The 113,768-nt window shown below is 67.2% G+C and carries 103 protein-coding genes and 1 pseudogene (2 of these 104 cut by a window edge); 56 read left to right on the forward strand and 48 right to left on the reverse strand.

The genetic code is table 11. The annotated features are described in order from the left end of the window. The 3 genes from LTH96_RS11255 to LTH96_RS11265 all read left to right on the forward strand — a co-directional run. Nucleotides 1-1,436, forward strand: partial view of an FAD-binding and (Fe-S)-binding domain-containing protein gene (locus tag LTH96_RS11255; protein ID WP_241465868.1) — the 3' portion only. 1,441 nt of this gene lie to the left of the window's left edge; only the last 1,436 of its 2,877 coding nucleotides appear in the window; the start codon falls outside the window, past its left edge; it ends in the stop codon at nt 1,434-1,436. Between the two features lie 232 nt (nt 1,437-1,668). Then, nucleotides 1,669-2,244 (forward strand): PadR family transcriptional regulator, encoded by a 576-nt coding sequence (locus tag LTH96_RS11260; protein WP_241465870.1) that lies wholly within the window; start codon nt 1,669-1,671, stop codon nt 2,242-2,244. A 52-nt stretch (nt 2,245-2,296) separates the two neighbouring features. After that, nucleotides 2,297-4,003: an AarF/UbiB family protein gene (locus tag LTH96_RS11265; protein ID WP_241465872.1), complete on the forward strand. Its 1,707-nt coding sequence runs from the start codon at nt 2,297-2,299 to the stop codon at nt 4,001-4,003. 57 nt (nt 4,004-4,060) lie between these two features. Here the strand turns inward: LTH96_RS11265 and LTH96_RS11270 are convergent, their stop codons facing one another. Continuing rightward, nucleotides 4,061-5,527 (reverse strand): YdiU family protein, encoded by a 1,467-nt coding sequence (locus LTH96_RS11270; RefSeq protein ID WP_241465873.1) that lies wholly within the window; start codon nt 5,525-5,527, stop codon nt 4,061-4,063. Nucleotides 5,528-5,736: 209 nt separating this feature from the next. Next, entirely contained in the window at nt 5,737-6,177 is a 441-nt protein-coding gene (locus LTH96_RS11275; RefSeq protein WP_241465874.1) for a DUF1622 domain-containing protein, read from the reverse strand. 828 nt (nt 6,178-7,005) lie between these two features. On the opposite strand from LTH96_RS11275, the gene LTH96_RS11280 reads away from it, so the two are divergent. From LTH96_RS11280 to LTH96_RS11290, 3 genes are read left to right on the forward strand one after another with little or no spacing between them, the layout of a single operon-like run. Then, nucleotides 7,006-7,734 (forward strand): GAF and ANTAR domain-containing protein, encoded by a 729-nt coding sequence (locus LTH96_RS11280; protein WP_241465876.1) that lies wholly within the window; start codon nt 7,006-7,008, stop codon nt 7,732-7,734. Beyond that, nucleotides 7,731-8,069, forward strand: coding sequence for a hypothetical protein (locus LTH96_RS11285; RefSeq protein WP_241465878.1), 339 nt, complete (start codon nt 7,731-7,733; stop codon nt 8,067-8,069). The genes LTH96_RS11280 and LTH96_RS11285 overlap by 4 nt, the downstream gene beginning before the upstream one ends. Nucleotides 8,070-8,074: 5 nt before the next feature. After that, entirely contained in the window at nt 8,075-8,842 is a 768-nt protein-coding gene (locus LTH96_RS11290; protein WP_370644439.1) for a GAF and ANTAR domain-containing protein, read from the forward strand. Between the two features lie 665 nt (nt 8,843-9,507). On the opposite strand, the gene LTH96_RS11295 is transcribed toward LTH96_RS11290, so the two are convergent. From LTH96_RS11295 to LTH96_RS11305, 3 genes are all read right to left on the reverse strand, one after another. Continuing rightward, entirely contained in the window at nt 9,508-9,996 is a 489-nt protein-coding gene (locus tag LTH96_RS11295; protein WP_241465880.1) for a cytochrome b5-like heme/steroid binding domain-containing protein, read from the reverse strand. Continuing rightward, complete coding sequence (locus LTH96_RS11300) at nt 9,993-10,421, reverse strand: hypothetical protein (RefSeq protein WP_241465882.1); 429 nt, start codon at nt 10,419-10,421, stop codon at nt 9,993-9,995. Before LTH96_RS11300 ends, LTH96_RS11295 begins: the two co-directional genes overlap by 4 nt. 326 nt (nt 10,422-10,747) lie before the next feature. Continuing rightward, nucleotides 10,748-11,566 carry a hypothetical protein gene (locus LTH96_RS11305; RefSeq protein ID WP_241465883.1) on the reverse strand — a complete coding sequence of 273 codons (819 nt, stop codon included), beginning with the start codon at nt 11,564-11,566 and terminating at the stop codon, nt 10,748-10,750. 63 nt (nt 11,567-11,629) lie between these two features. On the opposite strand from LTH96_RS11305, the gene LTH96_RS11310 reads away from it, so the two are divergent. Beyond that, nucleotides 11,630-11,779: a hypothetical protein gene (locus LTH96_RS11310; protein ID WP_241465885.1), complete on the forward strand. Its 150-nt coding sequence runs from the start codon at nt 11,630-11,632 to the stop codon at nt 11,777-11,779. A 1,046-nt stretch (nt 11,780-12,825) separates the two neighbouring features. Here the strand turns inward: LTH96_RS11310 and LTH96_RS11315 are convergent. Next, entirely contained in the window at nt 12,826-13,644 is an 819-nt protein-coding gene (locus LTH96_RS11315; protein WP_241465887.1) for a bacteriorhodopsin-like, read from the reverse strand. 173 nt (nt 13,645-13,817) lie between these two features. Between LTH96_RS11315 and LTH96_RS11320 the strand changes: the two genes are divergently transcribed. Together LTH96_RS11320 and LTH96_RS11325 are read left to right on the forward strand one after the other, a co-directional pair. Next, a complete protein-coding gene (locus tag LTH96_RS11320; protein WP_241465889.1) occupies nt 13,818-14,309 on the forward strand; it encodes a MarR family winged helix-turn-helix transcriptional regulator in 492 nt (163 codons plus the stop codon). Nucleotides 14,310-15,111: 802 nt separating this feature from the next. Further along, nucleotides 15,112-15,954, forward strand: coding sequence for an SDR family NAD(P)-dependent oxidoreductase (locus LTH96_RS11325; RefSeq protein WP_241465891.1), 843 nt, complete (start codon nt 15,112-15,114; stop codon nt 15,952-15,954). Nucleotides 15,955-16,226: 272 nt separating this feature from the next. Here the strand turns inward: LTH96_RS11325 and LTH96_RS11330 are convergent, their stop codons facing one another. Then, the gene (locus LTH96_RS11330) at nt 16,227-16,514 is read right to left on the reverse strand and encodes a hypothetical protein (protein WP_241465892.1); all 288 of its coding nucleotides are present in this window, start codon (nt 16,512-16,514) and stop codon (nt 16,227-16,229) included. A 654-nt stretch (nt 16,515-17,168) separates the two neighbouring features. On the opposite strand from LTH96_RS11330, the gene LTH96_RS11335 reads away from it, so the two are divergent. Further along, the gene (locus LTH96_RS11335; RefSeq protein ID WP_241465894.1) at nt 17,169-18,485 is read left to right on the forward strand and encodes an ATP-binding protein; all 1,317 of its coding nucleotides are present in this window, start codon (nt 17,169-17,171) and stop codon (nt 18,483-18,485) included. A 223-nt stretch (nt 18,486-18,708) separates the two neighbouring features. Continuing rightward, nucleotides 18,709-21,318, forward strand: a complete 2,610-nt coding sequence (clpB, locus tag LTH96_RS11340; protein WP_241465896.1) for an ATP-dependent chaperone ClpB — start codon at nt 18,709-18,711, stop codon at nt 21,316-21,318. Nucleotides 21,319-21,402: 84 nt separating this feature from the next. On the opposite strand, the gene LTH96_RS11345 is transcribed toward clpB, so the two are convergent. The 3 genes from LTH96_RS11345 to LTH96_RS11355 all read right to left on the reverse strand — a co-directional run bounded on the left by LTH96_RS11345 (nt 21,403) and on the right by LTH96_RS11355 (nt 24,038). Further along, the gene (locus LTH96_RS11345) at nt 21,403-21,978 is read right to left on the reverse strand and encodes a dihydrofolate reductase family protein (RefSeq protein ID WP_241465897.1); all 576 of its coding nucleotides are present in this window, start codon (nt 21,976-21,978) and stop codon (nt 21,403-21,405) included. Nucleotides 21,979-22,139: 161 nt separating this feature from the next. Then, nucleotides 22,140-22,745: a methylated-DNA--[protein]-cysteine S-methyltransferase gene (locus LTH96_RS11350; protein ID WP_241465899.1), complete on the reverse strand. Its 606-nt coding sequence runs from the start codon at nt 22,743-22,745 to the stop codon at nt 22,140-22,142. Nucleotides 22,746-22,805: 60 nt separating this feature from the next. Continuing rightward, the gene (locus LTH96_RS11355) at nt 22,806-24,038 is read right to left on the reverse strand and encodes an NADP-dependent malic enzyme (RefSeq protein WP_241465901.1); all 1,233 of its coding nucleotides are present in this window, start codon (nt 24,036-24,038) and stop codon (nt 22,806-22,808) included. Between the two features lie 361 nt (nt 24,039-24,399). On the opposite strand from LTH96_RS11355, the gene LTH96_RS11360 reads away from it, so the two are divergent. From LTH96_RS11360 to LTH96_RS11380, 5 genes are all read left to right on the forward strand, one after another. Next, a complete protein-coding gene (locus LTH96_RS11360) occupies nt 24,400-24,603 on the forward strand; it encodes a DUF3073 domain-containing protein (RefSeq protein ID WP_241465903.1) in 204 nt (67 codons plus the stop codon). 81 nt (nt 24,604-24,684) lie between these two features. Further along, entirely contained in the window at nt 24,685-25,566 is an 882-nt protein-coding gene (locus LTH96_RS11365) for a Sir2 family NAD-dependent protein deacetylase (protein WP_241465905.1), read from the forward strand. Between the two features lie 33 nt (nt 25,567-25,599). Continuing rightward, the gene (locus LTH96_RS11370; RefSeq protein WP_241465907.1) at nt 25,600-27,138 is read left to right on the forward strand and encodes an MFS transporter; all 1,539 of its coding nucleotides are present in this window, start codon (nt 25,600-25,602) and stop codon (nt 27,136-27,138) included. A 77-nt stretch (nt 27,139-27,215) separates the two neighbouring features. Beyond that, nucleotides 27,216-27,830 (forward strand): TetR family transcriptional regulator, encoded by a 615-nt coding sequence (locus tag LTH96_RS13345; RefSeq protein WP_241465908.1) that lies wholly within the window; start codon nt 27,216-27,218, stop codon nt 27,828-27,830. Nucleotides 27,831-27,839: 9 nt separating this feature from the next. Further along, a complete protein-coding gene (locus LTH96_RS11380) occupies nt 27,840-28,451 on the forward strand; it encodes a LysE family translocator (protein WP_241465910.1) in 612 nt (203 codons plus the stop codon). Here the strand turns inward: LTH96_RS11380 and LTH96_RS11385 are convergent. The 4 genes from LTH96_RS11385 to LTH96_RS11400 are packed head-to-tail and all read right to left on the reverse strand — an operon-like array spanning nt 28,448 to nt 32,815. Then, nucleotides 28,448-29,980: an ATP-binding cassette domain-containing protein gene (locus tag LTH96_RS11385; RefSeq protein ID WP_241465912.1), complete on the reverse strand. Its 1,533-nt coding sequence runs from the start codon at nt 29,978-29,980 to the stop codon at nt 28,448-28,450. The genes LTH96_RS11380 and LTH96_RS11385 overlap by 4 nt on opposite strands. Continuing rightward, on the reverse strand, nt 29,973-30,755 hold the full coding sequence (locus tag LTH96_RS11390; protein WP_241465914.1) for an energy-coupling factor transporter transmembrane protein EcfT: 783 nt from the start codon (nt 30,753-30,755) through the stop codon (nt 29,973-29,975). Before LTH96_RS11390 ends, LTH96_RS11385 begins: the two co-directional genes overlap by 8 nt. Continuing rightward, complete coding sequence (locus tag LTH96_RS11395; RefSeq protein ID WP_241465916.1) at nt 30,733-31,752, reverse strand: histidine kinase; 1,020 nt, start codon at nt 31,750-31,752, stop codon at nt 30,733-30,735. The genes LTH96_RS11390 and LTH96_RS11395 overlap by 23 nt, the downstream gene beginning before the upstream one ends. Further along, on the reverse strand, nt 31,739-32,815 hold the full coding sequence (locus LTH96_RS11400) for a nucleoside hydrolase (protein WP_241465917.1): 1,077 nt from the start codon (nt 32,813-32,815) through the stop codon (nt 31,739-31,741). Before LTH96_RS11400 ends, LTH96_RS11395 begins: the two co-directional genes overlap by 14 nt. Nucleotides 32,816-32,967: 152 nt before the next feature. Between LTH96_RS11400 and LTH96_RS11405 the strand changes: the two genes are divergently transcribed. From LTH96_RS11405 to LTH96_RS11415, 3 genes are all read left to right on the forward strand, one after another. Continuing rightward, complete coding sequence (locus LTH96_RS11405) at nt 32,968-34,014, forward strand: iron ABC transporter substrate-binding protein (RefSeq protein WP_241465919.1); 1,047 nt, start codon at nt 32,968-32,970, stop codon at nt 34,012-34,014. A gap of 69 nt (nt 34,015-34,083) precedes the next feature. Then, nucleotides 34,084-35,619 carry an iron ABC transporter permease gene (locus tag LTH96_RS11410; RefSeq protein ID WP_241465921.1) on the forward strand — a complete coding sequence of 512 codons (1,536 nt, stop codon included), beginning with the start codon at nt 34,084-34,086 and terminating at the stop codon, nt 35,617-35,619. After that, on the forward strand, nt 35,616-36,839 hold the full coding sequence (locus tag LTH96_RS11415) for an ABC transporter ATP-binding protein (RefSeq protein ID WP_241465923.1): 1,224 nt from the start codon (nt 35,616-35,618) through the stop codon (nt 36,837-36,839). The genes LTH96_RS11410 and LTH96_RS11415 overlap by 4 nt, the downstream gene beginning before the upstream one ends. 70 nt (nt 36,840-36,909) lie before the next feature. Here LTH96_RS11415 and LTH96_RS11420 read toward each other — a convergent pair whose 3' ends face one another. The 3 genes from LTH96_RS11420 to LTH96_RS11430 are packed head-to-tail and all read right to left on the reverse strand — an operon-like array spanning nt 36,910 to nt 39,363. After that, nucleotides 36,910-37,557 carry a cyclase family protein gene (locus LTH96_RS11420; RefSeq protein ID WP_241471185.1) on the reverse strand — a complete coding sequence of 216 codons (648 nt, stop codon included), beginning with the start codon at nt 37,555-37,557 and terminating at the stop codon, nt 36,910-36,912. 10 nt (nt 37,558-37,567) lie between these two features. Continuing rightward, complete coding sequence (locus LTH96_RS11425; protein WP_370644440.1) at nt 37,568-38,959, reverse strand: cytosine permease; 1,392 nt, start codon at nt 38,957-38,959, stop codon at nt 37,568-37,570. Next, entirely contained in the window at nt 38,956-39,363 is a 408-nt protein-coding gene (locus tag LTH96_RS11430) for a nuclear transport factor 2 family protein (RefSeq protein WP_241465926.1), read from the reverse strand. Before LTH96_RS11430 ends, LTH96_RS11425 begins: the two co-directional genes overlap by 4 nt. Nucleotides 39,364-39,518: 155 nt before the next feature. Here LTH96_RS11430 and LTH96_RS11435 point away from each other — a divergent pair, with 155 nt between their 5' ends. From LTH96_RS11435 to LTH96_RS11445, 3 genes are all read left to right on the forward strand, one after another. Beyond that, nucleotides 39,519-40,097 carry a helix-turn-helix domain-containing protein gene (locus tag LTH96_RS11435; RefSeq protein ID WP_241465928.1) on the forward strand — a complete coding sequence of 193 codons (579 nt, stop codon included), beginning with the start codon at nt 39,519-39,521 and terminating at the stop codon, nt 40,095-40,097. Nucleotides 40,098-40,205: 108 nt separating this feature from the next. After that, nucleotides 40,206-41,174 (forward strand): agmatinase, encoded by a 969-nt coding sequence (speB, locus tag LTH96_RS11440; protein WP_241465929.1) that lies wholly within the window; start codon nt 40,206-40,208, stop codon nt 41,172-41,174. Nucleotides 41,175-41,265: 91 nt separating this feature from the next. Beyond that, complete coding sequence (locus tag LTH96_RS11445; protein WP_241465931.1) at nt 41,266-42,651, forward strand: NAD-dependent succinate-semialdehyde dehydrogenase; 1,386 nt, start codon at nt 41,266-41,268, stop codon at nt 42,649-42,651. 38 nt (nt 42,652-42,689) lie between these two features. On the opposite strand, the gene LTH96_RS11450 is transcribed toward LTH96_RS11445, so the two are convergent. Both LTH96_RS11450 and LTH96_RS13350 read right to left on the reverse strand, forming a co-directional pair. Beyond that, entirely contained in the window at nt 42,690-43,415 is a 726-nt protein-coding gene (locus LTH96_RS11450) for a substrate-binding domain-containing protein (RefSeq protein WP_241466053.1), read from the reverse strand. A 48-nt stretch (nt 43,416-43,463) separates the two neighbouring features. After that, nucleotides 43,464-43,664, reverse strand: a pseudogene (locus LTH96_RS13350) (LysR family transcriptional regulator); the annotation flags it as partial. Between the two features lie 96 nt (nt 43,665-43,760). Here LTH96_RS13350 and gabT point away from each other — a divergent pair. From gabT to LTH96_RS11475, 4 genes are all read left to right on the forward strand, one after another. Beyond that, the gene (gene gabT / locus LTH96_RS11460) at nt 43,761-45,071 is read left to right on the forward strand and encodes a 4-aminobutyrate--2-oxoglutarate transaminase (RefSeq protein WP_241465933.1); all 1,311 of its coding nucleotides are present in this window, start codon (nt 43,761-43,763) and stop codon (nt 45,069-45,071) included. 84 nt (nt 45,072-45,155) lie between these two features. Next, nucleotides 45,156-46,658 (forward strand): NAD-dependent succinate-semialdehyde dehydrogenase, encoded by a 1,503-nt coding sequence (locus tag LTH96_RS11465; protein WP_241465935.1) that lies wholly within the window; start codon nt 45,156-45,158, stop codon nt 46,656-46,658. A gap of 148 nt (nt 46,659-46,806) precedes the next feature. Beyond that, on the forward strand, nt 46,807-48,735 hold the full coding sequence (locus LTH96_RS11470) for a heavy metal translocating P-type ATPase (RefSeq protein ID WP_241465937.1): 1,929 nt from the start codon (nt 46,807-46,809) through the stop codon (nt 48,733-48,735). Between the two features lie 118 nt (nt 48,736-48,853). Then, entirely contained in the window at nt 48,854-49,405 is a 552-nt protein-coding gene (locus tag LTH96_RS11475) for an Asp23/Gls24 family envelope stress response protein (RefSeq protein ID WP_241465939.1), read from the forward strand. Here the strand turns inward: LTH96_RS11475 and purM are convergent. From purM to LTH96_RS11505, 6 genes are all read right to left on the reverse strand, one after another. Beyond that, nucleotides 49,393-50,580 (reverse strand): phosphoribosylformylglycinamidine cyclo-ligase, encoded by a 1,188-nt coding sequence (gene purM / locus LTH96_RS11480; protein WP_241465940.1) that lies wholly within the window; start codon nt 50,578-50,580, stop codon nt 49,393-49,395. The two genes, LTH96_RS11475 and purM, sit on opposite strands and share 13 nt — an antisense overlap. Then, the gene (gene purF, locus LTH96_RS11485) at nt 50,577-52,133 is read right to left on the reverse strand and encodes an amidophosphoribosyltransferase (RefSeq protein WP_241465942.1); all 1,557 of its coding nucleotides are present in this window, start codon (nt 52,131-52,133) and stop codon (nt 50,577-50,579) included. The genes purM and purF overlap by 4 nt, the downstream gene beginning before the upstream one ends. Then, nucleotides 52,120-52,443, reverse strand: coding sequence for a hypothetical protein (locus LTH96_RS11490; protein ID WP_241465944.1), 324 nt, complete (start codon nt 52,441-52,443; stop codon nt 52,120-52,122). Before LTH96_RS11490 ends, purF begins: the two co-directional genes overlap by 14 nt. A gap of 59 nt (nt 52,444-52,502) precedes the next feature. Then, nucleotides 52,503-52,859, reverse strand: a complete 357-nt coding sequence (locus LTH96_RS11495) for a sterol carrier family protein (RefSeq protein ID WP_241465946.1) — start codon at nt 52,857-52,859, stop codon at nt 52,503-52,505. Between the two features lie 10 nt (nt 52,860-52,869). Beyond that, a complete protein-coding gene (locus tag LTH96_RS11500) occupies nt 52,870-54,249 on the reverse strand; it encodes an NAD-dependent succinate-semialdehyde dehydrogenase (RefSeq protein WP_241465948.1) in 1,380 nt (459 codons plus the stop codon). A 205-nt stretch (nt 54,250-54,454) separates the two neighbouring features. Beyond that, nucleotides 54,455-55,531: an asparaginase gene (locus tag LTH96_RS11505; protein WP_241465950.1), complete on the reverse strand. Its 1,077-nt coding sequence runs from the start codon at nt 55,529-55,531 to the stop codon at nt 54,455-54,457. Between the two features lie 78 nt (nt 55,532-55,609). Between LTH96_RS11505 and purD the strand changes: the two genes are divergently transcribed. Further along, the gene (purD, locus tag LTH96_RS13355) at nt 55,610-57,889 is read left to right on the forward strand and encodes a phosphoribosylamine--glycine ligase (protein ID WP_241465951.1); all 2,280 of its coding nucleotides are present in this window, start codon (nt 55,610-55,612) and stop codon (nt 57,887-57,889) included. 76 nt (nt 57,890-57,965) lie between these two features. Here the strand turns inward: purD and LTH96_RS11515 are convergent, their stop codons facing one another. Then, nucleotides 57,966-59,141, reverse strand: a complete 1,176-nt coding sequence (locus tag LTH96_RS11515) for a MarP family serine protease (RefSeq protein WP_241465953.1) — start codon at nt 59,139-59,141, stop codon at nt 57,966-57,968. A 222-nt stretch (nt 59,142-59,363) separates the two neighbouring features. Between LTH96_RS11515 and LTH96_RS11520 the strand changes: the two genes are divergently transcribed. Further along, the gene (locus LTH96_RS11520; protein ID WP_036477681.1) at nt 59,364-60,041 is read left to right on the forward strand and encodes a Crp/Fnr family transcriptional regulator; all 678 of its coding nucleotides are present in this window, start codon (nt 59,364-59,366) and stop codon (nt 60,039-60,041) included. A 145-nt stretch (nt 60,042-60,186) separates the two neighbouring features. Here the strand turns inward: LTH96_RS11520 and LTH96_RS11525 are convergent, their stop codons facing one another. Genes LTH96_RS11525 through LTH96_RS11535 form a run of 3 tightly spaced genes read right to left on the reverse strand, consistent with a single transcriptional unit; the run spans nt 60,187 to nt 62,159 of the window. Beyond that, complete coding sequence (locus tag LTH96_RS11525; RefSeq protein WP_241465955.1) at nt 60,187-61,518, reverse strand: hypothetical protein; 1,332 nt, start codon at nt 61,516-61,518, stop codon at nt 60,187-60,189. Next, nucleotides 61,508-61,981 carry a RidA family protein gene (locus tag LTH96_RS11530; RefSeq protein ID WP_241465957.1) on the reverse strand — a complete coding sequence of 158 codons (474 nt, stop codon included), beginning with the start codon at nt 61,979-61,981 and terminating at the stop codon, nt 61,508-61,510. The genes LTH96_RS11525 and LTH96_RS11530 overlap by 11 nt, the downstream gene beginning before the upstream one ends. 10 nt (nt 61,982-61,991) lie before the next feature. Beyond that, nucleotides 61,992-62,159, reverse strand: a complete 168-nt coding sequence (locus LTH96_RS11535; RefSeq protein ID WP_166645872.1) for a hypothetical protein — start codon at nt 62,157-62,159, stop codon at nt 61,992-61,994. Nucleotides 62,160-62,263: 104 nt separating this feature from the next. On the opposite strand from LTH96_RS11535, the gene LTH96_RS11540 reads away from it, so the two are divergent. From LTH96_RS11540 to LTH96_RS11555, 4 genes are read left to right on the forward strand one after another with little or no spacing between them, the layout of a single operon-like run. Beyond that, complete coding sequence (locus LTH96_RS11540) at nt 62,264-64,540, forward strand: transglycosylase domain-containing protein (RefSeq protein WP_241465959.1); 2,277 nt, start codon at nt 62,264-62,266, stop codon at nt 64,538-64,540. A 23-nt stretch (nt 64,541-64,563) separates the two neighbouring features. Beyond that, a complete protein-coding gene (locus LTH96_RS11545; protein ID WP_241465961.1) occupies nt 64,564-65,448 on the forward strand; it encodes a metallophosphoesterase in 885 nt (294 codons plus the stop codon). A 36-nt stretch (nt 65,449-65,484) separates the two neighbouring features. Next, entirely contained in the window at nt 65,485-67,344 is a 1,860-nt protein-coding gene (locus LTH96_RS11550; RefSeq protein WP_241465963.1) for an ABC transporter ATP-binding protein, read from the forward strand. Between the two features lie 52 nt (nt 67,345-67,396). Beyond that, complete coding sequence (locus LTH96_RS11555; protein ID WP_241466054.1) at nt 67,397-69,223, forward strand: ABC transporter ATP-binding protein; 1,827 nt, start codon at nt 67,397-67,399, stop codon at nt 69,221-69,223. Between the two features lie 5 nt (nt 69,224-69,228). Here LTH96_RS11555 and aroQ read toward each other — a convergent pair whose 3' ends face one another. Both aroQ and acs read right to left on the reverse strand, forming a co-directional pair. Next, complete coding sequence (aroQ, locus tag LTH96_RS11560) at nt 69,229-69,681, reverse strand: type II 3-dehydroquinate dehydratase (RefSeq protein WP_241465964.1); 453 nt, start codon at nt 69,679-69,681, stop codon at nt 69,229-69,231. Nucleotides 69,682-69,816: 135 nt separating this feature from the next. Beyond that, nucleotides 69,817-71,829 carry an acetate--CoA ligase gene (acs, locus tag LTH96_RS11565; protein ID WP_241465966.1) on the reverse strand — a complete coding sequence of 671 codons (2,013 nt, stop codon included), beginning with the start codon at nt 71,827-71,829 and terminating at the stop codon, nt 69,817-69,819. Between the two features lie 117 nt (nt 71,830-71,946). On the opposite strand from acs, the gene nth reads away from it, so the two are divergent. Continuing rightward, nucleotides 71,947-72,729, forward strand: coding sequence for an endonuclease III (gene nth, locus LTH96_RS11570; RefSeq protein WP_241465968.1), 783 nt, complete (start codon nt 71,947-71,949; stop codon nt 72,727-72,729). Then, nucleotides 72,722-73,567 carry a CoA pyrophosphatase gene (locus LTH96_RS13360; protein WP_241465970.1) on the forward strand — a complete coding sequence of 282 codons (846 nt, stop codon included), beginning with the start codon at nt 72,722-72,724 and terminating at the stop codon, nt 73,565-73,567. The genes nth and LTH96_RS13360 overlap by 8 nt, the downstream gene beginning before the upstream one ends. Before the next feature lie 10 nt (nt 73,568-73,577). Here the strand turns inward: LTH96_RS13360 and LTH96_RS11580 are convergent, their stop codons facing one another. Then, entirely contained in the window at nt 73,578-74,315 is a 738-nt protein-coding gene (locus tag LTH96_RS11580; RefSeq protein ID WP_241465972.1) for a PIG-L deacetylase family protein, read from the reverse strand. A gap of 219 nt (nt 74,316-74,534) precedes the next feature. Between LTH96_RS11580 and LTH96_RS11585 the strand changes: the two genes are divergently transcribed. Genes LTH96_RS11585 through LTH96_RS11605 form a run of 5 tightly spaced genes read left to right on the forward strand, consistent with a single transcriptional unit; the run spans nt 74,535 to nt 78,567 of the window. Continuing rightward, on the forward strand, nt 74,535-75,656 hold the full coding sequence (locus LTH96_RS11585) for a hypothetical protein (protein ID WP_241465974.1): 1,122 nt from the start codon (nt 74,535-74,537) through the stop codon (nt 75,654-75,656). Beyond that, the gene (locus LTH96_RS11590) at nt 75,649-76,818 is read left to right on the forward strand and encodes a TadA family conjugal transfer-associated ATPase (protein ID WP_241465975.1); all 1,170 of its coding nucleotides are present in this window, start codon (nt 75,649-75,651) and stop codon (nt 76,816-76,818) included. The genes LTH96_RS11585 and LTH96_RS11590 overlap by 8 nt, the downstream gene beginning before the upstream one ends. 8 nt (nt 76,819-76,826) lie before the next feature. Further along, complete coding sequence (locus LTH96_RS11595; protein ID WP_241465977.1) at nt 76,827-77,660, forward strand: type II secretion system F family protein; 834 nt, start codon at nt 76,827-76,829, stop codon at nt 77,658-77,660. Then, complete coding sequence (locus LTH96_RS11600) at nt 77,653-78,252, forward strand: type II secretion system F family protein (RefSeq protein WP_241465979.1); 600 nt, start codon at nt 77,653-77,655, stop codon at nt 78,250-78,252. The genes LTH96_RS11595 and LTH96_RS11600 overlap by 8 nt, the downstream gene beginning before the upstream one ends. Nucleotides 78,253-78,261: 9 nt before the next feature. After that, entirely contained in the window at nt 78,262-78,567 is a 306-nt protein-coding gene (locus tag LTH96_RS11605) for a thiamine-binding protein (protein WP_241465981.1), read from the forward strand. On the opposite strand, the gene LTH96_RS11610 is transcribed toward LTH96_RS11605, so the two are convergent. Then, nucleotides 78,554-79,468, reverse strand: coding sequence for a DUF4031 domain-containing protein (locus tag LTH96_RS11610; RefSeq protein ID WP_241465983.1), 915 nt, complete (start codon nt 79,466-79,468; stop codon nt 78,554-78,556). The two genes, LTH96_RS11605 and LTH96_RS11610, sit on opposite strands and share 14 nt — an antisense overlap. A 236-nt stretch (nt 79,469-79,704) precedes the next feature. Between LTH96_RS11610 and LTH96_RS11615 the strand changes: the two genes are divergently transcribed. Together LTH96_RS11615 and LTH96_RS11620 are read left to right on the forward strand one after the other, a co-directional pair. Further along, a complete protein-coding gene (locus tag LTH96_RS11615; protein ID WP_241465985.1) occupies nt 79,705-80,709 on the forward strand; it encodes a TAXI family TRAP transporter solute-binding subunit in 1,005 nt (334 codons plus the stop codon). Next, nucleotides 80,706-82,826: a TRAP transporter permease gene (locus tag LTH96_RS11620; protein ID WP_241465987.1), complete on the forward strand. Its 2,121-nt coding sequence runs from the start codon at nt 80,706-80,708 to the stop codon at nt 82,824-82,826. The genes LTH96_RS11615 and LTH96_RS11620 overlap by 4 nt, the downstream gene beginning before the upstream one ends. A gap of 132 nt (nt 82,827-82,958) precedes the next feature. Here LTH96_RS11620 and LTH96_RS11625 read toward each other — a convergent pair whose 3' ends face one another. From LTH96_RS11625 to LTH96_RS11640, 4 genes are all read right to left on the reverse strand, one after another. Then, complete coding sequence (locus tag LTH96_RS11625) at nt 82,959-83,237, reverse strand: Lrp/AsnC family transcriptional regulator (RefSeq protein ID WP_036476260.1); 279 nt, start codon at nt 83,235-83,237, stop codon at nt 82,959-82,961. A 103-nt stretch (nt 83,238-83,340) separates the two neighbouring features. After that, nucleotides 83,341-84,471 carry an o-succinylbenzoate synthase gene (gene menC, locus LTH96_RS11630; protein ID WP_241465988.1) on the reverse strand — a complete coding sequence of 377 codons (1,131 nt, stop codon included), beginning with the start codon at nt 84,469-84,471 and terminating at the stop codon, nt 83,341-83,343. Then, the gene (locus tag LTH96_RS11635) at nt 84,471-85,163 is read right to left on the reverse strand and encodes a MurR/RpiR family transcriptional regulator (protein WP_241465990.1); all 693 of its coding nucleotides are present in this window, start codon (nt 85,161-85,163) and stop codon (nt 84,471-84,473) included. Before LTH96_RS11635 ends, menC begins: the two co-directional genes overlap by 1 nt. Before the next feature lie 14 nt (nt 85,164-85,177). Continuing rightward, the gene (locus tag LTH96_RS11640) at nt 85,178-85,990 is read right to left on the reverse strand and encodes a hypothetical protein (RefSeq protein ID WP_241465992.1); all 813 of its coding nucleotides are present in this window, start codon (nt 85,988-85,990) and stop codon (nt 85,178-85,180) included. Nucleotides 85,991-86,041: 51 nt separating this feature from the next. On the opposite strand from LTH96_RS11640, the gene LTH96_RS11645 reads away from it, so the two are divergent. After that, nucleotides 86,042-87,211, forward strand: a complete 1,170-nt coding sequence (locus LTH96_RS11645) for a M20/M25/M40 family metallo-hydrolase (RefSeq protein ID WP_241465994.1) — start codon at nt 86,042-86,044, stop codon at nt 87,209-87,211. 73 nt (nt 87,212-87,284) lie between these two features. On the opposite strand, the gene LTH96_RS11650 is transcribed toward LTH96_RS11645, so the two are convergent. The 10 genes from LTH96_RS11650 to LTH96_RS11695 form a co-directional block, all read right to left on the reverse strand. Further along, nucleotides 87,285-87,683 carry an Rv3654c family TadE-like protein gene (locus LTH96_RS11650; RefSeq protein WP_241465996.1) on the reverse strand — a complete coding sequence of 133 codons (399 nt, stop codon included), beginning with the start codon at nt 87,681-87,683 and terminating at the stop codon, nt 87,285-87,287. Then, entirely contained in the window at nt 87,680-88,030 is a 351-nt protein-coding gene (locus LTH96_RS11655) for a TadE family type IV pilus minor pilin (protein WP_241465998.1), read from the reverse strand. Before LTH96_RS11655 ends, LTH96_RS11650 begins: the two co-directional genes overlap by 4 nt. Further along, nucleotides 88,014-88,238 carry a DUF4244 domain-containing protein gene (locus tag LTH96_RS11660; protein ID WP_241466000.1) on the reverse strand — a complete coding sequence of 75 codons (225 nt, stop codon included), beginning with the start codon at nt 88,236-88,238 and terminating at the stop codon, nt 88,014-88,016. Before LTH96_RS11660 ends, LTH96_RS11655 begins: the two co-directional genes overlap by 17 nt. A gap of 345 nt (nt 88,239-88,583) precedes the next feature. After that, complete coding sequence (locus LTH96_RS11665; protein WP_241466002.1) at nt 88,584-89,606, reverse strand: aldo/keto reductase; 1,023 nt, start codon at nt 89,604-89,606, stop codon at nt 88,584-88,586. A 74-nt stretch (nt 89,607-89,680) separates the two neighbouring features. Further along, nucleotides 89,681-90,358 carry a methionine ABC transporter permease gene (locus tag LTH96_RS11670; protein ID WP_241466004.1) on the reverse strand — a complete coding sequence of 226 codons (678 nt, stop codon included), beginning with the start codon at nt 90,356-90,358 and terminating at the stop codon, nt 89,681-89,683. Further along, nucleotides 90,355-91,383, reverse strand: a complete 1,029-nt coding sequence (locus LTH96_RS11675; protein WP_241466006.1) for a methionine ABC transporter ATP-binding protein — start codon at nt 91,381-91,383, stop codon at nt 90,355-90,357. Before LTH96_RS11675 ends, LTH96_RS11670 begins: the two co-directional genes overlap by 4 nt. Beyond that, nucleotides 91,380-92,378 (reverse strand): MetQ/NlpA family ABC transporter substrate-binding protein, encoded by a 999-nt coding sequence (locus tag LTH96_RS11680; RefSeq protein ID WP_241466008.1) that lies wholly within the window; start codon nt 92,376-92,378, stop codon nt 91,380-91,382. The genes LTH96_RS11675 and LTH96_RS11680 overlap by 4 nt, the downstream gene beginning before the upstream one ends. Nucleotides 92,379-92,771: 393 nt before the next feature. Continuing rightward, complete coding sequence (locus LTH96_RS11685) at nt 92,772-95,210, reverse strand: DEAD/DEAH box helicase (protein ID WP_241466010.1); 2,439 nt, start codon at nt 95,208-95,210, stop codon at nt 92,772-92,774. An 81-nt stretch (nt 95,211-95,291) separates the two neighbouring features. Then, a complete protein-coding gene (locus LTH96_RS11690; RefSeq protein WP_241466011.1) occupies nt 95,292-96,338 on the reverse strand; it encodes a homocysteine S-methyltransferase family protein in 1,047 nt (348 codons plus the stop codon). Between the two features lie 110 nt (nt 96,339-96,448). Beyond that, complete coding sequence (locus LTH96_RS11695; RefSeq protein WP_241466013.1) at nt 96,449-97,150, reverse strand: GNAT family N-acetyltransferase; 702 nt, start codon at nt 97,148-97,150, stop codon at nt 96,449-96,451. 88 nt (nt 97,151-97,238) lie between these two features. Between LTH96_RS11695 and LTH96_RS11700 the strand changes: the two genes are divergently transcribed. The 11 genes from LTH96_RS11700 to LTH96_RS11750 all read left to right on the forward strand — a co-directional run bounded on the left by LTH96_RS11700 (nt 97,239) and on the right by LTH96_RS11750 (nt 109,529). After that, a complete protein-coding gene (locus LTH96_RS11700; protein WP_241466015.1) occupies nt 97,239-98,186 on the forward strand; it encodes a rhodanese-related sulfurtransferase in 948 nt (315 codons plus the stop codon). Then, nucleotides 98,186-99,853: a methyltransferase gene (locus LTH96_RS11705; protein ID WP_241466017.1), complete on the forward strand. Its 1,668-nt coding sequence runs from the start codon at nt 98,186-98,188 to the stop codon at nt 99,851-99,853. The genes LTH96_RS11700 and LTH96_RS11705 overlap by 1 nt, the downstream gene beginning before the upstream one ends. Before the next feature lie 107 nt (nt 99,854-99,960). Next, on the forward strand, nt 99,961-102,783 hold the full coding sequence (gene topA / locus LTH96_RS11710) for a type I DNA topoisomerase (protein ID WP_241466019.1): 2,823 nt from the start codon (nt 99,961-99,963) through the stop codon (nt 102,781-102,783). Nucleotides 102,784-102,798: 15 nt separating this feature from the next. Further along, entirely contained in the window at nt 102,799-103,860 is a 1,062-nt protein-coding gene (locus LTH96_RS11715; protein ID WP_241466021.1) for a Ppx/GppA family phosphatase, read from the forward strand. Further along, nucleotides 103,850-104,689, forward strand: coding sequence for a sugar phosphate isomerase/epimerase (locus LTH96_RS11720; protein ID WP_241466023.1), 840 nt, complete (start codon nt 103,850-103,852; stop codon nt 104,687-104,689). The genes LTH96_RS11715 and LTH96_RS11720 overlap by 11 nt, the downstream gene beginning before the upstream one ends. A 2-nt stretch (nt 104,690-104,691) precedes the next feature. Then, complete coding sequence (gene proC / locus LTH96_RS11725) at nt 104,692-105,579, forward strand: pyrroline-5-carboxylate reductase (RefSeq protein WP_241466025.1); 888 nt, start codon at nt 104,692-104,694, stop codon at nt 105,577-105,579. After that, a complete protein-coding gene (locus tag LTH96_RS11730) occupies nt 105,557-106,966 on the forward strand; it encodes a TrkH family potassium uptake protein (RefSeq protein WP_241466027.1) in 1,410 nt (469 codons plus the stop codon). The genes proC and LTH96_RS11730 overlap by 23 nt, the downstream gene beginning before the upstream one ends. 109 nt (nt 106,967-107,075) lie before the next feature. After that, complete coding sequence (locus tag LTH96_RS11735; protein ID WP_241466029.1) at nt 107,076-107,747, forward strand: TrkA family potassium uptake protein; 672 nt, start codon at nt 107,076-107,078, stop codon at nt 107,745-107,747. Nucleotides 107,748-107,757: 10 nt separating this feature from the next. Further along, nucleotides 107,758-108,942, forward strand: coding sequence for an acetoin utilization protein AcuC (locus tag LTH96_RS11740; protein ID WP_241466031.1), 1,185 nt, complete (start codon nt 107,758-107,760; stop codon nt 108,940-108,942). Between the two features lie 135 nt (nt 108,943-109,077). Then, nucleotides 109,078-109,176, forward strand: a complete 99-nt coding sequence (locus tag LTH96_RS11745; protein ID WP_081652675.1) for a 30S ribosomal protein bS22 — start codon at nt 109,078-109,080, stop codon at nt 109,174-109,176. A gap of 92 nt (nt 109,177-109,268) precedes the next feature. Further along, nucleotides 109,269-109,529 carry a glutaredoxin family protein gene (locus tag LTH96_RS11750; RefSeq protein ID WP_241466033.1) on the forward strand — a complete coding sequence of 87 codons (261 nt, stop codon included), beginning with the start codon at nt 109,269-109,271 and terminating at the stop codon, nt 109,527-109,529. Between the two features lie 132 nt (nt 109,530-109,661). Here LTH96_RS11750 and LTH96_RS11755 read toward each other — a convergent pair whose 3' ends face one another. After that, entirely contained in the window at nt 109,662-110,222 is a 561-nt protein-coding gene (locus LTH96_RS11755) for a hypothetical protein (protein WP_241466035.1), read from the reverse strand. Between the two features lie 270 nt (nt 110,223-110,492). On the opposite strand from LTH96_RS11755, the gene LTH96_RS11760 reads away from it, so the two are divergent. The 3 genes from LTH96_RS11760 to cysS all read left to right on the forward strand — a co-directional run. Continuing rightward, nucleotides 110,493-111,011, forward strand: a complete 519-nt coding sequence (locus LTH96_RS11760) for a CarD family transcriptional regulator (RefSeq protein ID WP_036477487.1) — start codon at nt 110,493-110,495, stop codon at nt 111,009-111,011. 65 nt (nt 111,012-111,076) lie between these two features. Beyond that, nucleotides 111,077-112,420, forward strand: a complete 1,344-nt coding sequence (gene ispF / locus LTH96_RS11765) for a 2-C-methyl-D-erythritol 2,4-cyclodiphosphate synthase (protein WP_241466037.1) — start codon at nt 111,077-111,079, stop codon at nt 112,418-112,420. 25 nt (nt 112,421-112,445) lie between these two features. Beyond that, nucleotides 112,446-113,768 carry the 5' portion of a cysteine--tRNA ligase gene (gene cysS / locus LTH96_RS11770; protein ID WP_241466039.1) on the forward strand. It continues 168 nt past the right edge of the window, so only the first 1,323 of its 1,491 coding nucleotides appear in the window; it begins with the start codon at nt 112,446-112,448; its stop codon lies off the right edge, out of view.

The following is a 113,768-nucleotide window of genomic DNA, read 5'->3' on the forward strand; positions in this document are numbered from 1 at the left end:
TCATGGCCCCCTTCGTGCGGCGCCAGGTCGGAGACGACCTGTATGCCGTGATGGAGAAGCTCAAGGCCCTCGTGGATCCGCACCAGATGCTCAACCCTGGAGTGCTCCTGACGCAGGATCCTAGAACCCACCTGAAACATCTCAAGACCTCGCCGAGGGTCGAAGAAGAGGTCGATCGGTGCGTCGAATGTGGGTACTGCGAACCCGTCTGTCCCAGCCGCCGGCTGACCACCACACCGCGTGAACGGATTGTGCTTCGTCGGGAGATCGCAAGGGCCGAGGCAGTCGGAGACGCAGCGCTGGCGCAGACTCTCCGCCGGGAGTATGAGTACGAGGCCGTCCAGTCCTGCGCCGTCGATGGCATGTGTGAGACGGCCTGCCCGGTATTCATCAACACCGGAGACCTGGTGCGGCGCCTGCGCGCTGAGACCCGGTCTGCGCCCGACCAGAAGGTCTGGAAGGCGGCGGCGAGGCAGTGGACGAGCGTGAGTCGGGCAGGGTCTTGGGCTCTGACGGCGGCTGACCACATGCCGTCGGTTCTGCCGCGTGTGGCGTCTGATCTCGCGCGACGTGTCCTCGGCGAGGAGGCGTTTCCACAGTGGACCGATGACCTGCCGCGCGGAGGGCGGGCTCGTCCTGTGCGGCAGGACGCCCAGGCGGAGGTGCTCTGGTTTCCCAGCTGCACGCAGACGTTGTTCGGTGCGGCTGAAGGTGCTGACCCGGATGGGCGACGCAGCGGTGTGGGCGAGGCGTTTCAGCGGCTCTGTGATGTGGCCGGAGTGCGGGTGCGCACACCCGAATCGATCCCGTCGCTGTGCTGCGGGACACCGTGGAAGTCCAAAGGCCTGTCTGAGGGGTACGAGCTCATGCGCAGCAAGGTCGCCGCCGCGGTGTGGGAGGCCTCTGACGCGGGAAGGCTGCCGGTCGTCAGTGACGCGAGCTCTTGCACCGAGGGTCTCGAGGCGCTCCTGCTGGCGTCTGGTGAGCCGGTCGCAGACATCGAGGTCGTGGACGTGGTCACTTTCGCCGCACAACGGCTTCTGCCCGCGCTGCAGGCCCGGAAGCTGCTGCCCGCGCCGATGACGCCCTCTGTGATGCTGCACCCCACCTGCTCGTCTACACGGCTTGGACTGAACTCTGATCTCGATGTACTGGCAGCCGCTGTGGCGGGTCAGGTGTATACCCCGCAGGACTGGGGATGCTGCGCATTCGCCGGAGACCGAGGCATGCTGCACCCCGAGCTCACGGCCTCAGCGGTCGAGGCGCAGGCTGCGGAGGTGCGCAGCGTGCGTGCCGCGGTGCACGCGTCCACGAATCGCACGTGTGAGATCGGGATGACCCGCGCGACCGGTGAGCCATACAGACATATTCTTGAGCTGCTCGACGACGCGGTGCTGCCGCAAGGCCGGGGTCGAACACCGGAGGAGCCTTCGTAGACCTGTAGCGAGGTGAGGGTCGAGTGGCTCAGTCGCAAGTTCACGATTCCAGAACTGGACTGGACACCGACGAAGCGGAGGGTTTCATGCCAGCAGGTCACTACGGTGACTCTGCTCTGGGCTGATGAAACGACGTTGAACGCGTTTCGTCACATCCTCACGCCAGGTTTCTCGCCGATATATCGTTAAGTCTGATCGGGCCCACAATGGGTGCGGCGCTTAGGAGGCTGTTATGACTGGATCATTTTCAGGCGACTCACATGGCCGGGGCATCTTCGGAGACCGTCGGCCACCGGTGGGAGGGCCACCAGCTGACCTTTGGGACGCGATGGACCAGCTGCGTGGTGCATTCAAGGACAAATCGGCTCCGCGAGCGAACCGCGGCGATGTCCGAGCGGCGGTCCTTGCTCTGCTGGCCGAGCGCTCCATGCACGGCTACCAGATCATCCACGAGATCGAACAGCGCAGCGGCGGGGCCTGGAAGCCCAGCCCAGGCTCGGTCTATCCCACCCTGCAGCTCTTGGCGGATGAAGGGCTGATCCACGCCGAGACAGAGGGTGGACGCAAGACCTACTCACTGACCGAAGAAGGCCGTGAGGCCGCAGAGGCCGCTGATCAGTGGCCTGCGCAGTGGCAGGGCCCTGGGCACCGCGGCCACGCAGTTCGCACCCTGTCCAAGGCCGGCATGGAGCTTGCTCAGGCAGCCGCGCAGGTCGGCCGTTCCGGAACCCCCGAACAGATCCACCAGGCGGAGCAGGAGCTGGACCAGGTGCGCCGGAAGCTCTACGCCATCCTTGCTCAGGACTGAACGGCGTGACTGCAGCACGTGGCGCCTGGGGCCGCGGCTTCCAGGGAATCGAGTGAACCCAACGACCAGGACGCTGCGCGCCCGGTACCGTCGGATTCTCCGGTTTGCCGCACTTCATCTGATCCAGGTGTGGTGGTTCGAGCTGTTCCTGCCGCGAATCGGTCTTGCCCGACTCGCAGCAGTCGGGCGATCTCGACGAATGCGGCGTCTCGCGCAGCGGTTCCATGTCTTGGCTGTGGACCTCGGCGGGCTGATGATCAAGGTCGGCCAGTTCCTCTCCTCGCGACTAGACGTGCTGCCTCCCGAGATCACCAAAGAGCTGGAGGGGCTGCAGGACGAGGTGAGTCCGGTCGCCTTCTCTGCCATTCAGACCGCCGCCGAGAAGGAACTCGGCGTCCCGCTGGAGCAGGCGTTCGCCTACGTCGACCCGACCCCGCTTGCCGCTGCCTCGTTGGGCCAGGCGCATCGCGCCGCACCTTCGGCGCAGGACGCCGAGTTGGCCGGTTTCGCAGCCGCGGTCGTGAAGATCCAACGTCCCGGCATCGGTGAGATCGTCGACGTCGATCTGGCCGCACTGCGACGGGTGAGCCGATGGCTGTCCCGGATCCGGCTGGTGAGCAACAGGGTGGATGCGCCTGCACTGGTCGAGGAGTTCGCCGCGACCAGCATGGAGGAGATCGACTACCTCCACGAGGCTGCCAACGCTGAACGGTTCGCCGCGAACTTCGCCGAGGATCCGCGCGTCTCCGTTCCTGACGTCATGTGGGAACGCACCACGCGACGGGTCCTCACCCTGCAGGACGTGACCGCGATCAAGATCAATGATGTGGAGAGGCTCAAGGCCGCGGGAATCGACCCAGCAGAGGTCGCCACACAATTCGCGAACGTGATGTTCGACCAGATCTTCGTCCACGGGTTCTTCCATGCCGACCCGCATCCCGGGAACATCTTCGTCACGCCGACCCCCTCGGAGGGGAATCCCCTCGCAGAGGCGGGACAGTCACCTCACTGGCACTTGACCTTCATCGACTTCGGCATGATGGGCGAGATTCCGGAGACTCTGCGGGACGGGCTGCGCCGGGTGTTCATCGCCGCAGCCTCGCGTGACGGCAAAGGGCTGGTCGACGCCATTCAAGAGGTGGGTGTGCTGCTTCCCTCGGCCGACACTGCCGAGCTTGAACGAGCGATGACACAGCTCTTCGCCCGATTCGGCGGCATGGGGTTCGCAGAGCTGAAGGAGGTCGACCCGCGCGAATTTCGGGACTTCGCCAAAGAGTTCGGTGACCTGGTTCGCTCCCTGCCATTCCAACTGCCAGAGAATTTTCTGCTGATGCTGCGGACGGTGTCTCTCATCTCGGGAGTCTGCAGCACACTGGATTCCAGATTCAACCTCTGGGACGCCATCGAGCCCTATGCCGAGCAGCTGATCCGCGATCAACGCAGACCTGCGGTCCAGGACGCCGCCCAACAGGCAGTGGCGACGGTGGCTACGGCGCTCCGGCTGCCGGGACGGCTCTCGGAAGCAGTCGACGGCATCGAGGCCGGGCGCATCGCGGTGCGCACCCCGGATCTTGATCGGCGGATCACAGCTCTGGAACGCGTAGGTCGGCGGATCATCTCAGCAGTTCTGTTCACCGGGCTGCTGGTCACAGGGACATTGCTGCGAAGCGACGACAGCCTCGTCGGCTCCGCCCTCATCGCGGCATCCCTCATCCCGCTGCTGCACGCGGTCCTCCCGTCGCGCAGAGGCGGGAACTGAATGAGAGGTTCACATGCATGCCGGGCCTCGAGGGTTCGTTCGTGGCGGGAAGGGAACTCAGGTCCCACAGAAGGTGCGGTAGGGGCCAAAGCTCGCGGGCGCTTCAGAGGCGTATCGAACGAACCTTTCACGCTCGTGGTAAGGATCGGTCACGGCCTCTAGGAGTTGGTGGAACGGTGCCAAGTCACCGTCGGTTGCCGCTTCAAGGGCTTCCTCTACCAGGTGGTTTCGCGGAATGTAGACAGGGTTGACCCTGTCCATCTGCTCTGCGTTCGGGTTGAGGCCGCGCCAACCATCTAGCCAAGCGTCGAGTGCCCCCAGATCCCGAGCCTTCTGTCGGACAGGCCTCACGTCGCCGCGGGCAGCGTGGTTGAGTGCTCGGAAGAACGAGGTGTAGTCGAGCGATTGCTCCTGCAGCAGAGTCATCACGTCGTCGACCACCGGGGTGCATACCTCGTCGTCCAGGTCTTGAGACAACCCGAGCTTGGTCTTCATGCCAAGAAACCAGGCAGCGCTGTACTCGCGGCGGAATGCGCCCAGGGCCTCCTGCGCCAGGGCGATGGCCTGCTCGTCGTCGTCGTTGAACAGGGGGAGCAGGGTCTCAGCAAATCGGGCGAGGTTCCATTCGGCGATCGCGGGCTGATTTCGGTACGCGTAGCGGCCGCTCTGATCGATGGAGCTGAAGACCGCAGCGGGATCGTAGGCGTCGACGAATGCGCAGGGGCCGTAGTCGATGGTTTCCCCAGAGATGGCCATATTGTCGGTGTTCATCACGCCGTGGACAAAGCCGACCAGCATCCATTGAGCCACCAGCTGGGCTTGAGCAGAGACCGCCGCTGTGAACAGTGCGAGATGAGGATTCTCAGCGTCCGCGGCGACAGGGGCATGCCGGGCAATGGCATGATCGGCCAGACGGCGGACCAACTCGCTGCCACCGATGGCACTGGCGTACTGGAAACTGCCTACGCGCAGGTGGCTGCTGGCCACGCGGGTGAGCACCGCTCCTGGCAGCGGCTTCTCGCGCCGCACGACGTCACCGGTGGCGAGGACCGCCAGAGAACGTGAGGTAGGAATGCCGAGGGCGTGCATGGCCTCGCTGATGACGTATTCGCGCAGCATCGGGCCCAGCGCAGCTCGACCATCGGCACCGCCGCGGGCGAAGGGAGTCCGTCCTGATCCTTTGAGATGTATATCGCACAGCTGGCCTCCGACGTCGGTGAGCTCGCCCAACAGCAGCGCGCGGCCGTCACCCAGGCGCGGCGAGTATGACCCGAACTGGTGGCCCGAGTACCCCTGAGCTACTGGCGCAGCGCCGCGGGGCACTCGGTTGCCGATCAGCAGACGGACGCCATCGGGGCTCTCTAGGTCTGCGGGATCGAGCCCCAGGTGATCAGCCAGGGGTCTGTTGAGCACAATCAGCCGCGGGGCGGTGGCCACCTCGGCCGACCACGGGATCGACAGCTCCGGAAACTCCTCCGCGAAGCGGCGATCCAGTGAGATATCGGGTTGTGCTGGGGCGCTCATCGGGGGCGACTCCTCGTGTTCTTCCACATGAGAGAACTGGTCTTCCAGGGCCGGCACCGCTGTCGCAGAGCGATGTCGTGCGCATCATCGAAGTCGTGCGCTCTGAAACTCATCACGTGCATGTCTGAGAGTTGTGCCGTGTCCCGGGCATGGGCCCAGACTAGACCACGAGGTGGTGCAGGACCCTGCGGCTGGGCCCTGCCCTTCCGCTAACTCTCGCGGGGATCTTGAGGGCGGGCGCCAGGGTTGCTTCTTTCGCCGCCACACGTACACCGAGCGACGGGGTTGCCCCATTTATCTCCTCGCACGCCCCCGTGAGAAGTCTGCCACGGCCAGCGTCCGGTCATTTCGAGCTGGAGGGTGAGACTCAGGAACGTACGAATAAGGACTATGAGACCGAGCGCGAGTATTGCGTCCACGGAGAACCCGATAGCTACTGTCCGGATGATGTCCGCAGCGATGAGGATCTCCAGTCCCAGGAGAATAGATCGTCCGACCCAGCGGCGGTACTCCTCGAAGACGAGGCTCTTCCGGCGAAGGTATCTCCAGCCAGCGAGTCCAGAGGCGATGCTGATTCCGACCACCATCACAACCACTCCAGCGGCATCTACGGCTTTGCCGATGGAATCAATGATCGTGTCGAAATCCATAGTTCCTCCGTAGCCCAGAATGCCGCTTGTGACCCACAGTATCTTCGGCGCATACGAACGCGCGGCTGCTCCCGACTGGGATCTGGATCTGAGAAACGCCAGCTGCGCGGAAACAACGTCGCGCGTTGCCTGAGGGAGGAAGGTGGATGCGGTCCTGGGTCAGGCAGCCATCATGATCGATGGGCAGGGGACCGGGAAGCAGTTCGGTGGTCGGGTGCAACCAGCGCACGCGTGATGCCCGCTCAGCGGACAGATGGAGCAGGGGGGGACTTTGGGCCCTAGGCGGCGATGGATCCATTGGATACGCTTCGGCCATAGCTCAAGCAGCCGGGCTCTTGTTACTTCAGACAAGGGTGCCCCATGGAGCACATTTCCCGAGTAGTCATCAGCACCTCCGGGGCGTCTGGACCGATCATCGTGGGGTTGGCGGCGTTGGAGATGTATTTCGCTGGACACCGTGTTCCCAAGGGTCTTCCAGAGATATCTCTGGCGACACCGCGTTTTCCGCGGCCGTGCGTGGTGGATGAGTCTGCCGCCATGAGAACTCGGGACCCGCAGTGGGACTCCGGCTCGCGCTCGGAACCGCGGTCGGAGAACACCTACGAACGGCGCCCGTTCCTTCGCTGAAGTTCGCTGACGGGTGCGGCCCCGAGCAGAGAGAAGAATCTCCATCCCGTCTGAAAGAACAAGAAGTTCCCGTTCCCATGACCTACCCGCGAGCAAGACCCCACGCTGACTTGTGGGGATCCTGCTGAACTGAGGATTGCGTCACTTCTTATCGGTGCTGCCTGTTGTGGGCTCCATCGGTGCCGCCAGAAGGAGATCTTGATGCCGACTGAACTACCGCGTGATGAACTGTTTCTAGTGTTCGCCCGCGTCGATGGCATGCTGCTCAGCGAGGAAACCGTTGAACACGCGGTTGAACTCCTCGCCCAGGCAGCCAAGAGAACTGTTCCGAGGGCCATCGGAGCCGGCGTGTCATTGATCAGCAGCGCCGGCAGCAGGGTGAGTGCCGGAAGCACTGACCGGGTGGTGCGCGAGGCCGATGATCTCCAGTACGCGACCGGCGAGGGCCCGTGCCTGAGTGCTTGGGCGTCGCGCATGATCGTCAACGTCAATGACGTCGAGTCCGATCGCCGCTGGCCGAACTGGTCTGCCGCCGTCGTCGGGCTGCCGGTCCGGTCGGTGCTGAGCACGCCGCTGCAGCACCAGGAGACCATTGTGGGTGCGATGAAGGTCTATTCCGCCGCGGAACATGCTTTCACACTGGAGAGTGCACGGCTGTTGACGATGTTCGCCGGGCCGGCTGCCGCGCTGCTTGCGCATGTGCAGGCGAAAGACCTCCCGGTGAAGCTCAGCGAATCCATAAGCAACGCCATGGGCCAGCGCGACATGATCAACATCGCCAAAGGCGTCGTGATGGACCAGCATGGGTTCGACAGAAACGCCGCCACCCGTCATCTGATCCAGGTGGCCCGAGCCGAATGCGTGACGATGGGGGAGACTGCGCAACGCATCATCGCCGCCGGTTGGCGGCAAGGCGGCAATCGGTCGTGAAGGATTCCAATTCACCAAAGCCGTCACGGCCTGACGGTCATCCGTCCTCGGCTGGGAGGGATGAGTCGCAGCGACAAAACCTGGGCAGAGCGGTGCGCCATTCCGCCCTTCCGCTGAAGAGGCTGTGGCTGCATTATTTCAGTATGGGCGGCACGGCCGGTGAGTACGAGCTCAATGCTTACATCCACAGCTTGTACTCGTTGCCCGAGTTCCAGCAGGACATTCTGGCCCAGGCCGCCAACGAGATGATCGATATGCTCCCCTCGCCTCCCCGAGCGTCGTACAGCGATGAAGCAGATCACGACTGGGCGCCAAACGCAGAAATCCAGAGGTAGGAACCATGCATAACGGAGAAGGAATCCCGACTCCGAACGAGGCAAAACAGGGACAACCATCCGGGCACGACCAGGGGAGTGCCGCTGGTGAGCATCAGCTGGCCTCACAGCTCGGTGATCTGGTCCGTTCTCTCAACCAGGAGAGCCCGGAGGCGATCCTGGAGCTCGTGGTGGCCGCCGCCATCGAGCTGATTCCCGGTGCCGAAGAGGCCTCCCTGAGCGTCGTCACCGGGCGAGAGGAAGTCGAAACTGTGGCTCCCTCCAGCGAGCTGCTCAGACGATTGGACGATCTGCAGGTGGAATTGACCGAAGGTCCTTGCCTCGAGGCGATCTACTCGGAACAAACCATCCGCGTGCGTGACATGGCGACCGAGGCGCGGTGGCCCGTCTTCGCTGAAAAGGCGACCGAAGCCGGAGTGGGCAGCATGTTGGCCTTCCAGCTCTATGTGGTCGGAGACAACCTGGGTGCGCTGAACCTCTACTCCAGTCAGGTCGACGCGTTCGACGATGACTCTGAGCATGTCGGGCTGATCGTCGCCTCACATGCCGCGGTTGCCCTCGCCGACGCCCAGCAGGTCAGCCAGCTCCACGAGGCGGTGCAGAGCCGGGACGTGATCGGACAGGCCAAGGGAATCCTGATGGAGCGCTATAAGATCACCGGCCATCAGGCTTTTCTCCTGCTGGCCAAGGCCAGTCAGCACTCCAACAAGAAGCTGCAAGTTCTTGCCGAAGACCTGGTCAACAGCGGCGAACTCAGCAGCGGGACCAAATGAGTCTAGAAGCCAGACTTGGGCGGGTCCGAGCAGTCGGGGACCGGAGACTGGTCAGGTGCAAGCACCCGTTCCGGGTCGTGTTGTGACACGACGAGGGCGATCCCGCCCATTGGTTACCAGTAGTGACGCCGTCCTCCGACAGCGCGGCCGAGAGAGCCCAAGATCCAGAGGATGGCACCGGCCACAACCAGGATGATGCCGATCGTCCAGAGGATGGAGATGTCAATGACGGCTCCCACGATCAATAGGATGATGCCCAGAATAATCACGAGGTAATTCCTTTCCGTGGGGCGCGGAATTGGCCCCTCACTCGTTGAGGTTACCGCTGGAGATCAAACGTCGGAAGAGGCGAATGGCGAAAGTTTCCCCTCATGGGGCGGGAGAACAGCGTTGAGCCCCCGATACGGCGCCGAAGCGGGGCCCGCCGCGTGGACACCCGGTTTGAATGCTGGGCAGTCTTCTGTGATGCCGAGTTCCGCGAGATGAAGACCAGTCCGATCGACCCGCGGGCACCTGAGTGGGTATCCATCGCAGGGCCCCATAAGCTGCGCATTCTCTGAGCACCGTCATGCCCGGACTTTCCACAACGTCGTCGTCGCAGTGGCTGGATCACTGTCCATCTTGTGGATCAAGGCGGTGGCGCTTCTGGTTTCCTCGTCTGGTGATCAGCCCTCAAGGGTGCCGATCTCGAATTCCGCGAGTTGTCCTTCGGGGCGCTCGGCGCCGCCGTGCTGAGCTTCGAAGGCTTCTGCTGCGTCGGTGCCGCACAGTCCTTCGATCCGGTCGGCTCCTCCTGGATGATCTTCGATCCAGTCTGTGAGGTCGTAGACGGTCCCGTCCATGACTGCCCAGCACGAGTCGGGGGAATCATTCTGCTCTACTTGATCCATGGTCAGGACATCGTCAGAAGGTTCCGGCTGCTCTTCCGCTTCGCTGTCCTCAGTTGGGTTCTCATCTGTGTCGGTGTTCTCGTTCTCTGCCTGATCGGTGTCGGTCTCCTGAGTGCTCTCGGTCTCCTCTGCCGATTCAGTCTCGGGGGCTTCTTGATCTTGGTCTGCGCCTTGCCCACATGCGGAGAGGAGCAGCAAGCTTCCGGCTGCGACGGGGGCCAGGAGAGATCGTCTCCAGTTGGTCTTTCGCGCGAGGGTGTTCATGAGTGTGCTCCTTCTGGATAGTGATTACGAAGTTCGGGCGAACGTCGGGCGTCGCCGCTACGTTCGCGGGAGAAGGCCCAAGCGATGAGCCACGTGGCCATCGCAGCGATCACCAAGGCTCCGCTGAAGTGGAGAGTCAGTGTCATGGCGCTGCCGACGAGAGCCTGGAGGAATGTCAGAACGAACAGCAACACCGCGGTGACCGCAGGAATCAGCCCGGTCTTGGTCCCCCACGCACGGAGAACGAGGGCCAGCGCCAGCGCACCAGAGGTGATGTGGAGTCCGACGGCTGCCACGCCATGGACATCGAGTCCGCGAAAGTCTTGGACGTAGAGACCTGCCGCAGCAAAAAGAAGGCCTAGGGCGACGAAATTAGCCAGGGCCAGGCACCGAGCCGCGCGGAGAAGAGCTGGGGAGGAGAACATGGGATCTACAGCTCACATTCTGTTCTGGTCTGGGACTCGCGCAGGGAGTTCGGAGCCTCGGGTGGGGATCCCCGCCGGGGAGAGCAATTGAGCGGGGCATCCGTGGAATAGCTGAGTACCGCTTGATTTCGTCTGAGGAAGGGGTGTTCTGCAGCGGGTGCCGGAAAGGGGGCGGTATTTGATGGCCCGTTATGACGGTGGCCCCACAGAACCTGGAGGGATCTGTAGGGCCACCACTCTGTCTTCACCATGATCTGCGCCGTTGAAGCAATATGGGTCACGACCCGCGAGGGAGGTCGATCACCCTGCTGGTTAGGCGCGAAGGATCAGGACTCGACGGTGCGCTGGCGCATGAAGAAGGCACCGGCACCGATGGCTCCGAGGGCGAGTGCGCCGCCGCCGGCGGCCATGGCCACACTGGCGCCCTGTGAGCCGCCGGAGACGCCGGTGTCGGCGCCGCCTTCAGGCATTTCGTCCATCTGTGAGGCGGTCAGGGTGCCGCAGGCAGCGGGAAGAGTCGCAGCGTTGGGCAGGGACTCATCGAGCTCGCTCTGCTTGTTCGCGGCTTCCTCGGTCAGCACTGCTGGGTCCACGCCGTGGACCACGACGACGCCGGTGCCGTCGACGATGGAGGCCAGCACGTCATCGGGGATCTCCAGGCTGCGCTCGTAGGTGTAGCTGCTGCCCCCGGGGAACCGCTCCACCGCAAGACCGGAGTCGGGTGAGGTGTCGCCTTCGGTGGTCAGTGAGGTGCCGATTCCGCCGTAGAAGGGTGCGCCTTCTTCGACGTTGATGGCGCCGTCGCCGTCGACGTCAGCCTCGGGGCCGGGGCAGGTGCCCTGGGCGCCGAAGTGGATGTGCTGGGCGTGGGGGAAGGGTCCGTCCATGAAGGTCTCGGCTGCGCCGTCGACGGTCATGTAGACCGTGGCCTGGTTGCCCTGGCCCTCGATGAGCACGTCACCGACGGTGCCGCTGTTGTTCAGCGGGTCCAGGTTGGCCTGGAAGGACCAGGACTCGCTGGAGGTCGAGGTGGCGGCGCCATCGGTTGCTCCGCCGTGCTCGGAGTGGGCCATGGCTGGGCCTGCGCCCAGGAGCATTGCGCCGAGCGCGAGGGTGGGGACGGCGAACAGTTTGGATTTAAACATTTGAGGGACTCCTCGTCACAGTGATGTTGTCATACGGCCTCTGATCGTGGTCGCGTCCAGGCCATGTACGCGGAGTTCGGAGCGACATCCGGATCGGATGGTGAAAAACCGAAAAAAGTTTCTCAGCTCACCGATCCGCTTCACCCGGAGGTTCCCGCCTGCTCGGCATTGGCAAAGATTCGGACCGTCATCCTTTTGAAGATGATGGTGTGAAACGGGACCATACGTCCCGGGGCCCCAGAGGCGACGATCTCAGAGCAACCCAGATCACCCATACTGCGAAGATCTTTCTCTGGCCTAACTTTCAAGTAATAAATGTGTAACTCAGCGTCTCTTTGAAACTGTATCGATATCGAAAGACTGCCTTTCTTTGGCGCGGGGTGTGCGGGTGGTGGCTTCGTGGTGTTGCTGAGGCAGAGGAGACATGGAGGTTCCCTTTCGGGTTGGACCTTCTGGGCGGCAGCGATGTCATTCGGCTTGTCACTGTCCGCTCCGGGGTGAGGGCCCGAATACGGCAGGCCAAGGGCGAACCGCAGCATGGAGCTCGCACAATCTCTTTGTTAATGAGGAAAGGCCGCTGGAGATGAATGGAGCCTAGGAGCCACGAACCGTTGCCCCAGGCTCCATCTCGGAAGAGTCCGTGAACGGTTGGGTGGGGTTCGGATCGGGAGACCCGCGACGGTCAGGTCGGCACGTGCCTGTTCCCAAGTCGTCGCGACGTCGTCACCGACGACTGTGCAGCATCGGAGGGACACATCGTGTCCGCCCACACCCCTAGAGCGCCGGTATGACCGGTCTTTGAGAAATCTGACACGCGGTGGCCAATTAATTGGGACAAGTCCGCCCTAAGCGGGAACCTTCACCTGACGGATCTCGCGGTCCTGTCACATGCAGCCCGAGCTGCCATGGGATGGGACATCTCGATGGAACGCGGTCTGTCTCACTAGCGTGTCGAAATCCTCAGAGTTGTCCTACTCGAGCCCTCTGGGTCTGGCCCCATATTGGCAACCCCGAAAGTCGTAGGGTGAGTCCAGGGGTACCCCTGATTATGGTCCCGACCTGCGTGAAGACGTAGGGCACAAGGAACTCTTCCTGCCCTGCGTGACTTGCGTGGTGATTCGGCGCCCTCGGCCAGGAGGAGAAGTGGGTACGCAGGAGCTGACCCTATGGGTAACGCCCGAGAGGCAGCGGTCCTCCGGCAGGTAGTGCATTGCTGCCCGACTTGCTAGAGGGCTATTGCGAGGCCAATGATGCCGGCGTCAGGCGGTTTCCCGCGCGGGGACGCCGTGGGACAGCTCACGGTCCGCGAACGCGGGGTCGTCGGCGAAGGACTTGATCCGGGCCACCCGGTAGATGATCAGCGCATATACCGCCTTGGCAGTGATGTCAGCCACCGAGTAGCCGATCTGTTGGCCGACCCAGGCATCCGCCCCGGAGACGTTGAGCATCGGCAGTAGGTAGGCGACAGGGTAGACCGCCCAGCTGCCCAGCAGAAGCCAGCGCAGGTTGCTCAGCGAACGACGTACGCCTGCCGGTTGCAGGTCGAGAGAGGCGGTCAGCTGGACGAACAGCACGTAGAGGATGTAGAGGAACGGGATCATCGAGAGCCCGAAGAAGACTCCCCGGACAGTGTTGTCGTCGCTGATCTCGCCTGGGTATCCGAGGGCGATCATCAGTACTGCTGCAGGGACCAGTCGCCACAGCAATTTGGACTGCAAGGCGCTGGCCAGTGCTAGCACCGCGATCAGCTCGACCAGCAGCAGTGGCACCGTCAAGAGCCAGTCCACGTACCGGTAGCCCTCGTTGAACGAGGCACCTGCCGCCTGGGTGTAGATGCCGTCGCCACCGACGGCGTCAGAGACGAAGGCCTCCTTGAAGGAGTCGAAGATGCGGAAGTAGTGGTATGCCGCGATGCCGCAGACCACGATGGCCACGGTGATGGCCTGCCGGTAGCGGGGCAGGATCCGGGGCAGGCAGATGAGCAGGAACACGGCGGTGAAGAGTTGCGAGGCGATGACCAGTGACAGGAAGTTGTAGACGGTGTCGAACTGTCCTTGCGTCAGGGTTTCGGGTATCACGAGTCCTCCATCGGGAAGGCCGCGCTCCACTTTGCAAGCCGCGGCGATACTTTAGTGGATATTTGACATACTAAACTATATGCCGACGATCGATCAACCAGCTGTCGTAGGATCAGGCGGAACACGATGGCCGAGCGGGTAGTGCACATGTCCTAGCCTCGACAGGAGGAAAGATGCCCCAGAACCAGCACGACAGGCACATACTGACAGGCTTCCCCAACGCGGCCATCCACCTCCTGAGGGCCCTTGAGGAAGAGCGGGAACGCCTCGCAGAGGCGCATTCCCTCTCCACCACGGACCTCCGAGGCCTCTTTCGCATCGCCGAATCGGGAGACCTGACCCCCAAGGAGCTGGCTGGTCATCTCGCCTTGACCGGCGGGGCGGTCACCGGCATCTCAAGACGCCTCGTCGCCGCAGGGTTGCTGCGACGCGTCACCCACCCGGAGGACCGGCGTAGCGTGCGACTGCAGCTGACCAGCGAAGGACACCGGACCATCTCTGCGATCCACGCCGACTTCATCGCTATGGTGGCTCGAGCGACCCACGGGCTCTCGCAGGAGGATGTGAAGACTGCGAACGATGTCCTGTGGCGGGTCACCGGCGCATTGGGGGAACGGCAGTCCGCGCTCCGTGCCGGGCGCTCCCTCCCGGCCGACACCCCCTGAGGCGTGCTGGTCGCGGCCGCTGATTCTGGTAGCTACGGATAGTTCGAACAGGCAGGCCTCGTGTGAGTCGTGACTCGTGCACTTGCCCCAGAGTCATAAGTGTCCGAACGCCGACAGAATCGACGTATTCGAGGGTGGTCTCAAGAAGTGCGCCAGAGCGACTCGTGTGACAAGTGTCATTCTTCGCCAGATGAGTGGGACGACCGACAGGTTGTGCGACTTCCTGCGCAAGTGTGGGATCCCGCGGATCTTGTCACATGGGCCAGGCGCTGACGTGGGAAGTGACGTTTCTCGCGGGCATGGGCAGTCTCTTCAACTTGTGGCAATGCTCAGGTTCGTTTGCGGTTACGTCCCGACTACCCCAGGTGAGGGTGCAGCAGTGTCTCTATTGCCTGAGGGTCCCTAAGTATGGAGATAGGTGTAGCGGATAGGGCACCCCTGCGGGCATCTTTGTCGGGCGGGGTAAACGGGCATCCCAGCGATGACAGGGGCGCAAGACGTCGATTAGGTGGATCACGCGCGGTTACCGACCGACTTGCGGGCAGCGTGAAGGATTCTCCTTAGGCTAGATCGGACCTGCTGCGCGATCACGTGTCAACTGCTCCACGCCCTAGGCGGGGTCCGCGTTTCAGCTGGTCGTGGAGCGTGTCCGCGCCGGCTAGCGAAGCTCCGGCCCGTTCGTTGCTGACATCATCGTGTTCATGGTTGTCCTCGCTTCAGTGGTGCTCCACGCTCTCGCCGTCTGACTCAGCGCTCCGCGCAGCCACTGCCATCAGAGATTCGTCCATCAAGGAGAGAGACCATGCTCGAAAAAACCATCATCCTCACTGGGGCCAGCGACGGGATCGGAGCTGCAGCTGCCCGCCAGCTCGTCGCAGACGGCCATAAGGTCGCCCTTGTGGGTCGCTCGAAGCACAAGACCGAAACCCTGGCGCTCGAGCTCGACACCGAGTTCTTCCTCGCTGACTTCACCAGGCTCTCCGAGGTCAGGACACTTGCTGCGCGTTTGAAGCACCAATATCCCCGGATAGACGTTCTTGTCAACAACGCCGGCGGCATCTTCGGGGATCAGACTCGCACTGAAGATGGGTTCGAGAAGACGCTGCAGGTGAACCACCTCGCGCCGTTCCTGCTCACCAACCTCCTGATGGACACGCTCACGGCGAGCAAAGCGTCGGTCATCAACACGTCCAGTGTGGGCGCGCGTTTCTTCGGCAGGATCGACCTCGATGACCTCAATAACGAGCGGAGGTACTCCGCGAACAAGGCCTATGGCGACGCGAAGTTGGCCAATATCCTCTTCGCCAAGGAACTCGACCGCAGGTTCTCCGACCAGGGAATCTCCGCGGTCGCCTTCCACCCCGGAAACGTGATGACAAGCTTCGCTTCAGATACCACCAGCGTGATGCGGTTCATCTATCAGACCCCCCTGGGACGAATGACTGGTCTCATCAGCCCCGAGCAGGGCGCGCTCCCCCTGGTGTGGCTTGCTGCGGGCGCGCCGGGCCGGGAGTGGGTCTCGGGTGAGTATTACGAGAAGCAGAAGACCGCCAAGACCAACCCTCAAGCCGCGGACGTGCAACTGGCAGCCGGACTGTGGGACAAGAGCGCTGAGCTCGTAGGGCTCTCCACCGCCGCGCAGTAGCCGTCTGGTCGGGTAGCAGGGCGTCTTGTCTGGGTTCGGCGGTGTTCAGGACGCGCTGGCCTCTGCGAGACCAGAACGCCGCGCACTCCGGGGTGAACCAGAGGCGCCACGAAACCCTCCACGAGACGAGAAGCTTTCCTCCGACGCACGGGCGCCCGTAGACCGGTCGCCTTGAGGACACTCATGGTCCACTCCAGGACTCGATGCCCGCATAGGGGTCTGAACCGTACTGGGATTGATGGAGAGTCTGGTCTGCCCCGGGTTTGATGGCGTCAGCGAATCCACATTGGTTGCGCTGCAATCCACGAGACGAGTGGGTCAAAGTCTGCTACCCAAAGTCGGTCGAGTTCGAGGAGGCTTTCGTATGGCACGTGGCCTCGTGTGGTGCTCGACCAGAACAAGCCCGAGTAGTGGCGCTGATTGCGATAGGTGCGTGGTTCGCGGATCGGCAGGGCTCTTGACAGCCGGTGTTGATCTACAGCGCCCACAGTGGTTTCAACCAGGGTTCCCTCTTGGGAGAGGTGCTCCAGCTTGGTTCTCAAAAGAAGTTGAGCGTCCATGCCTTCACTATTCTCGCGGTGACACGATATCGGGAGGGTGACACGCACGTGACACGAAACTGAGACAGTGACACGAAAAACGGGATCCTAATGTAGGGTCCTGCGGATCTTGTCACACGGGTCGGCCGCTGACATGGGGAATGACATTGCGCTGAGACGCGGTCTGTCTCACTTACTTGTCGTAATCCCCAGGCGCGAACGCAGGGGAGCTCAAACAGTCGTCGCGAGGGGCTCGCTGAGATGTTCTGTGGAGAAGCTGGCTCGCCCGGGACCGTTTGGTGAGCCACATGCGCAACTGAGGTGAAGGCTCGATGCGACGGGCGGGAAGCCGAACATGTGAAGTGTCCGATAAAGAGCGGCTAGTTGTTCCCGGCGAGAACTGCGACGTATTCAAGCTGGCTCCTATAACGCGATGATCATCGAGCCAGCAATATCTGGAATCTGGGTCTGCTGGCTGGGTCGACTGGTCTAACAATCGGCAACTCCGCGGGACTCTTGGGATGCTCACCCCGATAGAGTTCGAGAAGCTCCACAATCAGGCCCTCACTCGAGAGCCCGAACCCGCAAAGTAGCGGCATCGAACCTGGGCCGGTTCAGTTTGAATCCGAAAACGATGCGCTGTCCAGAAGGATTCACACCAGAAAGAGGGACGTCATGACCAATTGGCGGATCAGGGACTTCTACTCAGCGGACCTTGACGGGATCCTGCACCTCTGGGAAACGCTCAAGTCCCACAATCTCGAACCGGTATACGCGATCTCTGAAGTAGTGGCCTCGTGCGAGAAGGACCATGCTGTGGTGGCGGTGCAGGGTGAGCAGGTGGTGGGCGCCGCCGTCGGCCGCGCGGCACATGATCAGGGCTGGATCGTATTCCTGGCCACCCTGCCCGAATACTCCGACCTGGGAGTCGGCACCGCGCTGTTGGCCGCTGTCGAGAACCGGATGGCACCGCACGGGCTGAACAAGCTCTCGGCGCTGATCCCGGAATCCGAAACCCGCGTGGAGGCCTTCCTGGGCCGCGGCTTCGCCCTGAAGCAGAACCTGCGATACTTCGAACGGACCATACCCGTCCAACGCCAGGAACTCGGCGCACTCGGCCAGCTCGGCGGACGCGTCCTCGCCCGGGACCTATGGGATAACGTCGCGGGAATGCGCAAGGAGAAGGAACTGCTCGAGCGCCGGCTCGTCCTGCCTCTTGCCGAAGCGGACCTCGCGGACGAATTCGGCGTGGTGCCGCCGCGCGCCGTGGTTCTCTTCGGCCCGCCCGGCACCGGGAAGACCACTTTCGCCAAAGCCATCGCCTCCCGCCTCGAGTGGCCCTTCGTCGAAGTGTTTCCCTCCCGCCTCGCCGCCGACCCGCAGGGCCTGGCGGGAGCGTTGCGCGAAACGTTCCTCGAGATCGCCGACCTGGAGCACGCCGTGGTGTTCATCGACGAGGTGGAAGAAATCGCCTCCCAGCGCTCCGGCGAACCGCCCTCGCCGCTGCAGGGAGTCACCAACGAGCTCCTCAAGATCATCCCGGCCTTCCGCGAACAGCCCGGGCGCCTACTGGTCTGCGCTACCAACTTCATTCGCGCGCTGGACACCGCCTTCCTTCGCCACGGCCGTTTCGACTACGTCATCCCCATCGGACTGCCGGACCGGCAGGCCCGCGAAGCCATGTGGCAGCGCTTTATCCCGTCACCCGTAGTGGACGCCGTGAACGTGGAACTGCTCGTGGCACGCACCGAAGGATTCTCCCCTGCGGATATCGAATACGCGGCACGCAGTGCCTCCCAGCAGGCACTGGAAAAAGCAGTGTACGACGACGGCCGGCTGGCTTCAGTCGGTACGGCTTCGGCCCGGGAGGCGCTGCGGAAGGGACCTTCTACACAGGACTACCTCGACGCAATCTCTGAAACCCGCACCACCGTCAGCGCCGAAGTGCAGCAGGACTTCTTGGAAGATATCGACGCCCTAGGCCGTGTGTAGTGGCTGGGGAGACTTGGCCGGTGCTTCTGAACTGTGGGCTGACGGCGTCAAAGCCGATAGCTAAACTCGCTGACCCTAGTCTTTTTGTTTCGGTGGTAAGTGATCGCGGGACCGCCTGCCGGCGATGGAATACTTCCGCCCAACTCAAAGTTGAGTACTATTGACTCAAGTTTATTCGGCGCCGTCGTGCAACCGGCGTCACCACGCACTGGGAGGGGCAGACATGGACGTCAAACTCACGACCAAATCGCAGGAGGTCGTCTCCGCGGCCGCAATGAACGCGAACACCGCGAGCAACCCGCAGGTGGAGCCGGCCCACATCCTCAAGGCACTGGTGGATCAGCGCGAATCCATGGCCGTCGCGCTGCTCAAGGCCGCCGGAGTCGATCCCGACGCCGTGAGCACCCGCGCCTCCGCCATCATCAAGGCGTTGCCCGCCACTCGCGGGGACTCCGTCGCCGCCCCGCAGTTCTCGCCCGCCGGGCTCAACGTCATCAAGGCTGCCCAGGCGCAGGCCGAGGACTTCGGCGATGACTTCGTCTCCACGGAACACCTGCTGATCGGCGCGGCCACCGACGGCGGCGCGGTGGGCCGGGCCCTCGCGGATGCCGGCGCGACCCTGCAGGCGCTCAAGGCCGAGCTGCCAGGGCTGCGTGGAGACCGCAAGGTCACCACCCCTGACCCGGAGAACACCTTCCAGGCCTTGGAGAAGTACGGCACGGACATGACCGAGATCGCGCGCTCGGGCAAGCTGGACCCCGTGATCGGGCGTGACTCGGAGATCCGCCGGGTGGTCCAGGTGCTCTCGCGCCGGACCAAGAACAACCCGGTCCTGATCGGTGAGCCCGGGGTCGGCAAGACCGCCGTCGTCGAAGGCCTGGCCCAGCGCATGGTCGCCGGTGACGTGCCGGAGTCGCTGCGCGAGAAGACGCTGATCTCGCTGGACCTGGGCGCGATGATCGCCGGTGCGAAGTACCGCGGGGAATTCGAGGAGCGGCTGAAAGCCGTGCTCGAGGAGATCAAGGCCGCGGAAGGCAGGATCGTCACCTTCATCGACGAGATCCATACCGTGGTCGGAGCCGGCGCCTCGCAGGGCTCCATGGACGCTTCCAACATGCTCAAGCCGATGCTCGCCCGTGGGGAGCTGCGCCTGATCGGTGCGACCACGCTGGATGAGTACCGCGAGAACATCGAGGCCGACGCCGCCCTGGAGCGCCGCTTCCAGCAGGTCTACGTGGGAGAGCCCTCGGTGCCCGACGCGATCGCGATCCTGCGCGGGATCAAGGAGCGCTACGAGGCGCACCACAAGGTGGGCATCGCCGACAACGCCCTGGTCGCCGCCGTCACCCTCTCCGACCGCTACATCAGCGGCCGTCAGCTGCCGGACAAGGCCATCGACCTCATCGATGAGGCCGCCTCCCGGCTGCGCATGGAGATCGACTCCGCCCCGGTGGAGATCGACGAGCTGCGTCGCGTGGTGGACCGGCTCACCATGGAGGAGCTCGCGCTGCAGAACGAGACCGACGCCGGCTCCGCCGAGCGGCTGATCACCCTGCGCGAGGACCTGGCCGACCGCAAGGAGGAGCTCGCCGAGCTCACCGCGCGCTGGGAGGCCGAGAAGGGCGAGCTCAACCGCGCCGGTGAGCTGCGCGTGACCCTGGACGAGCTGAAGTCCGCCGCCGAACGCGCCCAGCGCGACGGCGACCTCGCCGAGGCCTCCCGGCTGCTCTACGGCGAGATCCCGCAGGTCGAGAAGGACCTGGCCGCCGCTGAGGAGGAGGACGCCTCCACCCCGGCCCCGGAGAAGAAGATGGTCGCCGACGAGGTCGACGCCGACGGGATCGCCGGGGTCATCTCAGCCTGGACCGGCATCCCTGCCGGGCGGCTGCTGCAGGGCGAGACCGCGAAGCTGCTCCAGATGGAGGAGCTCATCGGCTCGCGGCTGATCGGGCAGACCAAGGCTGTCGGGGCGGTCTCCGACGCCGTTCGCCGCGCGCGCACCGGCGTCTCCGACCCCGACCGACCCACCGGCTCCTTCCTCTTTCTGGGCCCCACCGGCGTGGGCAAGACCGAGCTGGCCAAGGCGCTCGCGGAGTTCCTCTTCGATGACGAGCGCTCCATGATCCGCATCGACATGTCCGAATATTCGGAGAAGCACTCCGTGGCCCGGCTGGTCGGTGCGCCCCCAGGCTATGTGGGCTTCGACCAGGGCGGCCAGCTCACTGAAGCAGTCCGGCGTCGTCCTTATTCGGTGGTGCTCCTGGATGAGGTGGAGAAGGCCCACCCCGAGGTCTTCGACATCCTGCTCCAGGTCCTCGATGACGGCCGGCTCACCGACGGCCAGGGCCGCACCGTGGACTTCCGCAATACGGTGCTGATCCTGACCTCCAACATGGGCTCACAGTTCCTGGTGGACCAGACCCTGGAGACCAAGATCAAGCATCAGCGGGTCATGGACGTCGTCCATGCCTCCTTCAAGCCCGAGTTCCTCAACCGACTCGATGACATCGTGATGTTCGATCCGCTGAGCATGGAACAGCTCAGCGGAATCGTGGAGCTGCAGATCGGGCTGCTGCAGGAGCGCATGGCCGCACGGCGTCTGGTCCTGGAGGTCACCGAGTCCGCCCGGGACTGGCTGGCGTTCACCGGCTACGACCCCGCCTACGGCGCCCGGCCGCTGCGCCGACTGGTGCAGCGTGAGATCGGCGATCAGCTGGCTCGTGCGCTGCTCTCCGGCGAGGTCGAGGATGGAGACACCGTCCTGGTGGACCGGCAGGAGCTCACCCTGGAGGGCGAGTCCGTGCACGGCCTCACCGTGACCAAGAAGTCCTGACCCCTACCCTCCCCGGGTGGTTGAGTTCTCGGGTCGGTACGTAACCGCCGGAGAACTCAGCCACCTGGGAGTAGAGGCCAGGCTTCAGCGGTGGACGTCGTAGACCGCCTTGAGGACTCCGTTGGGGTAGTGGGCAGATTCGCGCAGGGTCAGCTTCGTCGCCGGACGCTCCTCGGCGGTGAAGAGCCGCTTTCCTGCGCCGAGCAGCACCGGGAAGATCAGCAGGTTGTAGCGATCGATCAGGCGCGCGTGCATCAGGCTTCGCGCCAGTGCGGCGCTGCCGTGGATGAAGACTGCACCGCCGTCCTCCTGTTTGACGGCGGCCACGTCCTTGGTGGAGCGCAGCAGTGTGATCGGTCCCCAGCCCTCGATGGTCGCGTCCTCCTCCAGACAGGTCGAGACCACGTACTTCGGCAGATCCCTGTACGCCGCGTGATCCTCGGATCCTGGCCAGATCAGGGCGAAGGCCTCGTAGCTGCGGCGGCCGAACATCAGCGCCGTCGTCTCCTCCAGCTCCTCGTCCTTGAGCGAGAACGCCTCGGGCAGAAACTCTGTGCGGGGCACCCACCCGCCGCTGGGGTGCCCTTCGCTGATGGCGCCCGGGGAGTCAACCACGCCATCAAGGGACACGAAGCCTGTCCATACCAATTCCCTGGCCATGCGTCCTCCAGTGCCGAAAAGCCCGAGTCTGCACCAGCGATCTGCAAGCTGTCACGGCCCGGAGGCCTCGTGTGCGCGCCAATCCTCATGGTTGGTTGAGTTCTCCGGTCGGTACGTAACCGCCGGAGAACTCAACTGCGCAGGTTGGGCAGCCAGGAAGGTTAGCGGCTCAGGAGGAGGCCTTCGCGGGCCAGCAGCGCCCGCTTGGTCTCGATGCCGCCGAAGCCGTAGCCGCCGAGGCCGCCGTCGGAGCGGATCACGCGGTGACACGGCACCGCGAAGGCGACCAGATTGTTCGCACAGGCGCTTGCCGCGGCTCGGTGTGCCATCGGGCGGCCGGCCATCTGGGCGAGCTCCGCGTAGGAGACCGTCTCCCCGGCCGGAACGTCGCGCAGCGCCGCCCAGACCTCCTGGCGGTAGGCCGAACCGGGCTGCACCACGGCCAGCTCATCCAGGGCCGCATGGTCGCCCGCGGCATAGGCCGCCACCGCTTCAGCAATCCGTCCGGTGCCCGCAGGCAGCGGCTTCATCTCCCGGGCCGCGGTGGCCGGGGCCAACACCTCAAGCTGGTCCATCAGCTGCTCCAACACCCGCCCGATCGCAGCCACCTCCGGCTCGTCACCGGCAGCCTGGGCCAGCGAAGCGGCCCGGATCGTGTCGTCCTCGGGGGAGTAGATCGCCACGATGGCGCCGAGCCCGTCCAGGGAGGCCGAGCACCAGCGCAGCTCGGGCAGGTCGGACTCCGGCAGAAGCGGTAGATCAGTCATAGACCGAATTCTCCACCGCCCGCCGAGTAAGGTCCACCTCCCCGACTTCCGCGAGGGCCGCTAGGCCGAGACTTCGGCCGATACCCCGTGCGCTGCAGCCGTCGCCCCTGGCGCCTTCGCTGCCGCAGCCGCGTCCATCACGGCTCGAGCCACGGCGGGAGCCACGCGTGCATCCAACGGAGAGGGCACGATGTGCTCCGGAGTGAGCTCATCTCCCACGAGGTCCGCCAGCGCGGTCGCCGCCGCGATCTTCATCTCCTGGGTGATCCGGCGTGCTCCTGCGTCCAGCGCCCCGCGGAAGATTCCCGGGAATGCCAGCACATTGTTGATCTGATTGGGGTAGTCCGAGCGGCCGGTGGCCACCACAGCTGCGTGGCGCTTGGCGACCTCGGGCATCACCTCGGGGTCCGGATTGGACAGGGCGAAGACGATCGCACGATCGTTCATCCGGGCCAGCTCCTCCTCGGGGACCCTGGAGGAGGAGACGCCGATGAACACATCGGCCCCGTCCAGCGCCTCGGCGAGCTGACCGCTGACCTGTCTGCGGTTGGTGCACTGCGCATACTGGGTCTTGATCTCGCTGAGCCCCTCGCGGCCCTCATGGATCACTCCGCGCGAGTCGGTCAGGATCACCTCGCCGACGCCGGCGCCGAGCAGGATCTCGGTGACCGCGATGCCAGCGGCTCCCGCCCCGGCGATCACGACGCGGATCGAAGCGAACTCGCGTTCGGTGACGCGTGCGGCGTTGGTCAGAGCGGCCAGGACGACGACGGCGGTGCCGTGCTGGTCGTCGTGCATCACCGGACAGTCCAGCGCCTCGATCAGGCGAGCTTCGAGCTCGAAGCAGCGTGGAGCCGCCACATCCTCGAGATTCACCGCCCCGAAGCTGGGGCGCAGCCGCACCATGGTCTCTACAATCTCATCCACATCGTTGGTATCGATCACCAGGGGAATCGAGTTGAGGCCACCGAAAGCCTTGAACAGCGCCGACTTGCCCTCCATGACGGGCAGCGAGGCGGCCGGGCCGATGTCGCCCAGCCCGAGGACGGCGGTGCCGTCGGAGAGCACCACCACCAGGCGGTCGGCCCAGGTGTGGGTGGCCTGCAGCTGCGGCGTCTCGTGGATGGCGCGCGAGACCTGCGCCACGCCCGGGGTGTATGCGATTGAGAGTGCGCGCGTGGAGTCCAGCGGCATGGTGGTCTCGACACTGAGCTTGCCGCCCTCGTGGGCAGCGAAGATCTCATCAGTGGTGGGGGCCGTGGGCGCCGTCGCCGCGCGGTCATTTGTGGACATGGAGGTGTCTCCTGGAAGAAGTGTGATGGGGCTGCACGCGCAGAGCTGGCCCATCGCGGCCGCACCCGCGGTTCACGGCGGGGGCCAGGGGCTCAGCTCAGGTGCATCGTCTGCCGCGCCACCGAGATCGTCGGATGGCGTTGTCGCAGCGGTCGGTACTTTCTTTGGACCGTGCGGAACAGAGTACGCCATCTTGGCGTTGAAAGGTGTGATCGTGCTCGCTCGAAGGACAGTTCGGACGACGGCGCAGCGCCAGTCATGTTAACCTAGGATCACGAACTACTTCATACACAGATAATCCCGCGATAGCCCCTGCCCGGCATCGCACCAGGGATACGAGAAGACAGAGGGGGTCTCGCTTATGGGGCGTGGCCGTCAGAAGGCGAAAGCTACGAAGCAGGCTCGGGAGATCAAGTACTACACTCCGGACACCGACCTGACCGCTCTTGAGAGAGAGCTCGCCAAAACCCGTGGTGACAGGGATTCGTCCAGCCGCCCAGCGCGCGCGGACGCCGAAGAGCGCAGCAGCGGCTTTGACCCGTACGAGGACAAGTACGGGCGCTGACCCGTGGAAGAGCCCACTCCAGCGGCCTTCACCAAACCCGTCGAGAACGCCCATAGGGCAGCGCTCCGATCCATAGCCCGGGTGGTGAAGGACACCGCCGAGCCCCAGCCCGACGAGATCGCCCGTGAGGGCATCCGGCGGATGCTCGAGCTGGGCGACGTCCTCTGCGTCACCGGGGCGGGCGTCTCCACGGATTCCGGCATCCCGGATTATCGCGGCCCCCAGGGGTCCCTGCATCGTCACCGTCCGATGACCTACCAGGAGTTCCAGCACGACGCCGCCTCGCGCCGTCGCTACTGGGCCCGTGGCTTCGTCGGATGGCGCCAGATGCACCAGGCCGAGCCCAACTCGGCCCACCAGCTGCTCGCCGACTGGCAGTCTGAAGGGCTGCTCAGCGGACTGATCACCCAGAACGTGGACGGTCTCCACCGCGCCGCCGGGGCCGATCCGGTGGTCCACCTGCACGGTGACATGGACTCCGTGATCTGCCTGACCTGCGGCAACCGCGAGGCCCGCTCCTCGCTGGATGCCCGGCTGCAGGAGGCCAACCCCGGCTACGCCGAGGCCGCCTTCGCCGCCGCCGAGAACGTGAACCCCGACGGCGACGTCACCCTGGATCAGTCCTGGGTGGAGAAGTTTCACATGGTCACCTGCCTGGTCTGCGGCTCCGAGAAGCTCAAGCCCGACGTCGTCTATTTCGGCGAATCGGTGCCCGCCGAGCGCAAGGCCGCGGTCGAGGAACTCGTCGCCGCGTCCTCGGCGCTGCTGGTGGTGGGCAGCTCGATGGCGGTGATGAGCGGATTCAAGATCGCGCTGACCATGCACCAGTCGGATCGGCCCATCGGTGTGATCAACGGCGGTCCCTCCCGTGCCGACCCCAAGGCGGACTGGCGCTGGAGGACCCGGATCACCCCGGCGCTGCAGACGCTGGACACCCTGCTGAGTGATCAACCTCACCAGTAACTATACCGGACGTATAGTATAGTAACTCGGGTGATGACCCTTCCTTCTCCTGTGCATGTCGATCGCCATGCCCTCAGCGCGTGGCAGCGCTGGACCCTGCTCGCCATCGTCTCCTCGGCGCTGTTCCTGATCGCCCTGGACAACACGATCCTCTACACCGCCCTGCCCACCCTGACCGCAGAGCTCGGCGCCTCCTCCTCTCAGCAGCTGTGGATCATCAATGCCTACCCGCTGGTGATCGCCGGGCTGCTGCCCGGATCCGGCGCGCTGGGCGACCGGTTCGGGCACAAACGGATCTTCCAGGTCGGCCTCGGCATCTTCGGAGTGGCCTCGATCCTGGCCGCTTTCTCCGGCAGCTCCGAGATGCTCATCGCCTCCCGCGCGCTCCTAGCCGTGGGTGCCGCCGCAATGATGCCCGCCACGCTCGCGCTGATCCGGCTGACGTTCTCAGTGGAGCGTGAGCGCAATATGGCCATCGCCATCTGGGCCGCCGTGGCCACCGTGGGCATGGCCCTGGGCCCGATCGTGTCCGGAGTGCTGCTGGAGTTCTTCTGGTGGGGCTCGGTGTTCCTGGTCAACGTCCCGATCGTCGCCGCCGCCCTGGTGCTGATGCTGTTGGTGGGCCCGCCGAACCTGGCCAACCCCGGCCGGCACTGGGACTGGCTCTCCTCCGCCCAGGTGATGCTTGGGCTCACCGCCGCGGTGCTGGCGATCAAGACCATCGCCGAGACCCCGGTGGACTGGCTGCGCTTCATCGTCTCCGTCGTGGTCGCCGCCGTCATGCTCACCGTCTTCGCCCGGCGCCAGATGCGACTCAACCGCACCGCCGAGCCCCTGGTGGACTTCACGATCTTCCGCAACCGCGGATTCAGCGGCGGTGTCATCGCCGCAGGCGCCAGCATCTTCGCCATCGTCGGGGTCCAGCTGGGCACCACCCAGCGCTTCCAGCTGGTCGAGGGCTTCTCCCCGCTGGAGGCCGGGCTGATCGTCTCCGCGCTGGCCCTGGGCTCACTGCCCTTCGCGCTCTTCGGCGGGGCGATCCTGCACCGCGCCGGCCTGCTCACGCTGATCGGCGGCGGCATGGTCCTCGCCGCGATCGGCGCACTGGTCTCCATCTATGCCGTCATCGATGACTCGCTGGTGCTGCTGGTGGTCAGCTTCGGCGTGCTCGGCGCCGGCCTGGGCGCCTCGATGTCGGTGGCCTCGACCGCGATCATGGGCAACGTCCCACCGCGCCGCGCCGGCATGGCGGCCTCCATCGAGGAGGTCTCCTACGAGTTCGGCGGTCTGGTCGGGGTGGCCATGCTGGGAAGCCTGCTCACCTTCGTCTACACCCGGGTCCTGGTGCTGCCCGCAGGTGCCGAGCAGTACGCGGGCCAGGCCCCGGCCGCGGTGCTCGAATCCGGGGACGCCCCGGCGATGGCGGCAGCGGCCGAGGCCTTCGACGTCGCCTACCTTGGCGTGCTGATCGGCGTCGCCGTGGTGATGGTGCTCGCCGCCGTCGCGTCGTCCTGGATGCTGCGCCGCTACACCCCGGGCACCGAATCCCAGGCCTATCCCGACAACCACTGAGAATCCCCGACGACCACTGCGGACCCTCGAGAAGACCGCGAAGCACATGAGCATCCACCGATCGGAGATCCAACCCTGTGCGACCTTCCAAACGCCGCGAGATCCTCGACGCCGCCACCCGGGTGGTCCAGCGTGAAGGCGTGACCACGCTGACCTACGAGTCGGTGGCCGCCGAGGCCGGCATGACCAAGGGTGGGCTGCTCTACCACTTCCCCTCACGGGAGGAGCTGCTGCTGGGCCTGCACCGGCATGTGGCGCAGAACTGGGAGCTGGCGCTGGAGGCCCAGGCCGGAGGCACGGCCCAGGAGCTCAGCCGCGACGAACGCTTCCGGGCCTTCGTGCGGCTCTCCCAGAACCCCGAGCGCGCGGAGCTGCTGCTGATGCTCGAGGCCTCCGAGGATCCGGTGGCCAACGCCGCCTGGGACGAGGTCTTCGGCCGCTGGGCGCCGCAGCCGCCGGGAGTCCCCCGGCCCGCTGAAGCTCCGCTGTCCACGGGCACCCAAGAGACCCAGGCCCTCGACGACGACGCCGCGGAGGCCGCTGCGGTCCAGCGCTTCATCGCGCGGCTCGCCGCCGACGGGCTGTGGTTCTACGAGGCGCTCTCCACCGAGCGGCTGGACCCGCGACTGCGCGAACGGGTGACCGAGGAGATCATCGCGCTCGCGCAGAGCGCCGAGGTGCTGGCAGAGTAGTCTCGTCCAGTGGCGATTCTCTCTCTGATGCTCTTCGTGGTGGCCGGCGCCGGCACCCCCGGGCCGAACAACACCATCGTGATGGCCTCCGGAGCCGCCTACGGCTTCAAGCGGACGCTGCCGGCGATCCTGGGAGTGAACCTCGGCTTCCCGTCCATGGTGCTGCTGGTGGGGATCGGCCTCGGCCAGGCGCTCGAGCAGTGGCCGGTGATCCTCGACATCCTGCGCCCCGTCGGGATCCTCTACCTGCTCTGGCTCGCCTTCAAGATCGCCAACGGACCCACCACGCTGACCCCGAACCCCGGAGCCAAGCCGCCGGGGTTCGTGCAGATGGCGCTGTTCCAGTTCGTCAACCCCAAGGCGTGGACCCTCTCAGTGGCCGCGCTGAGCACCTTCACCGGCTTCTGGGACTCCTTCATGCTGGAGGTTGCGGTGATCGCGCTGGTGGCCTGCACCTTCGGCGCCCCCTTCACCGTGGCGTGGACGCTGCTGGGCGTGGGCGCAGGCCGGATCATCTCGCAGCCCGCGCACATGCTGATCTTCAACCTGGTCATGGCCGGGCTGCTGGTCGTCTCGGTGGTGCCCGCCATGGTGGACACCTGGGAATCACTGCCTCTCTAGCTGCTCGCGTCCAGGCGCAGCTGGTGATCGCTGATCTCGGACGCCCAGCGCTGATCGTGGGTCGCCACCAGCACCGCACCTCCCGCGGCGGTGAACCCGCGGACCAGAGAGCTCAATCGGTGCATCCCGGCGGCATCACGGCCCAGCGTGGGTTCATCGAGCAGGAGCACCGCGGGCTTCAGCAGCAGCGCGGACGCGATCACACAGTCCTTGCGCTGGGCGGGCACCAGATCATAGGGATGCTCCTCGGCGTCAGTGCTGAGCCCTGCGGTCTCCATCACCTGTTCCACGTCCAGCTCTCGCTGCGCCCGTGCGCGCCGCCGGTCTTCGCGTCTGAGCCGGCGTCCCCCCGGGCCCAGCGGGGCCGCGCGCATCAGCTCCGCGCGCACCGTGGAGGCGGAGAGCTGGTCTCCGGGATCCTGCCCCACCCAGGCCAGGTGGTCCGCGCGGCGATGCGCCGGTGCAGCGGCGAGCTCGACGCCGCCTGGTCCGATGATCCTGGTCCCAGGCTCTGCAGGAAGAAGTCCCGCCAGGGCGCTGAGCAGCGTGGACTTCCCCGACCCGTTGGCGCCGAACAGGACGGCCACCTCCCCGGCGCGCAGGTCCAGCGCGACGCCGTCCAGCACCCGGATGGCGTCGCGCTGGACGGAGAGCTCCCGCACGCGCAGCAACACCTCCTGGCCAGGGTCGGGCGCCGGCGCGGATGGCTCGCTCTGCGCAGCCGGGGTGCGGCGAACGTCCCAGATCTCGTGCTCGTCCAACTGCGCCCGGGTCAGCTCCGCCACCGGCAGCAGACCCCCCGGGGTCATCGTGGCAGGGCGCCCCTGGTCGAGGAACAACACCTCGTCGCAGGCGGCGGTGAGGTCATCGTGCTGATGCCCCGTCAGCAGCACCGCGCCCCCGGCGTCACGGAACTCGCGCAGGGACCGGGCCAGGCGCCGTCGTGCGCTGGCATCGAGGGCCTGGGAGGGCTGATCGAGCACCAGGACGCTCGGGCGCAGGGTGAGCAGCCCGGCCAGGGCGGTGAGCTGCCGTTCCCCGCCGGAGAGCGTGGAGAGGTCTCGTTCAGCCAGGCCAGCGATGCCCAGCGCCTGCAGGCTGGCATCGGCGCGCTCCAGGCACTCGGGCAGGGGCAGCCCCAGCAGCCGCCCAGGAAGCGCGGCCTCGTCTCGGACGGTGCGGGTCAGCCCGGTGAGCTGGGCCTCCGGGTCGTCGCCGAGCATCCCCACCCCGCCGCGCACGTGAGCACCGTCGTGCTCGCCGCTGGAGGAGTGCCCTCCATCGGTCTGGTCACGCAGCTCGCGCACGCCGGTGCTGTGCCCGTGTTCGCCGAGCAGTCCGGCGGCGGCACGGGCCAGGGTGGAGGTGCCCGCTCCCTGCGGGCCCAGGACCGCGACGGCATCACCGGGGCGAAGACCCAAGTCCACGGCCTCCAGAGCGGGAGTCTCGGCGCCGCGGTAATGGAACCCGAAGTCGGTCAGACGCAGCAGCGGCTGCAGGGCGGAGGAGGACGGCGCGGGGTCAGGCATCGAAGACTCCGAGGATCTCGGTGGCAGAAGGCAGCGGCAGCAGTCCGGCCAGAGAGGCGACCACCAGCAGAGCTGAGCCGACGACGGCGCCCCAGCGCAGTCCGCGCTGGCCCGCGCCCTGGGGATAGAACCGGGCCGGGGTGGGGTGAGCGGCCTGGCCGAACCCGCGCTGAGAAAGGGCGTCATGGCGCTGATCGAGCTGTGTGATCGCGGTGACCAGCAGTCCGGTGAGCACCCCGGTGAGCAGGCGCAGCCGCACGAGCAGCCGGTCGGTGTCCCAGCCGCGGGCGGAGCGGGCTGTCAGGGCGGCGCGGACCCGGTGCTGGGCCAGCGGTATCAGGCTCATCGCGGCGGCGCACACATAGGCCAGGGACAGGGGCAGGCGCAGGGTCAGCAGGCCGTCGAAGGCACGCGTCGGGTCAGACCCGAAGGCGAACAGCGCGCAGACGGCCACCATCGCGGCGACCCGGAGCCAGAGCTGGATCGCCAGCGCGACGCCCTCCACGGTGACCGCGGCGGGTCCGAACTCGGCGAGGACCTCGACCTGCTCGCCGGGGTAGAAGAGCCCCTGGATGATGCCGACCATGACCAGCATGGGTCCGGCCAGCACCACCAGGGTCAGCAGCCAGCTGCGGAAGCGGACCCGCGGGGAGGCCGCGGCTGTGACCACCGCGCAGATGAGCACGGCGGCCGGGATCAGCGGGGAGGGGACTCCGTAGACGAGCAGCAGCGCACAGCCGAGCAGGACCAGCTCAGTGGCTGGATGCAGCCGCATGCGACGATCCTGCGGTGTCCGGCGGCGTGCCCTGCGCCGCAGACCGCTTCGCGGCGGCGCGTTTCGCAGCCGAGCTCTTCACCTTGGAGTGCTCGGTGAAGGGGAACCTGCTGCGCAGCCGGCTCGGCAGCGCAGCGATCACCAGGAAGGCCAGCGCGAAGATGATCGCCTTATCGGCGATGTCGCTGCCCAGTCCCTGGATGGTGGCGGCGCCGAGCATCGAGGCGCCCGCGCCCTGCAGGGCGGCGACGACGCTGCCGGTGCCCACGCCGAGTCCGCCGCCGTAGATGAAGGCGGCCACCGGGGTGGCGATCAGGCCGGCGGGGATCCCTGCCAGGGCGCCGGCGATGACGGCCCACCAGATGCGGCGGAAGCCGCCGAGCCGAGCAGCCCAGCCAGCGGCGGCGCCGATGAACGCGGCGCCGGCGGTGAAGGCGATGACGGTCGGGTTGATCGTCACGCCCCAGATGACGTTGGTCAGGATGCCGGTCAGCGCGCCGGCGGCGGGGCCGGCGATGACACCGATGATGACGGTGCCCAGGGAGTCCAGGTAGAGCGGGATGGGGGTCATCGTGCCGACGATCTGTCCGGTGGCGATGTTCAGCGCGATCATCACCGGCATCAGGGCGAGCACGCTGCGCGGGATTCGCGGGAGCGTGCCGGCGGCGATGAGCACGGCGCCGAGCAGGTATCCGACCATCACACCGAGGGTGGTGTTGCCCAGGTCGGCGCCGAGAGTGGCGGGCTGGGTGGTGAGCACCCAGAGGTAGGTGCCGACGATCACGGCGGCACCGGCGGTGAGCGCCAGGACGGACCACAGCGGGGGAGCGGGCCTGATGTGGTTCCCGGCGCGATCTGTCGTGGACGCCTGGGGCGTGCGGGCCTTGGAGGCGCGGGAGCGGGTGGTGCGGGATTCAGCAGCGCGAGTCTTCGGGGTTTCTCCGGGATCCGCCGCGGTGACGGACCCCTGCCCAGAGTGCGGGTCAGTGTGAGCCATGATGTTGTGGTCCTCTTCTCAAGGTGATGGTCAGGTGATCCAGGAACGCCTCGGCGTCCAGGCTGCGGATGATCTCCGCATTGGGCGCACGGCCCCAGCGGCCGAGCCAGTCGGCCACGGTCTCGCCACGGGTCAGCGTGCCGATGAGTTCGACGTCGACCGCTGCCTTCTCGGTCTTGCGCGCCCAGGGAATTATCCCGTCTGTGGCGCGCGGGAACGAATCCCGCTCAGGTCCTGCCGCCGGGGAGGGGCTTTCGCCGTGGTTCTGGATCCGGGCCCAGGCCACCGCGGCGGCGGTGACATAGGGATCATGGACATGGGCGAGGTAGCCGTGGCCATCTGCCTCGTGGAACTCGAAGTAGAACCGCAGCGCCTCCGCGAGCTGGGCCAGCCAGGCCGACCAGACCGCCGAGCTGGTCCCGTCGAGGATCTGCTGCAGCCGCACCGGGGTCAGCGCCACCGCTTCGGTGGCCTCTATCGGGCCGATCACCGGCAGGTGGGTGGACTCGCCGAAGGCGTCGATCACGGCCTTGGTGGCTTCGGGGTCGTAGCTGACGTTCCACTCAGTGGTGGGTCGGGTGTTGCCCCGGTAGTTGAATGCTCCGCCCATGATGAAGAGCCGCCTCAGCAGCTGTGGAAGCTTCGGTTCCAGCCGCAGCGCCAGGGCCAGGTTGGTGGCCGGGCCGGTGAGCACACCGATCAGCTCGCCCGGGTGTGCGTGGGCCGCTCGGACCCAGGCCTGCGCGGCGGGAAGCTCATCGGCGGTGATCCTGCCGGTGGGCAGCCGGGCGTAGCCGGCGCCGGTGTCCCCGTGGGTCTCCTCCGCGTATTCGGACACCCCGGCGAGCGGGTGTTCAGCCCCGACGTGGACCGACAGGTCGGTGCGGCCGGCCAGCTGCAGCCAGCCCAGCGTGTTCGCAAGCACCTGGGCGGTGGAGACATTGCCGCCGCTGGCGGCGAGACCGGTGATCTCGACGTCGTCCTGACAGAAGAGCCAGCCCAGCGCGAGGGCGTCATCGATGCCGGGGTCACAGTCCAGGAAGAGGGGGATCACCTGCACCATTGTGCCGGGTGCGCCTGGGTCTCCTCGCTCAACATAGAGCCTTATTCAATTAAGACACACCAACCTTGCGTATCTTAGGGTAGCCTTGTATCAGACCAGTCAGGGCCGCATCGGCGAGCCCCCCCCCGATGCGAGACGAAGGAACACCATCCATGCGCAGAACCTCCGTGGCGGTCTCCCTGGGCGCACTTGTCGCCCTGACCGCGACCTCCTGTGGCGATACCGCTGAGCCGGCGTCGAACGGTGACGAGACCTCCGCCGAGCAGGAGAGCCTGGTGCTCTATTCCGGGCGCAACGAGGAACTGATCCAGCCGCTCATCGACACCTTCTCGGAAGAGACCGGCATCGAGGTCGAGGTGCGCTATGGCGACACCGCCGAGCTGGCCGCCCAGCTGCTGGAGGAGGCAGAAGGCTCCCCAGCCGACGTCTTCCTCGCCCAGGATGCAGGCGCCCTCGGCGCCGTGGCTGAAGCGGGCCTCTTCGAGGAGCTCGACGCCGAGCTGCTCGAGCAGGTGCCGGAGGCCTACCGTGACGCCGAGAACCAGTGGGTGGGCGTCTCCGGACGAGCACGCACGCTGATCTATAACACCGACGCGGTGGAGGAGGCCGACCTGCCCGAGAGTGTGGATGAGCTGACAGCGCCCGAGTACGCCGGTCGCGTCGGAGTGGCCCCCACCAATGCGTCCTTCCAGTCCTTCGTGACCGCTCACCGCGAGCTTGAAGGCGAAGAGGCCACTCAGACCTTCCTCGACGACCTGGCCGCGAACGACCCGCAGATCCGCGAGGGCAACGGCGAGATCGTCACCGACGTCGCCAACGGGGTCATCGAGATGGGCCTGGTGAACCACTACTACCTCTACGGCCGCGCCAAGGAGCTCGGCGAGGACCCGGCCGAGCTGAACGTGGCGAACCACCTCTTCAGCGGTGGTGACGTCGGGTCCCTGGTCAACGTGGCGGGAGTCGGGGTGCTGAACTCCGAGAACGAAGCCGCCGCCACACTGGCCGAGTTCATGCTCAGCACCGAGGGTCAGACCTACTTCGCTGAGGAGACCGCGGAGTACCCGATGATCGAAGGCGTGGACGGACCTGAGGGCATGCCGAGCCTCGAGGAGCTCGACGCGCCGGACATCGATCTCAACCGTCTCGATGACCTGGAGACCTCTGTGGAGATGATCGTCGAATCGGGTCTGGTGGGCTGACCCATCACCGCCCCGGCCAAAGCTCCAGCGCGCACCGCCGCCCGTTCCCGCTCCGCAGGGAACGGGCGTGTGGCGGTGCCGCTGTGGCTGCGCGCCGCCGCGGTCCTCGCCACGCTGGTGGCGCTGCTGCCGCTGTTCTACCTCGTCATCCGGCTGGCCCAGTTCCCGCTTCCGGACTTCCTGGACACCGTGTTCAGCGCGCGCAGCGCCCGGCTTGCCTACACCTCGCTGACGCTGACCTTTACGGTCACCGTGCTGTGCCTGGTCCTCGGCGTGGGCCTGGCGTTCCTGGTCACCCGCACACAGCTCCCGGGACGACTGATCCTCGGCGTCGCCGCGGCACTGCCCCTGGCGGTCCCAAGCTATGTCGCCGCGTTCGGCTGGCAGTCGATGAACGCCCTGATCAACCCGGGCACCAGCTTCGAGGGGTTCCTGGCCGCGGCGATCGTGATCACCTCGGTGACCTACCCCTACATCTACCTGCCGGTGGTCGCCGCGCTGGTCTCGGTGGATCCCGCCCAGGAAGAGGCCGCCCGGGCGCTGGGCCGCGGCCCCATCGACACCTTCTTCAGCGTCACCGTTCGGCAGGCCGCCCCTGCGATCACCGCCGGCACCCTGCTCTGCGCCATCTACGTCATCGCCGACTTCGGCGCCGTCTCGATCCTGCGCGTGGACACCTTCACCCGCGCTGTGTTCACCAGCTTCTCGATGGGCTTCGACCGGCTCGGAGGAGTCGCGCTGTCCTCGATCCTGCTGGTCTTCACGCTGTGCCTGCTCATCCTCGAAGGCCGGGTCCGCCGCACCGGCACCCGCTACTCCACCATGTCCGGTGAGGGGCGAGCCCGCCCCGCCCGCTTCCAGATAGGACGCTGGACGCTGCCGATCCTCGCGCTGGCCTGGACCCCGGTGCTCGTCGCACTGATGGTCCCGCTCTCGGCACTGCTGGTCTGGAGCCTGCGCGGGGTCTCTCGCCCGGGTTCACTGGCGGAGATCGGGTCGGCGCTGCTGAACTCGCTCTGGGCCGCCGGGCTCGCGGCGCTGGCCACCACGGCGATCGCGATCCCGCTGGCCCTGTGGCTGGCGCGGCGGCCCTCGAAGCTCGCTCGGCTGCTGGAACGCACCGCCTACCTGGCGCACTCGCTGCCCGGCGTCGTCATCGGACTCTCGGTGGTGATGCTCGGGATCGCGGTGCTGCCGGCGCTGTACCAGACCATGTGGATGCTGACCCTGGCCTACTGCGCGCTGATGCTGCCGCTGGCCCTGGGCCCGGTGCTCGCCTCCGCGCTCTCGGCGCCCCCGGAGCTGGAGGAGGCCGCCCAGTCCCTGGGCAGCAGCCCCGGCGTGGGCTACCTGCGCGTGACGCTGCCGCTGATGCTTCCCGGGATCCTCTCCGGGGCGCTGCTGGTGCTCCTGACCACGATCAAGGAGCTTCCGGCCACGCTGATGCTGCGACCCACAGGGTTCGACACCCTCGCCACGCGGCTCTGGACCTACACCGGCGGAGAGTCCTATGCGGCCGCCGCGCCCTTCGCCGCGCTGCTGGTGCTCGTCGCCGCGGTCCCCGCCTGGATGATGATTTCGCGACTACTCAAGGAGGTCCGATGACTGCAACGGACATTGACGCCACGGACACTGGCATCACGGACACTGACACCACGATGCTCCAGGTCTCCGGGGTCGAGGTGCGATTCGGCGATCAGCCGGTCCTCCACGACATCGATCTGCGCGTGAAGGCTGGGACGACCACGGCGATCGTCGGCCCCTCCGGCTCGGGCAAGACCTCGCTGCTGCGCGTCATCGCGGGGTTCCTGGCCCCCGAACACGGGGAGGTCCGACTCCACGGCGCGGATGTGACAGAGGTTCCCGCCCATCGGCGCAGCATCGGACTGGTCGCCCAGGACGGAGCGCTGTTCCCGCATCTCGACGTCGCCGGCAACATCGCGTTCGGCCTGCCGCGCGGAACTCCCCGGCGCGAGCGGCGCCGCAGGGTCGCGGAGCTTCTCGAGCTGGTCAGCCTCACCGGTGATCACGCCTCCCGGCGTCCGGACCAGCTCTCGGGTGGTCAGCGCCAGCGGGTGGCGCTGGCCCGGGCGCTGGCCCGCCAGCCGGAGATGATCCTGCTCGACGAGCCGTTCTCCGCCCTGGACGCTGGGCTGCGCGAGAGCACCCGGCAGGCGATCCGGGAGATCCTGCGGATCACCGGGACCACGACGATCCTGGTCACCCACGACCAGGACGAGGCGCTGTCCTTCGCCGATCAGGTCGCGGTGCTCAAGGATGGGCGGCTGCGCCAGATCGGTGCCCCCGAAGAGGTCTACACCAGGCCCTGCGACGTGGAGACCGCCCAGTTCCTCGGCGACGCCGTGCTGCTGCCCGGCCAGCTGACCAGCCAGCTTCCAGAGCCGCTCTCCGGACAGGCTGGGGCGGTGTGGGATTCGTCGACTCCGCTGGGCAGCGTGAACGTGGAGCTGGTCTGCCCGAACCTGGCCATCGCTCATCGGACGGCGAGCGGATCAACGGGGCAGGTGATGCTGCGCCCTGAACAGATCACACTCAGCGAGGAGGGTGTGGCAGGAACCGTGCTCAGCTCCCAGTACTTCGGTCATGACACCACTGCGCTGGTCCAGCTCGAGGGCGTGGAGTCCCCGCTGCGGCTGCGCCAGCTCAACGCGGTGCCCCTGACGCCTGGCACACAGGTCCACCTCGCCGTCCAGGGTGCGGGCGTCTTCTACCCGGCCTTCACCGAGTGCCATGCCTGCTCGGCGAGGCCCGCACGGGTCAGCATCGAGAGACGGGGTGCGACGCTGATGCCCAGCTTCCTCTGACCCGCGCAGCGGGCCAGAGGAGCAGGCACATCCTGCCGAACGGGTCCCCTGACTGTTCGCCCGGCAGTGCTCACAAAGGCCGCGCCACAGCTCGGATGGGTGACCCGTCCATGCCTGGCAGTCGCAGCGGGAGCCCTACGAACTCGACGCGGGCTGGCAGCTGTGTGAGTTGCCTCAGGTTTTCGATGATCAGCCGCCCCTTGCCGAGCACGATGTCGTGCACAGGCAGGCCTTGGTCGGCCGCACGGGTGGAATCGGGATTCAGCGTGTCCACGCCGATGACCCTGGCGCCGAGCTCCAGCAGATGCTCGGCGAGGGTGGGCTCGAGGACCGGGTGATCGAGATACCGTTCGGAACTCCAGTGTCGGTCCCAACCAGTTGCCACCAATACGATGCGGGCATCTCCCAGACCGCCGGCGAGCTGATCTGCGACACTCTCAAGAGTCACGGTGGCCCCTGCGCTCAGCTCTCCGGCGCGAAGCACCATCGCTTCGCCGATGAGGTCCTCCACGTCGATAGCGTCGACGGTGTGACCGCCGGGAATGACATGGGCTGGTGCGTCCACATGGGTGCCGGAATGCGTTCCCAGATGCAACGCGTGCACTTCGAATCCGTCTACGGCGACTGTCGCGGCAGGCTGGATCGACACCTGCGGGTCGCCGGGGAACACCGGCATCCCAGAACTCAGGTCGTGAGACAGATCAGCCCACCGCGACATCTCCAGCCTCCTACTTCTCAGTCGCGAGTTCGAGCTGGTCCGCGAGGTGTCGAGATTCGACGCCCCGGGGTTCAGAGATTCTCGCGATCCTCGTCCACAGCCAGTACATCAAGCCCGAGAACAACACCGTCGGGAGGGCCGCTCCAACGGGAGAGAACCACACGGTCGTCAAGAGCGTGTACAGACCGGCGCCAGTCGCCCAGACAACGATCGCGCCGATGTTCCACCCACCGGTGAACCAGTACTTCCCACCTTTATAGTTCAGAATCTCGCGGTTGTAGCTGCGCCGACGAGCCAAGTAGTAGTCCACGATCATCACGGCGAAGACGGGGATGAACAGGGCGCCGATCGTTGCCAGGAAGTTCGTGAACTGCTCGAGCAGCCCGAGCCAGGTAGAGCCGATCACAGCCACGACGCCGAGCCCGAGCGCAGTGGGAAGGAACGGCAGCGGCCGGCGACGGGGAAACGCGTGCTGAAGCGAGAGCGTCATGCCGTACATGACCATTGTGTTCGTCGCCATGACAGACAGGAACATCACGGCGGCCAGGGGCGCTCCGAACGCAGTGATGATCACGGTCGGATCGAATGCAACAGCCTCGTTGCCCTCGAGCAGGACGTAGGAGATCGCAGTGGCGCCGAGTGCCATCGTGAGAATCGTCGACGTGGTGTAACCAATGGCTGCGCCTGCTGCTCCGGCGCGGACGCTGCGCGCCGTGCGGGTGAGGTCGGCGCTGAGCACCGTCCAGGAGATCGCGGTGGCGAACACGATGTCGAATACGAGCGCGCCGTCCATTCCCAGTGCAGGGTCAATCGCGATGGCGAGGTACTCGGCAGGGGGATGGGTCGAGAAGGCGACGGCAAAGACGTAGATGATGATGCTCACAATGACGAGCCCGAAGAGCGGTTCGATGCGCGCGATTCCGACGTGGCCAAAGATCGCCAGGAACACGACGAACGCCTGACACAGCGCGGCGAACAGGATCGGGTTGGAGTACCCGGTCCACGCGTGAACGAGGTAGTCGACCGAGATGCCGGCGAGCATGGCCTGCACCCACGACCAGCCCATCAGAATGATCAAGTTCGACAGCGAGGGAACGATCGAACCGCGCAGCCCGAAGGATCCCTTTGTAAGTGCCATGGTCGAAAGGCCGGTGCGAACACCCATGACAGCGACAAGGGTCAGGACGCCAGCGCCCATAACGGTGCCGCAGACGATCCAGAGGAGCGAGTCGCCGAATGAGATGCCTGGAACAAACAGGGTGCCGGTCAGCAGCGTCGTGACGACCAGGTTCGCCGCCAGCCAGATCAGCATGATTCGGCCGCCCCCGAGGGTGCCTCGAAGCGGCACCTGTTCTTCGTCTGGGTCTGCGGTCAAGGTTGCGCTCTGCTGGGAGTTTTTCACAGGGAAGTACCTTCCTCGGTCACCGAGGAAAGGTGTTCATGGACCGCGAGCAGCCCCTCCTGGGTATTTTCAAAGACTATGGTTTCGCGTTCGCGGTACGTCTGGGTCACGCCCTCGACGAGCGCGGTCGTCTCCAGCACGTGCCAGAAGACGCCGCCGCCGGCGAGTACTCGGACTCCTGATTCGAGCGTGCGGCACGCGATGACGCGCCAGCCGGCTTCCTGGAGCTTGCCCCACGCGGCGTGCCAGCTCGCACGGTCAGCGTGAACGGTATTGTCGGGAGCAAATATGAAGGTACATGTAGGAGAGAATCGGCTGAAGTAATCATTTTCATCATTGTTCTCAAACGCCCGCACTATCGCTTCTGCAGCCGACGAGATGTGCTGTGGAAGTAATTCAGTCATTGGATCTACCCCTTCAGTGCGGCACCCGACTCCGCTGTGGGTCGATTGATGTGACGCTCGATACAGAGGTCAGCATGCAACAAGAGTTGTACATGAGTCAACATTGTTCCGCTGCGCGATACGCTGGAGTCTCGGCTCGACGAAAAAGAGGATGAATGCGAAACGTCAATCCCGCCGCGAGCGACTCGCCACCCCCTATTGGTGCGAAGCTTCGTGCCGCTCGACAGGCTCAACACCTCACGCTCGACGTCGTGGCGAAGCAGGCGAATCTCACCAAGGGTTACATCTCGCGTGTGGAGCGTGACGACACATCGCCGAGCGTCGCGTCGCTGATGTCTATCTGCCAGGTGCTGGGGCTGTCGCTGGGTCAGCTGTTCGAGGAGCCGGACAGTGCAATCGTGCGTTTCGACGATGCGCCCTTGATCAACCTGGGGGGAACTGGAGCGGTGGAGCACATGGTCACGCCGCGCGGCCAGTCCCAGGTGCAGGTGATCCACTCGGAGATCGCCAGCGGCGCTCACGGTGGAGAGAATCTCTACACGATCAACTGCAAAGTCGAGTCTCTGCACATCATCCGCGGCGAGCTGCACATTCGCTTCGCAGCGTCGAGCGAGGTGCTCTACGCCGGGGATACCATCACGTTTCCAGGCAATGAGCCGCATAGCTGGTGGGCGCCGGTGGAGAGCGCGGCGCTCTGGGTGCTCGTGCCTGCGCCGTGGAGCGGGCTCGTCTGATCGATCACCGCTGAGACTGTCGGTTCTTCCATACAAGGTGTCTAATAGAGTACAAATATTCTCTATAACTATTCCTGGCCCGAAAGTGGCGAGAGATCGGATGTACCCATGTCAGCAACGGAATATGTGCAGTTCGATTCGGGGAACATCGGCCCCGCAGATGCGAGCAAGTCGCCCAGGTTCGCGGGAATCGCGACGTTCGCACGGCTCCCCAGGGCAGAGGAGGTCGACCATGTCGATATCGCGGTGGTGGGGGTGCCCTTCGACTCTGGGGTGAGTTACCGCCCGGGCGCACGGTTCGGTCCGGCGCACGTGCGCGAAGCGTCCCGGCTTCTGCGTCCATACAATCCCGCCGCCGATATCTCTCCCTTCGCCCAGGTGCAGGTGGCCGATGCGGGTGACATCTCGGTGAATCCGTTCAGCCTCGACGAGGCTGTCCTCGATATAGAACGCGCCGCTGACGAACTCCGGGCTGGAGGCACGCGGCTCCTTGCGATCGGCGGTGACCACACACTCGCTCTTCCGATGCTTCGTTCAGTGGCAAAGACGCACGGCCCTGTCGCCGTCGTTCACTTTGACGCGCACCTCGACACCTGGGACACCTACTTCGGTGCACCCGTCACCCACGGCACTCCGTTCCGGAGGGCATCGGAGGAGGGCCTCATCGACATGGAGGCCAGTCTGCATGTCGGCATCCGCGGTCCGTTGTACGGCAAGGAGGACCTTCGAGATGATGAGCGTCTGGGATTCGCCATCATCTCGACCCACGACATCGAGGTCGAGGGCGTCGAAATGGCCATCGAACGGATGCACCGTCGCATCGGTGACCGGCCGGTATATCTATCGATCGACATAGACGTCCTTGATCCTGCACACGCTCCGGGCACCGGCACGCCGGAGGCCGGCGGTATGACGAGTCGAGAACTGCTGCGGATGCTGCGCGCCTTCTCGAACACGTCGATCGTCGGTGCCGACGTCGTCGAGGTCTCGCCCCCCTATGACCACGCTCAGCTCACGGCTGTCGCGGGCTCGCATGTCGCCTACGAGGTGATCTCTGCCATGGCGGCGCGTCCCTGATGCGTCGAGCCTCGGTCCGACCGGCGTCCGGTCCGGACTGACACGACAGACGGATACCCCGCTTCGCGAGCTGCAAACTAGGAGATGAGCCATGACACGATCGCACGCCTACCACGTCACGAATCCTGCGACAGGGGAGACGCTGGAAGACTTTCCAGCTACGACCCCGGAGGAGGTGGAGGTGGCCTTGGCCAAGGCCACAGAGGCCTTCGCCACGTGGAGAAGGACCTCTTTGGAGAGTCGAGCAAGGACAGCCCTGCGCGTCTCAGAGCTCTTCGCCGAACGAATCGATGAGCTGGCGAGGATGATCAGCATCGAGATGGGGAAGCCGCTGAGCGAGGGCGAAGAAGAAGTCGAGTTCGCCTCCGCCATCTTCGCCTACTACGCGGAGAAGGCGGCCGAGCTCACCGCGGATCGGGAGATCGAAAGCTACTCCGGCGGACGAGCCGTCATCGAGCACCTGCCGATCGGTCCGTTGCTGGGGATCATGCCCTGGAACTTTCCGTATTACCAGGTCGCCCGCTTCGTTGCGCCCAACCTGATTCTGGGCAACCCGATAATTCTGAAGCACGCGGAGTCATGCCCAAGATCAGCTCTCGCTATCGAGCAGCTGCTGCACGACGCTGGGGTGCCAGTTGGCGTGTATGCCAATGTCTTCGCCACTCACGAGCAGGTCGCGACGATGATCGCTGATCCACGACTGCGCGGCGTCTCGCTCACCGGATCTGAGCGCGCGGGATCCGCAGTCGCGCGGCAGGCGGGGGCGCACCTCAAGAAGGTGGTGCTGGAACTCGGCGGATCGGACCCCTACATCGTGCTGGATTCCGAGGATGTAGCCGGTGCAGCGGACACCGCGTGGGAGACGCGCGTCTACAACATGGGCCAGGTGTGCAACTCGAATAAGCGGATCATCGTCCACGAAGACATCTACGAGGCATTCGTCGATCAACTGACTGCTCGAGCTGCGGGCCTGCGGCCTGGAGATCCCTCAGACCCGACTCCCGGAACGTATTCGCCGATGTCCTCGGAGGGTGCTGTGCATCTGCTCAAGGAGCAGGTCGACGATGCTGTGTCGAAGGGTGCGCGGCTGCATGCGGGCGGAGAGATCCCCGACTCCTCGGGATTCTACTATTCTCCAGCAGTGCTGACTGGGGTCACACCGGAGATGCGAGCCTACAGCGAAGAGCTCTTCGGCCCAGTCGCCGTGGTCTATCGGTGCGAGAGCGACGAGGAGGCGATCCGACTCGCCAACGAGAGCCAGTATGGCCTCGGCGGTGCGGTCTTCTCCGTGGACGCCGAACGCGCAGCGGCAGTCGCCGCTCAGCTCGAGGTCGGGATGGCCAGTGTCAACACGCCCGCTGCGGAGGGTCCGGAGATGCCGTTCGGGGGCGTGAAGAACTCGGGCTATGGCCGCGAGCTTGGGCCGCTCGGCATGGATGAGTTCGTCAACAGACGACTTCTCTACATCGCGGACTGAGCGCCACTGACCACGGTCCCTGATGCTCGGCGGATTCTTCAATGACCAGGTCTGTGAGCAGTGGAACTCTCTCGCTGCGCATCGTCGTCCGGTGCTGAGGCCAGGGTCGGGCCGTATCGGAGCTGACAGAAGTCGCGCAGCCGCTGCGCCATGCTGAACAGCTCCGCGCTTCCGTGATGATCCCGACGCCAGGCTGCATGAAGGTGAAATTGAAGAGCGTAACCCCGTTCGTCAAGAATCCTCAAGGGGTGCAATGCGAAGTGGGCGTCGTCCGAGAGAACGGCGACGCCCCGTCCGGCCGCGGCGAGGGCCTGCGCCAGCCGCCCCTGTGAGACTTCGATCGTGCCGCGCGCTGCGAGGTCGGCGAGGCTCAGCGCGGCGTCGAGGATCTGTCGAGACTTCTGCGCTGCTGGCACGAGGATCAATGCGTGTTCACACAGGGAGGCCAGGTCGATCGCCTCTCGCTGCGCCCATGCGTGGGTCTGGGGAACGTAGGCCCAGACGGGAAGAGCGGCAAGCGACAGCGTTTCATGATCGTCTGCCGGTCTCTGCGGCGTGACGATCAGATCGTAGTCGGAGCTGTTCTGGGTGGGTTCCGGGCTGAGTGAAATCTCGGAGACGTGCGGGGTTGGATCGTGCTGGGAGAAGGTCGCGACGAAGGGGGCGACGATGTCGATCAAGGTGGTCTGCGGCGCGCCGATGGAGACATTGCGCATGCTGCCTGAGGCGAGCGTCTCGGCGATCAGCTCGGCATGGCTGTGCACGCGCAGCACCTCGCGGGTGACCGAGAGGAACTCTGTGCCCTCTGATGTGAGAATCAGTCGGTTGCCCGTGCGGCGGAACAGCTGGAGTCGGAGCTTGCTCTCGAGCTCCCGGATCTGTCGCGAGAGCGCTGGCTGCGTGATGTGCAGGGATTCCGCGGCCGCTGAGACAGTCCCTTCATCAGCGACAGCGGCGAAGTACCTGAGAAGTCGATGGTCCACAACTGACAGTGTGGCATGCTCTGTAGGCATGCCTTGTATCCGCAGCGGGCATTAGACAGTATGGTTCCGGGTGGACGAGTATCAGAGTCACAGATCATTTGATTGCGTCGCCTCAAGGAGCCCTGCATGGAACAGACCCGACACCTCGCGACTGAACTGCCCGGCCCGAAGGCCAAGGCACTCATGGAGCGTCAGCACGCCGCAGTGGCCCGTGGGGTCTCGACCTTGATGCCCACCTTTGCCGTCCGCGCCCAGGATGGAATCCTCGAGGATGTCGACGGGAACAGGCTCATCGACCTCGGAGCAGGCATCGCTGTGACCAGCGTCGGCGCCAGTGCACCCAAGGTGGTCGAAGCGGTGCAGCGGCAGGTCGCTGAGTTCACCCACACCTGCTTCATGGTGACCCCCTATGAGGGCTACGTGGCCGTGGCCGAGAAGCTCGCGGAGATCACCCCCGTCTCAGGTCCGGCACGCACCGCTCTGTTCAACTCCGGAGCCGAGGCAGTGGAGAACGCGGTCAAGATCGCCAGGGCGTACACCGGAAAACAGGCCGTCGCTGCCTTCGATCATGCGTACCACGGCCGCACCACGCTCACGATGGCGCTGACCGCGAAGTCCATGCCCTATAAGCACAGCTTCGGACCCTTCGCCCCGGAGGTGTATCGGGTATCGGGCTCGTACCCCTACCGCGACCAGCTCGATGGCCATACCGCCGCGGCCCGTGCCATCGAACAGCTGGAGACACAGATCCGCGCCGAGAACCTCGCGGCGGTCATCATGGAACCGATCCAGGGTGAGGGTGGATTCATCGTTCCAGCGCCTGGGTTCCTCAAGAAGATCGTTCAATGGTGCAATGCGAACGATGTCGTGTTCATCGCCGATGAGATCCAGACTGGTTTTGCCCGCACCGGTCGTTGGTTCGCCTCAGAATACGAGGACGTGCAGCCAGACATCATCACCACCGCCAAGGGCATCGCAGGCGGAATGCCGCTCTCGGCGGTCACCGGGCGAGCAGAGATCATGGACGCTGCTCACCCTGGCGGCCTCGGGGGGACCTACGGCGGTAACCCCGTCGCATGTGCTGCCGCCTTGGCTGCTATCGAGACCATTGAAGAGGGGCATCTGGATCAGGAGGCGCTGCGGATCGAGAAACTGGTGCGCGCCCATCTGGAGGAGGTCCAGCGCCGAGATCCCCGCATCGGGGATATCCGCGGTCGCGGTGCGATGCTGGCCTTCGAACTGGTGGACCCTGAGACGAAGGCTCCAGACGCGGGGCTGACCTCTGCTGTCGCGACCGCAGCGCGCCAAGCCGGGGTCATCGCCCTGACCTGTGGGACCTATGGCAACGTGGTTCGACTGCTTCCACCTCTGACCATCAGCGATGCGCTCCTCGAAGAAGGCCTGAGCATCATCACCGACGCGCTGGCCGCAGCCTGAAGCTGCCGGTCACACCTCCAGTCCAGCGCCGCGGATCGCCATCCCGTTCGGATGCGCCGCGGTGCCGATCAGAAAGTCTCACAGATGAACACCCCAGACCAGACCCTTGTCACGCAGGACCGCATCCAGGCGTTGCTCGCCGCGACCCCCAAGGGGCTGCTGATCGACGGTGCATGGAGGGAGTCCTCCGACGGTGCCACCTTCGAGGTGGAGAACCCGGCCACCCAGGAAGTCATCGCGAAGATGTCCTCGGCCACCTCAGACGATGCCCGCGCGGCCATGGACGCCGCCGCCGATGCTCAGGAATCATGGGCGCGAACTCCCTCGCGTGAGCGGGCCGAGATCCTCCGCCGGGCCTTCGACCTGGTCCAGGACCGGGCCGAGGAGCTGGCGCTGCTGATGACCCTGGAGATGGGCAAACCACTCGCCCAGTCCCGGGGAGAGGTCGCCTACGGCGGGGAGTTCCTGCGCTGGTTCTCCGAGGAGGCCGTCCGAGACTATGGCCGCTATGCGGCCACCCCCGAGGGTAATCTGCGGATGCTGGTCACCCGCAAACCAGTCGGCCCCTGCCTGCTGATCACTCCGTGGAACTTCCCGCTGGCCATGGCCACCCGCAAGGTCGCGCCGGCCCTCGCGGCAGGGTGCACGATGATCCTCAAACCTGCAGCGTTGACGCCGCTGACCGCGCACTATTTTGCGCAGATCATGCTCGATGCGGGGCTCCCCGACGGAGTGCTCAACGTCGTCTCGACCAGCTCTGCGTCAGCGATCTCCGAGCCGATCATGGGTGATCGCCGGCTGCGGAAGGTATCCTTCACCGGTTCGACACCGGTGGGCAAGCACCTGATGAAGATGGCTGCCGAGAACGTGTTGCGCACCTCTATGGAGCTCGGCGGCAACGGACCGCTGATCGTGTTTGAAGATGCCGATCTGGACAAGGCCGTGGCCGGAGCGATGGCCGCGAAGATGCGCAACATGGGGGAGGCCTGCACGGCCGCGAACCGCCTGTTGGTCCATGAATCGGTGGCGGAGGATTTCACTGCTCGGCTCGCGGAGAAGATGTCTGCGCTGAGGCTGGGTTCCGGAGTCGAGGACGGCGTCGACGTCGGGCCGCTGATCGATGCCAAGGCCCGCGACTCGATGGAGGCACTCGTGGCTGATGCTGTGGCCGGTGGGGCGCGGGTGGTCACCGGAGGCAAGCGCACTGAAGGCGCCGGGTACTTCTTCGAACCGACAGTGCTGCGCAACATCGCCCCCGATGCTCGAGTGCTGCGGGAGGAGATCTTTGGTCCAGTCGCCCCGGTGATCACGTTCCGCGATGAAGCCGAAGCGGTCGCTCTGGCCAACGACACCGAATACGGCCTGGCCTCGTATGTGTTCACCGAAGACATCTCGCGTGGGCTGCGCATCGGAGACCGGATCGAGTTCGGGCTGATGGGTCTCAACGTCGGAGTGATCTCCAACGCGGCCGCCCCTTTCGGCGGGGTGAAGCAGTCTGGGCTGGGTCGCGAGGGAGGAGCCGAAGGCATTGCGGAGTACACCAGCACCCAGTACATCGGTGTGGAGAACCCCTGGAGCGCTGTCTGAAGGCTACGGCGCGATGCGGCAACGCGGCATCGGGGAGCCCCCGACCTGGACCCCGGGGTGCCGCGCGGATCAGTTCCTGAGCGACGACCGTAATGGGCCCAGCAGGACCTCTCTATACAGCCGGATGATTCCGGAGTATCAATGAGGCATGTGGAAGACCGTCCTCGGCTTGGCGCGCTACCCGGTGGTCTTGGCGACCCTGGTCATCGGGATGCTCGGCGGGGCCCTCGAGTTCAGCGGTCAGGGACCTGCGGCGCGCTGGGTGATCTCCGGATTCGCCGTGGTCGTCGCGCTGCTGCAGGCCCGTCGGATGATCACGGATCTGCGCGCCGGAACCTACGGCATCGACCTGCTGGCGGTCACCGCCATCGGTTCCACCGTGGCGGTGGGAGAATACTGGGCTGCGCTTGTCGTGTGCCTGATGCTCTCCGGCGGTGAAGCCCTGGAGAACTACGCCGCCGGTCGAGCTCGGCGGGAGCTGACCGGGCTGCTGGAGAATGCCCCGCACACCGCGCACCTGTTGCGCGGGGACAGCGGCCCCGCAGATGTGCCGGTGGAAGAGGTCAGCGTCGGTGACCGGCTGCTGGTGCGGCCCTTCGAGGTGGTGCCGGTGGACAGTGTGCTCAAGTCCGCCTCGGCGACATTCGACGAGTCCTCGCTCACCGGAGAATCCCTGCCGGTGGAACGCGCTCAGGGAGAGGAGCTGCTCTCCGGGGCCGTGAACGGTGGCGAGGCCATCGAGATCCGCGCCACCGCCAACGCCTCCGAGTCCCAGTACCAGCGGATCATCGAGCTGGTCCGCGAGGCACAGGAGTCGAAGGCTCCCTTCGTCCGGCTCGCCGACCGGGTCGCGGTGCCCTTCACCCTGGGAGCGCTCGGACTCGCCGTGGGGGCCTGGGCGTTCTCCGGCGACCCCACGCGCGCGGCAGAGGTGCTCGTCGTCGCGACTCCCTGCCCGCTGATCATCGCGGCGCCGGTGGCATTCATGGCCGGGATGTCCCGCGCGGCCAGCAACGGCATCATCGTCAAGAGCAGCGGCACGCTGGAACAGCTGGCCCGGGTGAGGACCGCAGCCTTCGACAAGACCGGAACCCTGACCCACGGCAAGCCTGAGGTGACACACGTCCATGCCGTCGGACTCGAACCAGAACGGATGCTCGCGCTCGCCGCGGCAGTCGAGCAGTACTCCTCACATCCGCTGGCAGCCGCCGTGGTCGAAGCTGCCAGCGCGAACGCGCAGGGCGTGCCGAGCGCCGAGGACGTGATCGAGGTGCCCGCCAACGGGGTGCGCGGGAGGGTCGAGGGGCGCGCCGTCGTCGTCGGCAGCGTCCGCTTCATCGGCCGGGAGACCTCCACGACGCCGGACACTCCGCCGGTGGGTCACAGTGGTGTGCACGTGGCCGTGGACGGCACCTACGCGGGGTACATCGCCCTCGCCGATGAGCTGCGCGTCGAGACCCGGGCCACGATGGCCTCGCTTCACCGGGCCGGGGTCAGCACCACGATGATGCTCACCGGCGACGGTGAACACGTGGCCCGCCACATCGCGCAGCAGGCAGGCATCGACGACGTGCGCGCAGACCTGCTCCCCGAGGACAAGGTATCCGCAGTGCAGGCGGCGCACCCGCGCCCGGTGATGATGGTCGGCGACGGCGTCAACGATGCGCCGGTGCTGGCGGTCGCTGACGTGGGAGTGGCCATGGGCGCGCGCGGTTCCAGTGCTGCCAGTGAGTCCGCCGACATCGTGATCACCGTCGATGACCTCGGACGCAGTGCTCGGGCCGTGCACATCGGGCGGCGCACCATGCGGGTCGCCTGGCAGGCGATCTGGATCGGCGTCGGCATGTCGGTGGTCCTGATGCTCATCGCCGCGGCGGGCATGCTGCCTGCCATCGTCGGCGCCTGGCTGCAGGAGGTGGACGATCTCGCCTCCATCCTGTGGGCGCTGCGGGCCATGCGTCCGAGCCGGAGGGAGCGGGCGGAGGCTGCGCAGGTGGCGCGGGAGCTGGAGGCGGCCCGCGGCGGACAGCTCGGCCCCACCGACGCGGCGTCCCACGATGTCTCGAGAAAGATCTGAGAATCCGCGTGAGGATCCTCGGGCAGGTGCGTCCCCGCCTAGGTCCGACCGACAGGGTCAGAGATCCTTGACTGCACCGAGCGCTCCCTGAGCGCTCAGCGATCTGAAGGAGAGCGCAATGACCGAGAACACCTCCGCCAGCACGCATGGCACGGACCAGGCAGAACCTGCCCCCGGGCGCCAGAACTCCGCAGCCCAGAGCCCGGCAGCCCAGAGCCCGCTGTTGACCGCGTTCGGCGCCACCACGGTGGAAGAGACCGTGGTGCAGAAACTCTCCGGGATCGCCGCCCGCGAGGTCCCCGGCGTGTGCGCGGTGGGCAACATCGCCCGGCGCACCCTCGACGCGATCTCCGAGCGCATCCCCGGCGCGCGCACCCAGGTCAGCGGCGGCGTCTCGGTGGAGAAGGGTGACCGTCAGACCGCCATCGACCTGACCGTGATCGTCGAGTACGGCGCATCCATCGTGGAGGTCACCGAGAACGTCCGGCGCAACGTCATCCGCGCCGTCGAGCACGGCACAGGGCTGGAGGTCGTGGAGGTCAACATCAGCGTGGCCGATGTGCACCTGCCCGAAGATGACGAACAGCCCCGGGAGATCGCTCCCGGGGCCCCCAGTCATTCGTCCCGGCGGGCTGCCGAGGTCAGAGGGTCAACGGTTCAGGAGCCGTAGCGGCCGGTCAGCAGCACGCCGCCGCCGTCGACTCCCTTGGCGCCCTGGACGAAGTCCAGACCGGCACCGGCCACCCGGGCCTCCTCGGGGCGGTAGGCGCTGACCTCACCCATCACCCAGGCGGTCTGGCCCGAGGCGGTCAGGTGAGCCAGGGCGTCGTCGGCCTTCTCGGCGGAGACCACAGCGATCATGCCCACGCCCAGGTTCAGCGTGCGCTCCAGGTCGGCCTGCGGGACCGAGCCAAGCCGCGCAATCAGCGAGAACACCGCGGGCCAGGACCAGGTCGAGCGGTCCACGGTCGCCATCAGCCCGGTGGGGAGCACACGCGCCAGGTTCGCCGCGAGACCACCGCCGGTGACATGGCTGAACCCGCGCACCGGGGCCTCGGGCGAGATCTCAGCCTCGGCGGGGTCGCCGTTGAGTGCGGTGACCAGGTCCAGACAGGGCGTGGTGTAGAGCCGGGTCGGTTCCAGCAGCTCCTGGCCCAGGGTGCGGCCGAACTCCTCGACCTCGCGCTCATAGCCCCAGCCGGCGGAAGAGACCACGCGGCGGACCAGCGAGTAGCCGTTCGAGTGGATGCCGGAGGAGGCCATGCCGATGATCACGTCACCGGCACGGACCCGCTCTGGGCCCAGCACGGCGGAGGCGTCGACGACGCCGGTGGCCGCGCCCGCGACGTCGTACTCATCGGCTGCCAGCAGTCCGGGGTGCTCGGCGGTCTCGCCGCCGATCAGAGCGGTGCCGGTCTCGGCGGCGGCCTTGGCGATGCCGGAGACCACCGCAGCGATCCGGGTGGGCTCCACCTTGCCGGTGGCGATGTAGTCGGTCATGAACAGCGGCTTCGCGCCCATGACCACGATGTCGTCGACGACCATGCCGACCAGGTCGAAGCCGATGGTGTCGTGGATGTCCATCGCCTGGGCGATGGCGACCTTGGTGCCGACCCCGTCGGTGGAGGTGGCCAGCAGCGGGCGGGGAAGCCGCTTGAGCTCGCTGGCGTCGTAGAGCCCGGCGAACCCGCCGACCCCGCCGATGACCTGTGGCGTGTGCGTAGCCTCGATGTGGGCCTTCATCAGCTCCACGGCGCGGTCACCGGCCTCCACGTCGACGCCGGCGGAGGCATAGGTGATCGGAGCGCCGGAGTGGGAATCGGCGCTGGTGTGTTCAGAAGTCACTTCTTGGCCTCCGCGAGGGGGATCTCGTCGAGTTCGAATTCGGCATCGGGTCCTGGCTCGCAGCCACCGGCCGGAGTCAGGGTGGAATCGGCGGGCTGTTCCAGCAGCATCTTCCCGCGTCGGCTCTCCGGCGGCAGCTTGATCGGGTAGACCCCGGAGAAGCAGGCGGTGCACAGCGTGGAGCGCGGCTGCTGGGTGGCGGCGATCATCCCGTCCTCGGAGATGTAGGCCAGCGAATCGGCCCCCACGGCCTGGGTGATCTCGTCCATGGTGGCCCCGTTGGCGATCAGCTCGGCGCGGGAGGCGAAGTCGATGCCGTAGAAGCAGGGCCACTTCACCGGCGGGGAGGAGATCTTCACGTGGATCTCGGCGGCGCCGGCCTCCTTGAGCATCCGCACGATGGCGCGCTGGGTGTTGCCGCGCACGATCGAGTCATCGACGACCACCACGCGCTTGCCGCGGACCACGTGGTCCTGGACGTTGAGCTTGAGCCGGATGCCGAGCTGGCGCAGCGTCTGCGAGGGCTCGATGAAGGTCCGGCCCACATAGGCGTTCTTGATGAAGCCCAGCGCGAAGGGAAGCCCGGAGGCCTCGGCGTAGCCCACCGCCGCCGGGGTCCCGGATTCTGGGACCGGGATCACGATATCGGCGTCGTGGGTGTCCTCGCGGGCCAGCTGACGGCCCATCTCGACCCGCGACTCATAGACCGAGCGGCCGTTGATGTTCGCATCCGGGCGGGCCAGGTAGACATATTCGAAGACGCAGCGCGAAGGGGTCGCGGCGGCGAAGCGGTGGGAGCGCACGCCGTCGGAATCGATGGCGATCAGCTCCCCGGGCTCGATCTCGCGGATCACCGAGGCCCCCACGGTGGCCAGCGCCGACTGCTCGGAGGCGACCACCCAGCCGCGGGCCAGACGGCCCAGCACCAGCGGGCGCACGCCATGCGGGTCCCGGGCGGCATAGAGCGTGTTCTCATTCATGAACACCAGGCAGAACGCGCCCTCCAGGGTGGGCAGCAGGGCCATCGCCTGATCTTCGAGACTGTCCCCGGGCTGTTCCTTCAACAGCGCGGTGACCAGCGCCGTGTCGGTGGTGTTGCCCTGGTTGAGCTCGCCGAAGTCGGCTCGTCCGTGGCGTTCGATGATGCGGTCGCGCAGGTCCGCGGAGTTCGTGAGGTTGCCGTTGTGCCCCAGCGCGACGGTCCCGTGCGGGGTGTCCCCGAGGGTCGGCTGGGCGTTGGACCACTGGCTGGCTCCGGTGGTGGAGTATCGGCAGTGTCCGACGGCGATGTGCCCGGTCAGCGAGTTGAGCGTGGACTCGTCGAAGACCTGGGAGACCAGGCCGAGGTCCTTATAGACCCGGATGCTCTTGCCGTCGGAGGCAGCGATCCCGGCGGACTCCTGGCCGCGGTGCTGCAGCGCGTAGAGCCCGTAATAGGCCAGTTTGGAGACTTCCTCCCCGGGGGCCCAGACGCCGAAGACTCCGCATTCGTCCTGCGGCAGCGGGTCCTCGTCGAGGAGATTGAAGTTCAGCTGACCATCATTGTGGGCCATTCGCAGAAGTCCTCTCTGCAGAGTCGATCTTCTGCAGGTCATAAGTGCGGGTGCGCTTCCGTGAGCGCCAGTCGATGAAGAGCCAGGTCACGGCGCCCAGGGCCAGCCCTGGCATCGCGAAGGCGACGGTGAGATATCCCAGCGAACCGCGGAGCGAATAGTCGTCCGCGGGGCCGGTGACCAGCACCACGACGACGGCGGCCACAACTGCCGCCAACACTCCTGCGATGAGGAAGGGGCTCAGCCTGGGGGTAGGACGAACGGTCACCTGCCGACGCTCCGACTCGCCCGTCTGCTCGCGTGAAGACATACCACCATGCTACCGGCCCAGCCTGGGTGCCGGGCACGTGGGAGCTGGTGCCCCGCGGTTCACCGGCGAAGTGGCAGCAGCGCCGAGAGGTCGGCGCGGGTGCCCGATGCGGAGATCCGCCCGGCGGCGCGTGCCGTCTCCCATCCGGTGACCCCGGTGGCGAGCTCCAACCAGTCCTGCGGGGCGAGCTCGACCACGTTCGGGGGAGTGCCCCGGGAATGGGAGGGGCCTTCGACGCACTGGGTCACCCCGAAGGGCGGGACCCGGACCTCCACGGAGTTCCCCGGAGCCACCTCGGCGAGCTCCTCGAGGCAATACCGCACAGCGGTGGCCACGGTCCGGCGGTCGGAGTCTCCTGACTCCCACGCGCGGACCGCGGCCATGCCGTTGACGGCGGTGATGCGACGTCGTGCCATGCTCAGCCGCTCATCTTCCGGCGATCTTGACCAGGCGCTTGTTGACGAACTCCGCCATGCCGTAGGGGCCGAGCTCGCGGCCCACGCCGGAGCGCTTCACGCCGCCGAAGGGCAGCTGGGCGGAGGTGCCGGCGGGCTCGTTGACGAAGATCATGCCGGTGTGGATCTGCTCGCCGATCCGCTGAGCGTGCTCCACGTCGGTGGCGAACACCGAGGCGGAGAGACCGTACTGGGTGTCGTTGGCCAGCTTCACGGCCTCTTCCTCATCGGCGACCTTGTAGACCATCGCCACCGGCCCGAAGAGCTCTTCGCCGTAGGCGCGCATCTCACGGGTGATCCCGGTCAGCAGGGTGGGCTGGTACCAGGCGCCCCGGCGCTGGTCGAAGTCGCCGCCCAGGTGCAGGGTGGCGCCCTTCTCCACGGCGTCCTGGACCTGCTCGTGCAGATCCTCGGCGGCCTGGGCCGAGGACATCGGGCCGATGAAGGCCTCCTCGGAGAGCGGGTCGAGCAGCTTGATCTCGGACAGCGCCTGCTGGAACTGCTCGAGGAAATCGTCGTAGAACTCTGCCGGGACGATGACGCGCTTGGCGGCGTTGCAGGCCTGTCCGGCGTTGGCCATCCGGCCCTGCACGGCGCCCTTGACCGCTGCGGGCAGGATCTCGCGATCCAGGACCAGCAGCGGATCATTGCCGCCCAGCTCAAGGACGACCTTCTTGAGGTTCTCACCGGCGACGGCTGCGACCTTGGTGCCGGCCCGCTCGGAGCCGGTCAGTGAGATGCCCGCCACGCGGGGGTCCGGGATCACGATGTCTGCGATCTGCGCGCTGGAGGCATACACGTTGGTGTAGGCGTGCTGCGGGAAGCCGGCATCGCGGAAGATCTGTTCCATCGCCGCCGCGGATTCGGGGCACTGCGAGGCGTGCTTGAGCATGATCGTGTTGCCGATCATCAGGTTCGGCACCGCGAAGCGGGCCACCTGGTAGTACGGGAAGTTCCAGGGCATGATGCCCAGCAGCACGCCGACGGGCCGGCTCTGCATGACGGCGCTTCCGTCTGGGGAGTCGGTGATCGGCTCATCGGCGAGGAACTCGGCACCGTGATCGGCGTAGTAGTGGAAGATCGAGATCACGATGTCCAGCTCGGAGCGGGCCTGGGTCATCGGCTTGCCCATCTCGCGGGTGATGATCGTGGCCAGCTCGTCCTTGCGCTCTTCGTAGATCGCCGCCGCGCGGCGCAGCAGGTCGGCGCGCTCGGAGAGCTCGGTCTTCGACCAGCTGGTGAAGGTCTCGGCGGCGTGATCGAGTGTCGCGCTCAGCTGATCGTCGGTGAGGGTGGCGAACTCCGCCTCGACCTCACCGGTGGCAGGGTTGGTGACTTTGTAGTCGGCCATGGAAATCTGTGCCTCGCTTGTCAGTGGTCGATCGGTGACCTGCCCGCCGAAGCGGCGGACTCCTCGACGCTATGACCCTGCGCGGTGCGGCACAAGCTGATCAGGCGCTGGGCCGGGTAGTTCACCAATACGCGAAACCGGGACGATGTGTGGAATAAAAACCCGGTTGGTGCTGGCACCCGTGCGCTTCAGTCGACGGGAGGCCTCAGAGGCGTTCGAGCAGCGCGGGGGCCAGGCGGATGCTGCCCACCTGCTCCGCGGCGAGTCCTCCGGTGATCGGCTTGACGATCTTGCGCAGCACCGGGCCCAGAGCGTCGAGCTCGATCACCCCGCGGGCGGCCAGCAGGCTCAGCGCGACAAGGTTCGTGGCGCGGGAGGATCCGTCGAGGACCTTGACCGCGGCGGCGGTGCCGTCCGGGGCCGCGACCACCAGGACGCCCTCGGCGCCGAGCTTCGCGGTCAGGCCCAGCTCTTCGAGCACCACGGTGTTGGCCTCGCCGCGGCCGTGCACCGCCCAGGGGTAGTCGAGCATCGCCTGGTTCACGGTGAACGCGTGGACCTCGGCGTCGCGGCGCGAGGTGGAGGCGGCCAGCTTGGAGAATCCGCGGGCCAGTCCGGTGAGTGAGAGCGCCGGGGCGGGGGCTCCGCAGCCGTCGATCCCGACCACGGTCGGCTCCTCGCCGCAGTATTCGGTGATCACGTCCATGATCACCCGCTGCAGCGGGTGGGAACGCTCGAGGTAGGTGTTGAGTCGCCAGCCGTTGGTCCGGGTGGCGGCGAGGAACGCGACATGCTTGCCGGAGCAGTTGAAGGCCAGCGGCGTCTCGGTCTTGCCGGCCTCCAGATGCACGCGCAGGTCATGGTTGCGGGAGGGCCAGGCCGACGGGCATTTCAGCGCCGACTCGTCCAGGCCCTCGGCGGCGAGGATGCTCGCGGCGAGCTCCTGGTGCTTGCGCGAGCCCACATGGGAGCCGCAGGCCAGGGCGACCGCCTCCGGTGAGATCAGCGCGCCGGAGCGCAGCGAGGCGATGGCCTGGAAGGGCTTCAGCGTGGAGCGCGGGAACATCAGCCGCTCGGGAGCGCCGATGGACTCCAGCACCGCACCGTCAGGTCCCACCACCACGGCGGAGCCGATGTGCCGGGACTCGACGACGCCGGCGCGGGTCACCACTGCCAGTTCGGCCGATTCCGCCACCGAGGCCGCGTGCAGGTCCTGCTGTTCGGCGGATCCGGGGAGGGGCGGCACCGAGGGTGCTTCGGCAGAGAGGCGCGCATCAGTCATGGGCTCAGTCTACGGAGTGAGGGCCGCGCGCGGCCGAGGCGGACCCGCGGGAGTCCGCCGTTCGATAGGCTGAGCGGCGTGAAGGTACTTGTAGTCGGCCCCGGAGGCCGCGAGCACGCCATCGTCCGAGCACTGCTGCGCGATGAAGCAGTCACCACCGTGGAGGCCGCGCCGGGCAACGCCGGCATCGCAGCGCAGGTCCGCTGCCACAGCGTCGACGCCCAGGACGGGGCCGCGGTGGCAGCGCTCGCCGTCGCCGGCGGCTTCGACCTGGTGGTCATCGGTCCCGAGGCGCCGCTGGCCGCAGGAGTGGCCGACGCCGTCCGCGAGGCAGGGATCCCGGCCTTCGGGCCCTCCGCTTCCGCCGCGCGGCTGGAAGCCTCCAAGGCCTTCGCCAAGGAGATCATGGCCGCCGCCGAGGTGCCCACCGCCGGAGCGGTGCACGTCAGCGACCTCGCCGCGGCGCAAGACGCCGTCGACCGGTTCGGCGCGCCCTATGTCGTCAAGGACGACGGGCTCGCCGCCGGCAAGGGCGTGGTGGTCACCGAGGACCGCGCCGAGGCGCTGGCCCACGCCCAGGCCTGTTTCGCCGCCGGCGGCTCGGTGGTCATCGAGGAGTTCCTCGACGGACCCGAGGTCTCGCTCTTCGTCCTCTCCGACGGGGTGAACCTGGTGCCGCTGTCCCCGGCGCAGGACTTCAAACGCATCTTCAACGACGACGCCGGCCCCAACACCGGCGGCATGGGCGCCTACACCCCGCTGGACTGGTTGACCGGGTACACCGAGACCGACGCCGCCGGCGCCCAGCGCGACTTCGTGCAGATCGTGGTGGACACCGTCGCCGCCCCGACCCTGGCCGAGATGTCCCGCCGCGGCACCCCCTTCGTCGGGGTGCTCTACTGCGGGCTGGCCGTCACCTCCCGCGGGGTCCGGGTCATCGAGTTCAACGCCCGCTTCGGCGACCCCGAGACCCAGGCGGTGCTCGAACGCCTGGCCACACCGCTGGGTCAGCTGCTGCTGGACTGCGCCACCGGCTCGCTCGGCCGCGCCCGCACCCTTGACTGGGCGCAGGGCTACGCCGCCGACGTCGTGATGGCCGCGGAGAACTACCCGGAGACCCCGCGCAGGGGTGACGTGATCACCGGCACCGCGCAGGCCGAGAACCTCGACGGCGTGGCAGTGCTGCACGCCGGCACCGCCGCAGACGACCAGGGCCGGCTGACCACCGACGGCGGGCGGGTGCTCGCCGTCGTCGGCACCGGTGACTCGCTGGCTGAGGCTGTGCAGCGCGCCTACGCCGGGGTGCAGGAGCTCTCCTGGGAGGGCGAGCAGCACCGCACCGACATCGCCGCGAAGGCGCTCGCCGGAGAGATCCAGCTCCGCAGTGACGTCCAGCTGGACGCGGGACCGAGCGAGTCGGCCGCGCGCCTCCCGGTGCACCCCGCCGGCGAAACAGCCGACCAGTCAGCCGAAGACCTGCCCGGCTGGGTGCACGTGTCCTCCGGGAAGGTCCGCGAGCTCTACCGGCCCGCCCCCGGATCCCCCTGGGACGGTCAGGACGTGATCCTGATGGTCGCCAGCGACCGGATCAGCGCCTACGACCACGTGCTCTCCAGCCCCATCCCCGACAAGGGCATCATCCTCACCCAGCTCAGCCTGTGGTGGTTCGATCAGCTCGAGGCCGCCGGGATCTCGCATCACGTGGTCTCGGTCGAGGTGCCCGAAGCTGTCGCCGGGCGCGCGATGATCTGCCGGAACCTGCAGATGATCCAGGCCGAATGCATCGCCCGCGGCTACCTCACCGGGTCCGGGCTCGCCGATTATCGGGAGACCGGCGGCGTGACCGGGCTGGTGCTGCCGGAGGGCCTCACCGACGGCTCCGCGCTGCCCGAGCCGATCTTCACCCCGTCCTCGAAGGCCGCCCAGGGTGATCACGACGAGAACATCAGCTTCGAGACGCTCACCGAGACCGTGGGCGTGCAGGTGGCGACGCAGCTGCGCGACGCGACGCTGCGGATCTACGTCTTGGCCGAGGAGATCTGCCGCGAGGCCGGGGTGATCCTGGCGGACACCAAGCTCGAGTTCGGCTTCGACCCCGGCGGCGCGCTCACCGTGGCCGATGAGGTCCTGACCCCTGACTCATCACGCTTCTGGCCCGCCGAGAGCTGGGAGCCCGGGGCCGCACAGCCCTCCTTCGACAAGCAGTTCGTCCGCGACTGGCTGACCTCGGCCGCGTCCGGATGGGACCGCAGCGCCGGGCAGGCACCGCCGGCGCTTCCGCAGGAGGTCATCGGCGCCACACGACAGCGCTACCTGGACGCCTACCAGCGCCTCACCGGGACCGAACTGGTCTTCTGACCCCTGGGGCTGCCCGACTCGGGGGCATCGACCCTGGGATTCCGCTCCTGGGGCTCCGCACCTCAGGGAGCTGTGTTCAGCGGTCGGTGCACTGCCCGGTGGAGACGGTCTCGGAGTAGCGATCCGGATCGGTCAGAACATCCCCTGCCTGGTCCGCGGTGATCGCGAAGCCGACGTTGCTGCCCTCCACGGCGCGGGCGAACACGACGCCGGCCACGTCCCCGGCCCGATCGATCAACGGCCCGCCCGAGTTGCCCTGCCGGACATCGGCGCTGAGCTGGAAGATCTCCAGGGTGCTCGGCGAGCTGCCGTAGATGTTGTTCACCTGGGAGACGTCGCGCGCCTGGATCACCGCACTGCCCGCGGAGAACGGCCCGCCCGCGGGGTGTCCCATCACGTAGCCCGAATCTCCGACGTCGACCCCCTCGCTCATCTGAAGCGGCGCCACATCGAGGCCGTCCACTGCGATCAGGGCCAGGTCGGAGGCGGGATCGAAGTGCACCGCGCGGCCGGTGAGCACCTCGCCGTCCGGCATCTCCACCGCAGGCTCGGCCACACCGGCGATGACATGGGCGTTGGTCACCACCCGGGTGGGGGAGACGGCGAAGCCGGACCCCGACTGGGACTGCCCACACTGCTCCGCGACCCCGGTGATCCTCCCCACCGAGGCGGCGGAGGCGACGCCGGCGTCATTGAGGTCCTGGTTCTCCGGCAGCTCCGCAGGCTCGGGCACCAGCTGTGCGAGCTCCGGGATGTCGGAGTCCAGCACCGCGGAGCGGACCTGGGCGAACCAGGACTCTGCCTGATCGGGCACAGCGGAGTCGACGGTGCTCAGCACGGTGGACTGCTTCATCGCCTGGTTCACTGCGGGGAAGCCCATGGCGGAGATCGAGAAGGAGAGCAGCGCGATCACGAACACGGCGACCACCACGTTGACCACACCGCCGACCAGCGAGCTCAGGCCGCGCACCGCGCGGGACTTGAACATCCTCTGGATCTCGGCCCCGGCGGCGGATCCCAGCCCGTGCCCGGCGGCCACCAGCACGATGGCGGCGGCGAGCACCGCGATCACCCGCCAGAGCGGATCAGGGACCCAGGATGCGACCAGCGGGATCGCGAAGAACGCCGCGGTCGCGCCGATGAGGAATCCGAAGACACCGCCGAGGGTGGCCCAGACGCCCCTGCGCAGGCCTGCGATGAGGAAGCCCAGAAGCACCACCACCAAGATCACGTCGAGTATGGTGATTCCCATCGGCGGCGGGCTCCTTATGGTTCAGGGGGATCGTGGCTCTGCGGTTCGGGACTGCTGCTCTGGGACCGCTGGGCCTGGCTGTCGGCCGACGGAATCGGTCCCCAAAGAATGACATAGAATCCCTGGCCGCTTGCTGAACGTTTCCGCACGTCGAGGCGAACTGGTAACTTCTAAGCAACGAGACTCTGTTTATCTCACACATCCAGGAAGAACGGATCGCCCATGGACCTTGAAGTACTGCGCCGCGCACCGCTGTTCGCCACGCTCGACGACGACGTCTTCAGCGCCCTCATCAAAGAGCTCAACGAGGTCGACCTGTCCCGCGGGTCATCCGTCTTCCACGAGGGTGACCAGGGTGATCAGCTGTACTTCATCATCTCCGGCAAGATCAAGCTGGGACGCACCACCCCGGACGGCCGTGAGAACCTGCTTGCCGTCCTCGGCCCGGGCGAGATCTTCGGCGAGATGGCGCTGTTCAACCCCGCGCCACGCACCGCCACGGCGACTGCCGTGTCCGAGACGCGACTGGCCGGCCTGCGCCATGACAGCCTGCGCAACGTCATCACCACCAACCCAGAGGTCTCGGTGCAGCTGCTCCAGGCACTGGCCAAGCGGCTGACCCGGACCAACGAGTCCCTCGCGGACCTCGTCTTCTCCGACGTCCCCGGACGCGTCGCCAAGGCGCTGCTGGACCTGGCTGACCGCTTCGGCCGCCCGGCTCCGGACGGCGTGCTGGTGGCGCACGAGCTCACCCAGGAGGAGCTGGCCCAGCTGGTCGGCGCCTCCCGCGAGACCGTGAACAAGGCGCTGGCCGAGTTCGTCCAGCGCGGCTGGCTGCGCCTGGAGGCGCGCGCCGTGGTGATCCTGGACATCCAGCGGATCCGCCAGCGCTCCCGCTGAGCCGAACCCGCTGGTCTCCACCAGCACTGATCCCAGACATAGAAGGAGCGCCCGGCGAATCGCCGGGCGCTCCTTCTATGTCTGCGCCTGATCTGCGCCTGATCTGCGCCTGATCTGCGCCTGATCTGCGGGTGACGCTCGGAGGCTACTCCCCGGTGACCCGTGAGGGCGGATAGAAGCGGAGGAACTTGCGCACCAGGGAGGCCTGCGCGGCCAGCAGGAGCGCCACCCGGCGCGGGCTGCGATCAGCCGCGTAGAAGAACGGGTTCCGCGCACCGCCCGAGCGCAGGATCCCTGCGACCCGGCGTCGTCGCTGCGGGTCAGAGACATACCGGCCGGCCAGCCAGCCCGGCAGCACGGTGTAGACCGTCTCCTGCTGATCCTCCACGCGGGATGTGTCGCCATCGGCTGAGAGCTCGCCGCGGATGAAGTCCCGCACGTAGTACTCCACCGGATTGTTGCCCGCCCCGGTGATGTAGTAGCTGGAGCGACCCAGCCGGGGATTGAGCTCGAAGAACTTCGTCTTTCCGTCGCGCGGATCGAATTTCAGGTCGAAGTTCGCGTAACCCACCCAACCCAGCTCGGTGAGCAGCTTCTGCGCCTGATCCACCGCTTCGGAGTTCTTCGTGGTGAGGATCACCGAAGGGTTGCCCAGCGCGGCGGGGGAGTGATCCTCCACCACGGTCTCGCCCCAGGAGGCGAAGCGGATCACCGAGTTCTGATCGGCGTAGCAGGTCAGCACCCGCATGTTCTGGTCATCGCCCGGGACCTCCTCCTGCACCACGAAGCGCGCCCGGTACCCGGCCGCGTGGACCTTGGCGAAGAGATCGGCCAGATCCTCGGAAGTCTCCACCCGGTGCACTTTGTGCTTGCCCTCGAACTCGGTCCAATACCAGGCCGTGACATCAGCAGGCTTCGCCCATACCGGAAAGCTGAGATCCAGCGGGAGCTGGGTGTCCAGAGCGGCGCCGAAGTCCACCACCCGGGTGACCGGGTGATCCACGCCGAGCCTCTCGGCCAGCGCGGTGAAGTTGTCCTTGACGGTGGCCGCGTCGAAACGGGCCCGGTCCACATAGGGCACGACGACGTCGTCGCCCAGGTCCTCAGGGTGCGCCTCGCGCAGCTCGATGATCGCCTGCACGGTGGAGTCGATCGCGCCCAGCAGCAGGATCGGGATCCCCTGATCGCGCAGCCGCCGGATCGGTGCGAGGTTCAGCCCGGTGCGCACATGCTCCATCACCGTGCCGTTCTCGATCTCCAGGTGGGTGATGATCTTCGAATGCGCGATCATCCACATCTGGTGCTTCGAGAGCACCAGCGACGTGATGCCGTAGGCCTCATGGAAGGCCCGTGCTGCGCCATAGGCTCCGGCGTCGCCGCCGATGATCACCGGGGCGAAGCCGACGGCGGCCCAGCGGCGCTCCTGGTCCTGCCAGCGTCTGTCCTGGGTGAAGACCGGGGAGGCCTCAGCGGACATGGGCGATGAGGTCGACTTCCACCGGGGTGTCCAGCGGCAGCACCGACACGCCCACGGCGCTGCGGGCATGCTGCCCGGCGTCGCCGAAGGCCGCACCGAGCAGCTCCGAGGCGCCGTTGAGCACCTTGGGCTGACCGGTGAAGCTCGGAACCGAGGCGACGAAGCCGCCCACCTTGGCGATCCGGGTGATCCGGTCGAGATCACCCACGGCCGCCTTCAGCGCGCCGATGCAGTTCAGCGCACACTGCCGGGCGAGCTCGTAGGCCTGGTCTTCTGAGACCTCGGCGCCGACCTTGCCGGTCAACGGCAGCGCGCCGTCGACGAAGGGCAGCTGCCCGGAGACGTAGACCACGCCGTCGGCGATGACCGCCGGCTGATAGGAGGCGACCGGGGGGACCACCTCGGGAACGCTCAGGCCGAGTTCGGCCAGGCGCGTTTCAACTGCAGAGATCTGCTCAGCCATGGTGTGTGACTCAGTTCCGCGGCCGCTTGAGGTAGGCCACGGGGGCGTTGCCCTCCGGGCCGGGAAGCACGGTGACCAGCTCCCAGCCGTCCTCGCCCCACTGGTCCAGGATGCCCTTGGTGTTGTGGATGATCAGCGGAATCGTCGCGTATTCCCATTGGGTCTCAGATGCACTCATATTCTCAGACTAACGGACGCCCGCCGGGACCAAGAAGAGCCCGCCCAGATCCGCGTGACGTCACCTCGCGCAGGCGCACAGACCGTGCCGCTAAGATGAAGCCCATGGCGTCACGTAAATCTCCCCTGTTTGATACTGCCACCACGGTCGGCAAGATCATGTCCTTCCTGGGCGTGAGTGCTCTCTGCGGCCTGCTGGCAGCAGGGCTGATCTTCCCGCTGGCGGCCTCCGGCGGCGCCGCCGCGGCCGCCGGCACAGACATCCTCGAAGACATCCCCGCCGAGCTGGCGGAGGAGCCGCTCAGCGTGCCCTCCTACATCTATGCCTCCGACGGCACAGAGCTGGCGACCTTCTATGCGGAGAACCGGCAGCCGGTCGCGCTGGAGGACATCTCCCAGGAGATGATCGACGCCATCATCGCGATCGAGGACGAGCGCTTCTATGAGCACGGCGGCGTCGACCCCCGCGGCTTGTCCCGTGCGCTGGTGCACAACGCCACTTCTGATACCCAGCAGGGCGCCTCGACGATCACCCAGCAGTACGTGAACAACATGCTGATCAACGCGGTGGTGATCAGCGGCGAGGGCCGCCTGACCATCTCCGGCACCGGCGAGAAGACCTACGCCGACAAGCTGCGCGAGATGAAGCTCGCCGTCGCGGTCGAGCAGGAGATGACCAAGGACGAGATCCTCGAGGGCTACCTGAACATCGTGCTCCTCGGTGGCCGCACCTACGGCGTCGAGGCCGCCGCCCAGTACTACTGGGGTATCCCGGCCTCCGAGCTCGACGTGGCCCAGTCCGCAGTCCTGGCCGGCATGGTGCAGTCACCGAACGGCTACAACCCCGAGGTCTTCCCCGAAGCCTCCCAGGCCCGCCGGGACATCGTGCTCGGCTCGATGCTCGACGAGGAACTCATCACCCAGGAGGAATACGACGAGGCCCTCGGCTCCGGGCTCGGACTGGATGTCAACCGCGAAGAGGTCGGCTGCGTCTCCGCCAGCATGGCTGCCTACTTCTGTGACTACGTGCGTCGCGAGATCCTGGCCAGCGACACCTTCGGCCCCGATGAGGCTGCCCGCGAAGAGCTGCTCGACCGCGGTGGACTCCGGATCACCACCACGCTGGACCCGGACGCCCAGACCGCCGCAGAGGAGGGCGTCATGGAGACCGTTCCCGCGGATGACAGCTCCGGTGCCGGTGCCGCGATCTCTTCGGTGGAGCCAGGCACCGGCAACATCCTCGCCATGGCGCAGAACCGCAACTTCACTCCTGAACAGGGTGACGGCAACACCACGCTGAACTACAACGTCGACGCGGAGGACGGCGGTGGAAACGGCTTCCAGCCCGGATCCTCGCTGAAGCCCTTCGTCGTCGCGGCATACCTCGAAGAAGGCGGCGAGACCGACGACGTCGTCGATGCCTCCGTCGATGAATGGGGTGACACTGCGCGCTGGGAGGCAAGCTGCCTCGAGCGCGGCTACACCACTTCGGATCAGGACTGGAGCGTCGGCAACGTCGAGGAAGACTCCAATCGCCGGATGACCATCGACTATGGCGTCTACTTCTCGGTGAACACTGCGACCCTGGCCACCGCGGCGGACATGGACCTCTGCGCCATCACCGATCTCACCGACCGCTTGGGCGTCCACCGGGCGACCGATACCAGCCAGGGGCTCTCTCCACAGAACCCCTCGTTCGTGCTGGGCACCGACGAGATCGCGCCCCTGACTCAGGCCGCCGCCTATGCCGCCTTCGCCGCCGACGGGACCTTCTGCGAGCCCCGCGCGATCCTCGAGGTCACCGACACCCATGGCAACGAGTACGACGTCCCCGAGGCCAACTGTGAGCAGGTCGTCGACGAGGACATCGTCGCGCAGGTCAACGACATCACCATCAACATCGCCGAGGGCACCATCGCCGCAGGCGACCCGCCGTTCCCGATGGCTGGCAAGACCGGCACCACCGACGAGGCGGCCCACACCTGGTTCGTCGGCTACTCCTCGGGTGTGTCCACCGCAAGCTGGATCGGCAACCCCGAGAGCAACCAGGGCTACCGTGGGCGCACCGTCGCCGGTGAGTTCTACGAAGAGTTCTTCGGCTCCACCCTGGCGGCCCCGATGTGGCTGGAGTACATGGAGCAGGTCGGGGACGACTATGACACCTCCGACTTCCGCGAGGCCGATGACTCCCCGTTCGAGGACCGGCGCGACCGCGCCCGGTATCGCGACGGCGGCACCGTGTCCGAGGGTGGAGACCCCGGCACCGACGGTTCCGCCGTTGACCTCGACGACGATTCCGACGGCGGAGACTCCGACAACAACGACAGCAACAACGACAGCAACAACGGCGGCTCCAACAACGGCGGCGGAGACGACAACTGAGCGCCACCGCATCCCTGAAGGTGGTGGGCCTGGGCGTCAATGACTTCCGGACCCGCCACGTGACCGTGCCGCTGCGCGCCGGGGCAGGGCTTCGCATCCTGCACATCTCAGACATCCACTACGTCCCGGGCCAGCGCAAGAAGTTCGCCTGGCTGCAGTCGCTGGCGGACCTGAAGCCCGACCTGGTCATCAACACCGGTGACAACCTCTCCCACCCGGACGCCGTGGGCGAGGTCCTCCAGGCGCTGGAGCCGCTGCGCCGGTTCCCCGGAGTCTTCGTGGGGGGATCCAACGACTACTACGCGCCCACCTGGAAGAACCCGCTGCGTTACTTCCGCGGCCCCTCCAGTCTGGATGCGCACCCCAAGGAGCTCGACTGGCAGCGCCTCTTCGGCGGCTTCGAATCCAGCGGCTGGAAGAACCTGAACAACCAGACCGCCCAGCTGACCGTGGCCGGACGGCCCCTGGCCTTCTCCGGAGTGGATGATCCGCATATCGCCCGAGACGAGTTCCAGGGCTGGCCCGCGCCCGGGGAGTCGGTCCAGGTGCAGGGCTCGATCCCCGATCCGCTGCGCATCGGTCTGGCCCACGCCCCGGTCTCCGCGGCGCTGGCCACACTGGCCGGCAGCGGAGCCGAGCTGATCCTCGCCGGCCACACCCACGGTGGACAGATCTGCCTGCCCGGCGGGCGCGCGCTGGTGACCAACTGCGACCTGCCGCGGCCCCAGGCCAAGGGTCTGAGTTCTGTGCAGGTGCCGGCGCAGTCGGTGCCGGGCCAGCCGGGGGAGCCTGCCCGGCAGGTCCCGCTCCACGTCTCAGCGGGCATCGGAACCTCCCGCACAGCCCCGGTGCGGCTGTTCTGCCCGCCGGAGGCCACACTCATTGAAGTTCAGCACGAAACGACATAGGTTAGTTGCTTGATGCAACGAGCTGCAGGAGTTGAGATGACTGAGTCCCCCGGGCGCAGTCGTACGCTCTGGCAGGCCCTGGCCCGGCTCGGGCCCTACCTCGAAGGCCTCAAGCTGCGTTGGACCCTGGGTCTGATCGCGGCGATCGGCGCCGGCGTCGTCGCACTGTCCATCCCGCAGGTGCTTCAGGTCCTGGTGAACTCCCTACTGGATGACAACGCACAGGTCAGCGCCGTCTGGACCGCGGGTGCGGTGATCCTCGGGCTGGGCGTGCTGGAGGCTGGGCTGGTCTACCTGCGCCGATTCTTCGTGATCCCGCCGGCCTCGGACGCCGAGACCTCCATGCGGACGCGGCTCTTCGACAAGCTCCAGGACCTCTCCGCGTCCTTCCATTCGGCATGGGGTGCCGGACAGCTCCAGTCCCGCGCGATCGCCGACCTGAACCTGCTGCGCCGCTGGTTCGCGTTCGGCTCGCTGATGCTCATCACCTCGGTGGTCAGCCTGCTGGTGGGCTTCACCCTGATGGCCACGCTCTCCCCGCTGCTGGCGGTGGTCTTCCTCGGCGCCGCGCTGCCGATCATGATCATCGGACCGCGGTTCCGGAAGAAGTTCGTGCACTACTCGCGCGCCTCGCAGGACCAGGCCGGAGATGTGGCCACCAAGGTCGAAGAATCGGTCCACGGGATCCGCGTGCTGAAGGCTTTCGGCCGCGGAGACTATGCCCAGGAGGGCTTCACCGAGGAGGCCGACGAGCTGCGCGACCTCGAGGTCTCCAAGGCCCGCACGCTGGCGAAGTTCCTGATGGCCATGGTGATCCTGCCCGAGGGCATCCTCGGACTGTGCCTGCTGATCGGGCTCTGGCAGGTCGCGAACCAGGAGACCACCGGTGTGACCATCGGTGCCCTGGCCGCGTTCTTCGCCACCGCCGCGGTGCTCAAGGGTCCGATCGAAGGCGTAGGCATGATGCTGGGGATGACCTTCACCGCGAAGACCGCGATCGACCGGCACGCCGACGTGATGGACACCGCCACCGAGATCACCTCACCCCACGCGCCTGTGGTGGCCCCGGAGCGCGGCGTGCTGGAGTTCGACGACGTGCACTTCCGCTACCCCGACACCAAGGCCGGGGACCGTGACCTGATCGACGGGGTCACCCTGCAGGTCCGGCCCGGAGAGACCATGGCGCTGGTCTCCGCCACCGGCGGGGGCACCTCCACGCTGCTGAACCTGATCCCCAGGCTCTACGAGACCACCGGCGGCGCCATCCGGATCGACGGGGTGGACGTGAAGGACTACAGCCTCGCAGACCTGCGCTCACGGATCGGCGTCGCCTTCGAGGACCCGATCCTGTTCTCCACCTCGGTGAAGTCCAATGTGCTGCTGGGCACCTCACACCTGCGCGACGTCGACGACCCGCAGCACCCGCACCGTGACGCCGCACCTGCGCCAGATCAGCTCGACGAGGTGCTGCGCCGGACGTTGATCACGGCCGACGCAGAATTTGTGGAGACCCTGCCCCAGGGTGTGGACACCCCGGTCGGTGAGGAGGGGCTCAGCCTCTCCGGCGGCCAGCGCCAGCGCCTGGCGCTGGCCCGCGCGATCGCCTCCGCGCCTTCTGTGCTGCTGCTCGATGATCCGCTCTCCGCCCTCGATGTCCGCACCGAGGAGGCCGTGACGCACCGGCTGCGCGAGGTGCTGAACCGGACCACCACGCTGATCGTCGCGCACCGCCCCTCCACCGTCGCTATGGCGGACCGGGTGGCGCTGCTCGAGCACGGGCGGATCAGCGACGTCGGCACCCACTCGGAGCTGCTGGAGCGCAGCCGGGCCTATCGCGAGGTCATGAGCGCCAGCGTTCGTCCCGTCAGTGCCGAGGAGGTGCTCGGCCGTGAGTGAAGCCACCAGCAGAGCCGGCGGCGTCGCCGCCAACGTTGCCACGGACGACGCCATGAGCGACCGCTTCGCGCACCTGCGCGGGACCGCGGGCGAGGAGCAGATCGAGCTCGACAAGGAGGAGCGCGGGTTCATCCGGCGTCGCTCCTGGAAGCTGCTGGTCCAGCTCTCCGTCGGGGTCCGGCGCAAGCTGCTGATCACCGCGCTCTTCGTGGTGATCGCACAGGCCGCCCAGGCCTCCATCCCGCTGATCGTCGCCTGGGCCATCGACTGGGGGCTGCCTCGGATGATCGAGGGGCAGAGCTCCGGCATGTGGCTGCCCGGTCTGTCCTACATCGCCTGCGCGGTGACCGCTGGGATCCTGATCTTCCACTACACCCGGATGACCGCTGAGGCCTCGCAGCAGATGCTGTTCACCCTGCGCGGGGAGGTCTTCCGCAAGACCCAGGCGCTGAGCCTGGACTTCCACGAGGACTACACCTCGGGCAAGGTGATCTCTCGGCAGACCTCCGACCTGGAGTCTCTGCGCGAGCTGCTCGACGGCGGGATCAACTCGCTGGTCCAGGGCGTGATGTTCATGTTCTTCACCGGGGTGACCATCTGGATCATGGACTTTCGCTCGGGCCTGGTCCTGGTCGCGGCGCTGATTCCGATCGCGATGCTCGGCCGCTGGTACCAGCGCAACTCCGAGGTGGCGTATCGGCGCACCCGGGTCTCCTCGGCCAAGATGATCGTGCACTTCGTGGAGTCCATGACCGGCATCCGCGCCGTGCAGGCATTCCGCCGGGAAGACTCCCGGTCCAGGCAGTACCGGCGTCTGGCGGCCCGCTACCGCGAGGACATGGTGCGCTCGATCTCGCTGTTCGGGGTGCTGCAGCCCTCCCTGATGCTCATCGGCAACATCACGGTCACCGTGGTCCTGCTCTGGGGCGGATACCGGGTGCTCGAGGGTGATCTCGGCATCGGGGTGCTGGTCGCCCTGGTGCTGGCGACCAAACGGGTCTTCCAGCCGCTGGACATGATCGCGATGTTCTACAACTCGCTGCAGTCAGCCACCGCGGCGCTGGAGAAGGTCTCCGGGCTGCTGGAGGAGAGCCCCACGGTCACCGAGGCCCACCACCCGCGGCACCTGCCCGAGGCCCGTGGAGAGCTGGAGTTCACCCAGGCCTCGTTCCGCTACGACGAGGACGGCCCGGTGGTGCTCCACGCCCTTGACCTGCACATCCCCGCAGGCCAGACCGTGGCAGTGGTGGGACGCACCGGAGCGGGCAAGTCCACGCTGGCGAAGCTGCTGGCGCGGTTCTATGACGTGAGCAGCGGCGCGGTGAGCCTGGACGGGGTGGACCTGCGGGACCTGGCCGTGACCGATCATCACCGCCACGTGGCCATGGTGACCCAGGAGGCGTTCCTGTTCTCCGGGACCATCCGCGGCAACATCGCGCTGGGCCGCCCGGAGGCCTCCGAGCAGGAGATCATCGCCGCGGCCAAGGCGGTGGGCTGTCACGACCTGATCATGGAGCTGCCCGAGGGCTACGCCACCGATGTGAACAAGCGGGGCGGCAGGCTCTCGGCCGGACAGCGTCAGCTGATCTCCTTCGCACGCGCGTTCCTGGCGGACCCTGCGGTGCTGATCCTCGATGAGGCGACCTCTTCGCTGGACCTGCCCAGCGAGGCGCTGGTGCAGCAGGGGCTCGAGCGGCTGCTGGGCAACCGCACCGCGCTGATCATCGCTCACCGGCTCTCCACCGTGGCCATCGCGGACCGGGTCCTGGTGATCGACGACGGCCGGGTGGTGGAGGACGGAGCTCCTGCCGAGCTGGCGGCCCAGGGCGGCTACTACGCCAAGCTGGACGCGGCGTGGCAGAGCTCCATGGGAGCCTGAGCGGCTCAGCTCTCGCGCAGCAGCGACGCCAGGTGATCGATCGCGTAGCGGTATCCGTTGAGTCCGGCACCGGCGATCACCGCCGCCGCGGCGGGGGACACATAGGAATGCCGGCGGAACTCCTCACGGGCGTGGACGTTGGAGATATGGACCTCCACCACCGGAAGGTCCACTGCGCGCAGGGCATCCGCGATCGCCACCGACGTGTGGGTATAGGCCGCGGGGTTGATGACGATCCCGGAGGCGCTGCCCTTCGCGGCCTGGATCGCGTCGATGATGGTGCCCTCATGGTTGGACTGCAGCAGCTCCGCGGCGAAGCCGAGCGCGGCGGCGGACTCGCGGCACAGCTGCTCGATGTCGGCCAGCGTGGCGGCCCCGTAGATCCCGGGCTCACGAGTGCCCAGCATGTTCAGGTTGGGACCGTTGATGATCAGCAGGCGGGGAGTCTCAGAGGGCATGGTCACACCCTACTGTCCCCCCAACGCCGAATGGCGGATTCTCCGTGCAGTTCGCCCCTCTGAGGGGAGAACATGCCCGGAGAATCCGCCACTCAGGCGTCTTCGGGTTGTTCAGCGGTGTTCAGCCGTGGGAGGTCAGGACGCGCCATGCTTGGCGCGCATGTCCTCCGCGATCTGCAGCATCACCGTGGGATCGGCCAGGGTGGAGGCGTCTCCGGCCTCACGGCCCTCGGCCACGTCCTTGAGCAAACGCCGCATGATCTTGCCCGAGCGGGTCTTCGGCAGCTCAGGGACCACCAGCACGTTGCGCGGCTTGGCGATCGGGCCGATCTCCTTGCCCACATGGGCGCGCAGATCCTGCTCCATCTGCTCCTTGTCCCCACCCTCGGAGTCGCCGCGCAGGATCACGAATGCCACGACAGCCTCGCCGGTGGTCGCGTCCTTGGCCCCGACGACGGCGGCCTCGGCGACCGACGGGTGCGAGACCAGGGCCGATTCGATCTCCGTGGTGGAGAGCCGGTGCCCGGAGACGTTCATGACGTCGTCCACGCGTCCCATGAGCCAGACGTCGCCGTCCTCGTCGGTGCGAGCGCCGTCGCCGGCGAAGTAGACGTCACCGAAGCGTGACCAGTAGGTCTCCTGGTAGCGCTCCGGGTTCTTCCAGATGCCGCGCAGCATGGCGGGCCAGGGCTCCTTGATGACGAGCAGGCCGGCCTCGCCCTTCTCCAGGGGTGTGCCCATCTCATCGACGATGCCGATGGAGATGCCGGGCACCGCGGTCTGGGCGGAGCCCGGCTTGGTCGCGGTCACCCCGGGCAGCGGGGCGATCATGTGCGCGCCGGTCTCGGTCTGCCACCAGGTGTCCACGATCGGAGCAGGCTCCTCCTTGGGAGCCTTGCCGACGCCGTTGTTGGCGCCAATGACGTCGCGGAACCACAGCCACGCCTCGGGGTTGATCGCCTCGCCCACGGTGCCCAGCACGCGCAGGGTGGAGAGGTCGAACTGGTCCGGGATCTCCCGGCCCCACTTCATGCAGGTCCGGATCAGCGTCGGCGCGGTGTAGAACTGCGTGACGCCGTACTTCTGAACGATCTCCCAGAGCCGGCCCTTGTGCGGTGAGTCCGGGGTGCCTTCGTAGATGACCTGGGTGCTGCCGTTGACCAGCGGGCCGTAGACGATGTAGGAGTGCCCGGTGACCCAGCCGACGTCGGCGGTGCACCAGTAGACATCGGTCTCCGGTCGCAGGTCGAAGGTGTCGCGATGGGTCACCGCGGTCTGGGTCAGGTAGCCGCCGGTGGTGTGCAGGATGCCCTTGGGGTTCCCGGTGGTACCGGAGGTGTAGAGGATGAACAGCGGGTGCTCGGAGTCGTGTGCGACGTAGGCGTGCTCGGCGGACTGCTGCGGCACGATGTCGTGCCACCAGACGTCGAGATCGTCGTTGAAGGCGACCTCTTCGCCGTTGCGCTTGACCACGACCACGTGTTCCACGGTGTGCCCGGGCGCCGCGAGCGCGTCGTCGACGGCCGGCTTCAGCGTGGAGGGCTTGCCGCGGCGGTAGGAGCCGTCGGCGGTGACCACGAGCTTCGCCTCGGCGTCGTCCACGCGGGAGCGCAGCGCGTCGGCGGAGAAGCCGCCGAAGACGACCGAGTGGATGGCGCCGATGCGGGCGCAGGCCAGCATGGTCACCACAGCCTCGGGGATCATCGGCATGTAGATGGCCACCCGGTCACCCTTGGTGAGGCCGAGGGACTCGAAGGCGTTGGAGGCGCGGGCGACGTCGTCGGCCAGCTCCTGGTAGGTGATGCTGCGCGAGTCGCCGGGCTCGCCCTCGAAGTGAAGGGCGACGCGGCTGCCGTGGCCGGCCTCGACGTGGCGGTCCACTGCGTTGTAGGCCGCGTTCACCTCGCCGCCGACGAACCATTTCGCCACTGGGGCCTCGGACCAGTCGAGCACCTCGGTGAAGTCTTTGTCCCAGCTCAGCACGGAGCGGGCCTGATCGGCCCAGTAGCCGAGGCGATCCTCGGCGGCCTTGTCATACCGCTCCTGGGTGGCCACGGCGTTCTTCGCGAACGTCTCGCTCGGGGGGAAGACCTGACCCGATTTCTGCATCGAGTCCAGTTTGTTCTCTTGCTTGGCATTCTGGGTCATGCGGCTCCTCCTTGGATACTCCTGTGTTGCCGCTCACAATACATCCTTTGCCGCCGGGTGCCTGAGGCGGATATCACATAGCGGACGCACCCTCGGGGCTTTCGTAGAATGGTCTCGATGCCCGATGAGACCCTGCTGGGGAAGAAGCGCCGCGTGCGCCGGATCAATCGTGTCCTGGGGGAGGTCTACTCCTACGCAGTGGCCGAGCTGGACTTCAACAATGCCTTCGAGCTGCTGATCGCCACGGTGCTCTCCGCGCAGACCACCGATGTGCGGGTCAACGCGGTCACGCCCGAGCTGTTTCGGCGCTGGCCCGACGCCGGCGCCATGGCTCACGCCGAGGAGGACGAGCTGGCAGAGGTGATCCGGTCCACCGGCTTCTACCGCGCGAAGACCCGCTCGCTGCTGGGGCTCTCGCGCGCGCTGGTCAGCGAGCATGACGGCGAGGTGCCGGACTCTCTCGAGGAGCTGGTCAAGCTGCCCGGGGTCGGGCGCAAGACCGCCTTCGTGGTGCTCGGCGATGCCTTCGGCAAGCCCGGACTCACCGTGGACACGCACTTCGGTCGGCTGGCCCGCCGGCTGGGCATGACGCAGCAGCAGGACCCGGTGAAGGTCGAGCAGGAGGTCGCGGAGCTCTTCGAGCGGCGCGACTGGACCGACCTGTCCCACCGGCTGGTCTTCCACGGCCGGCGCATCTGTCACGCCCGTCGACCGGCCTGCGGCGCCTGCCCGATCGCCTCCATGTGCCCGGCCTTCGGTGCCGGGGAGGTCGACCCGGAGCTGGCCGCCACGCTGCTGAAGTACGAGCTGGCGCCGGGGCGCGAGGAGCTGCTGGCCAAGATGCAGGCCGGGCACACCCGCCGGGAGCTGCGAGCGCAGGGGTACCCGCTCAGTGCGTGACGCCGACACCGCATCTCAGGGCCCAGACGCCGCTCGCCCAGACGCCGCTCGCCCAGACGCAGCTCGTCCAGACATCGCCGGGCCCGACCTTCTCGGCGGGGGAGTGCCCGCTGGGTTCTCGCTGACCGGCACGGCGGTCCCGACCCGACTCGAGGCGCTGTTGCAGCAGGGGCGCGACTACGCGTGCACGCATCCGGAATCCGCAGGGTCCGGGGGCTGGTGGAACCAGCGCCCGACCACGATGCCTCCCCGGATGACCCCGGCAGGGATGGAGAACGCCAGGCGGGCGGCGGTGCTGATGCTCTTCTGCGCCCCCACCCCCGACGACGACGACGCACACCTGCTCCTGACCGAGCGCTCCCCGGGACTGAAGAAACACCCAGGACAGATCTCCTTCCCCGGTGGCGCCCAGGAGAAGTTCGATCGCGACCCGACGGCCGCGGCGCTGCGTGAGGCCCAGGAGGAGGTGGGGCTGGACCCCGCCCGCGTCCGGGTGCTCGGCTCCCTGCCTCCGGCCCCGGTGCCGATCAGCGGCTTCATGGTGACACCGGTGATCGGCATTGCCGGACACACCGGTCTGCTCCGCCCGCAGTCAGGGGAGGTGGAACGGGTGCTGCCCGTCCGGCTGGATGCGCTGATCCGCCCGGAGAACCGCCGCACCACGGTCCTGCATCGCTCTGGCACCGTGTTCAAGGCCCCGGCGTTCCTCGTCGATGGCACGCTGATCTGGGGGTTCACCGGGATCCTGGTGGACCGGGTGCTCAACCGGCTCGGCTGGGAAGAGCCCTGGGACGCCGGGCGCAGCGTGGACCCGCAGGACTACCTGCCGGGTCTCTAGGTCCTGCGGGTCAGCCCATGCGGTGCACGGCCACACCCAGGGCATGATCCACCCCGGGCAGGTCCTCGGCCTGCTGCGCGGCCATGGACTCCAGCATCTGCCGGGTCTCGGCGGCGCCGCCCAGCTCGGCCAGGTACTGCTCATGGGCCTCCAGCGAGGCGAGGCCCAGCTGCAGCGGCTCCCGGCTGATGTCGATCAGATGGGTCGGTGCCGCCCCGAAGACCAGCAGCTCCCGCACCGCCCAGGGCTCGAGCCGTTCCTGGTCCATGAGTTCACGGAAGACCCAGGGGTTGTCGGCGTCGCGGACCGCGTCCAGGGTGGCCAGCCCGGCTGCGCGGTGGTCCGCATGGTTGAGCCCCCAGCCGACCTCGAGATCCCAGGTCTGGGTCAGCACCACCTCGGGACGCAGCTGGCGGATGCGTCGAGCAATCTGTCGGCGGGTGTCCAGCGAGGCCTCCAGCGTGCCATCGGGCAGATCCAGGATCACCAGGTCCGTGACGCCGACCAGCTCACAGGCCCTGCGCTGCTCCTCGGCGCGGATCTCTGCGGCCTCCTCGGGGTCGCGGCTGCGCATCCCGGCCTCTCCCGCGGTGAGCAGCAGATAGGAGACCTCAGCCCCCTGCGCGGTCCAGCGGGCGACGGCGGCCGAACCGCCGTACTCCATGTCATCCGGATGGGCCACCACGCACAGCACCCGGCGCAGCTCAGCGTCGGGGTATGCGGGCAGGGCGGCTGAATCGGTGCTCATCGGCCCAGTCTAGGAGGCGACGAGCGGTGAGGCGCAGGGTGTGGTGCCGGGCAGGGTCTCCGAACAGCGTCCGTGATGATCCGCATGGTCCGCTCTACTGTTCCCCCGGTTTTCCCCAGAGTTTTCCCCAGCTTGGGAATAACCTCGCGCCGCGAAGCCGCTGCCCACGGCTCCTCCGCTTCCACGGACCGCTGCCGCCGACACCGGCAGGGTGGGGTCATGGACGCTGAACCTCGCCTGCTGCTGATCACCGAGGATCGAGTGCTGCGCGACGACGTCGCGCTGATCGCCGCCACCGTGGGCGCTGCGCTGGAGTCTCGTTCCAGCTGGGAGGCGGTGGTTCCGCAGGAATGGGCGGTCCTGATGTGTGGGACCGACCGGCTGCCCTCGCTTCCGCAGCTGGCGCGGGGTGCGTTGCTGCTGAGCAGCTCGGGAGCGCGACAGGGGCAGGATCAGCAGCTGTGGAGGATCGCGGCGGAGCATCCGGGGCTGCAGCCTGTGCCGCTGCCGGCGGCACAGGCGTGGCTGGCCGGTCATCTGGGCGAGCGGGTGCTGGATCGGGGCCCAGGTCGGGTGGTGGCTGTCGCCGGGGTCCTGGGAGGCGTGGGGGCCAGCACCGTGGCATATCTGCTCGCCGCAGAGCAGGCGGTGAGAGGTGCCTCGGCGCTGCTGGTCGATGCGGATCCCGCCCCGGGGTCAGGAATCGCGGGGCTGATGGGGGTGGCGGAGGTCTCGTGCGGCGCCCTGAACGGGCGTGGAAGGGAGGACCGACGCGGTCCAGCGGCCGCAGAGCGCGGCGAAGAATTCGGGTGGGAGGAGCTGGCCGGTCTGCAGGGGGAGATCGCCTCCCCGCAGCTGGCCGCCGCGCTGCCGCTCCGCGACGGGGTCCACATGCTCAGCGGCGCACCAGGCTTTGACGCGCGACGGCGGATGCTGGGCCCCGTCGTGCGCTCGGCCCTGAGGGTCTTCGACACCGTGGTGATCGATGTCGGGCGTGATGCAGACGCGGTGGCGCTGGTGCGCGAGCACCTGCACCAGCTGCTGCTCGTCACACCCTGCAGTGCCCGGGGCGCCGCGGCCGCGCGGCAGCTGGCACGCGCGCTCACAGGGGTGCCGCCGATGCTCGTCGCCAACGGTGCAGGGCATCTCGGGTGGAGTCCGCAGGAGCTGGCGGCAGCCACAGAGATCCCCCTGGCCGGAGATCTCCCCGAGCAGCGATGGCTCCGCCGAGAGGATGAACTCGGTGCCGCCTACGAGCTGCTTCGCTCACGGCGAGGCGCGGCCTACATCGGGACGCTGCTCGAGGTCCTGGACCTCGAGCGGGGCCTCCGCCATGAGTGACCAGCAGCTTCACGCGCTGCGGGAGAAGCTGACCAGCTCCGCCGAGCCGGTGACCGCGGCCCGCATCGCGGAGGCCGTGCGCGCATCAGGGCTGGCGCTGGGGTCTCGAACCACCGGGGAGCTGGTCAGGACGCTGCGCGACGAGCTCGTCGGGCTCGGCCCGCTGCAGCCGCTGGTCGAGCGGCCCGGCGTCACCGACGTGCTCATCGATGGTCGCCGTCAGGTGTGGATCGACGGCGCCGCAGGTCTGAGCAAGACCGAGGTGAAGTTCGCCGGGGAGGAGCAGGTCCGTGGCCTGGCCAGGCGACTCATCGCCCTGTCCGGAGGCAGGCTCGATGAGGGTCAGCCATGCGCCGAGGGACGGATCGGTGAGTGTCGCATCCACGCCGTGATTCCTCCGGTGGCGGTGGAGGGCACGATGATCTCGGTGCGCATCTCCCGCGGCTCGGCGGCAACCTTGGATCAGCTTGCCGAGCAATGGGACGCACCAGAAGTGTGGCTCCCGGTGATCCGCGGCATCGTGGACGCCCGGCTGAACTGTCTGATCTCCGGCGCCACGGGTTCTGGCAAGACCAGCCTGCTCGGGGCCATGCTCGCCGAGTGCCCGCACCAGGAGCGGATCATCATCGTCGAGGACACCACAGAGCTTCGGCCAGATCACCCGCATGTGCTGCACCTGCAGCAGCGCCGCGGCAATGTGGAAGGAGCCGGCGAGCTCGGGATGGGCCGACTCGTCCGGGAGACGCTGCGGATGCGCCCGGACCGGCTCATCGTCGGGGAGTGCCGGGGCAGTGAGCTCAAGGACTTCCTCACCGCGATGAACACCGGGCATCAGGGCGCGGTCGGGACGGTCCACGCCAATTCACCGGACGCGGTCCCGGCCAGACTCATCGCGATGGGCGCTCTCGCCGAGCTGCCCCCGGAGTCGGTGGCGCTGCAGGCCGGCGCCGCCCTGGACGCGGTCATCCACATGGAGCGGCGTCGAGGTCGGCGGATGCCCGTGGCGATCTCACTCGTCCATTGCCGTGAGCGGACGCTTCAGATGGTGCCAGCACTGCTGGCCAGGTTCATCGACCCGAACGCCCTCGGGGTGCCAGTCCAGCCGAGCGTGCAGATCCAGAGCGGCTGGGATGAACTGACGAAGCGGATCGGTCTGCGATGACCACACCGGTGCCGCTTCTTCTCCTGCTCTGCGTGGCCGCCGCGGCGGCCAGCGCGGCGCTTCTCGGAGTTCCCCCACGTGGGGGATGGCCTCGTCGTGCGCTGCGACCTCCGAAGGCGCTGCTCATAGAGGCGCTGCTCATAGAGGTGCTGCGCACGGCGTCGCTGCGGGGCGGGAGATTCAGGGCAGGGCGCTCCGCCGACGATCTGCGCGGCAGCGCCTGCTCTCTGCTGCACCAATATGCGGCACTGCTGCAGTCGGGACGCTCCCAGGCCCAGGCATGGGCCGACCTTGGGACCCATTGGCGCTCGCGGGAGACCACGCACCCCTTGACACAGGTCTGTGAACTCGCGGCAGCGGCAGAGCAGGCAGGCCTCGGGGCCGTGGTCGGGCTCCGGCGCAGCCTGGCGTCCGTCACGGCCAGCCAACGCCGCAGAGCCGGACGCACTATGGGGAACTTCGCGCCGGCCCGGTCCAGCGCCACCGCCACGGTGGTCCTCACCGAGGTGCTGGAGCGGCTGATCAGCATCCACGCGCTCTCCCAGTCCACCGGTGCACCCCTCTCGGCGCTGTGCCGCAAGGCCGCCGATGCACTGGAGGACTCGGCCGCCCTGGAGGCCGCCGTTCGCACCGCGGCCGCCGGTCCCCGCCTGACCCAGTTCATCCTGGCTGCGCTCCCGCTGGGTGGATTGGCCATGGGCGCACTGATGGGGGCTGATCCCTTCGCTGTGCTGCTCGGCTCGGCGCTGGGGTGGGGATGCCTGGTCGTCGGGCTGGGGAGTCTCCTGCTCGGCTGGCGCTGGAGCACCAGGATGATCCGAGCGGTGGGGAAGCATGGCTGAGGGGCAGGTGCTGCCGGCACTTCTCTGTGCCCTTCTGGTGGGGCTTCTGATCGCGTTGGTGCATGCGCCCGCACCTGCGCCCCTGCCGGCGCCCGCGTCGCCGCGGCGGCGAAGGCGGGGTGCACCGGCGTCGAGGGCTTCGACGCCGGCAGAGGCTCCCGCGGATCGCACCCCCGATGCCGCGACGCTGCTCGACCTCACCGCAGCGATGCTGCGGGCCGGTGCGGGCATCGAAACCGCTGTGCGGCGGCTCTCCCAGGACGTCCCGGGATGCGCGCCGTTGGCCCGCGTGCACCGTGGACTCGCTGCCGGGCGACGATGGCAGGACGCCTGGTCCGGTGTGGACTCCCAGGTGCAGCTTCGCGAATTCGGTGCGGAGCTGGCCTTCGCACACGCCACCGGCGCCCCCACGGTCCAGCTGCTGGAACTGACTGCGGTCCAGGCGCGCAGACGACGCCGCCAGGCGGTCGAGGAGCAGGCCGCCCGCCTGGCGGTGCAGATGGTGCTGCCTCTGGGACTCTGTTTCCTGCCGGGGTTCATCCTGCTCGGGGTGATTCCGGTGGTGCTGGGCCTGGTGGAGGAACTGGCGTAATCTGTGACCATGTTGGCAGCCTTCTCCGTCGCTCCCGTCGCCGCAGACACCCCCGATGGTTCGCTCAGCGCGGCCGTGGCCGAAGCCGTCCGGGTGGTCCGTGATTCCGGGCTTCCGCACGAGACGACCTCGATGTTCACCACGATCGAAGGTGAGTGGGATGAGGTCTTCGACGTCATCCGCCGGGCCACCGATGCTGTGGCCGCAGTGAGCCCTCGAGTCAGCCTCGTGGTCAAGGCCGACATCCGCCCCGGATTCACCGGGCAGCTCACCGAGAAGGTCACCCGCCTCGAAGAGCGCCTCAGCGGCGACTGAGCAGCTCGAGCTCGCGAGTCAGGTTGACCCGTGCCTGCGGCTCCCAGCGCTGCACGCCGGTGGCTGTGTGGAACAGCGATGGCGCGGCGAGCAGCCGCTGAAGCACCCGTGCCCGGCCGCGGCGGAAATCGTCCTCGGCTACGTGGTGGTAGTCCCGACGCACCGCCGCGACGTAGCGCGCATAGCCCCCCGGAGTCTGGGCGAGCACCTCGAGGTCGGCGTCGACCAGCACCGCTCCGTTGCGATCCCCGGTCGGCGGGTCGTGATGCGTGGTGAGCCGCACCAGCCGTGCCGTCTCTCCCACCACATGAGTGGGGAGCAGCGCCCCAAGCCTGCTCTCGGCCAGAGATGCCGAGGCTTCTTCATCTTCTTCTGCGACCCCGACGTAGACCGCGTCATGGAACCATGCGGCCAGGCTCACCACGGGACGCTGCTCCGGGGACAGCTCCCCGGCACGCTCCAGCGTGCTCACCCCACGCAGAACCGCGTTCAGGTGGGTCAGCGAATGGTAGTTCCGGTGCGGCTCTGACCAGCGGGTGAGCAGCTCCTCGCCCAGGGTCGTCCACGTGCCGTCAAGGGCTTCCCAGCGTGTGCCCAGCCGCAGCCAGGCACGCTGCAGATTCCGGCGCAGCTTCTCGGGCCGCTGCGCCGCAGGGATGCGCAGCCCACAGCCGAGCAGAATCCGGGTCAGCTCACCCCCCGAGACCGGCACTGCCCCCAGGGCGGTGAGGTCATCGAAGAGGTGGGCCGGGACATCGTAGTGATCCCGGTCGAAGGCGCGGATGCTGACTCCTGCGGCCGCTGCGATCTGGTGCAGCTCCTGCAGGGAGTGGTCCGAGATCAGGTGCGAGAACACGGTGTCGTGGGCCGGCCAGCTCGGCGGGTCGATGTAGATCGTCATCTCGGACCCTCCCTCTCTCGCGGCCCTGGCACCGGGTTCCATGCTGTGCAGATCACGAAACACCCTGCTCATCCATCTAGGGCAGTATAAAAAGGGTATCCGCGGAGCCAGTAAAGTGTCGTACACCACGGTAAAGTGACTGACTACACATCGCACCGTGTACTCAACCCGCTGGTTACTCCACGCACCTCTGACTACTCAACGCACCTTGAATCACTCGACTGAGGAGAAGACTCATGAAAATGCGTCGTACAACTATTGCAGTCACCGCTGCAGCCGCTCTAGCCCTGTCCGCCTGCGGCGGAGATGACAACGGTGGGGACGAAGACGTCCAGACCGGGGACGAGGACAGCTACACCAATGAGCTGACCTTCGGCACCGGCGGCGTCGCCGGCACCTACTTCCCGCTGGGAGACGAGCTGGCCTCGATCTTCGAAGACAACATCGAAGACGTCTCGGTCACCGCGATCGAGACCGGCGGCTCCGCAGACAACCTGGGCGGCATCTTCCAGGAAGAGATGCAGCTCGGCCTGACCCAGAACGACACGGCGGAGATGGGCGTCAACGGTGAGATCGATGACCTCGACGGCATGGCGCTGGACAACTTCGGCTGGATCGCCAACCTCTACCCCGAGGCCGCGCACATCATCGTCCGCGAAGACTCCGGCATCGAGTCCATCGAGGATCTCGAGGGACAGACCATCGCCGTGGGCGACGTCGGCTCCGGCACCCGCGCGATCTCCGACGCGATCCTCGCCGCGCACGGCATCGAGGAGGGTGACTACACCGCAGAGATCGCCGACTTCGGCACCTCCACGGAGATGCTCGCTGACGGCCAGATCGACGCGTCGATCTTCGTGGTCGGCGTCCCGGTGGCAGGTCTGACCCAGCTGGCCGCCTCCACCGATGTCGCGCTGCTGGGCCTCGAGGACGACATGACCGAGTCCATCTCGGGTGAGTCCGGCGCCGAGTCCTACGACATCTCCGCCGACGCCTATGACTTCCTCGACGAGGACGTCACCACGGTCTCGGTGTTCGCGGCCCTGGTCGCCTCCACCACCCAGGTCAGCGAGGACCTCGGCTACGAGATCACCGCCGCCACTCTGGAGAACGCGGGAGACGTCACGCTCGAGATCGGTGAGAACATCAGCGAAGAGAACGCCCTGACCGGGATCGGCGATATCCCGCTGCACCCCGGCGCAGAGCGTTACTTCGAAGAGCAGGGCATTGACCTGCCGTGACACGCAGCACTGCTGAGAATCGCTCCCCGGCTTCTGCTGATCTGCAGGAGCCGGGGGTCGGTGGTGAGGAGCGCGCAGCCGAGATTCTTCGGAAGCACGACACCTCGAGCCGCTTCCGGACGGATCTGGGCTGGTGGACATGGATCGTGGGCGGGCTCTCCGTAGCCTTCACGCTGTACCACCTCTACTACGCGCTTGAGCGGCCCTTCACCGGCTGGATCCACGGCGCGCTGCACCTCGCGGGCGCCACCTCCCTGATCTTCCTGCTCTACCCGGCGAGCAAGAAGCTGCTCAACACGAAGCCCAGCGGGGTCCTCTGGAAAGACCTGCTGCTCGGCCGTGGCCGGGGAGTGCCCTGGTATGACGCGCTGCTCGCCGCCGCGGGCATGGCGGTCAACCTCTACATCGTCTTCCGCTATGAGTACCTGGTCGGCAACGCCGTTCAGATCCTCGGCTTCAGCGCGCTGGACTACACCGTGGCAGTGGCGGGCACCCTGCTGGTCCTGGAAGCCACGCGTCGCTGCGTGGGACTGCCCATCGTGATCATCGCCGCCGCCGCCATCGCCTACGCGATCTTCGGCAACATGAGCCCGATCTTCCCGCACCGCGGACGCTCCTGGGACGCCTTCGCCACGGAGACCTTCCTCTCCACGCGATCGATCTTCGGCACTCCGCTGCAGGTCTCGGCGAACTTCATCTTCCTCTTCCTGCTCTTCGCGGTGGTCCTGCTCCGGACCAACATCGGCCAGTTCTTCAATGACCTGGCCTTCCGCGCGGCAGGCAAGTACACCGGCGGCCCGGCCAAGGCCGCCGTCGCCGCCTCGGGCCTGCAGGGCATGGTCTCCGGATCCTCGGTGGCCAACACCGTGGCCTCGGGCTCCTTCACGATCCCGATCATGAAGAAGGCCGGGTTCAAGCCACACTTCGCGGCCGCCACCGAGGCCACGGCCTCCACCGGTGGTCAGCTGATGCCCCCGATCATGGGTGCCGCGGCGTTCATCATGGCGCAGAACGTGCCCAACCTGGAGTACAACGAGCTGATCGTCATCGCGATCATCCCGGCGCTGCTCTACTTCCTGGGCGCCTTCCTCTCGGTGCACTTCGAGGCGAAGCGCCGGGAGATCAAAGGTCTGCCGGTCGAGGAGCTGCCCAGCATCCGGTCGCTGGTCACCCGCGCCGACCTGCTGCTGCCGCTGGTCGTGATCATCAGCACGCTCATCGCCGGCCTGACCCCCACCCGGGCGGCACTGCTGGGCATCGCGACCGCGATCGTCCTGAGCTTCTTCCGCTCCTCCACCCGGCTCAACGTGCGCGGATTCGTGGAACTGTTCATCGCCGCTGCGCGGACCGCTCTGCCGGTGATCGCCGCCTGTGCCACAGCAGGCATCGTGGCCGGCACCGTGACCGCCACGGGCCTGGGCGGCCAGCTCGGCCGCGGGCTGGTGTCGCTGGCCGGCGGCAGCTTCCTGCTGGTGCTCTTCTTCGTGATGATCGCCTGCATCATCCTCGGCATGGGCCTGCCGACCACCGCGAACTATGTGGTCACCGCCTCGGTGGCGGCGCCGATCTTGTACAACAACTTCGACGTCCCGCTGATCGCGGCGCACATGTTCGTGTTCTTCTTCGGCATCCTCGCGGACATCACGCCACCGGTCTGTCTCGCGGCCTACGCCGGTGCGGGCATCGCCGGGGCCAATCCGATGGCTGCTGGTGTGGCGGCGGTGAAGATCGCGCTGGCCGGATTCCTGATCCCGTATGTCTTCATCCTTCAGCCGGCGCTGCTGCTGCAAGGCACCTGGGACGAGCTTGCGGTCTCCCTGCTCACCGTGATCGTGGGGCTGATCGCGCTGTCCTCGGGCCTTGCCGGATATCTCTTCCTGCGCGCCTCGGTCATCGAACGGACGTTGCTGATCGTCGGTGGTCTGCTGCTGATCTACCCGGATCTGACGTTCTCGGTCGGCGGGATGGTGGCTCTGGCACTTGCTGTGGCGCTGCAGTTCATCCGCCGCGGCCGCGGGGATGGGTCTGCCGAGGAGGCCACGTCCGAGGACGACGGCCCCCATGTGACCGCCCGCGGCGGCGGCTCGGTGGAGAACCCAGCACCCGGGATGGCCTGAGCCGACCCGCCCGGGCTCAAGACGCTGGAACCCGAAGCACCGTGGATGAATGAACACTGAGGGCCCGACCGGAATCCGGTCGGGCCCTCAGTGTTCGGACATGGCGGGGGCCTGGCGCGTACCCCCGCGGGGCTACTCTCCGCCGAGGCTGAAGCTGGCCTCGAGCTCCTGGTCCGAGTATGTGCGGAACGCGACCATCGTCTCGGTGTCATGGACCGTGGCCACCTTGGAGATCTTCGCCGGGACCAGATCGCTGAGATCCTCCAGGTTCGGAGTCTTCACCATGGCCACCAGGTCCCACTTGCCGGTGACCGAATAGACGGCCTGGACCTCTTCGATATTGGCGATGTCCTGCGCGGACTCGGGGATGCGGTGGGGGTCGGTCTTCATCATCACGAATGCGGTGACCATGTTATCGCTGCCTCTCAGCCGGGGAGACTCTTTGAGCACCGCTGGGATGTCAGGATGCTGGTGTCAGAGTACTGCCGTCAGGTTATCGCGCTGCGGGGTGGGTTCAGGCCTGGAAGCGCTGCTGTCTGGTCGCGTGCGCGGCGATGACGTCGGTGCGCACGCCGGCGCCCAGCCCCGGGGTGGTCGGGACCTGCACCACGCCCTGCTCGGCGGTGACCGGTGGATCGATGATGTCTTCCGCGTAGTACTTGCCCGAGGCGGAGACGTCGGAGGGCAGCGTGAACCCGGGCAGCGAGGAGAGCGCCACATTGGCGAGCCGGCCCACCCCGAACTCGTGCATCCCGCCGCACCAGACCGGCCAGCCCGCGGCGGTGGCGATGGCGTGGGCGTCGCGCGCCGCGCTGAGCCCTCCCATGCGGGAGACCTTGATGTTGAGCACATTCCCGGCCTTCAGGGCCAGCGCGGTCCGCAGGTCATCGAGGGTCTCCACCGACTCGTCCAGGCAGACCGGGGTCTCCAGCGCCGCCGTCAGCCGGGCGTGGTCCAAGAAGTTCTTCGGCGCGAAGGGCTGCTCGATCATGGTCAGCCGGAAGGGATCCAGGGCGCGCAGCACCTCAAAGGCCTCCTCGCCGCCCGGTTCGGCAGACCCCGGGTAGGCGCCGTTGGCGTCGACATGGACATCGAGGTCCGGGAAGGCCGCACGCACCGCGCGCACGGGTTCGACATCCCATCCCGGTGCGATCTTCAGCTTCACCCGGGGATAGCCCGATTCCACGTGGCGGGTCACCTCGGTGAGCAGCGCGTCGATGCTGGGCTCGATGCCCAAGGAGACGCCGGCGATGACGGAGTCGCGTTCCCCGCCGAGAGCCTGTGCCAGCGGCACCGACCGGGCCGCGGTCCACAGGGTCCATGCGGCCATCTCGATCCCGGCCTTGGCGAAATAGTTTCCGCGCACCTTCGCGTAGAGTCCCGCGACCTCGTCTGGGTGCTCCCAGTCTGCGCCGAGCACGGCGGGGATCAGATGTTCGACCGCGGTCTGCCACGCCGTCGTCGTCGTCTCCGGGGCGTAGAAGGGGCCGGCGGGGGAGGCGATCTCGCCCCAGCCGACGGTGCCGTCCTCGGCGATCATCTCCACCAGCAGGTGGCGCAGCGAGGATTTCCGGTGTGAGCTGGTCTCGAAGGCGTGCCGCAGGGGCAGCTCGACGTCGTGGAGCACGATCTCTGTGGCGCGCATCAGATATACAGTCCCATCTCTTGGATCAGTGATTCTCTCTCGGTCAGCCGACGGCGGCTTCCCTTGGCACTTGCGGTGGTCAGCGCGGTGAGCAGGTGGATCACCGCGGCGATGCCGGTGGCGGAGTCGGTGACCGAGGCGGAGCCGGTGGGCACGATCACGACCTCGCTGGCCGGCGCGACCAGCGGGGAATCGACCGAGTCCGTCACCGCGACCACAGTGCCGCCGCGCTGGGCGAAGGCATGGACCAGGTCGGCGGTCTCCCGGCGGTAGCGGCGCATCGAGAACGCGACCAGGACGTCGGTGCCGCGCACATCGGTGAGCACATCGATGCTGCGAGTGCTCTGGCCGTCGATGAGCGAGACCTGCGAGACCCCATGGGAGAGGTCCAGGTCCAGCAGGTGCGCGAAGGCCGCAGACCTGCCGTGGCCCACGATGAAGCGACGGCGCGCCCCGGCGATGAGCGCCGCGGCCCGGGCCACCGAGTCCTCGGTCTCGAAGCTGGCGAAGACCCGCTCCAGGTTCTCGCGCTCCTTGCGGATCAGTCGCGCCTGCAGGGTCTTGGCCGAGGCCCGCGGGGACATGCTGGCTCCGAAGCGCGCGGCTGGATTGTCCGGACCGCGCTGATCATCGGACCCCGCGTCCTCTGCTCCGCCACTCGCATGCTGGTCTGTGAACTCTTCGGTGACCATGCTGTTCATCCGGTTCATGCCGGTCGGGTGAAGCTGTAGACAGCCAGGTCCTCGTCCATGCGGCGGCAGGACACCGCGACGAACCCCTGGTCGAAGATCTCCTGGAAGCGCGATCGGAGCAGCTCGATGACTGCCGGATCGGTGGGCTGCTGGGCGGGGACGGCGAGCGCGGTGGATTCGCCGCCGGCCCGGATCTCCCCGGGGGTGGTGAGCGGGTGTGCCGCGAGCTCTGCCTCAAACCTGCTGTCGGTCGCCACCCGGTGTCCCTCGTGCGACTCATCGAGTCGCCATTCCACCGTGATGCGATCGGTGCCGGGCCCGGCGAGCGCGTCGCGGGTGAACCAGCGGCCCTGCGCGCCGAGCACGTCGAGGTTGAAGTGGGCGTTGCGGCTGATCATCGGGTTGTAGGTCCAGCGCATGCGGCTTGATCCCTGCCGGTGGGCGACGGCGGCCTGGACGTTCTTCAGCGCGCGGCCGACGCCCTGGCCCTGAAGGTCCTGGGAGACCACTGCGGCCTGGGAGAAGTGGTAGATGTGCGGATCATCCTGATCGGTCTCCACCGCGGTCCAGCCGAAGGCCATGCCGCGCAAGGCACCGGCGGCGTCGAGCGCACCGATGACTGTGCCGCCATAGGTGAGCAGGTTCTTCAACAGGCGGGCGTTGATCCCCTGGTCCTCCCCGCTGTAGGAGAAGACCTCGCGGTAGAGCCGGCATGCGGCCTCCAGCTCGGCGACCTCGGTGAGACCCCGCACTATGACCCCATCATCCAGGCTGATCGTCTCCGGCATGGCGGGGGAAGCGGGTGCGGCTGCATCCTGATTTGTCATGCGGTCCTCTCGAAGCCTGGTATATGTTCTTACGTTGCGTATCATAGCCCCATGGACAACTCTTCTCCCACTGCCCTGCTTGACCTGGCAGGGAATCGCTATGACCGCACCCTCGAGCTTCTGGAACGGATGGTAGTGACCGAGTCGCCCACCGGAGACGCCGAGGGGGTCACCTCAGTGGCTGATCAGGTGCGCGTGCTCTTCACAGAGCACGATGCCGAGGTCGCCGTCCACGAGGGGGAGTGGGGAACGCACCTGGTGATGGACGTCCCGGGAGCCGGCGAGCGCAGTGAGGCCGCTCCGGTGCTCTTCATCGGACATTCCGACACGGTCTGGCCCACCGGCACGCTGGAGAAGATGCCGTTCCGCATCGAAGCAGGCATCGCCCACGGGCCCGGGATCTTCGACATGAAGTCCGGGCTGCTGATCATGCACCAGGGGCTCAGCGTCAGCACAGAGCTGGGCCTCAGCCGGCCGCCGGTGCGGGTGATCGTGGTCGGTGACGAGGAGATCGGGTCCCCGAGCTCGCGGGAGCTGCTGCTGGCCAGCGCCGAGGGAGTCAGCGCCGTGCTGGGCTTCGAGTCCCCCCACCCCGGCGGAGCGCTGAAGGTCGGTCGGCTCGGCAGCACCAGGCTCCGGCTTCAGGTCACCGGGCGCGCCTCGCACGCGGCGTTGGACCCCGAGGGCGGAGTCAACGCCATCGAGGAGCTGGTGGATCAGATCCTCGCCCTGCGCGAGATCATCGGATCGGCCCAGGACGCCGCTCCGGGAGATGTGCTGTGCAATGTCGGGACCATCGCCGGCGGCGGCAAGACCAATGTGGTGCCTGCGGCGGCATCGGTGGAGGTGGGACTGCGGTTTCGCACCCCCGAGGTGGAGAACCAGGTGCTGGCGTCCATCAGTGATCTCGTCCCGGTCCGTCGGGACGCCCAGCTGCAGGTGCAGACCCTGTCCCAGCGCCCCGCCTGGCAGGCCGACGCGGCCGATGAGGAGCTGCTCGCCGCGGTGGAGGCCGCCGCTGCGGACGCTGGACTTCCCACCGTCGGCGGTCGGCCCGCGGCAGGAGCAGGAGACACCAACTTCCTCGGCTCGCTGGGCCTGCCGACCCTCGACGGTCTGGGTCCCGATGGCGCCGGTGCCCACGCCGATCATGAACAGGTCCGGCTGGAATCGATCCCAGAGCGGATCGCTCTGCTGGCGGCGCTGCTCGCCCGTCTCTGAGCCAGACCGGCCCCCGGTGGGCGGCAGCCTCTGCTCGCGCGGTCCTCGCGCGGATCTCGGTCCAGCCTGCCGATCACGGGGGAGGCCCGGCGCGCGCAGCCCCGCGACTGAGCAGTCCGGAGAGATCCACACCGCCGGCGTCCAGCAGCCGCTCCGGCAGGATCGGCACAACGGTGCTCACCAGCACCTCGGTGCGGTATTCGCCGGTCACGGTGCAGCTGGTGAGCTCCACTGCATTGCGGGCGGCCACCGCCTCCGCCACGGTGCACGGGCTCCCGGTGCTCAGGCCGCGGGCCGCATCGGCTCCCGCGAGCGCCGCCAGATCCGCTCCCCGGGCAGCCTGCGCGGAGGACGCCGCGACCATGCTCAGGGTCTGCGCCGCGGCGAGCAGGATGAGCAGCACCATGATCAGCCCCAGAGCCAGGACGGTGCCCGAACCGCGCTCTTCCGAGAGCGACACCCGGGGCCTCATGGCAGGTTCTCCACCCGGGCCGTGGCGCGGGCATCCTGGGTCATCCCGACCTCGACCCACCCGAGCACCCGGACCGGGCGGGCCAGCGCCACGGTGACGTAGTCCTGATCGTGGCTGAGCTGGAAGGACACCTCCTCACCGGTGACCCGCCGGGCGGCCGCCTCCGCCGCGGCGGGGTCCTCCCCGCGGGCCAGCTCCCGAGCCGCGGCCCGAGCTCCCGTCTCCAGAGTGACCTGGGCGGCGCCATGGAGACTGAGGGCGAGCACCAGCAGCAGCACGAGCACCACCCCGGGCAGCGCCACCGCGAATTCCGCGCTGATCGAGCCGCGCTCAGAACGAGAGCGCACGTTCCACGACGCCGCTCAGCAGTCCTCGTGCCGTGCCGGAGCTCAGCACCGCCACCAGCAGCCCCGCGAACCCGACCGCGGCGAGCATGACGATGCCGTATTCGGCCGTCGCGAGCCCTTCTTCCTCACGATGGAGCTGCTGCACCCAGCTCCTGGATTCCTGCGGACCGGTGCGCGCCGGAGTCTTCTCCATCAGAATGCTTCTCATGACAGGCCTTCCGTGACGGTCGCCCGGCGCCCGGGACCTGCAGGTCTCAGAAGGGAGACTCGCTCATCCGACACTCGCGGACCCGTGGAGGTGACGACTGGTGAACCCTGCTGGCTGCAGGTGTTCCCAGTCTGAGACGCATGATCGGCGATCCTTCAGGACAGCGCGATGCTGTGGAGAGGAACGACGCAGGGCTCCGAACCGTCCGTGCTGGGGGCAAACATCAGGGGAGGGTCGGCGAGGAATCGGCATCTCAGCATCGAGTGTGCAATCGGTGCAGGTTCCTCCGTGCATTTCGCCCGAAAACCCGATCGAATTGCACAATGGATGAGACTGGCGTGGTGCTCAGCCGCGTGGAAGCAGTCCTTCGCGCCCGCCGGAGACCCAGCGCGGATCGAAGCTGCGATCCCCGCGAACCTGCCCCGCCAGGGCGTCGAGCTCTGCCATTGCGTCACCGGGGAGCGAGACATCCACCCCGCGCTGCAGCTCATCCCAGTGACCCGCAGTCCGCGTTCCGGGGATCGGCGAGATCTGCACCCCCAGGGCGGCGGCCTGCTGATAGAGCCAGGCGAGCGCCAGTCCTGCCGCAGGCATCTCGAGACGCGCGGCGACATCGCGCACCTGTGCGGTGAGAGCGGCATTGTGCGTGATGTTCTCACGCGTGAACCACGGGAAGTTCTGCCGGATGTCGTCAGCCGGGAGACTCTTCGGATCGAAGGAGTCGGTGAGCAGGCCCCGGCCCACCGGGGAATACGGGACGAAGCCGATGCCCAGCCGCGCGCAGGTCGGGAGCACATGGGTCTCCACATCCCGGGCGAAGATGCTCCATTCGCTCTGCACCGCCGTGATCGGATGCACCGCATCGGCGCGGGTGATCTCCTCTCCCGTGGCCTCGGAGAGGCCGATGGCGCGCACCTTGCCGGCCGTGACCAGCTCGCCCAGGGCTCCGACGCTCTCCTCGATCGGAGTGTCAGGATCCACCCGGTGCAGATAGTAGAGGTCCACATGGTCTGTCCCCAGACGGCGCAGGCTCAGATCGATCTGCTCCCTGATATACGCCGCGTCCCCTCGCGCGCGGCGTTGCCCGACCCCCGCGCCCTTCTCGATGCCGACCTTGGTCGCCAGGACGAACTGCCTGCGCCGGTGCTTCAGAAACACCCCCAGCACCCGTTCGCTCTCACCGTCGCCGTAGATGTTCGCGGTGTCCAGGAACGTGACCTCGCGCTGCGCCACGTGGTCCAGGAGCGCGAGTGCATCGGCCTCACCGATCGCGCCGTAGGCCCCCGCCAACGACATCGCACCGTAGCCCAGTGCTGATGTCTCGAGACGATGCTCGTCGGTTCCCAAGGTGATGGAGCGCAGAGTCATGGGTGAGTCCTTCCGTGGTTCATGGGCAGAGAGCAGGGACGACGGCGGGTCGGCAGAGGCTTCCTGCAGGGGGCTCAGCGCCGCATGACCTTCCGTGCCGCCCAGTTGCCCACCAGCTGCAGCGACTGGACGAAGATGATCACCACGATCACCGCCAGCCAGGTCACTTCGGGGTTGAAGCGGTTGTACCCCTCGACGATGGCGAAGTTTCCGATGCCGCCACCGCCGATGATGCCCGCCAGGGCGGACATGTCGGTCAGCGCGATGATCACAAAGGTATACCCCAGGATCAGCGGGCCCAGCGCCTCCGGCAGCAGCACCGTGAGAATGATGCGCAGCCGGGACGCGCCCATGGCGCGGGCAGCTTCGATCACCCCGGGGTCGATGGAGACCAGGTTCTGCTCCACGATCCTCGCGATCGCGAAGGTGGAGGCCCAGATCATCACGAAGATCACCGCATCGTTGCCGATCCCGGACCCGATCACGTAGATGGTCACGGGCTGCAGGGCCGCGATCAGGATCACGAAGGGAATCGGCCTGATGAGGTTCACGACGAAGTTCATCGCCACATATGCGGGTTTGTTCGAGAGCAGCCCGCCCTCACGTGTGGTGTAGAGCGTCAGGCCGATGGCCAGCCCGATGAAGCCGCCCAGCAGGAATGCCCAGGCGACCATGTAGATGGTGTCGAAAATGGCCTCGAGCAGCTCAGGCCCGTAGTAGCTCCAGTCCAGAGCTCGATACGTGTCGATCATTCGTGCACCTCCTGCACCTCTCCGGCCGCGTTGAGCGCCATGACGAAGGTCTCCACCGCACTGGTGTCACCCTCCAATGCAAGAGTGAGCAGACCATAGGAGGCGTTCTTGGTGGTGCTCACGCCGCCGTGAACGATCTCGAAGGCCACCCCGTGGGAGGCCGCCTCGCCCAGCACGGCGCTGACCGCCGCCGCGTTCTGCAGCGAGACGACTATGAGCCGCCCCGTGGCGTGACCGCGGATCCTCTGCACATCCTCCGCGGTGGGCCGGTCTTTCAGGGCTGCCCCGACGAAGCTCGCGTCCTTGGTCTCCCGCGGGCTGGAGAACACGTCATAGACCAGTCCGGTCTCCACGATCCGACCCTGGTCCATCACCGCGACCCGGTCCGCGATGGAACGGATGACCTCCATCTCATGGGTGATCGCCACGATGGTGATGCCCAGCTCCTCGTTGGCGCGGCGCAGCAGCCTCAACACCTCACCGGTGGTGTTGGGGTCCAGCGCCGAGGTGGACTCATCGGCCAAGAGGATGTCCGGCTTGGCTGCCAGGGCGCGAGCAATGCCGACCCGCTGCTTCTGCCCGCCGGAGAGCTGCTCGGGGTGCTGCGAGGCCTTGTCGGTCAGTCCGACGAAATCCAGCAGCTCCTCCACCCGGGCCTGGCGCTCAGCCTTCTTCCACCCGGCGACCTTCAACGGGTATGCGACATTGCCGGCGACATCGCGGGAGTGGAACAGGTTGAACTGCTGGAACACCATGCCGATCCGTGAGCGCACCTTGGTCAGCTGCCCTTCGCGCATGGCGGAGATCTCCTGCCCCAGCACATGGACGGACCCTGCGGTCGGTCGCTCGAGCCCGTTGACGAGCCGGATCAGGGTGGATTTCCCTGCCCCGGAGAACCCGATGACGCCATAGACCTCACCGCGGTCGACGCGCAGGCTCACGTCGTCGACCGCGGTGACGGTCTTGTCTCCCGTGCCGTAGGTGCGGGAGACGCGGTTGAACTCGATGAGCGGGGCTGTGCTCACGCGTCGTCGTCCTCTTCAGCCCCGGACTCGCCATCCTCGCTCATCTCGCCAGCTGCATCGCGCAGCGAGTCCTCATAGTCGACCAGCGCCTCCTGGAGCTGCTCGGGCGTCACATCCGAGGCGGGAACCGAGGTTCCGGCCGAGAGCTCGGCTTCGATCTCGAGCACCCGCTCGTCGTGGTAGACCGCTGCGATCTCGCGCAGCGCCTCATTGTCGCTGTCCTCCGCGCGGGTGACGAAGGCGTTGATGTAGGGGAATGCCGCGGCGTCGGTGGGGTCATCGGCGAAGATGCCGTCAGCGTCGGGGTCGAGCTCGGCGTCCTGGGCGAAGTTGTTGTTGATGACAGAACCCTCCACCGACTCCAGCGCGTTGACGGTCTGCTGGGCGGCGACCGGCTGCACCGCCACGGTGGAGGCTGCTTCGTCGATGTGGCGCGGCTCGGGCTGGCGGGTCTCCTCGGAGAGCTCCAGCAGCCCGGCGGCCACCAGGGTGTTGATGGCGCGCCCCTGATTGACCGCGTCATTGGGGATCGCGATGGTGTCCCCTTCGGAGAACTCGCTGACGTCGGTGTACTCGTTGGAGTACAGGGTCAGCGGCACCGCGGCGGTGGAGCCGATGGGCTGCAGATCCTCCCCGGAGCTGACGTTGTAGTCCGCGAGGTAAGCAGTGTGCTGGAACCAGTTCGCGTCGATGTCGCCGCTGGTCAGTGCCGGATTGGGCTGGGTGTACTCCGTGAACTCGACGAGTTCGATCTCGTAGCCCAGCTCCTCCTCCGCAATGCGCTCGACTTCGCGGTGGCTCTCGTTGGCGCCGACCACGCCGATGGTGAACTCCTGCTGGTCGGCGGGAGCAGCCTCGGCCTCGTCGCCGCCGCGGTCGAAGGCGCTGCAGCTGCTCAGGGCCAGGGCCAGGACGGCGCTGGCGGCCAGCGCGCTCAGCCCGCGATGACGGAGGCGAACGGCGGGTGCAGCGGGGGTCTGCTGATGGGTCGTCATGAGGTGATCCTTCGGTCTGTACGGGCGGATCTTCGCCCGGAAAAGTGACAGGGGTGTCCCAGGAATATGTCGCTGGGGGCTCGCTAATGTTCACGCACGAGCAGAGGGTGCACAACTCGGTGCACGGTGCGGTGGGGTTCCTTTCGACGCTGCTCTTGCCTGTCCCAATCAGCACCACAGGGAGCTTCGCAGCTCCGTCTGAGGTGAGAACAAGCCGCTTCGTGATCCGGGACCACCCTTGAACATGGGGTTGGTGAGTGACCGTGAACGGATCGTCGGATCACCGCCCGAGGGCGGTTCTCCAGGTCACTTCTCTTGAAGCAGGTTCAATCGTAGCCCACGTCCAACACGTTTGTCGGACGTGTTCATATTGCGTCACGCAGTCAGATGTGTTCAGCCGTCCTGCGCTGCGGGGTCTCCGTCATGGGTTGATTCCTCTGGGCGGGCAGCGAGGATCGCGCGCAGCAGGTCCAGCGCCGGCTGCTTCGCCAGCGGGTTGTTCCTGTTGCCGCATTTGGGGGACTGTACGCAGGAGGGACAACCGGTGGCGCAGCCGCAGCCGGCGATGGTCTCGGCGGTGGCGCCGATCCAATCGGCGGCCAGCTCGAAGCCGCGCCGCGCGAACCCGGCTCCGCCGGGGTGCCCGTCGTAGACGAAGATCGTGGGCAGCTCGGTGTCGCGGTGCAGCGCGGTGGAGACGCCGCCGATGTCCCAGCGGTCACCAGAGGTCAGCAGCGGCAGCAGCCCGATCATCGCGTGCTCGGCGGCATGCAGCGCCCCGGGCACATGCTCCGGGATCACGCCCGCCTCTGCGAGCTCGGTCTCCGGGGCGGTGATCCACATCGCCTGGGTGCGCAGCGATGAGGGCGGAAGGTCCAGCGGCTCGTCCGAGAGCACCTCGGAGGAGCCCAGCGCCTTGCGCTGGAAGCCCACCACGGTGCTGGTCACCTCGACCATCCCGGAGTGCAGCCGGTAACGGCCCCAGTCCATGGACTCCTCGATCTCCACCACCTCGATCGAGGTGGTCTCCCGGGCCTGGGTGTAATACGGCGGGCTCGCTGGAAACACCAGCACCGCGCTGTTCTCCCGATCCAGCTCTTCGACGATGTAGCTGCGCCCCTGGTGCACATAGACCGCCCCCGGGTGGGCCTGCGGCTGCGCCTGGGCGGAGCCCATGTCACCGACGACGGTGCCGTCCTGCGCGTTCACGATCGTGTAGGGCCCGCCGCCGTCGGAGCGCAGCTTGACCCAGGCCGCGGCGGAGACGTCGTCGTGGGCGAAGAACCAGCCCCGCGGCCGGCGTCTCAGGTGCCCCTGCTCGGTGAGCGACCCGATCAGCCAGGCCTCGAACAGCTCCAGGTCAGGATGGGTCAGCGGCAGCTCCTGGGCGGCGGCGAGGATGTGCGGCGCGGCCACATGCGGGTTGGAAGGATCGGTCACCGCATCCTCGACAGCGGTGTCGAAGATCGCCTCGGGGTGGTCCAGCAGATAAGAGTCCAGCGGATCGTCGCCGGCGATGAAGAACGCGGCACCGCGCTGGCCCGAGCGTCCAGCCCGGCCCAGCTGCTGGAAGAACGAGGCTCGGGTGCCGGGCCAGCCGGCGATGATCACCGCGTCCAGTCCGGATATGTCGATTCCCAGCTCCAGCGCAGGGGTGGAGGCGACGCCCAGCAGCCGCCCTTCGCGCAGCGCGTCCTCGAGCTCGCGGCGTTCCTCCTTGAGGTAGCCGGACCGGTAGGCCGCCACCCGTCCGCGCAGGTCACGGTCCACCTCGGCGAGCGAATCGGCGGCGATCTGCGCGATGGTCTCGGCCCCGCGCCGGGACTTGATGAAGGCCAGCGTCCGGTGCCCGGCGACCACCAGGTCGGTGAGGACGTCTGCGGCCTCCACGGTGAGGCTGCGTTTCAGCGGTGCCGCGTTGTCTCCGGTCAGCGCGGAGTTCGAGGCCGCCCAGAGGTAGACGTCCACGGCCCCGTGGGGTGAGCCGTCCTCGGTGATGGCTCGGACCGCGGTGTCGGGGTGCCCGATCAGCCGGGAGAACGACGTGGCGGGGTCACCGCTCGTCGCGGAGGCCCCGGTGAAGACCGGGTAGGCCCCGTAGTGGGCGCAGATCCGCCGCAGCCGGCGCAGCAGCAGCGCGATATGTGAGCCGAAGATCCCGCGGCAGCTGTGCGCCTCATCGATGATCACATAGCGCAGCCGGGCGAAGAACCTGGCCCAGGCCCGATGGTTGGGCAGGATCCCGACGTTGAGCATGTCGGGATTGGTCAGCACCACATTGGCGTGCTGGCGGACCCAGCGGCGCTCAGCAGGGTCGGTGTCCCCGTCGTATGAGGCCGGGCGGATGCCGCCCTGGGTGCCGGCGGGCCCGGTGGCCTCGGCCAGCTGGCCCAGCGCATCCAGCTGATCGGCGGCCAGCGCCTTGGTGGGGGAGAGGTAGAGCATGGTCGTGCCCACGCTGGGCGGAGGGCCCAGGCTCCCGGAAGCACCGCCGCGGCCTGCCGATGGCAGCGCCCCGCGCGGGCCTCCGCAGATCTCCGCCAGTCCGGGCAGCTGGGTGCCCAGGGACTTCCCCGATGCGGTGCCGGTGGCCAGGATCGTGTGGCGCCCGGCGTGCAGGGCCTCGGCGGCGAGCACCTGGTGGGTGTAGAGCCCGGAGACCCCCAGCTGCCGGTAGCCCGCGCGCAGCTCAGCGGGCACCCACTCAGGCCAGGCGGCGGTCTGCGCCTGCCGAGCCGGCAGCGTGCGGACGTGGCGCAGCGGACCGGCGTCGCCGATCTCAGCCGGCAGACCCGCACGGCGCAGCAGCTCAAAGGATTCCTGATCGGGCATCACCCTCAGGCTACGTCAGCATCCTGCTCTCACCCCCGCTGCGCTGGCAGCACTGAACAGCGCTTGATGCGCCGGTGCTGCTCAGGCGCGATCCCCCAGGGACCGGATGTGGTCGGGCAGCCGATCATGGGACCCGTACATGAAATGGTTCTCCATGCGCTCGGAGTACCTACTGGCCTCGGTGCTGCGCCCCACGGCCTCGGAGGTCTCGCGGATGTGCATCGGCGAGGCGCCGCAGCAGACCCCCAGGTAGTTGACCCCCAGGTCGTAGGCCTCCTTCGCGAACGCGCCGATCTCATAGCGATTGGTGTACAGCGGATCCAGCGCGGTGGGGAAGGTCCGTCCATGCGGGGACGGCACGCTGGCGCGCACATCAGTGAGGTTGAAGAAGGTGGGTTCGCTCTGCGTGGTGCGGTAGGGCACGGGCAGCCCGGCCACGTGGCAGGAGACTGCCTCCCGGATCTGGCGCAGCCACGGCATCATGGTGTCCGGGCCGCGGAAGCAGTTGAGCCCGACGACGTCGGCGCCCGCCTGCTCCAGGCGCTGACACGTCTCGACCACGCCGAGCCCGTCGGCCATCTCTTCGAAGGCCATCGGCGCGAGCGTGAGCACCACGGGAAGCCCTGAGGACCGGGCCACGTCCAGGGCCGCGAGCGCCTCCCCGGCATAGTAGAACGTCTCGCCGACGATGAGGTCTGCGCCCTCCTCCGCCGCCCAGCCCACCATCTCCTCGAACATGCCGCGCACCTCGTTCTGGCGCTGCGCGTCCGCGGGGTCCCAGATGTTGGTGTTGGAGATGTTGCCGGCCACCAGGTCCCCGGGTCGGGCATCGGCGACCTCACGGGCGATGCGCAGGGCCGAGCGGTTCAACGGTTCGAGCAGGTCCTCCTTGCCGATGACCCGCATCTTCTCCCGGTGCCCGTTATAGGTGAACGCCTCGACGATGTCCGAGCCGGCGCGCTGAAAGTCCCGGTGCAGCGCGCGCAGCGCATCAGGGTGCTCGAGCGCCACCTCGGGCACGAATTCTCCTGCGGTGAGGTAGCCGCGCCGCTCAAGTTCGAAGAGGAATCCTTCGGCGCAGATGACGGGGCCTGCATCGAGGCGGTCGGTCAACGGGTTGGCGGCCATGGGGTGCTCCTTCAGCGACGGTGCGGAGCTGCATCTTCCTTCAATAATTTATGAACAATTGAACTTAGTGCAGCCAATTCGCCGATGATACAACAGGTGCCGCGCGGAGCCTAGTCGTTGAGGTCGTCGAACTGGGAGTGGCTCGGGCGCAGCCGTCCACCCGAGGTGGCGCCGTAGACGTGGACGTCGCCGAGCAGGGTCCAGCCCAGGTACTCGTAGAGCTCACGGCCATCACCGGTGGCCACGAGCAGGCCCTCTTCGACGTCGTGCTCATGGGCGATGGCGATCAGTGCGCGGGTCACATAGGTGCCCAGGCCCTGGCGGCGATAGTCGTCGTTGGTATAGATCCGGTCGAGGATCGCGTAATGGCCCACGGTGGCGACCCGGCCGCGGGCGGCGACCTTGTCCCCGTCGCGCACGGTGAAGAGCGTCCAGCCGTCATGGTCTTCGCGAGTGGTGGTGTACCCCTCCGGGGTGATCGGATCCTCGACGTCCTGGGTGTCCATGTCCACCACCATGAGCCTCTCCTCATCGCTGATGAGCTGGAGGCCTTCGATCGGACTCTGGGTCAGCGACTCGGCGCCGGGCTCGGCGATCACGGTCAGCAGCCGGGCGGAATCCTTGGAGACGGCGGAGGCGATCTTGCGCAGGTCGGTGTCCTGAGGGGAATAGAGCACGTACTCCCACTCGTCTGAATCTCCGGAGCGCAGAGCGGAATGAACATTGCCTTCATGGTGGACGTCATAGTCGTGAGTTCGCGCCCATCCGGTTACCCAGTGGCGGACAAGGTCATCGCTCAGCTCAGAAGTCATAGTCCGACCATACAAAGAAAAAGCAGCGCACCGTGAGAGGGCAGGACAACGAGTTCATAAAGATGTTGTTCAGAACTACCCTTGAGAGGTGAGCATGTCCCGGATCGTCCTCTATTACGCCTTCACCCCCCTCTCGGATCCCGAGGCGGTGAGGCTCTGGCAGCACACCCTCTGTCGGGAACTCGGAGTCAAGGGCCGGATCCTGATCTCCCCGCAGGGGATCAACGGCACCGTCGGCGGTGAGGTCAAGGCGGTCAAGCAGTACGTGAAGCAGACCCGGGCGTACGCCCCGTTCCGTGAGATGGCCTTCAAATGGTCTGACGGCGGGGCGGAGGACTTCCCTCGACTCTCGGTCAAGGTCCGCCCCGAGCTGGTGGCCTTCGGCGTGCCCGAGGAGATCGAGGTCGATGAGCACGGCGTCGTCGGCGGGGGTGAGCATCTGCAGCCGCAGCAGGTCCATGAGCTCGTCGAGGCGAAGCAGGCGCAAGGCGTGGAGGTCGCCTTCTTCGACGGCCGCAACGCCATGGAGGCGCAGATCGGAAAGTTCAAGAACGCTGTGGTCCCGGAGACCGAGACCACCCGGGACTTCATCGCAGAGCTGGACTCCGGCAGATACGACCACCTCAAGGACCAGCCGGTGGTGACGTACTGCACCGGCGGGATCCGCTGCGAGGTCCTCTCGGCGCTGATGCGCCGGCGCGGCTTCGAAGAGGTCTACCAGATCGACGGCGGGATCGTCCGCTACGGAGAGACCTTCGGTGATCAGGGACTCTGGGAGGGCGAGCTCTACGTCTTCGACTCCCGGATGAACACCCGCTTCTCCTCCGAGGCCAAGACCATCGGTGAATGCAGCCGCTGCGCCAGCCCGACCAGCTCCTTCTATAACTGTATGGACCGCGGATGCTCCACGCTGCAGCTCTACTGCGATGACCACCGCGACATACCGGAGACCACCCGCTGCGAGAACTGTCAGGCGCGGCTGGAGCAGGACCCCTCCGATCCCAATGCCGGTCCCCTGCAGAAGGTGCGTCGCTGATGAGCCATCTCGAGCAGCAGCATGTCATCCTGCCGGCCCCGGTCGCTGACCCCGAGCTGCTGGCCGCCCTGCGCACTGACCTGGTCTCCGCGCAGTTCACCAACGAACGTGTCACGCAGCTGCTGGGCCCCGTCGCGCTCGCCGCGCTGGAACGCGATCAGCCCGTGCCCGCAGCGCTGCGGGTCTCGGAGCTGCTGGCCGCCGAACCCGCGCCGGACCCCTGCGCCGTGCTCACCGGGCTCTGGCTGCTCGGGCTCGAGACCACCGCCGCGCAGCTGCATGCAGCCCTGCCTCAGGTCGGCGTCGACGGTCTGCGCCGCCTGAACCTGGTGCACCGAGCAGACCCCGTGGCACCGGGGCCCCCGGAGCCCGGGGAAGGGCACGACGCCGCGCTCTACCGTCCCAGCGTGGACCTGCGGCCCTACCAGGCCGAGCAGGCTCGGGGCCTGGCCGACCTCTGGGTGGCCAGCGACCTTCCCGCCGCACAGGTGCAGGGTCCGCTGCACCCCGAGCATGTGCTCGGGATCGGCGGCGCGAGTCTGACCCTGGCGGCGAGCATCCACCGCACTCCGGTCAAGCGCGCCCTGGAGATCGGCACCGGCTGCGGAATCCAGCTGCTGCACCTGTTGGACCACGCCGAGCATGTCGTGGCCACCGATCTCAGTCAACGGGCACTGGACTTCACCGAGTTCAACCTGGCTCTCAACGCCCCCGCGCTGCGGCTGGACCCCAGAGACCTCGGTGCTCGGGTGGAGCTGGTGCAGGGCAGCCTGCTGGAACCGGTGGCCGGGCGGACATTCGACCTGATCATCTCCAATCCGCCCTTCGTCATCACCCCGCGTCCGCAGGATGAGCAGATCGACGGGCGCTATACCTACCGAGACGGCGGCCGGGCCGGGGATCTGCTCATGACGGAGCTGATCGCCTCGCTGCCCCAGCACCTCGCCGAGTCCGGGACCGCGCAGCTGCTGGGCAACTGGGAGATCCAGGACCACGCCGCCTGGGACGCCCGACCGCGCCTGTGGTGCGAGACGTTCGGCGCGGAGGTCGATGCCTGGTTCATCCAGCGCGACCGGCAGGAAAGCTCCGCATACGCCGAGACCTGGCTGCGCGACGCCTCCACCCAGCGGGAGCCGGAGAACTACCGCCGCCGCTACGCCGAATACCTGGATGATTTCGACTCCCGCGCGGTGCTCGCGGTGGGATTCGGGATGATCTTCATCCGACGCCGCCCAGCAGATGCGGGCGCGATCACGCCCTGGCGGCGATTCGAGGAGCTCACCGGCGCGGTGGAGCAGCCGCTGGGACCGGTGATCGGGGCCACCGTGGCCCGGGCAGAAGCCGTCGCCCGGGACCCGCAGGCGGTGCTCGATGCGGTCCTCGCCGTCGCCGCAGATGTCACCGAAGAACGCCATCAGCGCTTCGGTGCCGTCCACCCGGAGGTGATCCTCGCACGTCAGGGCGCTGGGCTGCGCCGCAGCCGGGCCGTCTCCAGCGCCGCGGCGGGCCTGCTGGGAGCCGCCGACGGGGAGTATCAGGCCGCCGCGCTCGTCACCGCCGTCGCCGCTCTGATGGCGGATGAGTCCACCGATCAAGGCCAGCTTCAACAGGAGCTGCGCAGCGAAATCCTCGACCTCTACGTCGAGGGCTACCTCAGGGAGTCTTGATTCCACCGGCCTCGACGTGTTCTGCTCGCTGATATATTGAGCACTCGACGGCCAGCCCACTGCTGAGCGCCCGAGACTGCACCGCAAGAATTCCCTCAAGGAGATCAGTGCCCGAAGGCAAGAAACTCGTCATCGTCGAGTCCCCGGCGAAGTCCAAGTCCATCGCCAAGTACCTTGGCGATGATTTCATCGTGGACGCTTCCGCCGGGCATATCCGTGACCTGCCACAGCCCTCAGAGCTGCCCACTGATATGAAGAAGGGCCCCTTCAGCCGGTTCGCGGTGAACCCCGACGACGGCTTCGCGCCCTACTACGTGATCTCCGACTCCAAGAAGAAGAAGGTCACAGAGCTCAAGCGGGCCCTGAAAGACGCCTCGGAGCTCTATCTCGCCACTGACGCCGACCGCGAAGGCGAAGCCATCGCCTGGCACCTGCTGCAGGTGCTCAAGCCCAAGGTCCCGGTCTACCGGATGACCTTCACCGAGATCACCAATGAGGGCATCACTCGAGCCCTGCAGAACGTGCGTCAGATCGATGACGACCTCGTCGACGCGCAGGAGACCCGGCGCATCCTGGACCGGCTCTACGGCTACGAGATCTCCCCGGTGCTCTGGCGCAAGGTCGGCAAGGGCCTCTCCGCAGGACGCGTCCAGTCAGTGGCCACCCGACTGGTGGTCGAGCGTGAGCGTGAACGCATGGCCTTCATCCCGGCCGGTTACTGGGACCTCTCCGGGAGCTTCGCCACCGCCGCCGGTGAGGAGTTCACCGCCAAGCTCAACGCCGTCGACGGGGCCCGCGTGGCCACCGGCGCGGACTTCAACGACCGCGGCGAGCTGAAGTCCACCCGTTCCAAGACAGAGGTCAGCGTCCTGGACCGCGAAGCGGCCGAGGCCCTGGCCGAGGGTCTGACCAAGGCGGAGTTCACCGTGGATTCGGTGGAGGACAAGCCGTACTCGCGCCGTCCCCAGCCTCCCTTCATCACCTCGACGCTGCAGCAGGAAGCCTCCCGCAGGCTGCGCTTCTCCTCCCGGGCGACCATGCAGGTGGCGCAGCGGCTGTATGAGAACGGCTACATCACCTATATGCGTACCGACTCGGTGACGCTCTCCAACGAGGCGATCACCGCGGCGCGTCGGCAGATCACCGAGCTCTACGGGGCCGACCATGTGCCCGCCAGTCCGCGCCTGTACTCCAAGAAGAGCGAGACCGCGCAGGAGGCCCACGAGGCGATCCGGCCTTCCGGCGACCACTTCCGCACCCCCGGCCAGGTGGCCAAGGAGCTCTCCAAGGATGAGTTCAAGCTCTACGAGCTGATCTGGAAGCGCACCGTCGCCTCCCAGATGGAGGACGCCAAAGGCTTCACCGCCTCCGTGCGGCTCAGCGCCTCCGTCTCCGGCGGACCCAAGGCCGGCACCACCGCCACCTTCGGCGCCTCCGGCACCGTCATCACCTTTCCAGGCTTCCTGGCCGCCTACGAGGAGATCCGCGAGAGCACCTCGGAGGACGACGAGGCCAAGGCCGGCAAGGCCGATAAGCGACTGCCGAAGATCGAGACCGGCGAGAGCCTGATCGGCCGCGACGTCCAGGCCAAGGGCCATGAGACGACCCCGCCGGCCCGCTACACCGAGGCCACGATCGTCGCGGAGCTGGAGAAGCGTGAGATCGGTCGCCCCTCCACCTACGCGCCGACCATCTCGACCATCATGGACCGCGGCTACGTCACCAAGCGCGGCTCCGCGCTGATCCCCTCCTGGACCGCTTTCAGCGTGATCCGGCTGCTGGAGGAGCACTTCGGCAAATACGTGAACTACGACTTCACCGCCCGCATGGAAGAGGACCTGGACCAGATCGCGCGCGGCGAGCTCCAGCGCGAGGCCTGGCTGCAGGGCTTCTACTTCGGCGCCAAGGACGGCGTCGACGGGCTCAAGCACGTGGTGGAGAACCTCGGCGAGATCGACGCCCGGGCGATCAACTCCATCGAGATCGCCCCCGGCGTGAACCTGCGGGTGGGGCGCTACGGCCCCTATCTGGAGCGGCCGAACCCCGACGGCGTCGTCAACGCCGAGGGTGAGCTGGAGCCCCAGCGCGCCAACCTGCCCCAGGACCTGGCTCCGGACGAGCTCACCGTCGCCAAGGCCGAGGAGCTCTTCGAACAGGCCCAGTATTCAGGCCGGGTGCTCGGCACCGACCCCGAGACCGGTCGCGAGATCGTCGCCAAGGACGGTCGCTACGGCCCCTACGTCACCGAGCTCATCGAAGAGATGACCGAGGCGCAGCTCGAAGAGCATATGAAGTCGCTGCCGACCGAGTACTACAAGAACGGCAAGCCCAAGCCGAAGAAGAAGCCGGCCAAGGAGAAGCCCCGCACCGGCTCGCTGCTCTCCGACATGACCCTGGAGACGGTGACGCTGGAGCAGGCGCTGCGGCTGCTCTCGCTGCCGCGCGTGGTCGGCGCCGATGCAGACGGCGAAGAGATCACCGCCCAGAACGGCCGCTTCGGCCCGTATCTGAAGAAAGGCTCGGACTCCCGCTCGCTGGAGACCGAGGAGCAGATGTTCACCATCACCCTGGACGAGGCGAAGGCGATCTACGCCCAGCCCAAGCAGCGTGGACGCCGGGCGGCGGTTCCCCCGCTGGCCGAGTTCGGCGCCGATCCCACCTCGGAGAAGCAGGTTGTGGTCAAGGACGGCCGCTTCGGCCCCTACGTCACCGATGGTGAGACCAATGTGACAGTGCCCCGCAGCGTCTCGCTGGAGACGCTGACCAAGGAGCACGCATACTCGCTGCTGGCGGAGAAGCGCGCCGCCGGACCGAAGAAGCCCGGTGCGCCCAAGCGGGCCGCCAAGAGCACGGCGAAGAAGGCTCCGGCCAAGAAGCCCGCCGCGAAGAAGGCTCCAGCCAAGAAGACCACCGCGAAGACCGGATCCTAGTCAAGGAGTCACCTGATGCGTCTGGGCGTGCTGGATATCGGTTCGAACACCGTGCACCTGTTATTGGTGGATGCTCATCTCGGGGCCAAACCCGAGGCGTTCGCCTCCCATAAGCGACCGCTGTCCCTGGTCAGACACCTCGATGAGCACGGGGCGATCACCGAGGACGGTCAGCTCGAGCTCATCGGCTTCATCGCCGAGGCCGCCCGGTTCGCCGCGCGGCACCGGGCCGAGGATCTGCTCTCCTTCTGCACCTCAGCGCTGCGCGAGGCCGCCAACGGAGCGGCGGTCCTGCAACGGGTCGTCGCCGAGACCGGGGTGGAGCTCACCGAGCTCACCGGCGCCCAGGAATCGGCGATGACCTTCTTCGCCGCCCGGCGCTGGCGCGGCTGGAGCGCCGGGGACATCTTGAACTTCGACATCGGCGGCGGCTCCTTCGAGATCGCCTATGGGCGCGACGAGCTGCCCGCCACCGCGGTCTCGCTTCCGCTCGGCGCCGGCCGGCTCACCCGCGACTGGCTGGGCGAGGACCCGCCCAGCAAGGACCAGGTGAAGGCGCTCAAGAGCTATGTGCGTGAGGAGCTGGAGGCGGCGCGCCGCGAGTTCCCGGTCCTGAGCGGACACATCGAGGTGCTCGCCACGTCCAAGACCTTCCGCTCGCTGGCGCGGATGACCGGCGCCGCGCCCTCCGCAGAGGGTCCCTATGTTCCGCGCAGCCTGGCCCATGCCGAGCTGAAGCCGCTGGTGAAGAACCTGGCCACGATGACCGCGGCCGAGCGGGCCGAGCTGCCCGGCGTCTCCACCCTGCGTGCCCGGCAGGTCTTCGCCGGCGCACTGGTCGCTGAGCAGGCGATGAAGGTCTTCGGCATCGAGACGCTGCAGATCTGCCCCTGGGCGCTGCGTGAGGGCCTGATCCTGCGCCGGCTGGACTCCCTGGTCCGCGACGGCGCGGTGGCCGTGCCCGCCGCTCCCGGCGTCGGAAATGTCAACCTCGGCCGCGAGCTGCGCAAGCCCTCCCGCGGTGAGATCCCCGGCGGTCGCACCCTGGCGACGGCGGCGGTTGAACATGCCCACTGAGGAAGTCCAGCCGCGCCCGCCTCATAAGCTTCCGCGGATCCCCGTGGCGCTCTCCACCTCTTCGGTCTACCCGATGGGGGTCGCCGAAGGCTTCTCCATCGCTGAGGACCTCGGCTATGACGGCATGGAGGTCATGGTCACCCACCGCGGGGAGTCCCAGCAGGCCTCCACGCTGAACGAGCTCTCCTGGCGCTTCGGCCTGCCGGTCATGGCCATCCACGCCCCCACTCTGCTGCTCACCCAGCAGGTCTGGGGCTCCGCCTGGGACAAGCTCAAGCGCAGCGCCGCCCTCGCCCACGAGGTGGGCGCCGGCGTGGTCGTCGCGCACCCGCCCTTCCGCTGGCAGGTCGGCTACGCCGAAGGCTTCGCCGAGGGGATCAAGGATCTGGAGGAGGAGACCGGAGTGCTCTTCGCCGTCGAGAACATGTACCCCTGGCGGGCCGGTGGTCGCGAGGCCACCATGTACCTGCCGCACTGGGACCCGGTGGATCAGCCCTACCCGCACGTCACCTGGGACTTCTCCCATGCCGCCACGGCAGAGGCCGACTCGCTCGAGGCCGTCGAGGCACTGGGACAGCGCCTGCGCCACGTGCACCTGACCGACGGCTGGTCCAACGGGTTCAAAGACGATCACCTCATCCCGGGTCAGGGGGAGCAGCGCGTGGCCGAGGCGATGGAGATGCTCGGCCGGACCGATTTCGCCGAGACCGGGTTCAACGGCGTCGTCGCTGTCGAGGTCGCCACCCGCACCGCCCGCAACGTCGGAGACCGGGAGCGCTGGCTCGCCGAGTCCCTGGCCTTCGCCCGCAGACACCTCGGTCAGGAGTGACGATGTCCACCAGCACCAGCACCAGCACCAGCACTCCCACCGCGCCGCGGATAGCGATGCTCGGCCTCGGCTCGATGAACGGCGCGATCCTCGCGGGTCTGCTGGACTCCTCGGTGGCCCCGGAGCAGGTCCAGGCCACCACACGCAGCGCCGCCACCGCAGAACAGCGCGCGACGCAGTTCGGGATCAGCGTGCTCGCCGAGCAGGACGACGCCGAGGCCAACCGCAGCGCCGCCGGGAAGGCCGACATCATCTTCCTCGGGGTCAAGCCCCATGGCATCGTCGCTCTGGCCGCAGAGATCGCGAGCACCGTGAAGCCAGGGGCCGTGGTGGTCTCCGTGGCGGCCGCGATCAGCGTAGACATGATCGAGGCGGCCCTGCCCCAGGGCCAACCTGTCATCCGGTCCATGCCGAACACCCCGCTCTCGGTGGGCCTCGGCGTGGTCGGGCTGGTCCCGGGCACCCACGTGAGCCCGCAGGACACCGAGACCGTGGCCCAGCTGCTGGGCGCCAGCGGCGCCGTCCACGTGATCGATGAGTCCCAGATCGACGCCCTCACCGGGATCTCCGGATCCGGTCCCGCCTACGCCTTCTATCTCGCCGAGGCGATGGCAGAGGCCGGCGTGGAGCTGGGCCTGGACCGGGCGCTGGCGGCTGATCTGGCGGCGCAGACCATCTATGGCGCCGGCAAGATGCTGGTCGAGCACCAGGCTGCGGGCACCGCCGACGCCGCCGGACTGCGCCGCGCGGTCTGCTCGCCCAACGGCACCACCGAGCGTGCCATCAACGCCTTCGACGAACACGACCTGCCCGCCGCCGTGCGCGCCGCCGTCAACGCCAGCGCGCACCGGTCAGCGGAGATCACCGATGAGCTCCGCAGCGCAGACTGAGCACGGCAGGGGCCGCCGGACCGGACCTCGGCTCTACCTGAAGCGGTGGATGGGGCGGCTGACCCGCACCTCGCCGGCACGTGCGGCGATGCTGATCTTCGGGGTGACCATCGCGGTGTTCGCCTCACTGCTGAACATGCCCTGGGCCACCGCCTCCGGCTCCTCCGCCGCCTTCCACGAGGCGCTCTTCGTCGCCACCTCTGCGGTCACCGTCACCGGCCTGACCCCGGTGAACACCGCTGACCACTGGTCCTTCGCCGGTGAAGTGGTGATCCTGATCGGCATCCAGGTCGGTGGACTGGGCATCATCACGATCGCTGCGCTGCTGGCCATCTCGGTGACCCGCAACCTCGGGGTGCGCACCCGGCTGGTCGCGCAGGAGGGCGGAATCTCCACCGGTTCGATGGGCGAGACCGGCCAGGTGATCCGGACCGTGGTGATCGTCTCCGCGGTGGTGGAGGCGCTGCTGGCGATGGTGCTGATCCCGCGCTTCATCCATCTCAACGGCGACGTCGCCAGCGGTCTCTGGGACGGCACGTTCTATGCCATCTCGGCGTTCAACAACGCCGGCTTCGTGGCGCACTCCGAAGGTCTCGCCGGATTCGACAACGACCCGGTGGTCATCTGGACCATCATGGTCGGGGTCTTCCTGGGCAGCCTGGGCTTCCCGGTGCTGTTCATGCTCTGGCGCAACCGCTGGCACGTGCGTCGCTGGAGCCTGCACACCAAGCTCACCCTGGAGGTGACGCTGCTGCTCATGGTCATCGGTGCGGTGCTCTACGGGATCATGGAGTGGTCCAACAGCTCCACCATCGGCGACATGAGCATCGGGGAGAAGCTGCAGAACTCGCTCTTCGCCTCGGTGAACATGCGCTCCGGCGGCTTCTCGGTGGTGGAGTCGAATCTGCAGAACGCCGAGACCATGCTCGTCTCCGATGCGCTGATGTTCGCCGGCGGCGGTTCAGCCTCCACCGCCGGAGGCATCAAGGTCACCACCATCGCGGTGATCTGGCTGGCCTTCCTCGCCGAGGCCCGCGGCGACGCCGAGTCCACTGCCCACGGCCGCACCATCCCGCCGTCCGCCGTGCGGGTGGCGGTCTCGGTGGTCGCCATGGGCGCGACGCTGGTGCTGATCTCCACCGTCTGGCTGATGTACATCACCGGCCTGGACATGGGCCGTCCGCTGTATGAGTCCATCTCCGCCTTCGCGACCGTCGGGCTCACCAGCGGTCTCACCGAGGACCTGCCGCCGGAAGGGCTCTATGTGCTCGCAGCGCTGATGTTCGCCGGTCGGGTCGGGATCATCACCTTCGCCGCCTCGCTGACCGTGCGTCAGCGCAGCCGGGTCCGCTACCGCTACCCCGAAGGCCGTCCGATGATCGGCTGACCCGCTCGCCGGCTGACCCGCTGACCAGAAGGGGTCTACCCTGGAGTCAGCACTTCACGACTCGGCCCTTCCTGGCCGAGCACGTTTCTTCGCGGAAAAGGACGCATTCGTGCCCAAGCTGAACCCCCAGAGCAACAAACCGGTCCTCGTCGTGGGACTGGGACGCTTCGGCATCGCGCTGAGCAACCAGCTGGTCAGCCAGAACAAAGAGGTTCTCGCGGTGGAGCAGAACCGCGGCCTGGTCCAGAAGTACGCCGATATGCTCACCCATGTGGTGGAGGCCGACGCCACCGACATCGAGGCGCTGCGACAGGTCGGCGCCCAGGAGTTCGACGCCGCCGTCGTCGGAGTCGGCACCTCCATCGAGTCCTCCGTGCTGATCGCCGCGAACCTTGTTGACCTCGGGGTCCACCAGGTCTGGGCCAAGGCCATCAACCCGACCCACGGCAAGATCCTGACCAGGATCGGGTGTCACCACGTGATCTACCCCGAGCACGACGCCGGCGTCCGGGCCGCGCATCTGGTCTCGGGTCAGATGCTGGACTTCATCAAGTTCGACGACGACTTCGCGATCGTGAAGATGCGCCCGCCGCGCGAGCTGCACGGCAAGACCATCGACCAGTGCCAGCCGCGCAGCCGGCACAAGGTCAACGTGGTGGGCGTGAAATCGCCGGGCAAGGACTTCGTCTATGCCCAGCCAGACACCCTCGTCTCCGCCGGAGACACCATCATCGTCTCCGGGGACGTCTCCCAGCTGGAGTACTTCGCCGACCACGCCTGAGGAGGCCACCGTGGGAGAACTTCCCGCCGCCGTCGTCTGGGACGAGGCGCTGCTCGAATACCGCTTCAACTCCAACCACCCCATGGATCCCGTGCGGCTGGAGCTCACCGCGAAGCTCTGCGACGAGTTCGGACTGTTCAGCGGCTCACATGTGCGGCAGCTGAAGACCGGGATCGCCTCGGACACCGTGCTGGGCACGGTCCACTCCGCCGACTACATCACCGCTGTGAAGAACGCCGCCGAGCATGGACACGCCTCCGATGACCACGGGCTCGGCACCGAGGACACCCCGGTGTTCAGCGAGATCCACCTCGGCGCCGCCCGGATCGTCGACGGCACCCGCCAGTGCGCCCAGGCGCTGCTCGACGGCACCGCGGTCCGGGCGCTGAACTTCTCCGGCGGGATGCACCATGCCGCGAGATCCCGCGCGGGCGGCTTCTGCGTCTACAACGACTCCGCGGTCGCCATCCAGCTGCTGCTGGATCAGGGCACCCGTCGAGTGGTCTACATCGACGTGGACGCCCACCACGGGGACGGCACCCAGGACATCTTCTACGACGACCCGCGGGTGATGACCATCTCGATCCACCAGACCGGGGTCGCGCTCTACCCGGGCACCGGATTCCCCAACGAGGCCGGCGGTCCGGGGGCCGAGGGTTCTGCGGTGAACATCGCGCTGCCCGAGACCACCGGCGACGCCGGCTGGCTGCGTGCCTTCCACGCCGTCATACCTCAGCTGGTGGCCGCCTTCGAACCCGAGGTCATCGTCTCCCAGCACGGCTGTGACTCGCACCGGGACGACCCGCTCTCGGACCTGCAGCTCAGCGTGGACGCGCAGCGGCAGAGTGCCCTGGACATCGCCCACCTCGCCGACGAGCACTGTGAAGGACGCTGGATCGCCACCGGGGGAGGCGGCTACGCGGTGCACACCGTGGTCCCGCGCAGCTGGACGCACCTGACCGGCGTCATCGTCGGAGCCCCGCTGTCGCTCAAGACCGAGGTGCCCCGCTCCTGGCGGGACCATGTGCGCGAGCGTTACCAGGTCTGCGCACCCGAGACCATGGGTGATGACGCGGAGCTTTGGTGGCGCTCCTGGGAGCTCGGCTACGACCCTTCGGACGCAGTGGATCGCGCGGTGATGCAGACCCGCAAAGAGATCTTCCCGCTCTACGGACTGGACCCCTGGTTCGACTGAGGTCTGGAGTGACTGGGACCCCGTGGTCCGATCGCAACCCGGAGGGGGCGTCGATTCTGTGCCAGCACTGCGTTGCGGCTACACTGTTCCGAGACCTTTTTCTCGTTGTTTACCTACAGACAAGGACTGCACCCCATGGGCTCAGTGATCAAGAAGCGCCGCAAGCGCATGGCGAAGAAGAAGCACCGTAAACGTCTGCGGAAGACTCGTCATCAGCGCCGCAACAAGAAATAAGACTTCTTGGAAGCGCGAAGAAACCCCGGCAGCCAGCAGGCGGCCGGGGTTTCTTCGTCCCACCAGGAAGTCCTGAGAGGAGAGGGGGGTTCGTGAGTCGATCAGTCGAGGTCGAGGTGCTCACCAAGCAGGGATGCCATCTGTGCGAGGACGCCGTGGCAGTCGCCCGCGAGGCTTGCGCGGAGTTCTCCGTGGAGCTCATCGAACGTGACATCACCACCGAGAAGGAGCTGCTCGCCAGCTTCGCCGAGGAGATCCCGGTGCTGCGCATCAACGGTCAGGTCAAGGACTTCTGGCGCATCGATCCGCAGCGCCTGCGCCGACTGCTGCGGGAAGCGACCGCAGAATCCTAGCGGGATTCCGCGCCCAGATCCGTGGAACGGGCCTGGATGAACAGAGAGGGCCCGCTTCAGAAGAAGCGGGCCCTCTCTGTTCGGGAAGCTCCAGGGCTCGCGTCGGCCCGGGGCCGCGGCGGCAAGTGGTCTCTAGTGGCCGGCGTCGTCTTCGTCGTGGTGGGCCGCGCCGCTGCCCCAGGTGTCAGGACCGTGCACGAGGTGCTCGGCCATGGACTCGTCGAAGCCGTCGGGGAGCAGGTGGCGGTACTCCGGCAGAACGCCGTCGAAGACCGAGGCGAGGATCTGCTTGGACTCGCCGTCGACGCTGACGGTGATCTCGTGCATCGCGCCGGGCTCGCCCTGGAAGGACTCCACGACGAGCTCCTCGTCGAGCTCCAGCGAGATCTTCTCCCCAGCCGGGACCGTGGTGGAGAAGGTCTCGCCGTCGGCGGTGACCTCCACCTCGGCGTCCTCGGTGCCGGTGTTGATGATCGAACCCATGGCCCGAGCGGGGTTGCCGGCCTCGTCGGTGATGAACGCCATGTGCCGGAACTTCACGTCCTCGACGTCGGCGCGGGTGCCGTCGGAGGCGGCGTACTGCTGTGTGGTGGCCTGGTAGTTGACGGCGCTGCAGCCGCTGGCGCCCAGAAGTGCGGCGGCGGCCACGGAGACCGCTGCCATGCGGCGGGTCTTATCAGCTGAGAACTTCACGTGGAGAGTCTCCTCACGGGCTTGGAGCGATACAGATCAGCTCCAGGGTACGCGGTCTTGGACCCCGGAGATTGGCGTGCGGCGCAGATGTCGTCCACGTCAGCGGAGAATCCTCTGCCCACGTGATGGTCTGGTCTGGCCCAATTCTACAGGATGTCGAAATCATTCGGCGGCGAACCCTATGTGGTGACGCGGGAGGGAATCCGGAGCGACACGCGGAGCCAATTGTGACGCGTGATAAACTTGAGTCCGGGAAAGGGGAATCATTACATGAATTTTGAGGTCGGCGAGACGGTCGTATATCCGCACCACGGTGCGGCGACGATCGAAGAAGTGAAGACCCGCACCATTCGCGGCGAAGAGAAGATGTACCTGAAGCTCCGGGTGTCTCAGGGAGACCTGACCATCGAGGTGCCAGCAGACAACGTCGACCTGGTCGGCGTGCGTGATGTCGTCGGTGCGGAGGGCCTGGAGCATGTCTTCGACGTGCTCCGTGCCGAGTACACCGAAGAGCCCACCAACTGGTCACGCCGGTACAAGGCGAACCTTGAGAAGCTCGCCTCCGGCGACGTGAACAAGGTCGCCGAGGTCGTACGTGACCTGTGGCGGCGCGAGAACGACCGCGGTCTCTCCGCGGGCGAGAAGCGCATGCTCGCCAAGGCCCGGCAGATTCTGGTCTCGGAGCTGGCTCTTGCGAAGAAGCTCGACGAGGAAGAGGCTGCGAAGCTTCTCGACGAGATCCTCGATCAGGCCCCGACTCCGGCAGAGCCAGAGAAGGTCGCAGAGTAGAGATGAGCCAGGTGGGACCACAGGTCGCACCGGCAGCCACGGTCGCTCCCGCAGGAGCGCCATCGATGAGTCGCCCGGACGCCGGGACGGGGAAACCTGTCACAGCGCGCCGGGCGCTCATCGTTGTGGCCGCCGGCAGCGGAGAGCGGCTCGGACACGGAATACCCAAGGCCTGCGTGGATCTGGGTGGTCGACCGATCCTTGCCCAGGTGCTGCAGCGCCTCCACGGGCTGAGCAGCGGTGGGCTGACGCCGGGCCGGCTGAGCCACGGGTTGGACGCCGTGGTGCTGGTGCTTCCACCGGACCGGGCCAGCTATGACCAGCTGGCCGCAGTGGGCGAGCAGTTCAGCGCCGCTGCGGGAGTCCCGGTGTTCTCAACCCGCGGGGGAGGCAGCAGGTCCTCCTCGGTGCGCGCCGGGGTGAACCATCTGCTCAGCGCCGCGGCGGCGGACTGGGACCCCGCCACCACCACGGTGCTGATCCAGGACGCCGCCCGCGCCATGACCCCGGAGCAGGTCTACGCCCGGGTCTTCGCAGCGGTGGAGGCCGGCGCCGCCGCCGTCGTCCCTGCCCTGCCGGTGACCGACACCATCAAGCGCGTGCATCCGGAGCCGGCCGCGGACAGCGGCGCCGAACGGGTGGCCGAGACCGTGCCGCGGTCTTCGCTGCGCGCGGTGCAGACCCCGCAGGGCTTCACGCTCGCGCTGCTCCAGCAGGCTTTCGAGTTCATCGGAGATCTCCCCGACGCGGAGGCGGAGGGGCTGACCGATGAGGCCATGATCGCCGAAGCGATGGGCATCGCGGTCGCCGTCGTGCCTGGCTCGGAGAGCGCCCTGAAGATCACTACTCAAGCCGATCTCGCTGCGGCGCAGGCTCTGCTGGCGAGCATCCACGCCCCCGAGCAGACGAAGCCTGTGCTGCCGCGGGTGGGAATCGGCCACGATGTCCACGCCTTCGCCCCCGCCGAGGAACCACGTGACCTCTGGCTGGCCGGACTGTTCTGGCCCGGCCAGCAGGGCCTGACCGGACACTCCGACGGCGACGCAGTGGCACACGCCTGCTGCGACGCGCTGTTCAGCGCCGCAGGGCTTGGAGATCTGGGGGTGCACTTCGGCGCCGACACCATCGGCACGGCTCGACCTGAGCTCGAGGGAGCCTCCGGGGCACAGCTGCTGGCCGAGGCTGCGCGGATCCTGGCGGGGGAAGGCTTCGGGATCGGCTCCATCGCCGTGCAGTTCGTGGGCAAGCGACCCAAGTTCGGTCCACGCCGCGAGGAGGCCCAACAGGTGCTCAGCGCGGCAGCCGGAGCGCCGGTCGCGATCAGCGCCACGACCTCCGACGGACTGGGCTTCACCGGCCGCGGCGAAGGAATCCTGGCCACTGCCACCGCGGTGATCTACACGCTCTGAACCGAGGACCGGATAGGCTGACCGCGTGGCACTGCGACTTTATGACACCAAGACGGCGACCGTGCGAGATTTCGAGCCCCTTGAGCCGGGCCGGGTGTCTCTGTACTACTGCGGCGCCACCGTGCAGGGGCGCCCCCATGTGGGCCATGTGCGATCGGCCGTGGCCTTCGACATCCTGATCCGCTGGCTCGAGCACAGCGGCCTCGACGTGCTCAGCGTCCGCAACGTCACCGACATCGACGACAAGATCCTGGAGAAGTCGACGCTCTCCTACCAGCCCGAGCACACTCCCAGCGCGGAGTACCCGGCGCAGGAGCCCTGGTTCGCCCTCGCCTACCGCTTCGAGCAGGCCTTCCATCAGGCCTATGACGCCCTCGGGGTGAAGCGCCCGCGCTACGAGCCGCGCGCCACCGGGCATATGACCGAGATGTTCGCGCTGATCCAACGACTCATCGACGCCGACCACGCCTACCCCGCCCAGGACGGCTCCGGCGACGTCTACTTCGACGTCCGCTCCTGGCCCCGGTACGGGGAACTCACCCACCAGCGGGCCGAAGACATGCAGGACGCCGCTGACGCAGACGCCCGCGGCAAACGCGACCCGCGCGACTTCGCGCTGTGGAAGGGCCACAAGGAGACCGACCCGGAGACCGCCCGCTGGAACGCCCCCTGGGGCGCCGGACGGCCGGGCTGGCACGTCGAGTGCTCGGCGATGGCCACCAAGTACCTGGGCAGCACCTTCGACATCCACGGAGGGGGGCTGGACCTTCGCTTCCCCCACCACGAGAACGAGCTGGCCCAGTCGGCCGCCGCCGGTGACGGCTTCGCGCGCTTCTGGCTGCACAACGGGATGGTCACCTACGCCGGGGAGAAGATGTCCAAATCCGTGGGCAACACCATCGCCCCGGAGGAGATGCTCGCCGCAGCCAGACCCCGCGCTGTGCGCTACTTCCTGGGACAGGCGCACTACCGTTCCCAGCTGGACTACCGCCCGACCTCGTTGGACGAGGCGCAGGCCGCCGTCGAACGCATCGAGACCTTCCTGGCCCGCGCAGCCGAGAGCCTCTCCGGCCAGCAGCTGAGCGCCGACCATGGTGTTCCCGAGGCGTTCAGGGCGGCGATGAACGATGACCTCAACGTCCCGCAGGCGCTGGCGGTGCTGCATGAGACCGTGCGCGCGGGCAATATCGCGCTCGACGCCGAAGACGCCGCGCTCCTCGCCCGCAGCGCCGGGGCCGTGACCACCATGGTGGCGGTGCTCGGTCTCAGCGATGTCCCCGAATCAGGAGACGCTGGCGGCTCCCACGCCGAGACCGCCCTGAGTGAGCTGATCGAAGCCCTGCTCCAC

Origin of the sequence: Nesterenkonia sp. LB17, from assembly GCF_022565915.1 — a bacterium.
GTDB lineage: Bacteria > Actinomycetota > Actinomycetes > Actinomycetales > Micrococcaceae > Nesterenkonia.

What these genes read in the sequence shown, in the direction of transcription:
- aroQ (WP_241465964.1), bottom strand. Translation starts at nt 69,681, where the DNA reads ATGCCCTCTGAGACTCCCCGCCTGCTGATCATCAACGGTCCCAACCTG.
- LTH96_RS11585 (WP_241465974.1), top strand. Translation starts at nt 74,535, where the DNA reads ATGGACGCTGAACCTCGCCTGCTGCTGATCACCGAGGATCGAGTGCTG.
- LTH96_RS11260 (WP_241465870.1), top strand. Translation starts at nt 1,669, where the DNA reads ATGACTGGATCATTTTCAGGCGACTCACATGGCCGGGGCATCTTCGGA.
- purF (WP_241465942.1), bottom strand. Translation starts at nt 52,133, where the DNA reads ATGGCCCACAATGATGGTCAGCTGAACTTCAATCTCCTCGACGAGGAC.
- LTH96_RS11330 (WP_241465892.1), bottom strand. Translation starts at nt 16,514, where the DNA reads ATGGACGCTCAACTTCTTTTGAGAACCAAGCTGGAGCACCTCTCCCAA.
- ispF (WP_241466037.1), top strand. Translation starts at nt 111,077, where the DNA reads ATGAGTCGCCCGGACGCCGGGACGGGGAAACCTGTCACAGCGCGCCGG.
- LTH96_RS11625 (WP_036476260.1), bottom strand. Translation starts at nt 83,237, where the DNA reads ATGGTCACCGCATTCGTGATGATGAAGACCGACCCCCACCGCATCCCC.
- menC (WP_241465988.1), bottom strand. Translation starts at nt 84,471, where the DNA reads ATGCGCGCCACAGAGATCGTGCTCCACGACGTCGAGCTGCCCCTGCGG.
- LTH96_RS11370 (WP_241465907.1), top strand. Translation starts at nt 25,600, where the DNA reads ATGACCCTTCCTTCTCCTGTGCATGTCGATCGCCATGCCCTCAGCGCG.
- LTH96_RS11430 (WP_241465926.1), bottom strand. Translation starts at nt 39,363, where the DNA reads ATGACTGAATTACTTCCACAGCACATCTCGTCGGCTGCAGAAGCGATA.
- LTH96_RS11305 (WP_241465883.1), bottom strand. Translation starts at nt 11,566, where the DNA reads ATGTTTAAATCCAAACTGTTCGCCGTCCCCACCCTCGCGCTCGGCGCA.
- LTH96_RS11395 (WP_241465916.1), bottom strand. Translation starts at nt 31,752, where the DNA reads ATGGCTCACACTGACCCGCACTCTGGGCAGGGGTCCGTCACCGCGGCG.
- LTH96_RS11760 (WP_036477487.1), top strand. Translation starts at nt 110,493, where the DNA reads ATGAATTTTGAGGTCGGCGAGACGGTCGTATATCCGCACCACGGTGCG.
- LTH96_RS11635 (WP_241465990.1), bottom strand. Translation starts at nt 85,163, where the DNA reads ATGGTCACCGAAGAGTTCACAGACCAGCATGCGAGTGGCGGAGCAGAG.
- LTH96_RS11515 (WP_241465953.1), bottom strand. Translation starts at nt 59,141, where the DNA reads ATGGGAATCACCATACTCGACGTGATCTTGGTGGTGGTGCTTCTGGGC.
- LTH96_RS11345 (WP_241465897.1), bottom strand. Translation starts at nt 21,978, where the DNA reads ATGGCCAGGGAATTGGTATGGACAGGCTTCGTGTCCCTTGATGGCGTG.
- LTH96_RS11720 (WP_241466023.1), top strand. Translation starts at nt 103,850, where the DNA reads ATGCCCACTGAGGAAGTCCAGCCGCGCCCGCCTCATAAGCTTCCGCGG.
- acs (WP_241465966.1), bottom strand. Translation starts at nt 71,829, where the DNA reads ATGACCCAGAATGCCAAGCAAGAGAACAAACTGGACTCGATGCAGAAA.
- LTH96_RS11525 (WP_241465955.1), bottom strand. Translation starts at nt 61,518, where the DNA reads ATGTCCGCTGAGGCCTCCCCGGTCTTCACCCAGGACAGACGCTGGCAG.
- LTH96_RS11335 (WP_241465894.1), top strand. Translation starts at nt 17,169, where the DNA reads ATGACCAATTGGCGGATCAGGGACTTCTACTCAGCGGACCTTGACGGG.
- LTH96_RS11360 (WP_241465903.1), top strand. Translation starts at nt 24,400, where the DNA reads ATGGGGCGTGGCCGTCAGAAGGCGAAAGCTACGAAGCAGGCTCGGGAG.
- LTH96_RS11280 (WP_241465876.1), top strand. Translation starts at nt 7,006, where the DNA reads ATGCCGACTGAACTACCGCGTGATGAACTGTTTCTAGTGTTCGCCCGC.
- LTH96_RS11325 (WP_241465891.1), top strand. Translation starts at nt 15,112, where the DNA reads ATGCTCGAAAAAACCATCATCCTCACTGGGGCCAGCGACGGGATCGGA.
- LTH96_RS11615 (WP_241465985.1), top strand. Translation starts at nt 79,705, where the DNA reads ATGAAAATGCGTCGTACAACTATTGCAGTCACCGCTGCAGCCGCTCTA.
- LTH96_RS11640 (WP_241465992.1), bottom strand. Translation starts at nt 85,990, where the DNA reads ATGACAAATCAGGATGCAGCCGCACCCGCTTCCCCCGCCATGCCGGAG.
- LTH96_RS11400 (WP_241465917.1), bottom strand. Translation starts at nt 32,815, where the DNA reads ATGGTGCAGGTGATCCCCCTCTTCCTGGACTGTGACCCCGGCATCGAT.
- LTH96_RS11445 (WP_241465931.1), top strand. Translation starts at nt 41,266, where the DNA reads ATGACACGATCGCACGCCTACCACGTCACGAATCCTGCGACAGGGGAG.
- LTH96_RS11300 (WP_241465882.1), bottom strand. Translation starts at nt 10,421, where the DNA reads ATGTTCTCCTCCCCAGCTCTTCTCCGCGCGGCTCGGTGCCTGGCCCTG.
- LTH96_RS11530 (WP_241465957.1), bottom strand. Translation starts at nt 61,981, where the DNA reads ATGGCTGAGCAGATCTCTGCAGTTGAAACGCGCCTGGCCGAACTCGGC.
- LTH96_RS11665 (WP_241466002.1), bottom strand. Translation starts at nt 89,606, where the DNA reads ATGACTCTGCGCTCCATCACCTTGGGAACCGACGAGCATCGTCTCGAG.
- proC (WP_241466025.1), top strand. Translation starts at nt 104,692, where the DNA reads ATGTCCACCAGCACCAGCACCAGCACCAGCACTCCCACCGCGCCGCGG.
- LTH96_RS11600 (WP_241465979.1), top strand. Translation starts at nt 77,653, where the DNA reads ATGGCTGAGGGGCAGGTGCTGCCGGCACTTCTCTGTGCCCTTCTGGTG.
- LTH96_RS11690 (WP_241466011.1), bottom strand. Translation starts at nt 96,338, where the DNA reads ATGGCCGCCAACCCGTTGACCGACCGCCTCGATGCAGGCCCCGTCATC.
- LTH96_RS11555 (WP_241466054.1), top strand. Translation starts at nt 67,397, where the DNA reads ATGAGCGACCGCTTCGCGCACCTGCGCGGGACCGCGGGCGAGGAGCAG.
- LTH96_RS11470 (WP_241465937.1), top strand. Translation starts at nt 46,807, where the DNA reads ATGTGGAAGACCGTCCTCGGCTTGGCGCGCTACCCGGTGGTCTTGGCG.
- LTH96_RS11705 (WP_241466017.1), top strand. Translation starts at nt 98,186, where the DNA reads ATGAGCCATCTCGAGCAGCAGCATGTCATCCTGCCGGCCCCGGTCGCT.
- LTH96_RS11580 (WP_241465972.1), bottom strand. Translation starts at nt 74,315, where the DNA reads ATGAGCACCGATTCAGCCGCCCTGCCCGCATACCCCGACGCTGAGCTG.
- LTH96_RS11270 (WP_241465873.1), bottom strand. Translation starts at nt 5,527, where the DNA reads ATGAGCGCCCCAGCACAACCCGATATCTCACTGGATCGCCGCTTCGCG.
- LTH96_RS11435 (WP_241465928.1), top strand. Translation starts at nt 39,519, where the DNA reads ATGCGAAACGTCAATCCCGCCGCGAGCGACTCGCCACCCCCTATTGGT.
- LTH96_RS11685 (WP_241466010.1), bottom strand. Translation starts at nt 95,210, where the DNA reads ATGCCCGATCAGGAATCCTTTGAGCTGCTGCGCCGTGCGGGTCTGCCG.
- LTH96_RS11275 (WP_241465874.1), bottom strand. Translation starts at nt 6,177, where the DNA reads ATGGATTTCGACACGATCATTGATTCCATCGGCAAAGCCGTAGATGCC.
- LTH96_RS11290 (WP_370644439.1), top strand. Translation starts at nt 8,075, where the DNA reads ATGCATAACGGAGAAGGAATCCCGACTCCGAACGAGGCAAAACAGGGA.
- LTH96_RS11420 (WP_241471185.1), bottom strand. Translation starts at nt 37,557, where the DNA reads ATGTCGCGGTGGGCTGATCTGTCTCACGACCTGAGTTCTGGGATGCCG.
- LTH96_RS11405 (WP_241465919.1), top strand. Translation starts at nt 32,968, where the DNA reads ATGCGCAGAACCTCCGTGGCGGTCTCCCTGGGCGCACTTGTCGCCCTG.
- LTH96_RS11310 (WP_241465885.1), top strand. Translation starts at nt 11,630, where the DNA reads ATGTACGCGGAGTTCGGAGCGACATCCGGATCGGATGGTGAAAAACCG.
- LTH96_RS11390 (WP_241465914.1), bottom strand. Translation starts at nt 30,755, where the DNA reads ATGCGGCTGCATCCAGCCACTGAGCTGGTCCTGCTCGGCTGTGCGCTG.
- LTH96_RS11495 (WP_241465946.1), bottom strand. Translation starts at nt 52,859, where the DNA reads ATGGCACGACGTCGCATCACCGCCGTCAACGGCATGGCCGCGGTCCGC.
- LTH96_RS11610 (WP_241465983.1), bottom strand. Translation starts at nt 79,468, where the DNA reads ATGACGATCTACATCGACCCGCCGAGCTGGCCGGCCCACGACACCGTG.
- clpB (WP_241465896.1), top strand. Translation starts at nt 18,709, where the DNA reads ATGGACGTCAAACTCACGACCAAATCGCAGGAGGTCGTCTCCGCGGCC.
- LTH96_RS11695 (WP_241466013.1), bottom strand. Translation starts at nt 97,150, where the DNA reads ATGACTTCTGAGCTGAGCGATGACCTTGTCCGCCACTGGGTAACCGGA.
- LTH96_RS11415 (WP_241465923.1), top strand. Translation starts at nt 35,616, where the DNA reads ATGACTGCAACGGACATTGACGCCACGGACACTGGCATCACGGACACT.
- speB (WP_241465929.1), top strand. Translation starts at nt 40,206, where the DNA reads ATGTCAGCAACGGAATATGTGCAGTTCGATTCGGGGAACATCGGCCCC.
- LTH96_RS11475 (WP_241465939.1), top strand. Translation starts at nt 48,854, where the DNA reads ATGACCGAGAACACCTCCGCCAGCACGCATGGCACGGACCAGGCAGAA.
- LTH96_RS11295 (WP_241465880.1), bottom strand. Translation starts at nt 9,996, where the DNA reads ATGAACACCCTCGCGCGAAAGACCAACTGGAGACGATCTCTCCTGGCC.
- LTH96_RS11660 (WP_241466000.1), bottom strand. Translation starts at nt 88,238, where the DNA reads ATGAGAAGCATTCTGATGGAGAAGACTCCGGCGCGCACCGGTCCGCAG.
- LTH96_RS11350 (WP_241465899.1), bottom strand. Translation starts at nt 22,745, where the DNA reads ATGACTGATCTACCGCTTCTGCCGGAGTCCGACCTGCCCGAGCTGCGC.
- LTH96_RS11650 (WP_241465996.1), bottom strand. Translation starts at nt 87,683, where the DNA reads ATGAGGCCCCGGGTGTCGCTCTCGGAAGAGCGCGGTTCGGGCACCGTC.
- LTH96_RS11535 (WP_166645872.1), bottom strand. Translation starts at nt 62,159, where the DNA reads ATGAGTGCATCTGAGACCCAATGGGAATACGCGACGATTCCGCTGATC.
- LTH96_RS11500 (WP_241465948.1), bottom strand. Translation starts at nt 54,249, where the DNA reads ATGGCCGACTACAAAGTCACCAACCCTGCCACCGGTGAGGTCGAGGCG.
- LTH96_RS11645 (WP_241465994.1), top strand. Translation starts at nt 86,042, where the DNA reads ATGGACAACTCTTCTCCCACTGCCCTGCTTGACCTGGCAGGGAATCGC.
- LTH96_RS11490 (WP_241465944.1), bottom strand. Translation starts at nt 52,443, where the DNA reads ATGTCTTCACGCGAGCAGACGGGCGAGTCGGAGCGTCGGCAGGTGACC.
- LTH96_RS11550 (WP_241465963.1), top strand. Translation starts at nt 65,485, where the DNA reads ATGACTGAGTCCCCCGGGCGCAGTCGTACGCTCTGGCAGGCCCTGGCC.
- LTH96_RS11320 (WP_241465889.1), top strand. Translation starts at nt 13,818, where the DNA reads ATGCCCCAGAACCAGCACGACAGGCACATACTGACAGGCTTCCCCAAC.
- LTH96_RS11680 (WP_241466008.1), bottom strand. Translation starts at nt 92,378, where the DNA reads ATGACGACCCATCAGCAGACCCCCGCTGCACCCGCCGTTCGCCTCCGT.
- LTH96_RS11465 (WP_241465935.1), top strand. Translation starts at nt 45,156, where the DNA reads ATGAACACCCCAGACCAGACCCTTGTCACGCAGGACCGCATCCAGGCG.
- LTH96_RS11505 (WP_241465950.1), bottom strand. Translation starts at nt 55,531, where the DNA reads ATGACTGATGCGCGCCTCTCTGCCGAAGCACCCTCGGTGCCGCCCCTC.
- LTH96_RS11745 (WP_081652675.1), top strand. Translation starts at nt 109,078, where the DNA reads ATGGGCTCAGTGATCAAGAAGCGCCGCAAGCGCATGGCGAAGAAGAAG.
- LTH96_RS11715 (WP_241466021.1), top strand. Translation starts at nt 102,799, where the DNA reads ATGCGTCTGGGCGTGCTGGATATCGGTTCGAACACCGTGCACCTGTTA.
- LTH96_RS11605 (WP_241465981.1), top strand. Translation starts at nt 78,262, where the DNA reads ATGTTGGCAGCCTTCTCCGTCGCTCCCGTCGCCGCAGACACCCCCGAT.
- LTH96_RS11385 (WP_241465912.1), bottom strand. Translation starts at nt 29,980, where the DNA reads ATGCCTGACCCCGCGCCGTCCTCCTCCGCCCTGCAGCCGCTGCTGCGT.
- LTH96_RS11730 (WP_241466027.1), top strand. Translation starts at nt 105,557, where the DNA reads ATGAGCTCCGCAGCGCAGACTGAGCACGGCAGGGGCCGCCGGACCGGA.
- LTH96_RS11540 (WP_241465959.1), top strand. Translation starts at nt 62,264, where the DNA reads ATGGCGTCACGTAAATCTCCCCTGTTTGATACTGCCACCACGGTCGGC.
- nth (WP_241465968.1), top strand. Translation starts at nt 71,947, where the DNA reads ATGCCCGATGAGACCCTGCTGGGGAAGAAGCGCCGCGTGCGCCGGATC.
- gabT (WP_241465933.1), top strand. Translation starts at nt 43,761, where the DNA reads ATGGAACAGACCCGACACCTCGCGACTGAACTGCCCGGCCCGAAGGCC.
- LTH96_RS11670 (WP_241466004.1), bottom strand. Translation starts at nt 90,358, where the DNA reads ATGATCGACACGTATCGAGCTCTGGACTGGAGCTACTACGGGCCTGAG.
- LTH96_RS11520 (WP_036477681.1), top strand. Translation starts at nt 59,364, where the DNA reads ATGGACCTTGAAGTACTGCGCCGCGCACCGCTGTTCGCCACGCTCGAC.
- LTH96_RS11355 (WP_241465901.1), bottom strand. Translation starts at nt 24,038, where the DNA reads ATGTCCACAAATGACCGCGCGGCGACGGCGCCCACGGCCCCCACCACT.
- LTH96_RS11590 (WP_241465975.1), top strand. Translation starts at nt 75,649, where the DNA reads ATGAGTGACCAGCAGCTTCACGCGCTGCGGGAGAAGCTGACCAGCTCC.